The organism is Frigoribacterium sp. CFBP 13707, assembly GCF_014842245.1.
Lineage (GTDB): Bacteria > Actinomycetota > Actinomycetes > Actinomycetales > Microbacteriaceae > Frigoribacterium > Frigoribacterium endophyticum.
Map to the genome: position 1 here is coordinate 349,512 of NZ_JACYVL010000001.1, position 114,897 is coordinate 464,408.

Below are 114,897 nucleotides of genomic sequence, written 5' to 3' on the forward strand. Positions count from 1 at the left end.
GCTTCTTCGTCGGCTGGATGCCGAGCAGGTCGGCGAGGTCGCGGATCTCGGCGGGGCCCAGCAGGGTCGAGCGCGACATCAGCCCTCGACCGTCACGGGCTCGTCCGTCCACGAGCCGTAGACCAGCTCGGTGTTCGACGAGATCTGGGCGGCGAGCATCGACACGTCGGTGCCGATCGTCTCGGCCATCGACCGCAGCGTGTGCGGGATGAGGTACGGCGCGTTCGGCCGGCCGCGGAACGGCGTCGGCGTGAGGTACGGCGCGTCGGTCTCGACCATGACGAGGCTGCGGGGCAGCTGCACCAGCGCGTCGCGGAGGGGCTGCGCGTTCTTGAACGTGACGGTGCCCGCGAACGAGGCGTACCAGCCGTTCTCGGCGAGGATGCTCGCGAGCTCGGGGCCGCCGCTGAAGCAGTGGAAGACGGTCTTGTCGGGGGCGCCGACCTCGAGCAGCAGGTCGACGACCTCGTCGTGGGCGTCGCGGTCGTGGATCTGCAGGGCCAGGCCGTGCTTCTTCGCGATCTCGACGTGGGCGACGAACGACTCGATCTGGGCGTCGCGGCCCTCCTCGCCGGTGCGGAAGAAGTCGAGCCCGGTCTCGCCGATCGCCCGCACGCGGGGGCGCGAGGCGAGCTCGTCGATCTCGGCGAGGGCGTCGGCCAGCTCGCCGCGGGCGGCGAGGGCGGGCGCCTCGTTGGGGTGCAGCGCGACGGCGGCGAGCACGCGCGGCTCGCGGGCGGCGATCGCGGCCGACCAGCGCGACGTCTCGAGGTCGGTGCCGACCTGCACGACCCCGCGGACGCCGACGCTCGACGCCCGGTCGAGGTGCTCGCGGTAGTCGAGCGAGTTCTCGCCGTCGGCGATCTCGAGGTGCGTGTGGTTGTCGTACACGGGCACGACGAGGGCCTGCGGACTCGGCGGGTACGTCAGGTCGCGCGTCTGCCCGCCGGACTCGGTGGAGGCGCGGTGGCGGACGTGCGCGGGAGCGACGCCCCCGGGGGCGGCCGCGTCGCGGTCGGCGTCGCTCACGCCGCCGGCTCCGGCTGCTCGATGCGCGGGAAGAGCCCGGCGGCGAGCGGCACGACGGCCGGCGCGCTCGACCACTCGGCGGCCCGGTCGACCGGCTGGCTGGTCAGCGTGCCCTGGCCGATGGACTCCCACAGCGTGTGCGTCGCGGTCGGGATGAAGGGCGAGAGCAGCACGGTGAGCGTGCCGAGGCCGCGGAGGGCGGTGCTGAGAACCGTCGCGAGGCGCTCACGCTGGTCGTCGTGCTTGGCGAGGGCCCAGGGCTCCTGCTCGGTGATGTAGCCGTTGAGAGCGTCGACGAGCTCCCAGATGGACGCCAGCGCCTCGTTGATCGCGAAGCGCTCGATCGCGGCGTCGGCCGCGGCCGTCACGCGCAGCTCGGTCTCGCGGATCGCGAGGTCGGCGTCGGTCAGCTCGCCGGCGACGGGGACGACCCCGTCGAAGTAGCGGGTGATCATCGCGACGACGCGGGAGGCCAGGTTGCCGAAGCCGTTCGCGAGCTCGGCCTGGTAGCGGGCCGCGATGTCCTCCCAGCTGAAGTTGCCGTCCTGGCCGAACGTGATGGCGCGCATGAAGTAGTAGCGGAACGCGTCGGCGCCGAAGACGTCGGTGATCTGCTGCGGGGCGATGCCGGTCAGCTTCGACTTCGACATCTTCTCGCCGCCGACGAGCAGCCAGCCGTGGCCGAAGACCGCCTTCGGCACCGGGAGGCCCGCGGCCATGAGCATGGCGGGCCAGATGACGGCGTGGAACCGGGCGATGTCCTTGCCGACGAGCTGCACGGCCGGCCAGCGTCGACGGAACTGCTCGTCGTCGACGCCGTAGCCGATGGCCGTGACGTAGTTGAGGAGGGCGTCGAACCAGACGTAGACGACGTGCTCCTCGTCCCACGGGACCTTGACGCCCCAGTCGAAGCTCTGGCGCGAGATGGAGAGGTCGCGGAGGCCCTGCCGCACGAACTGCACGATCTCGTTGCGCACGGTCTCGGGCTGCACGAAGTCGGGCTGCTGCTCGTAGAGGTCGAGCAGGCGCTGCTCGAAGTCGCTCATGCGGAAGAAGTAGTTGTTCTCCTTCAGCAGCTCGACGGGCTTCGAGTGGATCGCGCAGACCTGCTCGCCCTCGAACGGCCCGGTGCCCTCGACGAGGTCGCCGGGCTGCTTGTACTCCTCGCAGCCGACGCAGTACGAGCCCTCGAACTCGCCCTGGTAGATGAAGCCGTCGTCGTACAGCTTCTGCAGGAACTTCTGCACGCCCGCCTCGTGGCGCTCGTCGGTCGTGCGGATGAAGTCGTCGTTGCTGATGTCGACGGTCTCGAGCAGCGGCTTCCAGGACTCGGTGACGAGCTTGTCGGCCCACTGCTGCGGGGTCACGTCGTGGCTGGTCGCGGTGCGCAGGATCTTCTGGCCGTGCTCGTCGGTGCCGGTCAGCAGCCACGTGTCGTCGCCGCGCTGGCGGTGCCAGCGCGCGAGCACGTCGGCCGCGACCTCGGTGTAGGCGTGGCCGATGTGCGGCACGTCGTTGACGTAGAAGATGGGCGTTGCGATGAAGAAGGAGTCGCCGGCGGGCATGGCCACCATCTTAGGTGCGGCCACCGCCCCCGTGACGCGGCCCGCGCCTCCCCCCGGGGGCCTCCTCAGGGCAGGTGCCGGGCCTCGGCGGCGCGCTCTCCTCGCCTCGCCGGCTGCGGCGGGTCGTCGTCCTCGTGGGCGGGTCCGCGGCGACCCGCCCACCAGGACACGGACCCGCCGCACGTGCGCTCGACGGCGTCCCTCCCCAGGACTCGGGAGCGCCGGTCCCTCCGCAGCCCCACGGAAGGGCCCCCGGGAGTCGCGGGTCGTCTCCGAGGATCACCTCCGTGGACCCCTCAGACCTGGTCATCGCGACCTCCCGCCAACTCGCCCGTCGCGGCGTCGACCGCAACGCGCAGAGCCGACTCACCCGGAGGGGCGTGCTCGTCCGGGTCGCCCCGGGGGCCTACCTCGAGGGAGACGTCTGGCAGGCCCTGGACGCGAGGGGGCGCTTCGTCGCGCGGGCACGTGCCGTGGTCGCCACGCGCCCCCGAGAACTCGTGGTGAGCCACCGCTCGGCGGCCGTCCTCTTCGGGCTGCCCGTGGTCGGCGGGCTCCCCGACCGGCTCGACGCGCTCCGCACCGAGGTGTCGGGCGGCCGGTCGGAGGCCAGCATCCGGGCGCACCGCTCGACGCTGCCCTGCGACCCCGTGCCCATCGGCGACTTCTGGCTGACGCCCCTGGCACGGACGCTCGTCGACGTCGCCCTCGCGCACTCCTTGATCGTCTCCGTGCCGATGATCGACCACGCCCTCCTCCACGGGATGGTCGAGCTCGACCAGCTGTCGGACGAGCTGGAGCGGCGCCCCCGCCATCCTGGCGCGCGGCGGGCGAGATCCGCGCTGGGGCTGGGCACCCCGCTGTCGCAGTCGCCGCTCGAGTCGCTCGTCCAGGTCAGGTGCTTCGAGGGCGGCTGGCGTCGCCCCGAGCAGCAGGTGCGCCTCCGGCTGCTGACGGGTCGCCGGGCCGAGGTCGACTGCCTGTGGCGCGAGCTGCCGGGGTCGACCGGGCCCGGCCTGGTGCTCGAGGCGGACGGCCGGTACAAGTACGGGCCGGACGCCGAGCTCATGACCGGAGACGAGCACTGGGACGAGAAGGTCCGGGAGGACGATCTCCGGGAGCAGGGGTACGACTTCCGCCGCCCGACCTGGGACCGGGTCTGGAACAGGGCCGCGTTCGAGGCGATGATGCGCGGGAGCACCGTGCCGCGGGACTGGTGAGCCGCGGTGAACGCTCGCTGTCGGCCATGGTCGGCGGGTCGACGTCCTCCCCGGCGGTGCAGCACGAACCGTGCGGCGGGTTCGTGTCCCTGTGGGCGGGCGGGCGCTCGCCCGCCCGGGAGGACACGAACCCGCCGCACTAGACAGGCCGGGCCGGCCGGGCGGGGGGGCTGCGCCCCGGGGGCAGGTCAGGAGGGGCGGGGGGCCCGGGCGGCGAGGGCGGCCTGGTAGAGGTCGCGGCGGGAGAGGCCGGTGGCGGCGGCCACGTCGGCGGAGGCCTCCTTGAGGCGGGCGCCGTCGGCGACGAGCGCCTGCACCTGCGCGAGCCCGGCGGCGAGGTCGAACTCGCGCTCGGGGGCACCCTCGACCACGACGCAGATCTCGCCGCGCACGCCGTCGGCCGCCCAGGCGGCGAGGTCGGCGGCCGACCCGCGCCGCACCTCCTCGTGCATCTTCGTCAGCTCGCGGCAGACGACGACGCGGCGGTCGGCGCCGAGGGCGGTCGCGACGTCGCCGAGCGAGTCGGCGAGACGGTGGGGCGACTCGAAGAACACCATCGTGCGGCGCTCGTCGACGAGGGCGCCGAGCACCCGCAGCCGGTCACCCTGCTTGCGCGGCAGGAACCCCTCGAAGCTGAAGCGGTCGGTGGGCAGGCCCGACACGGCGAGCGCCATCAGCACCGCCGAGGGGCCGGGCAGCGCGGTGACCGTGACGCCGGCGGCGGCGGCGGCCTCGACGAGCGGGAACCCGGGGTCGCTGATGGCGGGCATCCCGGCGTCGGTCAGCACCAGGACGTCGGAGGCGCGGGCCAGCTCCACGAGCTCGCCCGCCTTCTCGCGCTCGTTGTGCTCGTGCAGGGCGATGAGCCGCGGGCGGTTCTCGACGCCGAGGGCGCGCATGAGGTGGATGGCCGTGCGGGTGTCCTCCGCGGCGATCACCTCGGCGTTGCGGAGGGCCTCGACGAGACGCGTCGAGGCGTCGCCGAGGTTGCCGATGGGGGTCGCGGCGAGAACGATCACCCGGTCATTCTCCCCCGGCGCGACGGAGCCGCTCGACGCGCCGAATACGATGGCCCGATGACGACCCCGGGCGAGCGCGAGTTCGACGCGCTCCTCGAGGCCGAGGGCGCGCCTCCCCGGGGCCCTGACGGCCTCGCGCAGGGCTCCGCCCCGGGCCTGGGCGAGGCCGGCGAGACCGCCCCGCCGCCGGCGCACGCCCCGCGCCTCACCCGCGTCGACGCCTGGTGGGGCCGGCTGCTCTCGACCCCCGGCCGTCGCACCGCCTGGCGCTGGGGCGGCCCGATCGGCGTCACCGTGCTCGCGGCCCTGCTGCGGCTCTGGCACCTCGGGGTGCCCGGCACGCTCGTCTTCGACGAGACCTACTACGTCAAGGACGCGTGGACCCTCCACGAGCTCGGCTACGAGGGCTCGTGGCCGACCGACTACGACGCCTCGTTCGCGGCGGGCGGGGCCGACGGGTTCCTGACCAGCCCCTCCTTCGTCGCGCACCCCCCGCTCGGCAAGTGGCTCATCTCGCTCGGCATGGCCGCCCTCGGCCCCGGCGTCCCGGCGGGCTGGCGGCTCAGCACGGCGATCGCGGGCGTGCTCGCGGTGGCCCTCGTCGCCGTCATCGGCACGGTGCTGCTGCGCTCGACGCTCGTCGGCACGATCGCCGGCTTCCTGATGGCGATCGACGGCCACGCGATCGTGATGTCGCGGGTCTCGCTGCTCGACAACTTCGTCATGCTGTTCGGGCTGCTGGCCTTCGGCGCCGTCCTGCTCGACCGGCGACAGAGCGCCGGCCGTCTCGAGGCCTGGCTGGCGAGGAGGCGCGGTGCCGGTCGGGACACCGCCTGGGGCCCTGCCCTGTGGTCGCGCCCCTGGCTCGTCACCGCGGGGCTGATGTGCGGCCTCGCGACGGCCGTCAAGTGGAACGGCCTCTACTTCCTGGCCGTGTTCGCCGTCTACACCGTCGTCGTCGACGTGCTGGCCCGACGCCGGGCCGGCGTCGAGTTCTGGCTGTCGGGCACCCTCTTCAAGCAGGCGCCGGTGAGCTTCCTCCTCACGGTGCCGATCGCCGTCGTGGCGTACCTGGTGAGCTGGACGGGCTGGTTCGTCACCGGCGGCGGGTACTACCGCGACTGGGTGCAGGAAACCGGCGAGCGCTGGACGGGCGGACTGGCCTGGGTGCCTGACGTCGTGCAGAACTTCTGGCACTACGAGGCCGGTGTCTACGCCTTCAACGTCGGACTGCAGACGCCGCACGACTACCAGGCGAACCCGTTCACCTGGCTGCTGATGCTCCGGCCGACGAGCATGTACTACCAGGGCACCGACCTCGGGCAGGCCGGCTGCGACGTCGCCCGCTGCGGCGAGGCGATCACCTCGATCGCGAACCCGCTGATCTGGTACGCCGCGGTCGCGGCCTGCCTCTACCTGCTCTGGCGGGTGGTGCGGCACCGCGAGTGGCGGCACGGGGCGATCCTCGTCGGCATCGCGGCGGGCTACCTGCCGTGGCTGGCGTTCTCCGGCCGCACGGTGTTCCAGTTCTACACGATCGCCTTCGAGCCCTACCTCCTGCTCGGCCTCGCCGCGGTGATCGGACTGCTGTTGGGGCGCCGCACCGACGACCTCGACCGTCGCCGCCGCGGCCTCTCGATCACGGCGGGCTTCCTCGTGCTGGCCGTCGCCGTGTCGGTCTGGTGGTACCCGATGTGGACGGCCCAGCAGATGGACTGGGAGTGGATCCGCCTGCACTACTGGATCCCGTCGTGGAAGTAGGCGGCGCCTCCCCCGCCCCCGAGACCTGGTCGAAGCCACCGGCCGGGCCGAGCCCCTCCGGCCGGGCCGCCCGCCGTCGCCTGGCCGCCGCCCGCTGCGAGGCCTGCGGCCACACGTGGACGGCACACCCGGGGGCGCACGAGCCGGTGGTCACGCGCTGCCTCGAGTGCGCCGCGCAGGGCGACGGTGACGCGGCCGACCCCGACGCCGATGTCGAGGCCGACGCCGCCGCGGACGTCGAGCCGTGTCGCCGCAGGGTCCCGCGCCGAGTCCTCCGCCGCGCGTCGACGCGGAGCCTCGAGAGCTCGGCGCCCTGGCACGTCAAGGCCGCCCACCGGGTCAAGCAGGTCCTGGGCGAGGCCATCGAGGCCGTCGTCGACGCGCTCACGAACCCGTTCTGACCCGTCGCCCGTCCCTCCCCACCCGCCGGAGGCGCGGGTCGACTGTGAAGTTCTGTGACCTCCCAGCCGGGGCCGTCAGGGGCAGCGGCTAGCGTGGCCCCATGGCAGATCGTGAGTACGGCTTCCGCACGCGGGCTATCCACGCGGGCAACATCCCCGACGCGGCGACGGGCGCGCGCGCCCTCCCCATCTACCAGTCGAGCGCCTTCGTCTTCGACGACACCGACGACGCCGCGGCTCGCTTCGCCCTGCAGAAGTACGGCAACATCTACAGCCGCCTGGCGAACCCGACCACCGCCTCCTTCGAGGAGCGCATCGCCAGCCTGGAGGGCGGCCTCGGGGCCGTGGCCACCTCGAGCGGGCTGAGCGCGCAGTTCATCACCTTCGCGAGCCTCGCGGGCGCCGGCGACCACATCGTGGCGAGCGCCAACCTGTACGGCGGGTCGATCACGCAGCTCGACGTCACGCTGCGCCGGTTCGGCGTCGAGACGACGTTCGTGCAGTCGAGCGAGCCGGCCGACTACGCCGCCGCGATCACGCCGACGACGAAGCTGCTCTTCGTCGAGACCGTCGCCAACCCCTCCGGCGAGATCGCCGACCTCGAGGGCCTCGCCGAGGTCGCGCACGCCGCGGGCATCCCCCTCATCGTCGACTCGACCATCGCGACCCCCTACCTGAACCGCCCGATCGAGTGGGGCGCCGACGTGGTGATCCACTCGGCCACGAAGTTCCTCGGCGGGCACGGCACCACCCTCGGCGGCGTCGTCGTCGAGTCGGGCCGCTTCGCGTGGGACACCGAGAGGTTCCCGCTCTTCGACCAGCCGGTGGCGAGCTACGGCGGGCTGAACTGGTCGGGCAACTTCGGCGAGTACGCCTTCCTCACGCGCCTCCGTGCCGAGCAGCTGCGCGACATCGGGCCGGCGCTCGCCCCGCACTCGGCGTTCCTCCTCGCCCAGGGCGTCGAGACCCTGCCGTACCGGATGCGCGCCCACGTCGACAACGCCCGTCAGGTCGCCGAGTGGCTCGACGCCGACCCCCGCATCGAGCGGGTGCGCTGGGCCGGCCTGCCCGAGCACCCGCACCACGAGCGGGCGGCGAAGTACCTGCCCGAGGGGCCCGGCTCGGTCTTCACGTTCGAGCTCGCGGGCGGCCGCGCCGCCGGCAAGACCTTCATCGAGTCGGTCGAGCTCGCCAGCCACCTCGCCAACATCGGCGACGCCAAGACGCTCGTGATCCACCCCGGGTCGACGACCCACGCGCAGCTCAGCGAGCAGCAGCTGGTCGACGCCGGCGTGCTGCCCGGCTCGGTGCGCATCAGCGTCGGCATCGAGGACCCCGCCGACATCATCGACGACCTCGACCAGGCGCTGACCGCAGCCAGCAAGGGAGACCGGTCATGACCGACACCGTCACGACGCAGCTGACCAACGGGCTCACCTGCGAGCTGCCGTCGAGCTCGCCGCTCGCCAAGCTGCTGAAGTCGCAGCGCACCTGGGTCGGGCCGACCGCGAAGGAGCGCCAGGCGATCCTCCGCGAGGCGAAGTCCGTCGCGATCGTGGGCGCGTCGCCCAACGCCACCCGCTCCTCCTACTTCGTCGGCACGTACCTGCAGCAGTCCAGCGACCTGCGCGTGTACTTCGTCAACCCGAACGCCGACACGATCCTCGGCGAGAAGGCCTACCCCGACCTGGCGTCGCTGCCCGAGGTGCCCGACATCGTCGACGTGTTCCGCAAGGCGAGCGACATCGCGTCGGTGGTCGACGACGTCGTGGCGAGCGGCGCCCGCACGATCTGGGTGCAGCTGGGGATCTACGACGAGGAGGCCGCGCGGTACGGCGAGGAGAAGGGCCTCACCGTCGTCATGGACCGCTGCATCAAGGTCGAGCACGCCCGCTTCAACGGCGGGCTGAACCTGATGGGCTTCGACACGGGCGTCATCTCGTCGCGTCGGTCGCGCTGACCCTGGTGCCCCGCGGGGGCTCGAGGAGTTCGCCCCCGGCCTCGACGCCGACCTGCTCGAGCTGATCCAGGCCACCGCCGAGCTCGAGCTGCAGGACATCGAGAGCTTCTCCGGCCCGACCGGGAAGTAGTCGCTCGCCCGGGCCGACCTGCGGGAGTCGCGGGTCGGCTCGGTCGTTCCGCCGGCGGGAGCCGCGGGTCGGCCCGGTCGCGATCGTGACGCGCCGTGAAGGCGCGCCCTGGCCGATGACAGGGGTCGGCAGTACCGTGGCCCGCATGCCTCCCGTGCTGACCTCCCCCCTCGTCTCGAGCCAGTGGCTCGCCGACCACATCGGGGCCGACGAGATGGTGGTCGTCGACGCGTCGGTCGTCTCCGTCGCCGGCCCCGACGGGCGGCCCAGCGGCCGCTTCGTCACCGGGCACGAGCAGTACCTCATCGACGGCCACGTGCCCGGCGCCGTCTTCGGCGACCTCGTCAGCGAGCTCAGCGACCACCGGGCCGACCTGCCCTTCACCCGCCCCGACGCCGAGCGCTTCGAGGCGGCGGTGGGCGCGCTCGGCATCACCAACGAGACCACCGTCGTGGTCTACGACTCGTCGGTCGGCCTCTGGGCCGCACGGCTCTGGTGGCTGTTCCGTGCCTTCGGCTACGACGACGTCGCCGTGCTCGACGGCGGCTTCACGACGTGGCAGCGCGAGCAGCGCCCGATCGACGTCGGCCACGTCGAGCCGCAGCCCGCGCTCTTCCTCGCCGACGAGCGTCCCGAGCTCTGGGTCGACAAGGCCTACGTCGAGGCCGTCGTGCGCGGCGACGAGCAGGCCGCTCTCGTCTGCGGCTCTCCCCGCGCCGAGTTCGCCGGCCACGAGGGCCGTCGCCCGCGGCTCGGCCACATCCCGGGCAGCGTGAACGCGCCCGCCGACGAGCTCGTCGCCGACGACCGGCGCTTCGCCAGCCCCGCGCAGCTCCGAGCCCTGCTCGCTCCCGCCCTCGGCGCCGACCGCGTCGTCGTCTACTGCGGCCAGGGCATCGCGGCCAGTGCCGACGCGTTGGCGCTCACCCTCGTCGGCGAGCGGAACGTCGCGCTGTACGACGGGTCGCTCACCGAGTGGGCCGCCGACGGCGACGCCCCGCTCGCGACGCTCGCCGCCTGAGCGGGGGCCTCACCCGACCGCCACCGCGCGTCGGACCGCCGAGTGGTCACGAACTGTCGTTCCCGCGCGCGGGACGAGCCGATCGTGACCACTCGGCGCCGCCGGCCTAGAGCTGCTCGGCGAGCTCCCGGTCGAGCTCCTCGATGCCCGTGACGGGCAGGCGGCAGACGAAGTCGTGGCAGAGGTACGCGGTCACGTGGCCGCGCACCGCCCGACGACCGGCGAACAGCTCGAAGCCGGCGTCGGCGAGCGCCTCGGCGGCGTCCTCCCCGACGACGCCGACGAGCACGCCGGGTCCGAGGGTGCGCCGCGCCCGCTCCCCGAGGTCGAACGCGGGCACCAGCGTCGTCGTGTCCTCGACAGCCGCCGCGTCAGACGCCGCGTCCGCACCCGCCACGACGGCGGGCTCGACGACGACCAGCTGCGTCGACGGCGCGGCGAGCTCGGCGAGCAGGGCGAACGTGGTGCCGAACGCGACGGGAGCGTCGAGGGCGTGGGCCGCGCCGGGGGCGACGGCGCGCTCCGCGGCGGACCGCCACCGCGCCTCCCCCGTCATCCGGTGCAGGGTGAGGGCGGCGGTCGCCGTGGCGCTGAGCCCGGAGGGGTAGGCCCCCTCGGAGGGGTCGGCCGCCAGCGCCGTGCCGTGGCCGCGCAGCACCGGGTCGGCCCCCTCGGGCGCGGCGAACGGGACCGCGGCTGCGGGGTCGTCGACGAGGGTGCGCTCGAGCAGCTCGCGGGCCGCGACCGCGTAGCGCGGCAGGCCCGTCGCGAGCGTCAGCTGCAGCAGCCCCTCGGCGAACATGCCGTGGTCCTCGAGGGTCGCGACGGCCGTCGAGACGCCGGACCCGGTGGAGGCGCGGAGCAGCCGCCCGTCGGAGGTCACGTGCTCGTCGAGCAGCAGGTCGGCCGCCGCCCGGGCCGCCGCGACCCACTCGGGCCGGTCGTGCCGCGCGCCGGCCTCGGCCAGGGCGGCGATGGCGAGCCCGTTCCACCCGGTCAGCACCTTCTCGTCGACGGGCGGGGGCTCGTGCCGGCGGCGCTCGTCGGCATCGAGGGCGTACCAGCCGCCCTCCACCCGGCGGCCGTCGATCGTGCTCTCCGAGTCCTGGGCGGAGGCGAACGCCCCGCGCGGGGTGCGCAGCCGGCCGAGCAGCACGTCGGCGATGCCCGTGGCGACCGACAGCGGGTCGGGAGCGGTGCGGGCGGCGGCGGCCGCGCCTCCCGCGGGCTGCTCCGCCGACGACGACGTCTCTTCGACCAGGCCCGGCTCGAGCAGGGCCAGGCGCGAGTACGCCGTCAACAGCAGCGCGTTGTCGTAGAGCATGCGCTCGTAGTGCGGATCGTGCCAGTCGCGCCGGGTCGAGTAGCGGAAGAACCCGCCCTCGACGGGATCGCGCAACGGCGACGCGGCCATCGCCCGCAGGGTGCGCGAGACGAGGGCCAGGGCGGCCCGGTCTCCCCCGGCGCCCAGGCCGAGCAGGGCCAGCTGCGCCGGCGCGACCGGGAACTTCGGCGCGCCGCCGAAGCCGCCGTGCTCGAAGTCCTCCGCCGCGCCGACCCGGGCGGCCGCGTGCCGGAGCACCTCGGTCGACGGCAGAGGCGCGTGCTCCCCCGGAGGCGCGGGCTGCGCCGCGAGGGCCGCCGCCACGCCGCGGGCGGTCGCGTCCACCTCGCCGCGGCGGGTCGTCCAGGCCTCGGTGACGGCGTCGAGCACCTGCCGGAAGGCCGGGTGCCCCTGCACCGGCTGCGGCGGGAAGTAGGTGCCCGCGAAGAACGTGCGGCCCTCGGGGGTCGCGAAGACGGTGAGGGGCCAGCCGAGCTGCTCGGTGAAGGCCGAGGCGGCGGCGAGGTAGCTCGAGTCGACGTCGGGGTGCTCCTCGCGGTCGACCTTGACGGCGACGAAGCTCTCGTTGAGGTGCGCGGCGAGCTCGGGGTCGCTGAAGCTCTCGCGGGCCATCACGTGGCACCAGTGGCAGGTCGCGTAGCCGATCGAGACGAGCACGGGCACGTCGCGGCGGGCGGCCTCGTCGAAGGCCTCCTGGCCCCAGGGCCACCAGTCGACGGGGTTGTCGGCGTGCGAGCGCAGGTACGGGCTGACGGCGTCGGCGAGTCGGTTCGTCATGCGCCCCACGCTAGGCGCGTGCGGGCGGGGCGTCCCGCCGCGGCCGCCTCTCGCTCGCCGGAACCACCGACTGGTCAAAGAACCACCCAACGACGTGGTTGTTTGATCAGTCGGTGGTGTCGGGGCGGCGGAACCGCCGGGATCGACGGAACCGGCGACGGCGACGGCGAAAGCAGCCGCAGCAGCGGCGGGGAGGGGGACGGACTGCCTACGCTCGCGCCGGGACGGCTCGCTGCGCGGGCCCGTCGTAGTGCGACAGCGGCCGGATCAGCGAGTTCGCCTCCCGTTGCTCGATCACGTGGGCGCTCCAGCCGAGCACCCGGGCCGCGACGAACAGCGGCGTGAAGACCGGGGTCTCGAAGCCCATGAGGTGGTAGGCGAAGCCCGACGGCCAGTCGACGTTCGGCTTCAGCCCCTTGCGGTCGAGCACGCCCGCGGCCAGCGCGTCGTACACCGCGGCGAGCTCGTCGACCCGGGTGTCGCCGGAGGCGCGGGCACGGTCGACGAGGCCGGCCAGCGCCTCCTCCATGGTCGGCACGCGGCTGTCGCCGTCCTTGTAGACGCGGTGCCCGAAGCCCATGATCTTCTCCCGGCGGGCGAGCGCGGCGTCGAGCCAGGCGAGGGCGCCGTCGGCCCCGCCGTCGTCGGCGACCCGTTCGAGCAGCTCGAGGGCGGCCTCGTTCGCCCCGCCGTGCAGGGGGCCCTTGAGCGCCCCGACCGCCGCGACGAGCGCGGAGTGCAGGTCGGAGAGCGTCGAGGCCACCACGCGCGCGGTGAAGGTCGACGCGTTGAACGAGTGCTCGGCGTAGAGCACCATCGAGGTGTCGAGGGCCCGCACGTCGACCTCGTCGGGCTCGCGGCCGAAGACGCGGTGCAGGAGGTCCGCCGACCAGCCGAGGTCGTCGCGCGGGGGCACCGGCGGCAGGTCGTGGCGGCGCCGCTGGTCGTAGGCGATGACGCCGGGCAGCGCCGCGAAGACCCTCGTCGCGAGGCGCCGCGCGGCGGCCGGGTCGTGCACGCCCGGGGCGGTGCTCGGCTCGGGCTCGGCGGCGCCCAGGGCGCTGAGGGCGGTGCGGACGACGTCCATCGGGTGCGCCGAGGTGGGGATGAGGTCGATGACGTGCTGCAGCCCGGGCGCGAGCGGCCGCGCGGCCCGGAGCTCGGCGTCGAAGGCGACGCGCTGCTCGGGGGTCGGCAGCTCGCCGTGCAGCAGCAGGTGGGCGACGTCCTCGACGTCGCAGCGGGCGGCGAGCTCCTGCACGGGGTAGCCGCGGTAGAGCAGCGAGCCGCTCGTCGGGTCGACGGACGACACGGCCGTCCGGTCGACCACCACCCCGGCGAGGCCCTTGTGCAGCTCGGGGGCGGACGCCGCCGCGGGGGCGGTGAGGGTGTCGCTCATGGTCACTCCTTCGTGAGGTGAGGCGGTGCCGGCGACGGTGCCGGCGGGCGGGCGGTGCGGTGCTGCGGTGCTGCGGTCGTGCTGTCGTGCTGTCGTGCTGTCGTACGGCGCTGCGGTGGGCGGGCGGAGCCGCGGCGCTCAGCGCTCGACGGTGAAGTCGAACACGTCGCCGTCGAAGGCCGAGTAGCCCTCGTAGTCGATCAGGTCGTACAGGTCGGCGCGGTGCTGCATCCGGTCGAGGAGGCGCACCTGGGTGCCCCTCTCGGCCAGCTCGTCCAGGCCGCGGGACGCCTCGCCCATCGCGAGGCGCAGCAGGCTCACGGGCCAGATGACGATCCGCACCCCGGCGTCGCGCAGCTCGTCGACGGTGTGCAGCCGCCCCTTGCCGAACTCGGTCATGTTGGCGAGCACGGGCACGTCGACCGCGGAGGCCACGGCCTCGAACTCGGCGAGCCCGGTGAGCGCCTCGGGGAAGACCGCGTCGGCCCCTGCGTCGACGAGGGCACGCACCCGGTCGACGGCGACGTCGAGCCCCTCGAGCGCCCGGACGTCGGTGCGCGCCATGACCAGGAAGTCGGGGTCGCGACGCCCCTCGACCGCCGCCCGCACGCGCTTCACGGCCGTGTCGAGGTCGACGACCTGCTTGCCGTCGAGGTGGCCGCACCGTTTGGGGTTCACCTGGTCCTCGACGTGCAGGCCCGCGACTCCCGCGTCCTCCAGGGTCTGCACGGTGCGCGCCGCGTTCATCGGCTCGCCGAAGCCCGTGTCGGCGTCGACGAGGGTCGGCAGGTCGGTCATGCGCGCGATCTGGCCGGCCCGCTGGGCGACCTCGGTGAGGGTGGTGAGGCCGATGTCGGGCAGGCCGAGGTCGGCGGCGACGACCGCGCCCGAGACGTAGACGCCCTCGAAGCCCTTGCGCTCGATCAGGCGCGCGCTCAGCGGGTTGAACGCCCCGGGCAGCCGCAGCACGTCGTCGGTGCCGCGCAGCCGCTCGCGGAACAGCCGCCGCTTCTCGGCCGGCGCCAGCGTCGAGTACAGCATCAGAACAGCCCCTCGGGCGACGCGGCGTCGACCTCGCGCAGGCTGCCCTCCGGCGGCGTCACGGTGAGCCCGGCGAGCTCGTCGGGGCGCAGGCTCCGGAGTCGCGGGGCCAGCTCCAGGAACCGCTCGACCTCCTCGTCGGCGAGCACCCCCTCGGCGAGCGTGCGGAACTTCCGCACGTAGTCGGCCCGCGCGAACGGCCGCGCGCCGAGCGGGTGCGCGTCGGCCACGGCGATCTCGTCGACGAGGCTCGACCCGTCGACGAACTCGACCTCGATGCGCCCGCCGAACGCCTTCTCGGCGGGGTCGACGGAGTGGTACCGCCTCGTCCACCCGGCGTCCTCGGCGGTGCTGATGCGACTCCACAGCTCCACGGTGTCGGGGCGCTGCGCGCGCTCGGGCGCGTAGCTGCGCTCGTGGTGCCACGCGCCGTCCTGCAGGGCGACGGCGACGATGTAGGGGATGGAGTGGTCGAGCGTCTCGCGGCTGGCCCGCGGGTCGTACTTCTGCGGGTCGCCCGCGCCCGAGCCGATGACGACGTGCGTGTGGTGGCTCGTGTGCAGCACGATGCGCCGCACGGCCGCGGGGTCGCGCAGCTCGGGCCGCTCACGGCCGAGACGGCGGGCGAGGTCGATCCAGGCCTGCGCCTGGTACTCGGCGCTGTGCTCCTTCGTGTAGCTGTCGAGGATGGCCCGCTTCGACTCGCCCGGGGCAGGCAGCGGCACGCTGTACCGGGCGTCGGGGCCGTCGAGGAGGCGCGCGATCACGCCGTCCTCGCCCTCCCAGATCGGGCTGGGGCTCGTCTGGCCGCGGAGCGCGCGGTCGATCGCCTCGACCGCCTGCTTGCCCGCGAAGGCCGGGGCGTAGGCCTTCCAGGTCGAGATGAGGCCCTTGCGCGACTGCCGCGTCGCGGTCGTCGTGTGCAGCGCCTGGGCGATGGCCTGGGCGGTGGTCTCGACGTCGAGGCCGAGCAGGGCTCCGATGCCGCCGGCCGCGCTCGGGCCGAGGTGGGCGACGTGGTCGATCTTGTGGGCGTGCAGGCTGATCGCTCGGGTCAGGTCGATCTGCAGCTCGTAGCCGGCCACCAGGCCGCGGAGCAGCTGCTCGCCCGTGGCGCCGACGTGCTGGGCGACGGCGAGCACGGGCGGCACGTTGTCGCCGGGGTGCGAGTACTCGGCGGCGAGGAAGGTGTCGTGGAAGTCGAGCTCGCGCACGGCCACGCCGTTCGCCCAGGCGGCCCACTCGGGCTGGACCCGCCGGTCGGGGTCGAGGCCGACGACGGTCGCGCCGTCGTGGCGGGCCGACCGGTGCTGCAGCCGCGCCGCGGCCTGGGCCCGGGCGGCGACGACGGGTGCGCGGTGCAGGCTCGCGGCGGCGACGGCCGCGTTGTCGATCACGCGGTTGACGACCATCTCGGCGACGTCGTCGTCGACGGCGACCGGGTCGACCGCGACCGCGGCGAGGCGGTGGGCCAGCTCGTCGCGCCGCGCGAGCGGGTCGTCGGACCGGTGGACGTGCACGTCGTTGAGCATCACGACGCTCACTCTAGGCGTCGGGCACCGGGGCCTGTCGAGGGGTCGCGGGCGGGGCGGGCGGGGTCGCGGGAGGCGCGGGCGGGGCTCCGGGCGCGCCCCGCCCCGCCCGCGGCCCCGTGACGACCGCCACGACGCCGACGAGCACGAGCGCGAGGCCCAGCCAGCCGAGCGGCGTCAGGCGCTCGCCCACGACGACGACCGCGAGCAGGGTGGCGACGACGGGCTCGAGCAGCGTGACGGTGGTCGCGCGGGAGCTCGACACCGTGCGGAGCCCGCGGCCGAAGAGCAGGTACGCGATGAACATCGGGCCCAGGGCGAGGTACGCGTGCACGCCGACCGATGTCGCCGACTGCACGATCGACCCGCCCGTCGCGAGCAGCACCGGCACCAGCAGCACGGCCCCGACGCCGAACTGGGCGGCCATGGCGCCCCGCGACGGGTGCCCCTGCTGGATGAGCCGGCCGGCGGTGTAGGTGTAGGCCGCGTAGGCGAGGCCCGCGAGCAGGCCGAGGGCGACGCCGCCCACGAGGCCGGCGCCCGGGGCGAGGGCCTCGCGGGGGTCGGGCCCCGCCCCGGCGACGACCGCGACGTCGGTCGGCGGCTCGGCGTGGCCGACGCTCGCGAGGAGCGCCACGCCCACGACGGCGGCCCCGGCGGAGGCGAGCCAGCGCCGCTCGAGGGGGCGGCGCCGGGCGGGCGGGTCGAGCAGCCGCTCGAGCAGCGCGGCGAACAGGGGCGCCGTGCCGAGCGAGACGACGTTGCCGACGGCGACGCCGGCGAGCGACATCGAGCTGTAGAACGCGAGGGGGTAGACGGCGACCCCGACGGCTCCGGGGGCGATCCAGCGCCAGCTGCCCCCGCCTCCTCGGAGCACCGCCGCGGCGAGGCGCGGGGCCGTGAGTGCCAGCAGGAGGCCACCGACCGTCATGGTGGCGGCCCCCGTCGCCAGCGGGCTGACCGTCCCGCCGACGAGGCTCGCGGCCGTGCCGGTCGTGCCCCAGAGCAGGGCGGCGAGGACGATGGCGATCACCGTCGTCATCGTAGGGCGCGGGCACCGCGCGGGCGCCCCGTGACGCCGCGGCGCAGGGGCGTGCGGAGTACCGGCCCCGGCCGGAGGGAGCGCGGCCGTCAGGAGGCGGGGGTCGGCTCCTCCCCCGCGCTGAACCGGTCGACGAGGGCCCGCTTGAGCACCTTGCCGCTGGGGCCGATCGGCAGGGCGTCGAGCACGTGGACGACCCGCGGGAACTTGTACGCGGCGATCTCGTCGGAGACGTGGGCGATCAGCTGCTCGGGGGTGGCCGTGGCTCCGGGGCGGAGCACCACCGCCGCCTCGATCTCCTGCCCGTGCACCGCGTGGGGCACGCCGAACACGGCCGCCATGGCGACGTCGGGGTGGGTGGCGAGCACCTCCTCGACCTGCCGCGGGTACACGTTGTAGCCGTTGCGGATGATCATGTCCTTCGTGCGGTCGACGATCGTGAGGTAGCCGTCGTCGTCCTTCGTGCCGAGGTCGCCGGTGCGGAACCAGCCGTCGACGATGGCCGCGGCCGTGTCGTCGGGGCGGTTCAGGTAGCCGTTCATGAGGTTGTGGCCGCGGATCACGAGCTCGCCGATCTCGCCGTGCGGCAGCAGGACGATCGCGTCGGCGGAGCCCGGGTCGGCGATCTCGACGTCGACGCCCCAGATGGGCGTGCCGATCGTGCCGGGCCGCGGCGGGCGGCCGACGTGGTTGAAGGTGGCGACCGGGGAGGTCTCGGTGAGGCCGTAGCCCTCGTGGATCGGCGCGTCGAAGACGGCCTGGAAGCGCTCGAGGACGGCGAGCGGCAGGGAGGCGCCGCCCGAGATCGCGTACCGGAGCGCCGGTCGTGCCTCGGTGCGCGTCGCGGCGTCGAGCAGCGCCATGTACATCGTCGGGACGCCCATGAAGATCTCGCAGCCGTGCTCGACCATGGCCGCGAGCGCGCCGTCGCCGTCGAACTTCGGCAGCATGACGATCGTGGCCCCGGCCCGGAATCCGGTGTTCATCGTGCAGGTCTGCCCGAAGGTGTGGAAGAGCGGGAGCGCCCCGAGCAGCACGTCGCCGCGGGTCATGTCGAAGGTCGTCATGAGGTTGGTGTTCACCTGCTCGAGCAGGGCGAAGTGCGAGCCCTCGGCCCCCTTGGGCTGGCCCGTCGTGCCGCTCGTGTACAGGATCGTGGCGGTGTCGAACGGGTCGCGGGGCACGTAGGTGTCGAGCGGCTCGCTCGCCTCGGCGAGCGCCTCGAGGCGGTCGTGCCCGGTGCCGTGCGGGTCGACGGACGAGGGAGGCGCCAGCACGGTCACGACGTCGACCCCGGCGAGCGCGGCGCCGGCGGCGCCCTCGGCGAGCAGCGGCGCGGCGCAGACGAGCATCGTCGCCCCGCTGTCGCGGAGCACGTACTCGATCTCGTGCTGCTTGAGCAGCGCGTGGACGGGCACCGCGACGGCGCCGAGGGCGAGGGTCGCGTAGTAGACGCGGGGGAAGTCGGCGACGTTGGGAACGAGCATCGCGACACGGGAGCCCTCGGTGACGCCCTTGGCGCGGAGCGCGCCGGCGTAGGCGAGGGTCTGCGCCCACAGCTCGGCGTAGGTGGTCCGCTGGTCGCCGACGATGACGGCGACGTCGTCGGGGAACCGCCGCGCCGACTCGGCGAGGACAGCGGCGACGGAGGCGGTGGCGCGGGTGGGTGCGGTGCTCCGGTCGCCCGGGGCGCCGGGGCCGGGGCGGGCCCCGGTGTCGGAGCCGGGGCTCGGGCTGGTGCTGGTGCTGGTGCCGGTGCTGGTGCTGGTGCTGGTGGCGGTGCCGGTGCTGGTGCTGGCCGGGGTCTCCGTGGTGCTGGTCATGGGTGGTCTCCGTCTCCGTTGACGTGCGAGTTCCTCGGATCATACGTCTGCATCCGTCCACCGCAGGGGCGAGTGCCAGGTGGCCGGGGAGGTGCCTCAGGTGAGGCTCGCCGGCCTCGTCAGGTGAGGCCGGCACCGCCGTCCGTCTCCTCGGCCCACTCGCTCCGGCCGACGCCCCGCCGGGCGAGGTCGCGGGCACCGCGTCCCTGACGCAGACGAGCGGGGCGGTGGTGCACGTCGTCGAGCAGAGGTGCGCCGTGGCGGGCTCCGACGTCGGTGGTGAACGCCGCGGGAGGGAGGGACGCGGTGAAGCCGAGCTCGCGGAGCGGCCGGTGCTCGTCCCACACGCCCCGCAGCCCCGAGAGCGCGGCGTCGACGCGGTCGAGCCAGTCGGGGCGCAGGGCGTGCCAGCGGGTCGGGCCGTCGACGACGACGTCGGTGAAGCCGGCGCGGCGCAGGGTGACGAGGTGCCGCGAGACGGCCGACCACCCGATGCCGAGGGACTCGTGAGCGAGCGAGGCGAGGTCGCCGGAGCTGTGCTCGCCGACGCAGAGCTGCTCGATGATCCACACCTCGACCGGGTCGGCCAGCACCTCGAACGGAGTCCGCGAGCGCCGCCAGCTCGGAGCCCGCTGCCCCTGCTCCCGCCCCCGGCCCCGGCCCCGGCCCCGCTCCTGCTCGGCGCCGAGCTCCCCCGCCGCCGCCTCCGTCGGGAGCCCGTCGTGCCCCGAGGAGAAGTCGCCCGCCAGAAAAGCCGATCCACTCCAGAGTGGAGCAGCCCCCTCCGGCCGCCCCCACGACCGCGCTCCCTCCGCCCCAGCTCCTCCACTCCAGAGTGGAACGCGACCCCCCGCCTCACACTGCGGGTCAGCCCCTGCTCCACTCCAGAGTGGAGGAACCCCCTCAGGCCCCTCGTCAGCGCCCGGCCCCATGTCCTGCGCTGCTCCACTCCCCAGTGGAACAGCCGCCTTCGGCGTGGTGGGCTCCGCGGGGGATGCTTCCGTCGCTCCTCCACTCCAGAGTGGATCGACGTTCTCGGCGACCGACTCCGCCGTGCTCACCCGAGCCACCTCCGCGTCCGCACGGCCCGCCGCCGCCGCCCCCGCTCCTCCACTCCAGAGTGGATCGACGTTCTCGGCGACCGACTCCGGGCGCAGGAGCTCGTCCGCCGCCCCGGCCGCCGCGCAGGCGACGTCGCGGCCGGCGTCACGGCCGACGGCGCGACCCATCGCAGCCTCGCTCACGTCACACCCCCTCGGGGCGCGGGCGACCGAAGGGCAGGCCCAGCGTCCCCTCGGCGACACGGCGGGCGTGCCGCTGCCCGGCAGGCGAGAGCCGGAAGGCCTCGGCCACGGCCCGACGCGCCTCCGCAGTGCTGCGCGTCGCCCAGGCCGCGTCGATCGCGGCGACCGCGTCGGTCGCCTGCTCCGAGTCGCCGGCCTCGTCGAGGGCCCGCAGCACGTCGACCACGCTGTCGAAGGCCGCCGCCAGCTCGTCGTGCGTGCAGCCCCGCCACGCCGGCTCGGCTCCGCCCCCCTCGACCCGCATCGCGAACCCCGCGTCGACCATCGAGGCCAGCCGCGACGTCACCGCCTCCTCCGTCGTGTCGAGACGGTCCAGGGCCCCGGTGACCAGCGCCTCCCGCGAGACCGCCCCGCCGCCCCCTCCCTCGGCGAGCAGGTCGAGCAGGTAGACGCCCACGGGGTCCGTGGCGATGACGAGGGGAGCAGAGGCGAGACCGGTGACGTTCATGGGGCGAGCGTGCCGCGGCGGCCGACCCGCGACTCCTGCCCGTCGACCGGCCTGGGGAGGACGCCCACGGCGAACGACCTGGGGAGGGCTGGCCGCGAGCCCCCGTCCACAGCCCCCGCGGCTTACCATGGGGGGCTCATGTCTGCCGCTCCCCTGCCTCCGCTCACGATCTCGTACCCTGCCGAGCTGCCCGTCAGCCAGCGGCGCGACGACATCGCCGCCGCGATCCGCGACCACCAGGTCGTGATCGTCGCCGGCTCGACCGGCTCCGGCAAGACCACGCAGCTGCCCAAGATCTGCCTCGAGCTCGGCCGCACCAGCATCGGCCACACGCAGCCCCGGCGCATCGCCGCCCGCACCATCAGCGAGCGCATCGCCGAGGAGCTCGGCCAGGAGGTCGGCGGGCTCGTCGGCTACCAGGTGCGATTCACCGACAAGGTGTCGAGCGACACCAAGATCAAGCTGATGACGGACGGGATCCTGCTCAACGAGATCCACTTCGACCGTGACCTCAAGCGCTACGACACGATCATCATCGACGAAGCGCACGAGCGCAGCCTCACCATCGACTTCCTGCTCGGCTACCTCAAGCAGCTGCTGCCCCGCCGCCCCGACCTCAAGCTGATCATCACCAGCGCCACCATCGACCCCGAGTCGTTCTCCGCGCACTTCGACGGCGCCCCCATCGTCGAGGTCTCCGGCCGCACCTACCCCGTCGAGATCCGCTACCGGCCGCTCGTCGCCGACGACGCGGCCAGCACGCGCGGCGATGACGACGACGACCTCGACGAGCTCGACGAGGCCCCGCCGCGCCGCGCCGCCGCGCCCGCGCGCTCCCCGCAGAAGAACGCCCCCGCGCCCGCGAGGGCGGACGACAAGGACTACCTCCAGGGCATCAACGAGGCCCTCGACGAGCTCGCCCGCGAGTCGAGCGGCGACGTGCTCGTCTTCCTCAGCGGCGAGAACGAGATCCGCGACGCGGAGGACGCCATCCGGGGCCGGAACCTCCCGCACACCGAGGTGCTCCCCCTCTACGGCCGGCTCAGCGCCGCCGACCAGCACCGCGTCTTCCAGCCCAGCACCACCGCCGGCACGAGACGCCGCATCGTCCTCGCGACGAACGTCGCCGAGACCAGCCTCACCGTGCCCGGCATCAAGTACGTCGTCGACGCCGGCACCGCCCGCATCAGCCGCTACTCCACGCGCGCCAAGGTGCAGCGCCTCCCCATCGAGGCCATCTCGCAGGCCAGCGCGAACCAGCGCTCCGGGCGTTCCGGGCGCACGAGCAGCGGCATCGCGATCCGGCTCTACAGCGAGACCGACTTCGAGAAGCGGCCCGAGTTCACCGAGCCCGAGATCCTCCGCACGAACCTCGCCGCCGTCATCCTGCAGATGATCTCGCTCGGGCTCGGCGACATCGCGGCCTTCCCCTTCCTGCAGCCGCCGGACTCCCGGGGCATCAAGGACGGCCTCGACCTCCTCCGCGAGCTCGGCGCCGTCACGCAGGGCGGTCAGATCACGCGCGTCGGCAAGCAGCTGACCCGCCTGCCGATCGACCCCCGCCTCGCCCGCATGGTGGTCGAGTCGAAGACGCAGGGCACCACGCGCGAGGTCATCGCGATCGTCGCGGCCCTCAGCATCCAGGACCCCCGCGAGCGCCCCCTCGAGCGCCGCGCGCAGGCCGACGAGAAGCACTCGCGCTTCCGCGACCCCAAGGGCGACTTCCTCACCCTGCTCAACCTCTTCGACTACCTGGAGGACAAGCAGAAGGAGCTCAGCGGCAACGCGTTCAAGCGCCTCTGCCGTGACGAGTTCCTCAACTACCTGCGCGTGCGCGAGTGGCAGGACGTCTTCCGCCAGCTGTCCCGCGCCGCCCGACCGCTCGGCCTGCACGTCGGCGAGCGCAGCGCGAACCCCGACGGGGTGCACCGCAGCCTGCTCGCGGGGCTGCTCAGCCAGATCGGCCTGTTCGACCCGCAGAAGAAGGACTACGTCGGCGCCCGCCAGACGCGCTTCGTGCTCTTCCCCGGCAGCTCGCTCGCGAAGAAGCCGCCGGTCGCCATCATGAGCGCCGAGCTCGTCGAGACGAGCCGGCTGTTCGCCCGCGTCGCGGGGGTCATCGACCCGGCCTGGGCCGAGCCGCTCGCGCCCGACCTCGTGAAGAAGAGCTACGGCGAGCCGCACTGGGAGAAGAAGCAGGGCGCCGTCGTCGCCTACGAGCGCGTGACGCTCTACGGCGTGCCGATCGTGCCCCGCCGCCGCATCCAGTTCTCGCGCATCGACCCGGGCTACGCCCGCGAGCTGTTCATCCGGCACGCGCTGGTCGAGGGCGACTGGGAGAGCCGTCAGGCGTTCGAGGCGAAGAACCAGCAGCTGATCCGCGAGCTGACCGAGGTCGAGGAGCGCACCCGCCGCCGCGACATCCTCGTCGACGGCGACGCCGCGTTCGAGTTCTTCCAGCGGCGCATCCCCGCCGACGTCACGAGCACCCGCGACTTCGAGGGCTGGTGGCGCACCGCGAAGCAGCAGACCCCCGACCTCCTGACCATGACCGCCGCCGACCTGCTCGGCGACGACGAGCCCGACGTCGACGAGGCCGGCTTCCCGAGCACGTGGCGGCAGGGCGACCAGACGCTGACCCTGCGCTACAAGTTCGAGCCGGGGGCCGACGACGACGGCGTCACGGTGGTCGTCCCCCTGCCGCTGCTGGCGCGCCTCCGCCCGGTCGGCTTCGACTGGCAGGTGCCGGGGCTCCGCGACGAGCTGGTCACGGCGCTGATCAAGTCGCTGCCGAAGCAGATCCGCAAGAACGTCGTGCCCGCCGCCGACTGGGCGTCGAAGATCACCGCCGAGCTGCCCGCCGAGCCGCCGGCCGACGTCGACGAGCCGTTCACCGCGACCGTCGCCACCGTCATCCGCACGCTCACCTACACGCCCGTGGCCGTCGACGACTTCGACCTCGAGCGCGTGCCCGCGCACCTCCGGGTCAGCTACGCCGTCGTCGACGAGCGCGGCCGCACGGCCGGCGTCGACAAGCGCCTCGACGCGCTCCAGGAGCGCCTCAGCGACGACATGCGCGAGAGCGTCGCCCGCGTCACGCAGGGCCAGGGCCGGGGCGAAGGAGGCGCGGGTCGCTCCCGACGAGGCCGCGGCGGCCCGCAGGCGGTCGCCTCGGGCGCCCCCGCGGCGAACGCCATCGAGCGCTCCGGCATCACCAGCTGGGACTTCGACGAGCTGCCGACCGTCGTCGACACGAAGCACGGCGACACCGTCATCCGCGCGTACCCGGCTCTGGTCGACGAGGGCACCTCGGTGGCGATCCGCCTGATGGCGACCCCCGCCGACCAGGCGCTCGAGACGCCCCGCGGCGTCCGCCGGCTGCTGATGCTCGCCGTGCCGAGCCCGGTGGCCTACGTGCAGCAGCACCTGACGGCTCCCGAGAAGCTCATCCTCGCCACGAGCCCGTACCAGAACACCGCCGCGCTCTTCGCGGACTGCCTCGTGGCCGTCGTCGACGACGTGCTGTACCGGGTGAAGCCCGACGGCCAGCTGTACACGAAGAAGGAGTTCCTCACCGTGCGCGACCGGGTCTCGGCCGCCGTGATGGACTCGATGTTCCAGACCGTGTCGCTCGTGGCCCGCACCCTCACGGCGGCGCGCGACGCCGACAAGGCGATGAAGGCGGCGACGAACATGTCGCTGCTGGCGGCCCTCACCGACATGCGGCAGCAGCGCGAGCGGCTGATCTACCCGGGCTTCGTCTCCGCGACCGGGCTGCAGCAGCTGCAGCGCGTGCCCGTCTACCTCGTCGGCGTCACGCGCCGCACGGCGAAGCTGCTCGAGGCGCCGGCGCGCGACCGGGCCTGGCTCACCGAGGTGCAGCAGGCGACGGAGCGGTACGAGGCAGCGGGCGGCACCTTCCCGCCCGCCGCCACCGCGCCTCCCGCACTCGTCCGCGCCCGGTGGCTGCTCGAGGAGTTCCGCGTGAGCCTCTTCGCGCAGGACCTCCGGCCGAGCGAGAGCGTCTCGCTGCAGCGCATCGTCAAGGTGCTCGCCTCCGCCTGACCGTCCCCGCCCGGGCCCCGGGCGGGGGCGCGCGCGGCCCCCGCACTAGCCTGGGCAGATGCGCGCGACGGTGAAGGACGTGGCCGCCCTCGCGGGCGTCTCGCCGAAGACCGTCTCGAACGTCATCAACGGCGTCGTCCGGGTCGCCCCCGACACCCGTGCCCGGGTCGAGGCGGCCCTCGCGCAGCTCGACTACGTGCCGAACCTCAGCGCCCGCGGGCTGCGCAACGGCCGCACCGGCGCGATCGCCCTGGCCTTCCCCGACCTGACGACCCCGTACAGCGCCGAGATGTCGCACTGGTTCGTCGAGGTCGCCCACGAGCGAGGCTGGTCGGTGCAGCTCGAGCAGACCGGCGTGCGGCCCGAGCGCGAGCGCGAGCTGCTGCTGCGCGGTCGCGAGCACCTCGTCGACGGCCTCGTGCTGAACCCCGTCAGCCTCGGCGAGAGCGCCATCGTCGGCGCGGAGGACCTCCCGCCGGTCGTCGTGATCGGCGAGGTCGAGCAGCACCTCGTCGACCAGGTGCGCGTCGACAGCGTCACGGCCGCCCGCGACATGACCGAGCACCTGCTCGCCCTCGGCCACCGGCGGATCGCCGTGCTCGGCTGCCCCGGCGACGGCTTCGACTCGGCCACGGCCCGGGCGCGCACCCTGGGCTGGTCGCAGGCGATGGAGGCGGCGGGGCTGCCGGTCGGCGACGACCTGCGCTGGGCCTGCCGCGCCTGGGAGCCCGAGGCCGGCGCCGCCACGGTCGCCGACGCCCTGGCCCGCGGCGAGGCCCCCGACGCCCTCTTCTGCTTCACCGACTCGCTCGCCATCGGCGCCGTCCACGCCCTCTGGAGCGCGGGCCTGCGGGTGCCCGACGACGTCTCGGTCGCCGGCTTCGACGACATCGCCGACGGCCGCTTCACGCGCCCGCCGCTGACCACCGTCCGCCTCGACAAGCGCCTCTTCGCCGAGCGCACCCTCGAGCTGCTCGCCGCGCGCATCGCCGACCGCGAGCGGGCGCCCGAGCTCGCGGTGATCCCGCACGAGGTGGTGCCCCGAGCGAGCACGGCCCGCCGGGCACGGCGCTGACGCCGCCCGCCGTCGCCCCGCTTCGCTTTCTGGATGGCGGCTGCCCGTCCGCTGTCAAGCGGTCACGAGGAGTCGCGGGTCGGCCTACCGTCGCACTCCCGTGCACGAGACCGAGAGGCGCCGCCATGTCTGCTGACCAGTACGCATTCGAAGACCCCACCCAGAAGTTCGCCGACATCACCCCGAAGGCCCAGTACCTCGAGGGCGCCGGCACCGACGAGGAGCTCTCGTCGCCCGCCGACCACGGCGAGGAGACCTACCGCGGCTCGGGCCGCCTCGAGGGCCGCAAGGCGCTCATCACGGGAGGCGACTCGGGCATCGGCGCGGCCGTCGCCATCGCCTACGCCCGCGAGGGCGCCGACGTCGCCATCAGCTACCTCGCCGAGGAGGAGGAGGACGCGCAGAAGATCGTCGCCCTCGTCGAGGCCGCCGGCCGCAAGGCCGTCGCCCTGCCCGGCGACATCACCGACCGCGAGTTCTGCACGCAGCTCGTCGAGAAGGCCGTCAGCGAGCTCGGCGGCCTCGACATCCTCGTCAACAACGCGGGCAAGCAGCAGCACGTCGAGGACTTCCTCGAGCTCGACGACGAGAACTTCGACGAGACCTACAAGACCAACGTCTACGCGATGTTCTGGATCACCAAGGCCGCGCTCCCCCACCTCGTGCCCGGCTCGACGATCATCAACACGACGTCGATCCAGGCGTACCAGCCGGCCCCGATGCTCGTCGACTACGCGTCGACCAAGGCCGCGATCAACACCTTCTCCAAGGGCCTCGCCATGCAGCTCGCACCGAAGGGCATCCGCGTCAACGCGGTCGCCCCCGGCCCGATCTGGACCCCCCTCCAGCCCGCCGGCGGACAGCCGTCGGACGCGCTGCCCGACGTCGGCAGCCAGACCGCCCTCGGCCGCTGGGGCCAGCCCGCCGAGCTCGCGCCCGCCTACGTCTTCCTGGCGTCGGGCGAGTCGAGCTACGTCGTCGGCGAGACCCTGCACGTCGACGGCGGCATGCCCACGCCGTAGGTCGCACCGCTCTGCCGGAGGGGCCGCTCGCGCATCGTCGCGGGCGGCCCCTCCGTCGTCGGCGGGCGGCCCCGGGGAGGCGCGGGTCGCCTCCGGATCGACGCTTGCGTTCGCGTTACAACGATGTAATGCTGTCCGCAGTCGACGCATCACGAAGGAGTGACCACCGATGACACCCCCTGAGCCCCTGTCCGGCCCGCCCCGCCCCGGCGGCCTCGCCCGTACCGGCCTGGCCGGCCTCTCCCGCCGCAGCCTCCTCCTGGGCGGCGCCGGCATCATGAGCGTGCTGGCGGTGGGCAGCCTGGCGGGCTGCGCGCCCGGCGCGACGACCGCCTCCGGCGCTGCCGTCGAGCAGCTCAAGTTCTGGCACCTGCTGAGCGGGGGCGACGGCATCAAGATGTCGGCCCTCGTCGACCAGGCCAACGAGCAGAACCCCGAGTTCCACGCGACGCAGACCGTGCTCGCCTGGGGCACGCCGTACTACACGAAGCTCGCCATGGCCTCGGCCGGCGGCCGCGCCCCCGACGTCGCGATCATGCACGCGTCGCGCGTGCCCGGCTACGCGCCCGGCGGGCTGCTCGACCCGTGGGACATCGACAAGCTCGCCTCGTACGGCCTGCGCGAGCAGGACTTCGCGCCCGCGGTCTGGAAGGCCGGGTTCAACGGCGACCAGCTGTACTCGGTCGCCCTCGACTCGCACCCGTTCATCCTGTTGTACAACACCGACGTCGCCCAGCAGGCCGGGGCCCTCGGGCCCGACGGCCGCCTCGTCGACATCAGCAGCCCCGAGCAGTTCCTCGAGGTCGCGGCCGCCATGCAGGCGGTCACCGGCAAGCACGGCGCCTCGTGGGGGTACCTCAACGACGGCGCCCAGCTCTGGCGCATGTTCTACACGTTCTACAAGCAGCAGGGCGCCGACATGGTGCTCCGCGAGGGCGGCACCGTCGAGTACGACGAGGCCGCCGCGGTCACGGCCCTCGAGTTCATGCAGACGCTGACCGACGGCACCGCCATGGCCATCGCGAGCGACATCCAGTCCGGCATCGCCGAGTTCGTCAGCGGCGAGAGCGGGATGCTCTTCACCGGCGTGTGGGAGGTGCCGAGCGCCGAGGCGGCCGGCATCCCCTACGACGCCAGCATCATCCCGACGCTCTTCGGCACGCCGGCCGTCTACGCCGATTCGCACGCCTTCGTGCTGCCCCGGCAGAGCGACGTCGACGACGCGAAGCGGGAGGACGTCTACAAGATGGTGGCCACCATCCTGAAGGACAGCATCTCGTGGGCCGAGGCGGGTCACATCCCCGCCTACGGCCCGGTCGTCGACAGCCCGGAGTACGCCGCGCTCGTGCCGCAGTCCCACTACGCCGAGGCCGCCCAGTACCTCAACTACGACCCGCCGGCCTGGTTCTCGGGCTCCGGGTCGGACTTCCAGACGTACTTCCTCGACAGCATCCAGTCCGTGATCCTCGCGAAGGACGACGCGGCCGCGGGCATGCGTGCCTTCGTCGCCCGGGTGGAGACCCAGCTGTCGCGACCGGCCCCGGTCTGAGCCGCCCCGCGCCTCCCCGTGCTCCGCCCCTCCCGCCCCACCTCCCTGCACGACGACGAAGGAGTCGATCTGTGACGACCACCACGGTGACCGCCCCGGCGGCCAGCGCCGACCGCGCGGCCACGCCCGCCCGCACCCGCACCCGGGTGCGCTCCCGCTCCGGCGGGCCCCGAGACACCAAGATCGGGTGGGGCTTCGCCGCGCCGTTCACGGTCCTCTTCGCGCTCTTCCTCGTCTGGCCGCTCGTGCACGGCTTCTGGCTGAGCCTCACGGGCCAGAGCCTCACCGGCCAGGGCGGCGAGCTGATCGGGTTCGCCAACTACGCCGAGGCCTTCGCCGACGGCGCGATGTGGCGCTCGATGCTCAACACGCTGTGGTTCACCGTGCTCAGCACGATCCCGCTCGTGGTGATCGCCCTCGTGCTGGCCCTGCTCGTCAACACCGGCCTGCCGGGCCAGTGGCTCTGGCGCCTGAGCTTCTTCCTGCCCTACCTGCTGGCGTCGACCGTCGTCTCGCTCTTCTGGATCCAGCTGTACAGCCCGACGCTCGGCCCGATCAACTCGGCGCTGGCGACGGTCGGGCTGCCGCAGCCCGCCTGGCTGCAGGACCCCGACACGGCGATGATCGCCGTCGTCGCGACCACCGTCTGGTGGACGGTCGGGTTCAACTTCCTGCTCTACCTCGCGGCCCTCCAGAACATCCCCGACCAGCAGTACGAGGCGGCCTCGCTCGACGGCGCCGGCCGCTGGCGCTCGCTGGTCTCGATCACGATCCCGCAGCTCGGCCCGACCACCGGCCTGATCGTCATCCTCCAGGTGCTCGCCTCGCTCAAGGTCTTCGACCAGATCTACCAGATGACGAACGGCGGCCCGGCCGGCACGACCCGCTCGACCGTGCAGTACATCTTCGAGACCGGATTCACCGGCTACCGCTTCGGCTACTCCAGCGCCATCTCGTACATCTTCTTCGCCGTCATCGTCGTGATCTCGATCGCGCAGTTCGCGGCCACGGCCCGCAACCGCAAGGGAGCCCAGAAGTGACCGCACCGGCCCTCGCCCCCACCGGCGACCTCCGCGCCCCGACCGCCCGCCGCGGCCGCGAACGCGCCCCGCACAAGCCCGGCCAGTCGCGCTTCGGCGTGATGAGCGTCGTCAGCATCGTCATCCTCGTGGTGATGGCCGCGCTGTGGCTCATCCCCTTCCTCTGGTCGCTCGCCACCTCCTTCAAGAGCGAGGCCGACGCCGCGGCGACGCCGCAGACCTGGCTGCCGGCCGGGGGCTTCACCCTCGACGCGTACCGGGCGATCCTCGACCAGGGCAACATCCCGACCTGGCTGTTCAACAGCCTGTTCACGTCGATCGTCATCACGCTCATCGTCGTCGCGACGTCGGCGCTCGTCGCCTACGCGTTCTCGCGCCTCGACTTCCGGGGCAAGAAGTGGCTCTACGTCGCGACGATCGCCTCGATCATCGTGCCGCCACAGGTGCTGATCGTGCCGCTCTTCTACCAGATGCTCGCCTTCAACATGGTCGACACGTACTGGGGCATCATCCTGCCGCAGGCGATCGCGCCCGCCATGGTCTTCGTGCTCAAGAAGTTCTTCGACCAGGTGCCGATCGAGCTGGAGGACGCCGCCCGCGTCGACGGGGCGGGGCGCGTCCGCGTCTTCTTCACGATCCTGCTGCCGCTCTCGCGACCCATCCTCGGCGCGGTCTCGATCTTCGTGTTCATCGGCGCGTGGAACAACTTCCTCTGGCCGTTCATCGTCACCAACGACGCGTCGCTGCTGACGCTCCCCGTCGGCCTGCAGACCATCAAGAGCGCCTACGGCATCCAGTACGCCCAGAACATGGCCGCGGCGATCCTCGCCGCCCTGCCGCTGATCCTCGTGTTCCTCTTCTTCCAGCGCCAGATCATCAAGGGCATCTCGACCACCGGGTTCGGCGGGCAGTGACTCCCCGCTCGCCCGGCCCCGCGCCTCCCCCGCTCCCCCTCCGACCGTCCCCCCGCCAGATCGCCGTCCCCCATCACCAGGAGATAACCGCATGAGCACCGCCCGCATCACCGTCGACCGCGAGTTCGTCGTCGGCCCCGTGCCCCGCCGCCTGTTCGGCTCGTTCGTCGAGCACATGGGCCGGTGCGTCTACACCGGCATCTACGAGCCCGGCCACGAGACCGCCGACGAGAAGGGCTTCCGCCACGACGTGCTCGAGCTGACGAAGGAGCTCGGCGCCACCGTCATCCGCTACCCCGGCGGCAACTTCGTGTCGGGCTACAACTGGGAAGACGGCGTCGGACCGGTCGACCAGCGCCCCCGCCGCCTCGACGGCGCCTGGCACACGGTCGAGACCAACGCCTTCGGCCTGCACGAGTTCGTCGAGTGGAGCGCGCTGGCCGGCACCGAGGTCATGGAGGCCGTCAACCTCGGCACCCGCGGCGTCGAGGCGGCCCGCGAGCTCGTCGAGTACGCCAACCACCCCGGCGGCACGGCCCTGAGCGACCGCCGCATCGCCAACGGGGCGAAGGACCCGTTCGACATCAAGCTCTGGTGCCTCGGCAACGAGCTCGACGGCCCGTGGCAGATCGGCCACAAGACCGCTGGCGAGTACGGCCGCCTCGCCCAGGAGGCCGCCAAGGCGATGAAGTTCGTCGACCCGACCATCGAGCTCGTCGCCGTCGGCAGCTCGGGCCGGAACATGCCCACCTTCGGCTCGTGGGAGCACGAGGTGCTCACCCACGCGTACGACGAGGTCGACTACGTCTCGATGCACGCGTACTACCAGGAGCACGACGGCGACGCGACGAGCTTCCTCGCCACGGCCGTCGACATGGACGCCTTCATCGAGGAGGTCGTCTCGACCATCGACGGCGTCAAGGCCGCGGGCAAGCACCGGAAGCAGGTCGACATCTCGTTCGACGAGTGGAACGTCTGGTACCAGACAGGCCTCGACACCGACGACCAGCCCCACAACGTCTCGAAGGGCTGGGTCGAGCACCCGCGCCTCATCGAGGACCAGTACAACGTCACCGACGCGGTCGTCGTCGGCACCTTCCTCAACTCGCTGCTGCGTCACGGCGACCGGGTGAAGATCGCCAACCAGGCGCAGCTCGTCAACGTCATCGCCCCCATCCGCAGCGAGCAGGGCGGGCCGGCCTGGCGCCAGACGATCTTCTGGCCGTTCGCCCGCATGGCCGCGCTCGCCCGCGGCGAGATCCTCCGCACCGTGGTGACGAGCGACAAGATCGACACCCCGAAGTACGGCGACGCCGACCTCGTCGACGTCAGCGCCACCTGGGACGAGGAGTCGGGGCGCGTCGCGTTCTTCCTCGCCAACCGGGGACTCGAGGAGGCGGCGGACGTCGAGGTCGCCCTCCGCGGCTTCTCGGGCGCCCGCGTCACCCGGGCCGAGCTGCTGACCGTGCCCGAGGGCGGGGACCGCTTCACGAGCAACACCGAGCAGGCGCAGGACGCCGTGGGCCTCGTGCCGCTCGAGGGCGTCAGCGTGGACGGCGGCGTCGCCCGTCTCACGCTGCCCGCCCTGTCGTGGGCCGTCGTGGAGCTCGAGGTCGGCACAGCGTAGGGAGCCCGCCGACCCCGGGAGGGGACGAGGGCCGGTGCCGGGGCGTGAGCCCGGCGCCGGCCCTCGGCCGTGGGGCGTCGGGCGTGGGCCCGGGGCGCTACTTGCGGCGCGGGAAGAGCCGGGAGATGGAGTCGCGCACCGACTCCTCGATGGTGTCGCTGAAGGTGTTCGAGAACGACAGCGAGTCGGCGGGCGCGCTGGCCGCCGTCATCGAGCGGATCACGGCCTCGCCGTGGTGGGCACGGGCGGCGCGGACGGTGTCGAAGGCGAGGCCCTGCGAGGCCGCGAGCTCCTCCAGGAGCGCCAGCCGCGCCTCCTCGCCGAGGCCCGCCCCGGCCGCGAGGGCCCGGGCCGCGTCGTCGTCGACCCCGTCGGCGACCCAGCGGCCGGCGCGCTCGGTGAGGTCGGCGGCGGCGACCAGGCCGATCATGCGCTTGGCCTCGTCGTCGCGGATCTCGGAGCGGGCGACGGCGATGTCGCGAGGGGGCGTGTCGGGCATGCCGACCAGGATATCTCGGCCGTCAGCTGTACAGCCGGGTGGGCACGGTCGCGTCGAGCTCGGCGGCGCGGAGGTCGACGTCGGCGTCGAGGGCGGCGCCGCTCAGCGACTCCTCGATGCGGCGCTTCTCGGCGGTGCTCGAGCGGATCAGCGGCAGCCCGCGGGCGATGGCGTTGCGGATGCGCTCCTGCAGCAGGGGCGCCGTCACGCGGCGGTCGGTGAAGTCGCTGGCGTGCGCGTAGACGCCGAGCGGCAGGGTCAGCGCCTGGAAGAAGCCGAACAGCGGCCGCAGCGAGTGCTCGAGGATGAGCGCGTGGCGCTCGCTGCCGCCCGTGGCGGCGAGCAGCACCGGCACGTCGACGAGCGCGTACTGCTCGACGAAGTCGAAGAGGTGCTTGAACAGGCCCGTGAAGGAGGCGCGGTAGACCGGCGAGGCCGCGATCAGCAGGTCGGCCCCCTCGATGGCCCGCAGCTCGCGCTCGACCCGCGCGTCGAGCTGGTCGCGGGTGAGCGCCCCGGCGAAGAGCGGACCGAGCTCGCTGACCCGGATGACGTGCCGCTCGATCGGCATGACCAGGGCGAGCTCGTCGAGGATCGCGTCGACCAGGGCGTCGGTCTTGCTGGGCGTGCTGAGCGTTCCCGACACGGCGACGACGCGCAGCGGAGGTGTCTGAGTCATGACGACCATGCTCGCCCCTCCCCTCGTCGTAACGTTCGCGTGTGACGTTCTGAGTCGTGCGACAGTGACCTGGTGACGCATCACCTACCTGCCTCCGCCTCCGCCCCCGCCGACCCGGCCGACGTGCTCGCGCTGCACGCCGCCTCCTTCGGCCTGGCCGCCGACGTCTACGAACGCGGCCGCCCCTCCTACCCCCGCGAGGCCGTCGAGTGGCTGCTGCCGCGCGGCGCCCGCGACGTGGTCGATCTCGGGGCCGGCACGGGCAAGCTGACCCGCGTGCTGCTCGAGCAGGTCGACGAGGTCGTCGCCGTGGAGCCGAGCGAGGGCATGCGCGAGATCCTCGAGCGCGTCGTGCCGCGGGCCCGGTCGCTCGCCGGCAGCGCCGAGAGCATGCCGCTCGCCGACGACTCGGTCGACGCCGTGCTCGTCGCCCAGGCCTGGCACTGGGTCGACCCCGTGGTCGCCGTGCCGGAGGTCGCCCGCGTGCTGCGGCCGGGCGGCACCCTCGGGCTGCTCTGGAACATCCGCGACGAGACGGTGCCGTGGCTCGCCGCCCTCAGCCGCGTGCTGAACCAGCCCGCCGAGCGCGACATGCAGTCGGAGGCGCCCGTCGTCGGGGCGCCGTTCGGCGAGGTCGAGCGGCACGACGTCGAGTGGGTGCACGAGCTGGAGCGCGACGAGTTCCTCGCGATGATCGCCTCGCGCAGCTACGTCATCACCCTGTCGGACGACGACCGCGCGCAGGTGCTGCGCGACGTCGGCGCGCTGCTCGACACGCACCCCGACACCCGGGGCGTCGACCTCATCCGCCTGCCGTACGTCACGCGGTGCAGCCGGGCCGTGCTGCTCGGCTGAGCCGCGGCACGGGCGGTGCCCGTACGGTGGGGTCATGACCCCGGAGGCCCTGCTCGTCACGGTCGACCACGTGTGGTCGGGCCGCTGGCGCGGGCCGTCGGTCGTGCGGGCCACGCGCGAGGGGCTGCACCTCTTCGGCAGCCCCGACCCCGCGACCTCGGCGGCGCTGCCGCACCTGCCCGGCACGCTGCTCTCGCCCTTCACTGACTCGCACGTGCACCTCGGCCTCGTCGACCCGACGCAGCTCGGGCCGGGCGGCATCGCCCGGGTGCTCGACCTCGGCTGGGACCCGGACGAGGCCTCCCTCTGGCCCGAGCACGGCCGGATGGACGACGCCTGGCCCGAGGTCCAGGTGGCGGGCGGCCTGCTCGGCGCCCCGGGCGGCTACCCGAGCCGCGCCGGCTGGGCGCCCGCCACCGCCGCGGTGCCGATCACGAGCACGGTCGACGCGCACCGCGAGGTGCGACGGATGCGCGACCTCGGGGCGTCGGTGATCAAGGTCGCGCTCAACGGCGACGTCGGGCCGGTGCTCGACCGGGCGCTGCTCGAGGCGATCGCGGAGGCCGCCGACGACGTGCAGCTGCTCACGGTCGCCCACGTGCAGGGCCTTGGGCAGGTGCGCCGTGCCCTCGACGCCGGCCTGCTGCGCTTCGCGCACACCCCCTTCAGCGAGGTGCTGACCGACGACCTCGTCGACCGTGCCGCCGACGGCACGTGGATCAGCACGCTCGACATCCACGGCCACGGCCGGGGAGGCGCGGAGCACGAGATCGCCGTCACGAACCTCACGAGGTTCCGGGCGGCCGGCGGGCACGTGCTCTACGGGACCGACCTCGGCAACGGCGACCTGCCCGTGGGAGTCAACGAACGCGAGCTGCGGGCGCTGCAGCGCGCGGGGCTCGGCCTCGACGAGCTGCTCCGGGCGCTCGGCAGCGACGACACCCTCGACGCGGGCAGCGACGGCCGCCACTGGTCGCGCCGGGCGTCGTGGATCCCGACCGCGCCGCCGGGCCCCGACGGCGACGCTCCCGCGTGGCTGGCCACCGCCTCCGTGCTCACCCCCGACACCCTGCTGGAGAAGACCCGATGACCGACGCCTCCCCCACCTCGCCCGCCCCCGCCGCCTCGCCCGCCTCCCCCGCCGGCGCCGACGACCTGCCGGCGGCGCCGCACGACGCGGCCGACCCGCTCGCCGCGCTGGTCGCGAGGTTCGTGCCCGCGGGCGACGTGGTCTCCTACCTCGACGGCAACTCGCTGGGGCGGCCCCTGCTCGCGACGGGGCCGCGCGTCGAGCAGCTGCTGCGGCACGACTGGGGCACCCGGCTGATCCGTTCGTGGGACGAGCGCTGGATGGCGCTGCCCACCGAGGTCGGCGACCGCATCGGCGCCGTGGCGCTCGGCGCGGCGCCCGGGCAGACGGTCGTCGGCGACTCGACCACCGTGCTGCTCTACAAGGCGATCCGGGCGGCGCTCGCGGCGCGGCCCGGTCGGCACGAGATCGTCATCGACGACGACCAGTTCCCGACCGACCGCTTCGTCGTCGAGGGCATCGCGCGCGAGCGCGGCGCCGTCGTGCGCTGGGTCTCGGTCGACCCGGCCCTCGGCGTGACGCCCGAGCTGCTCGCACCGGTGCTGGGCCCCGACACGGCGGTCGTGCTGGTCAACCACGTGTCGTACCGGTCGGCGTTCGTCGCCGACCTCGAGGCGATCGCGACCGCGGTGCGGGAGGCGGGGGCCCTGCTGGTCGCCGACCTCTGCCACTCGGTGGGCGTGGTGCCGATGCAGCTCGACGCGTGGGGAGTCGACATCGCGGTGGGCTGCACCTACAAGTACCTCAACGGCGGGCCGGGGGCGCCCGCGTTCCTCTACGCCCGGGCCGACCTGGTCGCCGAGCTCGAGCAGCCGATCCAGGGCTGGATGGGCGCCGCCGACGTCTTCGCGATGGCCGACGGGTACACGGCGTCGCAGGGCATCCGTCGGTTCATCAGCGGCACGCCGCCGGTGGTCGGGATGCTCGCGATGCAGGACATGCTCGACCTGGTCGACGAGGCCGGGGTGGAGGCGGTCCGCGCCAAGTCGGTCGCGCTCACCGAGTACGCGCTCGAGCTCGTCGACGCGTGGCTCGTGCCGCTCGGCGTCGAGGTCGCGAGCCCCCGCGACCCGTCGCAGCGGGGCAGCCACGTGATGATCCGGCACGCGGCGTTCCGCGAGGTGGTGGCGACGCTCTGGGAGCAGGGCGTGGTGCCCGACTTCCGCAACCCCGACGGGCTGCGCATCGGCCTGTCGCCGCTCTCGACGAGCTTCGAGGAGGTGCGGGTCGGCCTGGCCGCGGTGCGCACCGCCCTGCAGGAGCAGCGGGCCGCCCCGGCCGCCGCCTCCGCCCCCGAGCCGGGCCCCACCACCCCCTGAACCCGCCTCCTCGGTGGAGACACGGGGCACGACGAAGGGCGCCGGCCGGAGCCGGCGCCCTTCGTGGCGTGTGCGGGGAGGGGCTAGAAGTCCCAGTCCTCGTCTTCCGTGTTGACGGCCTTGCCGATGACGTACGACGAACCCGACCCGGAGAAGAAGTCGTGGTTCTCGTCGGCGTTCGGCGACAGGGCCGACAGGATCGCCGGGTTCACGTCGGTGGCGTCCTTCGGGAACATCGGCTCGTAGCCGAGGTTCATCAGCGCCTTGTTGGCGTTGTAGTGCAGGAACTTTCGGACGTCCTCCGTCAGGCCGACGCCGTCGTACAGGTCCTGCGTGTACTGGATCTCGTTCTCGTAGAGCTCGAAGAGGAGGTTGAACGTGTAGTCCTTGATCTCCTGCTTGCGCTCCTCGGAGGCTCCTTCGAGGCCCTTCTGGAACTTGTAGCCGATGTAGTACCCGTGCACGGCCTCGTCGCGGATGATGAGACGGATCAGGTCAGCGGTGTTGGTGAGCTTCGCCCGCGACGACCAGTACATCGGCAGGTAGAAGCCGCTGTAGAACAGGAACGACTCGAGCAGCGTCGAGGCGACCTTGCGCTTCAGGGGGTCGTCGCCCGTGTAGTAGTCGAGGACGATCTGTGCCTTCTTCTGCAGGTTCGGGTTCTCGACCGACCAGCGGAAGGCGTCGTCGATCTCGGGGGTCGACGCGAGGGTCGAGAAGATCGACGAGTAGCTCTTGGCGTGCACCGACTCCATGAACGCGATGTTCGTGTAGACGGCCTCCTCGTGCGGGGTGATCGCGTCGGGGATGAGGCTGATCGCGCCCACGGTGCCCTGGATGGTGTCGAGCAGCGTGAGGCCCGTGAACACGCGCATGGTGAGCTGCTGCTCCTCCGGCGTGAGGGTGTTCCACGACTGCACGTCGTTCGACAGCGGGATCTTCTCCGGCAGCCAGAAGTTGTTGACGAGTCGGTTCCAGACCTCGACGTCCTTGTCGTCCTGGATGCGGTTCCAGTTGATCGCACTGACCGACTTGATCAGCGGGATCGACTTGCCGGTGGCGTGCACCGGGTCGCCGGCGACGCTGTTGATCTTGTCGGTGATGGTCATGTCGTCTCTTCCGTCGGGTGGTGCCGTGGTTCTCAGTTCAGGAGGCGGGGGCCGGTCGTCGAGACCGGCCCCCGCCGGGTGCCGCGCCGCAGGAGCGGCACGGCGACGAGCACTAGAGCATGCAGCTGACGCAGCCGTCGACCTCGGTGCCCTCGAGCGCGAGCTGGCGCAGACGGATGTAGTAGATCGTCTTGATGCCCTTGCGCCATGCGTAGATCTGCGCCTTGTTGATGTCGCGGGTCGACGCCGTGTCCTTGAAGAACAGGGTCAGCGAGAGGCCCTGGTCGACGTGCTGCGTCGCCGCGGCGTAGGTGTCGATGATCTTCTCGGGGCCGATCTCGTACGCGTCGGTGTAGTACTCCAGGTTGTCGTTCGTCATGAACGGCGCCGGGTAATAGACGCGGCCGAGCTTGCCTTCCTTGCGGATCTCGATCTTCGACGCGATCGGGTGGATCGACGACGTCGAGTGGTTGATGTACGAGATCGAGCCGGTCGGGGGCACCGCCTGCAGGTTCTGGTTGTACAGGCCGTGCTCCATGACGCTGGCCTTGAGGGCGAGCCAGTCGGCCTGCGTCGGGATCGCGACGCCGGAGGCGGCGAACAGGCCCGCGGCGCGCTCGGTCGCCGGCACCCACGCCTGCTCGGTGTACTTGTCGAAGAACTCGCCGGAGGCGTACTTGCTGTCCTCGAAGCCGCCGAAGGTCACGCCCCGCTCGATCGCGATGGTGTTCGAGGCCCGCAGGGCGTGGAACAGCACCGTGTAGAAGTAGATGTTCGTGAAGTCGATCGCTTCTTCGCTGCCGTAGTGCACGCGCTCACGAGCCAGGTAGCCGTGGAGGTTCATCTGGCCGAGGCCGATGGCGTGCGACTGGTCGTTGCCGACCTCGATCGAGCGCACCGACTGGATGTGGCTCATGTCGCTGACGGCGCTGAGGCCGCGGATGGCCGTCTCGACCGTCTTGCCGAAGTCGGGGGCGTCCATCGCCAGGGCGATGTTCATCGACCCGAGGTTGCAGGAGATGTCTTTCCCGATCTCGTTGTACGAGAGGTCCTCGTTGAACGTGGTCGGGGTGTTGACCTGCAGGATCTCCGAGCACAGGTTCGACATGTTGATGCGGCCCTTGATCGGGTTCGCCGCGTTGACGGTGTCCTCGAAGACGATGTAGGGGTAGCCCGACTCGAACTGGATCTCCGCGATCGTCTGGAAGAAGTCGCGGGCCTTGATCTTGGTCTTCTTGATGCGGCCGTCGGCCACCATCTCGCGGTACTTCTCGCTGATCGGGACGTCGCCGAAGGGGACGCCGTAGATCTTCTCGACGTCGTACGGCGAGAAGAGGTACATGTCCTCGTTGTTCTTGGCGAGCTCGAACGTGATGTCGGGCACGACGACGCCGAGGGAGAGCGTCTTGATGCGGATCTTCTCGTCGGCGTTCTCACGCTTCGTGTCGAGGAACCGCATGATGTCGGGGTGGTGCGCGCTGAGGTACACGGCCCCCGCGCCCTGACGGGCACCGAGCTGGTTCGCGTAGCTGAAGCTGTCTTCCAGGAGCTTCATGACGGGGATGATGCCCGACGACTGGTTCTCGATCTGCTTGATCGGGGCGCCGGCCTCACGGATGTTCGAGAGCGAGAGGGCGACGCCGCCGCCGCGCTTCGAGAGCTGCAGCGACGAGTTGATGCCGCGCGAGATCGACTCCATGTTGTCTTCGATGCGCAGCAGGAAGCAGCTGACGAGCTCGCCGCGCTGGGCCTTCGCCGTGTTGAGGAAGGTCGGGGTGGCCGGCTGGAAGCGGCCGCCGATGATCTCCTCCACCAGGTCGATCGCGAGCTGCTCGTCGCCCTGGGCGAGGCCGAGGGCCGTCATGACCACCCGGTCTTCGAAGCGCTCGAGGTAGCGCTTGCCGTCGAACGTCTTGAGCGTGTACGAGGTGTAGTACTTGAACGCGCCGAGGAAGGTCTGGAAGCGGAACTTCTTCGAGTAGGCGAGGTCGTTCAGCTTCTCGATGAAGGCGAAGTCGTACTGCTCGATGGTGGCGAGCTCGTAGTACTCGTTCTCGACGAGGTAGTCGAGGCGCTCGCGCAGGTTGTGGAAGAAGACCGTGTTCTGGTTGACGTGCTGCAGGAAGTACTGCTTCGCCGCCTCGCGGTCCTTCTCGAACTGGATCTCGCCGGACGGGCCGTAGAGGTTCAGCATCGCGTTCAGGGAGTGGTAGTCCATCCCGGAGCTGAGTCCCTGCCCCGGGGCGGCGATCACTTCGAGGTCATCGACTGCTGTGTCCAAAATTCTTCCAATCCAGTTCTTACGGCTGTGACGTCGTCGGGAGTCCCGAAGACCTCGAATCGATAGAGGAGGGGCACGTCGCACTTGGCGGCGACGATGTCGCCGGCCAAGCAGTACCCCTCGCCGAAGTTCGTGTTGCCCGCGGCCACGACGCCCCTGATGAGGGAGCGGTTGCCCTCGTCGTTGAGGAAGCGGATGACCTGCTTCGGCACGGCGCCCCGGCCCTCGCCGCCGCCGTAGGTCGGCAGGACGAGCACGTAGGGGTCGCTGACGTGGAGCGGCTGTTCCGAGGGGAACAGCGGGATGCGCTCGGCCGGCACGCCCAGCTTCATGACGAAGCGGTGGGTGTTGCCGGAGACGCTCGAGAAGTAGACGAGGTTCGTCATGTCAGGCGAGCCTCCTGTCTCGTCGGCGACCGCGGCCCGGGAGGCGCGGGTCAGGAGATGCGGGCGGCCAGGCCGGCGATCTTGTCGGGGCGGAAGCCGCTCCAGTGGTCGTCGTCGGCGATCACGACGGGGGCCTGCAGGTACCCGAGGGCCTTGACGGTCTCGAGCGCGGCCTCGTCGGCGGTGACGTCGAGCACCTCGTACTCGATGCCCTTGTTGTCGAGCGCACGGTAGGTCGCGGTGCACTGGACGCAGGACGGCTTGGTGTAGACGGTGATGGCCATGGGATCCCCTGTGTTCTGGGCCGACCCGGGGGTCGGACGCGGTGGTTCTGGAGCAGTTCTGGGGCTGCAGGCTCAGTGCCTGCGGCGACTCGTCGATACTACATCTTGTGGCTGGGACTGGAGTCACCAACTAGATGCGGTGTTACACGGTTGTCATTATCCACAGGCTCGCCCACAGGTTGTGAACAGATCCGAGGCGGTTATCCCCTGATCCGGCGGTGCTTGTCCCCACCTTTCTCCACACCACCGACACTCACGCCCCCGTGCCCCCCGTTCGGGCCGTCGGCGTGTCGTGGGCCGGTCGTAGACTCGACTCCTCGTGAGCACCTACACCTCCCTCCTGAAGACGCCGGGCGTCGGCCGCATCATCGCGGCGCAGCTGACCGCGCGCTTCCCGTTCGGGATGCTCTCGCTCGCGTTCCTCCTCCACGTCGAGCACGTCCACCACTCGTACGCCGCGGCCGGCCTCGTGCTCGCCGCGACGAGCATCGGGCAGGCCATCTCGGGGCCCCTGACGAGCCGGTGGATGGGCCGCTGGGGCATGCGCCCCGTCTTGCTGCTCACCCTCGTCGTCTGCTTCGTCACGATGGTGACCTTCACGCTGTACGACTTCTCCGTGCCCGCCTTCATGGCGCTCGGCTTCGTGACCGGCCTCAGCGTGCCTCCCGTCCAGCCCGCCGTGCGCACCATCTACCCGAAGATGGTCAACTCGTCGCAGCTGACCCCCCTGTTCTCCCTCGACGCCTCCGCCCAGGAGATCATCTGGGTCGCCGGCCCGGTCATCACCACCTTCGTCGGCACGCAGGTCGGCACGCAGGAGGCCATCTGGCTCGCCGCCGTCTTCCTCGTCGGGGGCGGCGCCTGGTTCATCGCCTCGCCCGAGGTCGGCCGGGTGCGCATCCCGCGCAGCAAGCGCGCCTTCGGCAAGGTGCTCGCGCGGCCGACCGTGCTGCTGGCCACCGCCTCCGGCTTCCTCCTCATCGGCGCCTGCGCAGCCGTCGAGGCCGGGGTCGTCGCCCTCTTCGGCGAGGGCAGCGCCGACTCGGGCATCGCCCTCGCCGTCTTCGCCCTCGGCTCGCTCGTCGGCGGCCTCGCCCTCGGGCACGTGCCGGTGGGCCCGTGGGCGCTGGCCCGCCGCCTCGCGATCGTCTTCGTCGGCATGACCCTGGCCGTCTTCGTCAGCGGACTGCTGCCGCTCAGCGCCGCCCTGCTCGTCGCCGGCGTCGGCATCGCCCCGGCCCTGGCCGTCATGTTCGCGATCGTGTCGTCGAGCGTGAAGTTCAGCGACACGGCCGAGGCCTACGGCTGGGCCGGCACCGGCCAGCTGATCGGCTCCGCCCTCGGCTCCGCGATCGCCGGCTTCTGGATCGACCGGATCGGCGGCCAGGGCGGCCTGCTCGTGGCCGCCGTGTTCGCGCTCGTCGGGGCCGTGGTGGGCGCCGTCTTCCACCGCTCGCTGCCCGATCTGCGCGGGCGCGACGCGAGCCCGCTGCCCGACACCGAACCGGTGCCCGTCCAGCCCAGCTGACCCGCGACTCCGGTGCCATGATCGAGGGATGGCCCCCATCGACACGCCCACCCTCGCCCTGAACGACGGCACCACCATCCCCCAGCTGGGGCTCGGCGTCTACAAGGTGCCCGACGACGAGGCCGAGACGGTCGTCGCGACGGCGCTCGAGGCGGGCTACCGCCACCTCGACACGGCGTCGTTCTACGGCAACGAGGGCGGCGTCGGCCGGGCGATGCGCGCCTCGGGCGTGCCCCGCGACGACGTCTTCCTCACCACGAAGGTGTGGAACACCGACCACGGCTACGACGAGACCCTGCGCGCCTTCGACCGCAGCCTCGAGACCCTCGGCACCGACCACGTCGAGCTGTACCTCATCCACTGGCCGGCCCCGACCCAGGACCGGTACGTCGAGACCTACCGCGCCCTGGAGCGCATCCGGGAGGAGGGGCGGGCCCGCTCGATCGGCGTCAGCAACTTCCAGGTGCACCACCTCGAGCGCCTGCTCGGCGAGACCGACGTCGTGCCCGTCGTCGACCAGGTCGAGGTGCACCCGTGGCTGCAGCAGCACGAGGTGCGGGAGTTCGCCGCGGCGCACGGCATCGTGACCCAGGCCTGGTCGCCGCTGGCCCGCGGCAGGATCCTCGACGACCCGACGCTGCTCCGCCTCGCCGAGCGGCACGGCGTCTCGACCGCGCAGGTCGTGATCCGCTGGCACCTGCAGCAGGGGCTCGTCGTCATCCCGAAGTCGGTGACGCCGGCGCGCATCCGCTCGAACATCGACGTGTTCGGCTTCGAGCTCGACGACGACGACCTCGCGGCGGTCGCGGCGCTGGACTCCGGGCAGCGCACCGGCTCGCACCCCGACACGAACGGCTGAGCCGGAGGCGCGGGTCGAGGGGCTCGGCCCGCTCGCGTACCGTGGTGGGCGCACATCTCGAGCAAGGAGCACCCATGACGATCGTCGCCGCCGCTGACGGATCCGCCCTCGGCAACCCCGGCCCCGCCGGCTGGGCCTGGTACGTCGACGACGACCGCTGGGCCGCCGGGGGCTGGCCCCGGGCCACGAACAACCAGGGTGAGCTGACTGCCGTGCTCGAGCTGCTGCGCGCCACGGCCGGCACCGACGAGGCCGTCCACATCCTGTGCGACAGCCAGTACACGATCAAGGCCTGCACCGAGTGGATGCCGGGCTGGAAGCGCAAGGGCTGGCGCAAGGCCGACGGCAAGCCCGTGCTCAACGTGGAGATCCTCAAGGAGCTCGACGCCGCCCTCGCGGGGCGCTCTGTCACCTTCGAGTGGGTGCGCGGCCACGTCGGCCACGAGATGAACGAGGCCGCCGACGTCCGTGCCCGCGGCGCCGCGACGGCGTTCCAGAACCGCAGCGACGTGCCGAGCGGGCCGGGCTGGCCGGGTGCGCCGGTCGCGACGACATCCCCGGTCGCCGCTCCCCCGGAGCCGCCGGCGACGCTCTTCTAGGTCGCGCCCCGCGCCTCCCCCCTCACCCGACGACGGNGGGTGGGTGCTCGACAGCCCGCCGTCGACGACGAACTGCGCGCCGGTGGAGAAGGCCGAGTCGTCGGAGGCGAGGTGCAGGGCGAGGCCCGCGACCTCCTCCGGCATGGCCAGGCGGCCGCGCGGGCTCATCGTCTTGAAGGCGTCGAGCAGCGCGGGCTGCGCCTCGACCTGGCGGCGGAAGAGCGCGGTGTCGGTCGGGCCGGGGTGCAGCGAGTTGATGCGGATGTCCCAGCCCTCCTGCGCGGCGTGCGCGGCGCTGGAGCGGGTGAGGCCCACCAGCGCGTGCTTGCTGGCGGTGTACGCCGCGTCGTCGCCGAAGCCGAGGAAGGACGTGGCCGGGGCCAGGTTGATGATCGACCCGCCGGACGACGCCGGGTTCGCGCGCATCTGCTCGATGGCGAAGCGCGTGCCGAGCATCACGCCCGTGACGTTGACGGCGAAGACCCTGTTCCAGCTCTCGAGCTGCGTCACGTCGATCGACTGGCCCGAGACGATGCCCGCGTTGTTGACCAGCACGTCGAGGCGCCCGTAGTGGTCGGCGATGCGGTCCATCACGCGCTTCCAGTCGCCGCCGTTGGCGACGTCGTGCTGGATGAACTCCGCGCCGGCCTCCGCGGCGACGGCCGAGCCGTCGAGGATGTCGGTGGCGACGACGCGCGCCCCCTCGTCCGCGAAGCGGCGGACGATCGCCTCCCCGATGCCCGAGGCGGCTCCGGTGACGATCGCGACTTTGCCGGACAGACGGGACATGGGTCCTCCTCGTGGAGCGGAGCACGGTGGTGCTGCGGGCGGTGCGTCGGAGGGTCGCTCCGGGGTGGCCGACGGGGTGCCGCGGCCAGCGACGATGCTACTCCTCGACGACCGTCGACCGGGCCCGGTCGGAGGCGGGACCGACGGCCGTGACGGTGACCACCGCCTCCCCGCGCTCGTCGCTCGAGGCCAGGTCGACCACGGCCGAGATGCCCCAGTCGTGGTCGCCCTCGGGGTCGGCGAGCACCTGGCGCACGCGCCACACGCTCGGCAGCTGCTCGACCTGGAGCATGTGCGGGCCCCGTGCGTCGGTGTCGGTGCCGATCGTGTCGTACTCGTCGAAGTAGCGGTCGAGGGCCTCGCCCCAGCGGTCGACGTCCCACCCCGACGACGAGTCGAGCTGGCCGAGGGCCTCGGCGTCGTCGCGGGCCATGAGCTGCACCCGGCGGAACATCTCGTTGCGCACCGCGATGCGGAACGCCCGGTCGTTCGCCGTGAAGCGGCGGAGCACCGGCGGCACGATCTCGTCGTGGGCCTCGACCTCGCGGGGGTTCAGCATCTCCTCCCACTCGTCGAGCAGGCTCGAGTCGACCTGGCGCACCAGCTCGCCCAGCCACTCGATCAGGTCGGCGAGCTCGTCGGTCTTGGCCTCGTCGGGCACCGTCTGCCGTAGGGCACGGAACGCGTCGGAGAGGTAGCGCAGCACGAGGCCCTCCGACCGGGCCAGGCCGTAGAAGCCGACGTAGTCGCCGAACGTCATGGCCCGCTCGTAGAGGTCGCGCACGACCGACTTCGGGCTGAGGGCGAAGTCGCCGATCCAGGGCTGCGACGCCGCGTAGGTCTCGAAGAGCCCCGTGAGCAGCTCGTCGAGGGGCTTGGGGTGCGTGACGTCCTCGAGCAGCTCCATGCGCTGGTCGTACTCGATGCCCTCCTGCTTCATGGCCGCGACGGCCTCGCCGCGGGCCTTGAACTGCTGCTGCGAGAGGATCGGCCGCGGGTCGTCGAGGGTCGCCTCGATGACGGAGACGACGTCGAGGGCGTAGCTGGGCGACTCGCGGTCGAGCACCTCGAAGGTCGCGAGCGCGAACGGCGAGAGCGGCTGGTTGAGCGCGAAGTTCGCCTGCAGGTCGACGGTGAGGCGGATGGTCGGCGCGGCGCCGTCGACGCCGGGCTCCTGCACGACGACCTCCGCGGTGCGGAGCGTGCGGTAGATCGAGATCGCCTGCCGGGCCATCGCGTACTGCTTCGCGAGGGGCTCGTGGTTGTCGAAGACGAGCGACCGGACGTTCGCGAAGACGTCGCCGCCGCGGCCGATCACGTTGAGCAGCATCGCGTGCGTGACCTGCAGGTGCGACACCAGGGGCTCGGGCTCGGCCGCGATCAGCTTGTGGAAGCTCGGCTCGCCCCACGAGACGAAGCCCTCGGGGGCCTTCTTGCGCACGATCTTGCGCTTCTTCTTCGGGTCGTCGCCGGCCTTCTCGATCGCCTTGAGGTTGTCGATCTCGTGCTCAGGCGCCTGCAGCACCACGGTGCCGGAGGTGTCGTAGCCGGCCCGGCCGGCCCGGCCCGCCACCTGGTGGAACTCGCGGGCGCTGAGCTGGCGCATGCGCGTGCCGTCGAACTTCGTCAGCGCGGTCAGCAGCACCGTGCGGATCGGCACGTTGATGCCGACGCCGAGGGTGTCGGTGCCGCAGATGACGCGGAGCAGGCCGCGCTGGGCGAGCTGCTCGACGAGACGGCGGTACTTGGGCAGCATGCCCGCGTGGTGCACGCCGATGCCCGACCGAACGAGCCGGCCGAGCGTCTTGCCGAAGCCGGTGCTGAACCGGAACCCGCCGATGAGCTCGGCGATCTCGTCGCGCTGCTCGCGCGTCGCGACCTTGATGCTCGACAGCGCCTGCGCCCGCTCGAGCGCGGCGGCCTGCGAGAAGTGCACGACGTAGACCGGGGCCTCGCCGGTGGAGAGGAGCTCCTCGACGGTCTCCTGCACGGGGGTCTGCGCGTACGAGTAGTGCAGGGGCACGGGGCGCTCGACGCCGGTGACGCGGGCGACGGGCCGGCCCGTGCGCCGGGCGAGGTCGTCGGTGATGCGCGTCACGTCGCCGAGCGTCGCCGACATCAGCAGGAACTGCGCCCGGGGCAGCAGCAGCAGGGGCACCTGCCAGGCCCAGCCGCGCGACTGGTCGCCGTAGAAGTGGAACTCGTCCATGACGACCTGGTCGACCTCGGCGTCGGGCCCCTCGCGGAGCGCGAGGTTGGCGAGGATCTCGGCGGTGCAGCAGATGATCGGGGCGTCGTGGTTGACCGACGAGTCGCCGGTCACCATGCCGACGTTCTCGGCGCCGAACAGCTCGACCAGCGCGAAGAACTTCTCGCTCACGAGGGCCTTGATCGGCGCCGTGTAGTACGTGCGCCGCCCCTGGCTCAGCGCCACGAAGTGCGCTCCCGCGGCGACGAGCGACTTGCCGGTGCCGGTCGGCGTGCTGAGGACGACGGAGGCGCCCGAGACGAGCTCCATCATGGCCTCGTCCTGCGCGGGGTACAGGGGCAGGCCCCGGCTCTCCGCCCACTCGACGAACGAGGTGTAGGCGACGTCGGGGTCGTACGAGGACGCTCCCGGGGTCGCGGGCAGCAGAGCGGCGAGCGGGGCGGTGGGAGCGGGCGACATGGTGAGTCGATCCTGCCCCATCGACCGGGCCCGCGCCTCCGCCCAGGGCGGGAGAGCCGTCACGGGGCCGGGGGGCGACCCCGTGACGGGCCCTCGCCACGGACCCTGAACCGCCCCGAGGTGAGGACTCCTCGATGGTGCCACGAACGTTTCGGTTCGGCAAACGACCGAGGGAGGCGTGACGCCCGGAGACGAGACACGCCCCCGTCGACGAGCCGGGCTCGGACAGGGGCGTGTCACCGCGCCCACGACGTCGGCCAGCTCGAGTTCGGATCAGGAGAGCCCGAGCGACCGGACGCCGCACTACGGGCGCGGGATGCCCCGGTAACCAGCCGGGCGCACGAACCCTACCGTAGCGTGAGGCTCGGGCTCCGGGAAGGGTGGCTGGGGGGTGATCGTGGGCCGGGTCACTCCGCTACCGCAGCGGACGGTGCTTGCCTGATCCCTCTGCGTCCGCTCCGCTACCGCAGCGGACAGTGCTCGTCTGATCCCGCTGCGTCCGCTGCGCTACCGCAGCGGGATGTGCCCGCCCAGTGCGTCGTCGACCTGCTCGACGGCGCCCTCGCGGGCGGCGTCGTCGGCCTCGGAGGCGCCGTGGGCGTCGACGGGGGCGGGGTCGTCGCCGTGCACGGCGGCCGCGTCGGTGCGGTCGTCGAGGTCGCGGTCGGCGGGGTCGGTGCTGCCGGTGATCGGGTCGGTGCTCATGGCGGTCCTCTCGCTGTCGGTGGTGGCGGGGCCGGGGCCGCGCCGTCCTCGTCACGGTACCCGCGCCTCCCGCACGGCCCCCAGCGACGCCGGGCGGCCCCGGACCCTGTGGGCCCTCCGCACCCCGACACGGTATGAACGAGGAGGCGCACCGCGCGCCCTCGAGACCCTCCCCAGGAAGTGCAGACGATGTCGTCACCCGCCCCCTCCCCCGCCCCCCTCCGCGTCGCCGTCACCGGCGGCAGCGGCAAGCTCGGCCGCGCGGTCGTCCGAGACCTCGCCGAGCACGGCTGGGAGGTCGTGCTGCTCGACCGCGTCCCGAGCCCCGACCCGGTGCCCGGCGTCACCTTCGTGCAGGTCGACCTCTCCGACTACGGGCAGGTCGTGCAGGCGCTCACGCACGTCGACGACCGCTACGACTCGATCGACGCCGTGGTGCACCTCGGCGCGATCCCCGCCCCGGGGCTCGTGCCGAACGCGACGCTCTTCACGAACAACGTGACCGGCAGCTACAACGTCTTCGCCGCCGCCCGCGCCGCGCACATCCGCAACGTCGTCTGGGCCTCGAGCGAGACCCTGCTCGGCATCCCCTTCGACCTCGACCCGCCCTACCTGCCCCTCGACGAGGAGTACGCCGTGCGCCCCGAGTCGTCGTACTCGCTCGGCAAGGCCCTCGACGAGGAGATGGCCCGGCACTTCACCCGCTGGGACCGCCAGCTGAAGATGATCGGCCTGCGCTTCTCGAACGTCATGGACGACGGCGACTACGAGGACTTCCCGTGGGACGAGACGCCCGAGGCGAAGACCTTCAACCTGTTCTCCTACATCGACGCCCGCGACGGCGCCCAGGCCGTCCGCCGCGCGCTCGAGAGCGACCTGGTCGGCTACGAGGCGTTCATCATCGCCGCGACCGACACGGTCATGAACACCCCCACGGCCGTGCTGGCCGACCGGTTCTGGCCCCAGGTGGAGCGCCGCGCGGCCGTCGAGGGCACCGACTCTCTGCTCAGCAGCGACAAGGCCCGCGACCTGCTCGGCTTCGTGCCGGAGTACAGCTGGCGCACCTGGGGCGACCGGGTCGGCAAGCAGGACTGACCTCGGCGGCGGCGGCCGCGGCGGCGGCCGCGGAGCGCGTGGCACGACGGGCGAGTCCGACCCGACCGGGCGTCCGTCGACGCCCGGGTCGGTCGGACCCGCCCGTCGTCCGTCTCAGGGCCGCAGCATCCCCGTCGTCACGAGCTCCCGCACCTGCGGCAGCAGCTCGGCGGTCAGCGCGGACTCGTCGGCCTCCAGCAGGTGCGCGAGCGCCCCGACGATCGCGCCGACGCTGAGCTCGCCGTCGCAGGCGCCCACCAGGGCCGAGAGCGCGGTGCCCGAGTCGACCCGCCGGGCGAAGCCGCCGCCCTGCACGAGGGTGATCACGGTGGGGTCGTCGTTGCCGGGCCAGTAGTGGCGCTCCTCCGTGACGTCGCCGGCGACCGTCAGTCGGGTCACGAGCAGCGCCGCGTCGTCGAGGCCGCGCAGCACGTCGACGGCGTCGAGCGTGGCCGCCAGGTGCGCGCCGAGCCCGACGTCGTTCGAGCCGAGGCCCCCGAGGAGGCGCTCGGTGCGCACCAGGGGCACCGCGCCTCCGCCCGTGGGTCGCCGGAGCGTCACGTAGCCGAAGCCGACCTCGACGACGCCCCGGGCCTCGAAGTCGCCGAGCCAGGCCTCGTAGAGGCGCTCGAAGTCGTCGGTGCCCGGGCGGGTGCCCCCGTCGCGGATCCAGGTCTCGGCGTAGGCCGCAGGATCTTGCACCTCGCGCTCGACGACCCAGACGTCGAGGGGCACGTCGCCGCGCGAGGCCCAGTCGGCCACCGAGTACGCCCCCCGCTTGCCGGCCGCGGCGCCCGCGCCTCCGGTCTCCCAGTTGCCGAGCAGCTGCGCGACGCCGCCGGGGGCGAGGTGGGCCCCGACCTGCGCCACGACGGAGGCGACCAGGTCGTCGCCGACCATGCCGCCGTCGCGGTACTCGTACTCGGGCACGCCCGGGGTCCGGGGCGTGATGACGAAGGGCGGGTTCGAGACGACGTGGTCGAACGTCTCGCCGGCCACGGGCTCGAACAGGCTGCCGAGACGGAACTCGATGCCGTCGACGAGGTTGAGCGCGGCGTTGAAGGCCGCGAACTCGAGGGCCCGCCGCGAGATGTCGGTGGCGACCACGTGGCGCGCGTGGCGGGCGACGTGCAGGGCCTGGATGCCGCAGCCGGTACCGAGGTCGAGCGCGCGGTCGACGGTGCCGGGCGTCATCAGGCCCGCGAGCGTGGCCGAGGCGCCGCCGACCCCGAGGACGTGGTCCTCGCGGAGGGCGCCGCCGTGGGCGAGCTCGCCGAGGTCGGAGGTGATCCACCAGGAGGCCTCGCCGGCCGCGTCGACGAAGGCGTAGGGGCGCAGGTCGACGAGGGCGGCCACCTCGCCGCCGGGCCGGCGCTCGACGAGCCCGAGGGCCTCGGCGCCGTCCACGCCGAGCGTCGGCAGCGCCTCCGCCAGGTCGTCCGCCGGCTGTGGCACGCCCAGCACGAAGGCCAGCGCGAGGGTCGCGGCCGGCCGGAGCGACGGGTCGCGGTCGACGCTGCGGAGCAGGGCACGGCGAGCGGCCACCCGCTCGCCGCGGAACAGGGCCGCGCCGGCGGCGGCGCCCCAGGCGTCGGCGCTGCCGAGCCGGTCGACGGTGAAGTCGGCCGACGAGAGGTCGGAACGCAGGCGGGCGAGGAGGTCGGCGTCGGTGGAGAGGAACGGCACCCGACCATCTTGCCCCGCGGCGGCCGCGGCCCGGGACAGGGCCGCCGCCCGGCCCGGGAGCGGCGCCGGTGCTTCGGCGCACGCCGCGGGGGCCGCGGGGGCCGCGGCGGCCGCCGCCTCAGCGGGAGCAGGCCCCGTTCGTGAGCCCGGCCGCGGCGCGCGTGCCGGCCGCGCGGCAGGCGACGACGGTGCCGACCGCGCCCTTCTGCACCCAGACCTCGTAGCCGGGCACGCCGCCGAGCACCGTGTTGTCGCGGAAGGCGTTGCCGCGCCCCCAGCCCGAGATGACGTGCACCTGGAAGGCGTCGAGCTTCGTGCCCGTGCCGGAGTTGGCGGTGACGAGGTAGCCGTCGCCCTTGACGTCGACCCACGAGTCGGCCGAGTTCTCGCCCGACCGGCCCGCGTCGCGGAAGACGTTGCCGCTGACGACGCCGCCCGTGGTGCCCTCCTTGAGGTCGATGCCCTCCGCCGCCGTGTCGGAGATGGTGTTGCCGATGATCTGCGCGCGGTCGGAGCGGTCGGGGGTCGACGACGAGCCCATGACGCTGCCCCAGTTGCTGACGGCGCTGCCGACGTAGATGCCCTCGCCGAAGCCCGCCTTGCGGAGCCCGGTGTCGTGCACCGACGAGCCCCGGACGGTCACGTCGACGCTGTTCGTGCGGAGGTGGACGCCCTCGTCGCCGATGCGGCCGACGTCGACGCCCTCGACGACGGTGCCGCTCGAGCCGTCGAGCACGATGCCCTTCTGGGCGGTCTGTACGGTCAGGCCCGAGACGATCCACCGGTCGCCGGTCACGTGCAGGCCGTAGCCCTTCGAGACGCTGCCGGTGGTCAGCACGGCGGCCCGGGAGCCGGTGAGGCGGATCGGCTGGCTGGCCGTGCCGTCGGCCGCGGCCCGGAAGGTGCCGGTGTACGTGCCGTCACGGAGCGCGATCGTCTGGCCCGGCCGCGCCGCCGCCAGCGCCGCGGTGAGGCCCACCGAGGTCGACACCGTCACCGTCGTCGCTGCCGGCGTCGCCACGGGCGACGTCGAGGACGCGGGAGGCGCGGGCGAGGCCACCGGGGCCGGCGCGGGGGTCGGGGCGGGGACCGGCGCGGGGGCCGGTGTCGGCGCGGGAGCAGGTGCAGGTGCAGGTGCAGGTGCAGGTGCAGGCGACGGCGCAGGTGCAGGTGCCGCCACCGGCGCGGCGACGGCCGCCGCCCGCACCGTGAACGGCACCTCGACGGCCTGGCGTCCGCCGACCGCGGCGTCCTCCCAGCGCACGTCGAGCTCGTGGGCGCCCGGGGCGACGGCGATCGGGAAGGCGTAGGGCGCGACCTTGTCCTGGCCGAGGTAGCTCCCGTCGACCTTCACCTTGACGACGGAGCCGGCCGGGGCGTCGACCCCGAGCGTGAAGGCCCCGGTGGTCAGCGTGGCTCCCGCGAGCGGCACGCCGTCGGCGGTCGCGACGGACGTCGAGGCCGCGTGCGCCGCCTCGGGCACGGTGACCGTCGCGGCCACGGTCAGCAGCACGGCGGCGCCCGCCACGGTGCTCGTCACGGCCAGTCTCCTGGTGGTGGTCGTTCGTCCCATCATCGTCTCCCCGGTGTCGGTGGTGGTGGCCGACGGCACGCGCGGGGAGCGCCCCCTGCGCCCGGCAGGGTGGCCGTCCGGCGGTCGTCGACGCGCCCTCGGCGCTGATCCGACCATCCCATGCGGGCCCCGGAGCGTCTCCACCCCGTTGGCGGGTCAACCGCCCGCAGAGCGCCCCCAGAGCTGGGGGGCCGCGTCGTCCGACCTCACCCACGACGACGACGTGCCGCCCGCCCCGCGAGGGGACGGACGGCACGGAGCAGGTCGCGACGGAGCGTCAGTTCGTGAAGACGGCCGCGTCGTAGTCGTAGCCCGGAGCGATCTGGTAGACGAGCTGAGCCGGGTCACTGACGGAGTAGACCTCCTGCCAGGTGGCGGACTGCCCGGCGGGCACGGTCGTGCTCGGCGAGCCCATGAGCCCCTGGGCCGAGTCGAAGACCTGGCTCGCCTCGACGCCGCCCGACGACACGCTCGAGTAGGTCTCGATCGGGTCGTAGTTCGCGCCGGTGTCGTTCTGCACGGTGACCGTGAACACGACGGCGGCGGCCTGGTCGGCGCCGGCGGCGGTCTCGCTCGGCGTGAAGGGCTGCGGGGCCGAGACGCTGACCGAGATGCCGTCGTCGTACGACCAGACGTCGCCGAAGACGGCGTTCTCGCTGGCCGCCTCCTCCGAGGCGTCGTCGGTCGACCCGGTGGGCTCCGTGACGCCGGGGTCGCTCGAGCCGCCCGTCTCGCCGGAGCTCTCGTCGATCGAGTCGCGGACGCTGCCGGCGGCCACGAGGCCGACGACGAGCACCGCGACGGAGACCAGGACGGCGAGGCCCGAGAGGGCCGTGCCGATGATCGCGAGGAGGCGCGAGCCGGTCTTCTTGAGGAGCGCCACGATGCCGAGGGCGAGGCCCACGAGGCCGAGCACCCCGCCGAAGACGATGATCGAGAGCAGCAGGCCGACGCCGCCGAGCACGACGGAGGCGATGCTCAGGCCGTTGCCGCCGGCCGGCGACGACGGCTGGCCGCCGTAGGGGGCGTAGGGCTGACCCGGCTGACCCGGCTGGCCCGCCTGGCCGTAGTGAGCCTGGGGAGCGCCGTACGCGCCCGGGGGCGTGGTCTGCGGGGCTCCGTAGGCCGGCTGCGGTGCCGAGCCGGGGGCGCCGTCGCCGACGGGGGCCTGCTGGCCCGCGCCGGGGTAGGCGCCGTAGCTCGGGGGCTGCGGCACCGAGGGGGGCCCAGCGGCGGCGGGGTCGTACGGGTCGGACGGCTTCTGCGGATCGCTCATCCCACAGAGTATGCCGTGCACCAGACCGCTCCGTCTGCCCAGCTCCCCCCGGGCCCCCCTTCTGGGGCCACGAGCTCCCGCTCCACCCTCGCCGGGCAACACCGCGAAGCGCCCCGCCCCCTGCCCAGCCCGTCCCCACCCGCCAGGAAGGCCGCACAGCAGCCCCGCCACCCGTCCACCACGTAGTGCACCCGCCAGGAAGGCCGCGAAGCGGCCCTTCAGTTGTTCTGACAAGAGGAACGGAATGCAGAAAGGCCCGCCAGAGGCGGGCCTTTCTGCATTCCGTGGAGCTAAGGGGATTCGAACCCCTGACCTTCTCATTGCGAACGAGACGCGCTACCAACTGCGCCATAGCCCCGGAAACTGCTCTGCAACGATAGCACCACCGTGGCGTGGTCCGTGAATCGGGCGGAGCGGCGGCGCGTCAGACGGCGCGGCGGCGCTGCAGGGCCTCGTCGACGCGGAAGGTCGACTCGCCGAGGTCGTCGATGATGCCCATGCGGGCGAAGCGGCTCGGGGCCGTCGGGGTCGGTGCGGGTGAGGGGGCGGCGGCCTCCGCGGCTCGGGCGTCGGCGACGGCGCGGCGGGCGCGCTCGGCGCGGGCGGCGGCGGCCGACCCCGCGTCGGTCGTGCGGGCGGCGCTGAGGGCGCCCTCGGCCCGGGCTGCCTCGCGGAGGGCGTCGTGCTGGGCGCGCTGGGCGTCGCGCAGGGCGCGGACGGACCGCTCCGACTCGGAGCGCAGCTCCGCGGCCGGGCTGGCGGCGGCGGGCGCGGCCGGGGCAGCGGCGGGCCGCTGGCGCCCCCGGCGCAGGTACAGCGGCGCCGGCACGGCCACGGGCGTCCACGACCGCGAGGCGGGCGCGGCGTCCTCCGCGGGCGCCGACGTGAATCCGTCGGAGAAGTCGCGCAGCGGCTGCGCCTCGCCGGCGGGCGCGACGACCCGCTGACGACGGGCACGTGCGCGGGAGACGGCGGCGAGCTGCGAGAGCACGGCGACCGAGCCGGCCCCGAAGACGAGGCCCGCGACGGCGAGCAGCCAGGCGCTCGCGAACGAGGCGACGCCCACGACGACGGCCAGGCCCGACGCCACGAGCACGAGGGTCGAGACGAGCCGTGAGCGGCGCAGGCGACGCGCGGCGAGGGCAGGGTCGTGGTCGGCGGCCCGCAGCACCGGGGCGGCCGCGGCGAGCTCCCGGGTCAGCGCGCGCTGGCGGGCGGCCTCGTGGGCGCGGCGCAGCGCCTCCCGCTTGCCCTCCTCCTGGCGGAGGATGCGCTGCGCGTCGGCGACGGACCGGGCGTTCGCCTCGATGCGCACCTCCTCGGGCAGCTCGGCCGTCTGGGCGAGGATCCGCAGGGTCTGCTGGAGGCGCACGGCGTTGCGCTCGGTGGCGAGGTACTCCTGGCGCCGGTGCCAGGTGGGCACGAGGTAGACGAGCCAGAGCACGGCGACGAGCGCCAGCACGACGCCACCGCCCCACGACTCGAGTCCCATGGTCACGAGGGTATGAGCGACGACGCGCCGCGGGGGCGCACCGCGCAGGTGTGTCGGTGCGGATCTGCCCCGAGGAGTCGCGGGTCGGCTACCAGGGCAGGCTGCGGGCGGACTCGGCCAGCGCCTCCGGCGGGACGCTGCCCTGCCCGGGCGGCACGAGCCCCTCCCGCCATCGGCGGAGGACGCCGCCGGGCACCTCGTCGGCCACGAGCGCGAAGCAGAAGTGGTCGCGCCACATGCCGTTGATGTGGATGTACCGGCGCCGCAGCCCCTCGTAGCGGAAGCCGAGCTTCTCGACGACGCGGAGGCTCGGGCCGTTCTCGGGGCGGATGCAGATCTCCATCCGGTGCAGGCCGAGGCTGCCGAAGCAGTGGTCGGTGGCCAGGGCGACGGCCGTCGGCGTCACGCCGTGGCCGGCGGCGGACTGGGTCACCCAGTAGCCGATGGTGGCCGAGCCGAGCGACCCGTAGGCGATGCCGCTGACGTTGAGCTGCCCGACGAAGCGCCCGTCGAGCTCGATCGCGAAGGGCAGGCCGAGGCCCGCCCGGGCGTTGATCTGCAGGGAGCGGATGCTGCCCCGCACGTCGTGACTGGTGAAGCCCGACGGGTTCGTGGCCTCCCACTGGCGCAGCCAGGAGCGGTTCTCCGAGAGCGCCGCGTCGAGGTCGCGGGTGTCACGCAGACGGAGGGGCCGGATGGTGGTCCGCCCCTCCGTCAGCGTGGGGATGGTCGTCACGCGATGGGTCTCTTTACTTCTCGAGACCCGCGGTGAACTCCTGGAGCCACGGGCGGAGCTCGCCGCCGATGTCGTCACGGTCGGAGGCGAGCTGGACGATCGCCTTGATGTAGTCGAGCTTGTCGCCGGTGTCGTAGCGGCGGCCGCGGAAGACGACGCCGTAGACGCCGCCCGTCCACTCCTCGGCGCTGGCCATCTTCATCAGCGCGTCGGTCAGCTGGATCTCGCCGCCCTTGCCCGGCTCCTGCTTCTCGAGCACGTCGAAGACCTCGGGGCGGATGACGTAGCGGCCGATGATGGCCAGGTTGCTGGGCGCCTCGCCCTGGGCGGGCTTCTCGACCAGGCCGGTGATCTTCACGACGTCGTCCTCCGCGGTCTCCTCGACCGTGGCGATGCCGTAGAGGTGGGTCTGCGACGGGTCGACCTCGAGGAGGGCGACGACGGTCGCGTTCTTCGTGCCCTGGACCTCGATCATGCGGGTCAGCAGCGGGTCGCGGGCGTCGATGATGTCGTCGCCGAGCAGCACGGCGAAGGGCTCGCGCCCGACGTGCATCTTGGCGCGGAGCACGGCGTGCCCCAGGCCGAGCGGGTCGCCCTGGCGCACGTAGTGCATGTCGGCGAGGTCGGTGCTCTGGTTGACCTTGGCGAGCTTGTCGTGGTCGCCCTTCTTGCGCAGGGTCTCCTCCAGCTCGGAGACGTGGTCGAAGTGGTTCTCGAGCGCGTTCTTGTTGCGGCCGGTGATCATCAGCACGTCGGTCAGGCCGGCCGAGACGGCCTCCTCGACGACGTACTGGATCGCCGGCTTGTCGACGACGGGGAGCATCTCCTTAGGCATGGCTTTGGTGGCGGGCAGGAACCGAGTTCCGAGGCCCGCGGCGGGAATGACTGCTTTCGAGATCGTGAAGCCCATGCCGGTCAGCGTATAGGGCGCGGCCCTCTCGCGGGGGGCACATCTGCGACCGTACGATGGGGGACATGACGGACGAGGTCGGCGACGCCAAGCGAGCCCTGCGAGCCGAGCTGCGACAGCGCCGCCGGAACCGCACCAGCGCGGAGCGCGAGGAGGCCAGCGCGGCCCTCACCCGGCACCTCGTCGACCTCGCCACGGGCCTCTCCGCCCGCTCCGTCTCGGCCTACCTCTCGGCCCCCGACGAGCCCGACACCCGCCCCTTCCTGAACTGGGCCTTCGCGCACGACGTCCGCGTGCTGTTCCCCGTCTCCCGCCCCGACGGCCTGCTCGACTGGGCCGTGGGCGACGGCGAGTCCGAGACCACCGGCCTCTTCGGCCTGCCCGAGCCGGTCGGCGAGGTGCTCAGCCCGATGGCCATCAACGACATCGACCTGATCGTCGTGCCCGCCGCCTGCATCGACCGCGAGGGCATGCGCATGGGCTGGGGCCGCGGCTACTTCGACAAGACCCTCGGATCGATGGAGAAGCGCCCCCCGGTCTATGCTGTGGTGTTCGACTCCGAGTACGTCGAGTCGGTGCCGCGCGAGCGGCACGACCAGGCCGTCGACGGCGTCGTCACCCCCTCCGGCATCCACGAGTTCTGACCCGCGCCTCCCCGCGCCGGGCCGGGCCCGGGTGCCCGCCGCCCCGTCTCCGTCGCACCGTGAGGAATCCGTGCCCACCTACTCGTACCGCTGCACCGAGTGCGGCAACGCCTTCGACGTCGTCCAGTCGTTCACCGACGACAGCCTCACCGTGTGCCCCGTCTGCTCCGGCGTGCTCCGCAAGGTGTTCAGCCCGGTCGGCGTGACCTTCAACGGCTCGGGCTTCTACCGCACCGACTCGCGCAGCTCGGGCGCGAAGGGCGGCAGCGGCAGCTCGTCCGGCTCCGCCGAGAAGACCAGCTCGACCTCGTCCTCCGACAAGAGCGGCTCGTCGTCGTCCGACAAGGGCGGGTCGTCGTCGTCCGGCTCCGGAGGCGCGTCGTCGTCGAGCGGGTCGGGCACGTCGTCGAGCGGGTCGTCGGGCTCCTCCGGGGGCTCGACCACCGCCTCCTGACCCGGGCCCGTGGTTAGGTGGTCCCCCGGGACGACCGTTCCGACCACCGACCGAAGGAGCATCCCGTGAAGGGATTCAAGGAGTTCATCCTCCGCGGCAACGTCATCGACCTCGCGGTCGCGGTCGTCATCGGCGCCGCGTTCACCGCCATCGTGACCTCGCTGGTCACGAACGTCTTCAACCCCCTGATCGGTGCGGCGTTCAACGCGTCCATGCTCGACGACGCCCTCGTCGTCTCGATCCCGACCGTCTCCGGCGACACCGCCGAGCTCCGGTTCGGCGCGGTGATCGGGGCGCTGATCAACTTCGTCGTGATCGCCGCCGTCGTGTACTTCGTGCTCGTGCTGCCGGTCAACAACCTGCTCAAGCGGACCTTCGCGAAGCAGCAGGCCTCCGAGCCGACCCCGGTCGACGTGCCGCCGACGGACGTCGAACTGCTCAGCGAGATCCGCGACCTGCTGCGCCAGACCGTGACGCCCGCGGGCGCCGGCGCGTCGCACGGCAGCCACGCGGCCCCGACCGGCTCCGTCCCGGTCGTCGGCGAGGGCAACGGGCCGCTCGGCAGCCGCTGACGCCCCTCCTCCCCCGGCGCGACGACGCCCCCGACCAGACCGGTCGGGGGCGTCGTCGCGTGCGGGCGTCACGGGGCCGTCAGCAGCCGCGCCTCAGCCCCAGTGCGGCGGCACGTCGTCGCGCAGCTGGCGGTCGTTCTCGCCCGAGGAGCGGTCCGGAGGCGCGGGGGCGGGGGTCGGATCGCTCCCGGGAACGGGGTCGGTGGTGACCCGGCGCCCGCCCCGACGCCGCACCACGAGCGGTGCCCCCGCGACCGCCTCGAGGGCGGGGCCGGCCTCGTCGGCCGGCACCGCGCCTCCGGCGGGGGCCTCGCGGTCGCTCACGGCGCTCAGCCGCGGTTGACGTGCTGGCGTGCGGGCACGCTCGGCACTTCCTGCGTGCGGGCGGAGTCGATGCCGAGCACCTCGGCCACGCGCTGCGCGACCGAGTCGGGGTCGGTGAAGAGCTGGAACGCGTGCACGCGCACGTAGTGCCAGCCGAGGCGGCGGAGCGTCTCGGGGCGGGCCCGCAACGACTCGCGGAGGCTGGTGCGCGACAGGGTGGTGTCGGTCTCGATCGTCACGCAGACGCCGTCGTGCGCGGCGACGAGGCCGAGCTTGCCGCGGTGGCCGAGGGCGACGGGGATGCCGCGCGCCTCGAGGCGGCGGGCGAGGTCGACGAGCATCGGGTCGGAGTCGTCGGGCACGTGCTCGGCGGCGGTGCGCGCCTGCACCTCGGTGAGGATCTCGGAGAGCGCGATCGTGCCGTGGCCCATCCGTCCGCCGTCGATGTCGGCGGGCTGGAAGCAGGTCACGATGACCATCGAGCGTCGGGCACGGGTCATCGCGACGGCGAGCAGCCGCTCGCCGCCGGGCTGGCCGAGCGGCCCGAAGTCGCTGAGCACGCGGCCGTGCGGGGTGCGCCCGTAGCCGATCGAGAAGACGACGTGGTCGCGGCTCTGCGCGACGGCCTGCTCGAGCGTCGCCACCATGAACGGCTCGCTCCGGTCGCCGACGACGAACTCCGTGAGGTCCTTGTGGCCCGACACGGCGGTGAGCACGGCCTGCTGCACGCGCACGGCGTGCTTGGCGCTGGCCGTGATGACCATCAGCGACTCGGAGGGGCGCGTGCGCGCGTGCTCGAGCACGAGCGAGACGACCCGGTCGACCTCGGCGTCGACGCTCTCGACCGCGCCCGACTCGGGGTCGGGCACCGCGGTGCCGCCCGAGACGTAGTCGAGCGCGATGCTGCCGTGCCCGAGGAAGCTGCCGGCCCACGGCAGCGACTCGATGCGGCCGCCGTAGAACCGGCGGTTGACGAGCTCGGCGAGGTCTTCTCCGCCGGCCCGGTAGCTGCGGGTCAGCGACAGCGTCGGCAGCAGGGTCGACAGCCGCGCGAGGGCGCTGTCGGCGTGCAGGGCGTCGAGCTCGGAGTCGTCGTGGCGGGGCGGCTGCTTGCCCGGGGTCACGGCGACGTCGAACTCGGAGGGGGTCTGCGTGACCGGGTCGCCGAAGGCGACGGTCTGCTTGCCGCGGCGGATCGCGCCGACGTTCTCGGCGATGGTCGTGGCGCCCGCGTCGACCAGCACGACGGTGTCGAAGGGCACCGTGTCGGCGATCGTGTGCACCTCGTAGGGCGAGGCGAGCCACACCGGCGCGACGGCGCGCGACAGGTGCGGCGCCGCGTCGTGCAGCAGGCGCGCGGTGACGTGCCGCTGGCGCAGCAGCATCTTCAGCGCCGAGGCCTCCTCGGGCCAGTCGACGAGGCCGATCTTCCAGTTCTCGGCGAGCTGCCACCCGAGCAGCTGGGCGCTGCCGGCGGCGTGCGCCTCGTCGACGAGGCGGAAGTCGGCCTCGAGGCGGTCGAGCATCGCCGTGTTCGCGCCGAGCAGGGCCCGGTCGGCCTCGAGCAGCGACTCGAGCGCCGAGCGCCACCAGGCGAGCTCGAGCTCGGCGGCGACCTGCTGCTCGGGCACGTGGCGCTCGGCGAGGTCGGTGATGAGCGGCGTGAGCTCGAGGTCGCGGAGCGTCGTCATCAGCTCGGTGCGCTCCTGCAGGTTCTGCAGCACGTCGCTCTCGGCGGCCAGGGCCTCGAGGCGCTGACGCAGCTCGACGACGCCGATCTGGGTCAGGCCCTCGTCGCCGGCGAGGCCGAGCGGACCGTCGAGGCGCTCGAGGTCGTGCGAGACCTGCTGGTGCAGCACGTGCGCGTCGGCGATGCCGGTCGGCACCTCGGGCGGCGTGCCCGCGGCGACGTAGCGCTGCCACATGATGCGCTGCTGCTGGATGCGCTGCAGGGCGCTGTGCAGGTCGGCGATGTGCACGCCGGGCCGCACGTACTCCTTCGCGAGCTTCTTGAGGCGGCGGCGGTTGGCGCTCGACATGTCGGGCGCGTCGCGCTTCGGCGCCGTCGCCGCGACGAGCTCGGCCACCGAGCGGTCGAAGACCACGGGCAGGAACTTGTCGAGGGTGTCGCGGATCTCCGTGAGGAGGCGCAGGTAGACGCCCAGCTCCGCGACCGACTCGTAGGGGCGCATCCGCGTGCTGCCGATGACCTCGTCGGCGCGCTCGAGCAGCCGGGGCAGGTCGCGGTGGTGCAGCGACTTCGCCAGCTGGTGCGCGTCGCCGGCCCCGAAGGAGTCGGTGAACCGGGAGCCGTACCAGGGCGAGTCGCCGGGGCCGTAGCGGAACTCGCCGAGGTTGGCGGCGTTGACCATGGTCTCGGCGACCCGGCGACGGCCCTCGACCATCGCCTCGACGCTGCGGCGGCTGAGGCGGGCGGTCGTGGCCGGGGCGGCGGGCAGGAGGGCGAGGCGGCTGAGCTCGGTGAGGCAGTCGAGCACCGAGACGCGGAGCTCGGGGTCGCGGCGGCTCAGCGCGCCGCGGTAGTCGACCAGGACCTTCCGCAGCCGCACGAGGGCGTCGTCGACCTCGCCCATCTGCGGGTGGGTGGCCTTCTCGTCCCGGGCGATGGCGCGGATGACGTCACGCCGCAGGGTCGTCGGCGCGACCGCGACGCCCGGCAGCCCGATGTCGGCGAGGCGGGCGGTGATGCCGCGGAGCGTCGCCCGGCGGGGGCTGACGACCAGCACGCGCTTGTTCTGCGAGACGAGCCGGCCGACGGCGTTGACGATGGTCTGGGTGCCGCCGGTGCCGGGCAGCGTCTTGACGACGACCGAGTTGCCGGCCGCGATCTGCGCGACGACGTTCTCCTGCTCGGGGTCGGCGTCGAGCAGCAGGGTGTCGGTCTCGGGGCTGCGCTCGTCCTGCGGCGTCGCGGTCGTCGGGCGGTACGCCTCCTCGACCTGGCGGAGCGCCATCGGGTTGCCGGCGAGGGCGTCGAGCACCGGGTGGTCGAGCTGGCGGGCGTCGAGGGCCATCTCGGTCGAGACCTCGGCGAAGGTCGAGACCACGAGCCGGGGCTGCACGGTGAACCAGTCGAGGTGGGCGGTGAGGCCGCGGAGGCGGTCGATCACGGGGTTCGGCGTGAACGACCCGTCGCGGCCGGCCAGCGCCACGAAGGCGTCGGCGTCGAGCGAGATGTCGAACTGGTCGTGCAGGGCGTCGGCGAGCGCGGGGTTCAGCACGGGCTCGCCGAGCAGGCGGACCTCGAAGTCACGGCCGTGACGGCGGATCGCCAGCGGGCGGAGCAGGACGGGGGCCCGGAAGTCCTCGCCGGCGAACGACCAGGCGGCCATGCCGATGGCGAGGTGGACGGCGTCGATGCCGCGGACCGTCGCGAGCTCGAGCCCCTTCGCCGCGATCTCGCCCGCGGCGACGCGCGCCGTGCGCAGGGCGAGGTCGTCGCGGATGAGGCTCGAGAGCAGGGTGGTCTTGCCGGTGATGAACTGCGCGAGGCCGCCGGGGTGCGTCGTGCTGAGCTCGATGCGCGCCCGCTGCTCGTCGCCGAAGTGCAGGAGCGTCGACGATCCGCCGACGCTCGAGAGCGTCCGCCGCCAGCCCTCGCGGATCGGCTCCGCGGCGTTGCCGACCTCGAGGCCCGGCCTGCCGAGGCTCAGGGCGCCGGGGGCCACGACCCCGGGCGCACTCGTCGGGGCGACGACAGGACTGGTCCCGTCGTCGCCGTCGTCATGCTGTCTGTCGGGTCGCCACACACGGCCACCTTAAGCTGCTTTGCCCGACATGTCGGGGAGGACGGGCGGACGGTCAGGCACCCCGCCCCCCGTCGAGGGCACGGCGAGCGACACCCGTCCGGCAGCTCGACGACATCGCGCAGCACGCTCGTCGTGCTGCGCGACACCCGCAGTACATGACGATGCTTCGCGCATCATGCTCGACAACATGCGTTCGCGGTACATCCCGCACCGCCCTGTGGACAACTCGGTGACGATCTACATGGATGCAGTACCGTCTACACATCACCGGCTCCCGCGCACGGTGACGAAGACACCATCATCACGACATCGCACACAGGAGCCCCCATGCCCTTCGAGCAGAAGTACACCGACGAGACCCGCGAGAAGTCGCTCGCCCGAGTGCTGGAGCGGCGCGAGGCCGAGCCGGGCAACCGCTCGATCATCCGCGAGACGGCCGAGGAGTTCGAGGTCGGCGAGCAGTCGCTGCGCGGCTGGATCCGGGCCCACGAGAAGGCCAACGCCCCGGCGCCCGTCGAGCCCGAGGTCGCGGCGGAGGCCGCCGAGGCCGACGAGAGCCTCGAGGAGGCCGCCGCCGCCGTGGCCGCGCCCCGCCGGGGCCGCCCCCCGGGCTCGGGCAGCGCCGCGACGAGCGACCGCATCAGCGAGCTCGAGGCCGAGGTCGCGCAGCTGCGCGCCGACCGCGAGGCCCTGAAGCGCGCCATCGCCGTCATCGTCGCCGACTAGCGGCGGGTCAGCCGGCACAGCGGGTCAGCCGGCACAGCAGGTCAGCCGGCACAGCAGGTCAGCGCGGCCGCCGGGCCTCCGAGGGGGGAGGAGGCTCACCGGCGGCCGCGCTGACGGATCCAGTGTGACAGCTGAAATGTCGCATGTCAAACGGCGTGACGCGCCTCGATGTCAGCGCCCTCGGTCGTCAGGGGCGTCGGTCGTCAGGGGCGTCGGTCGTCAGGGGCGTCGCTCGGGTCGCCGACCGCCACGGGCCGCGCCGGGTCGGACGACCAGGCGCTCCACGACCCCGGCCAGAGCGCCGGGCGGGCCCCCGCCAGGGTGAGCGCCAGGGCCGCGTGCGCCGCGGTCACGCCCGAGCCGCAGTACACGGCCACGTCGCCCTCGAGGTCGACGCCCGCCTCCCGGTAGCGCGCCGCGAGGGCCGCCGGCTCGAGGAACGTCCCGTCGGGCCCGAGGTTGCCGGCCGTCGGCACGCTCAGCGCACCGGGCACGTGCCCCGCCCGCGGGTCGACCGGCTCGACGTCGCCGCGGAAGCGCTCGGCGGCGCGGCTGTCGACGAGCGTGCCGTGCTCCGGCCACTCCCCGGCCTCCTCCGTGTCGACGACGCCGAGGCCGTCGCGCCCCGCCCCGATCGGCTCGAGCACCACGTCGCCGGGCACGGGCGTCACCTCGCCCTGCTCCACGGGCAGGCCCGCGGTGCGCCAGGCCGCCAGCCCGCCGTCGAGCAGGCGCACGTCGGCCACCCCCGAGACGCGCAGCAGCCACCAGGCCCGCGCCGCGGAGAGCCCGCCCAGGTCGTCGTAGACGACGACGGCGTCGCCCCGGCCGAGCCCCCACCGTCGCGCCGACGCCTGCAGGTCGGCCGTGCCGGGCAGAGGGTGCCGCCCGTCGATGGCGGCCCCGTGGCCCGCGAGCTCCGAGTCGAGGTCGACGTAGACCGCCCCCGGCAGGTGCCCGGCACGGTGGTCGTCGCGGCCGTCGGGGCGGTCGAGCCGCCACCGGACGTCGAGGAGTCGCGGGGCACGCGGGCCCCGGAGCTCGCGCTCCAGCTCGGCCGCGGTCACGAGGGGGTGCACGGTGGTCTCCATGCGCCGAGGCTACCCACGCCGTGCCCCTAGGCTCGGCACGTGTCCGTCGCCCCGACCACCCCGCCCCCGTCGCCGTGGGAGTCCGTGGCCGGTGACCTGCTCGACGGGCTGCACCCGCGACTCCGCCCGTACTTCGCGGCGATCCCGGCCGGCTCGGTCGGCGTCGGCCACGGCGTCTTCGACCGCGTGGGCACCCCCCGGCGCTGGCTCTGGCCGGTGCTCGCCGTGCTCGGCCGGCAGGGCGTGCTCTTCCCCGTCTGGCAGCACGACGTGCCCTTCGGCGTCGTGAACACCCCCGGCGTCGACCCCGCCGGCGACGTCGTGGTGGGCGCGGTGCGCACGTTCGCGTTCTCGGACGACCCCGACTCGCACCGGAGCATGGTCGACGCGATCACCGCGGGGCCGGGCGGCCTCGTCGACCATCTGGGCACGCGACGCCGCTGGTCGGCCGACCTCGCCGTGGCCGTTGTCGACGGCGGGCTCGTGCTCACGTCGGGGGCGCTCGCCCTGCGCGTCGGTCGCCGGCACCTCCCGCTGCCCCGGGCGGTCTCGCCGCGCGTGACGCTGCACGAGGCCTTCGACCCGGCGGCCGGGCGCCAGCGCGTCTCGCTGACGCTCGACGCCCCGGTCGTCGGGCGGATCTACGAGTACTCCGGACACTTCGACTACCGGATCGAGCCCCGCGCCGCGGCGGCCGACCGCCACCCAGGGGGAACAACACCATGACCGAGCACGTCGTCCTCGCCGGGGCCTCCGGCTTCATCGGCCAGCACCTCGCCGCCGCGTACCGCGCGCGCGGCGCCCGCGTGAGCACCGTCGGGCGCTCCGGCTCCGACGCGAGCTGGGGCGACACCGCGGGCATCACGGCCCTGCTCGAGGGCGCCGACGTGCTCGTGAACCTGGCCGGCAAGAGCGTCGACTGCCGCTACGGGCCGGAGAACCGCGCCGAGATCCTCCGGTCACGGGTCGAGACCACGCGGGAGCTGGCGGAGGCGGTGCTCGCGTGCACCGCGCCTCCCGCCGTCTGGTTCAACTCGTCGACCGCGACGATCTACCGCCACGCCGAGGACCGCCCGATGACCGAGTCGACCGGGCAGATCGGCACCGGCTTCTCGGTCGACGTGGCGACGGCCTGGGAGCGCGAGTTCTTCGCGCCCGACCTGCCCGCGACCCGTCGGGTCGCGCTGCGGATGGCGATCGTGCTCGGCGACGGCAGCGCACTGGTGCCGCTGATGGGGCTGGCGCGCGCCGGCCTCGGCGGTCCGCAGCTCGACGGCCCGTGGCCCGCGACGCGGGCGCGGCTCGCGGCCGGCACGCACCACCGCGAGGGCGCCGGCGGCGGGCGCCAGAAGTTCAGCTGGATCCACGTCGACGACGTGCTCGGCAGCATCGAGTGGCTGCGCGAGCACGAGGAGGTGGACGGGGTCGTGAACCTCTCGTCGCCGAACCCGGCCGACAACCGCACGATGATGGGCATCGTCCGTCGTGCGGTGGGGATGCCCGTCGGCCTGCCGGCGACGCGGTGGATGCTCGAGCTCGGCACGGCCGTGCTGCGCACGGAGACGGAGCTCGTGCTGAAGAGCCGGTGGGTGCTGCCGGAGCGCCTGGTCGAGGGCGGCTACGAGTTCGTGCACCCGCACCTCGACGAGGCGGTCAAGGGCGTCGTCTCCGAGCGGCGGCAGCGGATCGGCGGCCGCGGGTAGCTCCGCCCGCGACGCGGGGGCCAGGGCGCCCGCCTCCTGCCTGCGGCTGCGCCTGGGCCCGCGCCTGCGCCTAGAGCTTCGCGGCGAGCTCGGGGTCGGTGGGCTCGACGAGGTGGCTGCCGTCGGGGAAGACCACGACCGGGATCTGCGTGCGACCGCTGATCGCGTACGCCCGGTCGGCGCCGTCCTCCACGGCCTCGACGTCGACGTAGTCGTACTCCACGCCCTCGCGGTCGAGCAGCGCCTTCGAGCGGCGGCAGTCGCGGCACCAGTCGGCGCCGAACATGAGGATGCGGTCGGGGGTCTGGTCGCTCATGCGGGCGAGCCTATCTGCGGAGCGTGGGGGCGACTCCCCCTGTTCGCACGGGGCGGAAACGCGCCCGACACACGGCGCTGCTAGGAATCTCGCATGCCCACGACGCCCCTGCCGACCTCCCTGCCGCCCGGCCGCCTCCTCGAGGTCCGCGGCGCCGTGCGCGTCGTCGTCGACGAGTCGACCGAGACCGCCGACAGCCTCTGGGTGCGGGACGGCGTCGTGGTGGCGCCCCCGGGCGAGGACGCGCTGCGCGGCGGGCACGACGTCCTCGACGCCGGCGGGTGCGTCGTCACGCCGGGGCTCGTCAACGCGCACCACCACCTGCTGCAGAGCGGGTTCCGCACGCTGCCCGGCACGCGCCACGTGCCGATGGCCGAGTGGCTGCCCGCGATGGCCGCGGCGTACGGCTCGGCCGTGATCGACCCGTCGCTCGTCGCGGCGACCACGGCCGTCGGGGTCGCCGAGGGGCTGCTCGCGGGCGTGACGACCGTCGCGGACCACCAGCTCAACTGGCCCGCCGCGCCCGGCCTCGGCGGGGGCGCCCCCGGCAGGGCCGCCCTCAGCGGGGCCACGGCCGACGCCGCCGTGGCCGACACCGTCGCGATCGCCCGGAGCATCGCGGAGACGGCCCGGGGGCTCGGCGGGCGGCTCGTCTTCGTGAGGGGCTCGGCGCGCGACGACCCCCAGCGCGCCGCGGCGTCGGCCGAGGCGATCGTCCAGGCGCTGCTCGGGGCGGAGGGGCCGGTGCCGCGGGGCGGGGTGAGCGCCGACGGGATGCTCCAGCTCGCCGTCGGGCCGGCCGGCGTGCACAGCGACGGGCGCGAGACCTTCGAGCTGCTGGCCGAGGTCGCGGCCCGCCACGGGCTGAGGAGGCGCACGCAGGCGAACGAGCAGGTCGACGTCGCGATCGCCCTCGAGCGCTGGGGGCGTCGCCCGCTCGACCTGCTCGACGAGTGGGGCTGGCTCGCCGACGACGTCACGATCGCCCACCTCTGCGCGGTCGACGCGGGCGAGGTGGTGCGGCTGGCGGCGGCCGGGGTCACCGCGACGCACGCCCCGGGGTGCGACCTGCCGATGGGCTGGGGCGTGGCGCCGGTCGCGGCGCTGCGCGCGGCGGGGGTGGCCGTCGGGCTCGGCACGAGCGGCGGCGGGAGCAACGACGCGGGGCACCTGCTGGCGGACGCGCGGCTCGCGATGCAGGTCGCGCCGCTGGCGCCGCGGCCGGCGGGCGCCGGGGGTGCTGCGGGCGCTGGGGGTGCCGAGGACGGGGAGGGCGCCGGGGGTGCTGCCTCGTCGCCGACGCTGACACTGACGGCCCGGGACGCGCTCGGGCTCGCCACCTCCGGCTCGGCCGCCGGGCTGGGCCGCCCCGAGCTCGGCCACCTCCGGCCGGGCGCGGCGGCCGACCTCTGCCTCTGGGACGTCTCGGGGGTCGCGGACGCCGGGGTCGCCGACCCGGTCGCGGGGCTGCTCTGGGCGAGCCCGGGGCGGCGTCCGCGCCACGTGCTCGTGGCGGGCCGCCCTGTGGTGCGTGACGGGCGCCTCCTCGGGGCCGATGAGCACGAGCTGGTCGCGGCCCTCCGCGAGCGCGTCGGCCGCTAGCCGGCCACCGGCCGCCCTGACCGCTGACCGCTGGCCCCTGGCCCCTGGCCCCTGGCCACCCTGACTGCAGAACCCGACCTGCGCCCGTCCGACGCGACTCCCCCACCCGCAATTGCCGACCGAGGCGCCTCTGGCGCATGGAATACCCGTCACCAGAGCCTCTCTGGGGCCCGATCGGTCGGCATCTGCAGGAGCTGAGCCACGCGTGCCGGATACCTGGTCGGCATTTGCGGGCGCGAGGGGAGGCGCGGGTCGAGTCGGGACGGGAGGCGCGAGGGGAGGCGCGGGTCGAGTCGGGGCGGGAGGCGCGGCGCGGGAGGCGCGGGTCGAGTCGGGACGGGAGGCGCGGGGCGGGAGGCGCGAGGCGAGCCGGGACGGGAGGGGCGGGGCGCGCGGGCGCTAGAGGTCGAGGACCAGCCGGGGGCACGCGGCCCGCGAGACGCAGGGGAACATGCGGTCGCCGGCGGCCTGCTCGTCGGGCGTCAGGATCGAGTCGCGGTGGTCCACCTCGCCCTCGAGCACGGGCGTCTCGCAGGTGCCGCAGGTGCCCTCGCGGCAGCTCGACAGCACCAGCACGCCGGCCTCCTCGACGACGTCGAGCACCGAGCGGTCGGGCGGCACCGTGACCGTCAGGCCCGAGGCGGCGAGCTCGACCTCGAACGACTCGTGCCGCACCGGCTCGCCGACCTCCTTCGGCTCGAAGCGCTCGACGACGACCTGCCGCCCGGCGCCGGCCGCCTCGACGGCCGAGACCAGCCGCTCGGGCCCGCAGCAGTAGGTCGTCGTGAACGCGGCCATCCCGGCGAACAGGGCGTCGACGTCGAGCCGGTCGCCCTCGTCGGCGGCGTGCACGTGCAGCCGGTCGCCGTGCAGCTCGGCCAGCTCGTCGAGCAGGGCGAGGGAGGCGCGGCTGCGGCCGGCGTAGTGGATCACGTACTCGACGCCCGCACGTGCCGCCGCGCGCGCCATCGCCGAGATCGGCGTGACGCCGATGCCGCCCGCGACGAACACGTACGAGGTGCCGCGACGGGGCTCGAACTCGAAGTGGTTGCGGGGCCCGGCCAGCCGCACCGCGTCGCCGACGGCCAGGGAGTCGTGCAGCCAGGCCGAGCCTCCTCGTCCGTCCGTCTCGCGCAGCACGCCGACCCGCCAGGTGGGCGCGTCGGGGTCGCCGCAGAGCGAGTACTGCCGCACCTCGCCGCCGGGCAGGGCCACGTCGACGTGGGCCCCGGGCTCCCAGCGCGGCAGGGGGCGGCCGTCGGGCGCGGCGAACTCGAAGAGCTCGACCCGGTCGGCAGAGCGGGTGCGGGCCGTCACGACGACGTCGAGGGCGGTGTCGGGCAGTCGGGTGGGGGCGGTCACAGGGTCTCCGGTCTCTGCTTGACGACGAACAGGCGGTAGCCGTCGTCGTCGACGGCGGCCCAGCGGTGGGCGGTGCCCCCGACGTAGTAGAGGGAGTCGCCGGGGCCGAGCACGTGCACGCCCTCGTCGCCGAGCTCCACGCGCAGGCGACCGGCGAGCACGTGGACGAACTCGTCCTCCGCGTGCTCGAAGAAGTCGCCGGGGTCGCGGTTGTAGCCGGTCATCTCCATCGGGTGGAAGGCGCGGTCGCCGTGCGTCAGCAGCCGCGCCGAGGCCTGGCCGTAGCGCCCGGTCGAGCCCTCGGCCGCCGCGACGTGCACGACGCCGGGCTGGTCGCCGGGGCGGTCGTCGTCGGCCGCGGCGAGGATCTCGACCTGGCTCGTGCCGAGCGCCCGGGCGATGCGCTCGAGCGAGACCAGGCTCGGCCGGGCGAGCCCGCGCTCGAGCTGGCTGAGGAAGGGGTGCGACAGCTCGGCCTCGCCGGCGAGCTGCACGAGCGTGAGGCCCCGAGCCCGGCGCAGCCGCCGGATGCGCGAGCCCACGGCGAGCGCCTGCGGATCGACGGGCGCGGCGGTCACCGCGGCGGGCGCGGCGGTCACCGCGGCGGGCCCCGGGGCCGATGCCGGCGCCGCTGCCGACTGGGCGGCGAGAGCCACGGTGTCGAGGTCGTCGAGGGACGTGACGGGAGCCTCCTGGATCGGGTGGACAGACGAGGTCTACCACGGCGGTCGGACGGCCCGGCCCGCAATTAACACGGCGAAACGGCCGCGTCACGTGCCCGAAACGAGCCGTCCTTAGATTGAACCATGTTGATGCGATCAACATTCTGCACCCTGCACCGACCGGCCCTCCCCCTGAGGGGCCACCGGCCGACAGACCCGAGGACGACCCGTGAGCCGACTCCCCCGCCCGATCTCGCTGCTGACCGCGGCCACCCTGCCCGACGGCTCGGTGGTCGACGTCGTCCTGGCCGGCGACACGGTGGAGGCGGTCCTCCCGGCGGGCACGGCGGCACGGGCCCCCGAGGCCGAGACCCTCGACCTCGCCGGCCACCTGCTGCTCACCGCCCCCGCCGAGCCGCACGCCCACCTCGACAAGGCCCTCTCCTGGGACGCCATCCGGCCCCCGATGGGCGACCTCGAGCTCGCCATCGCCTCCTGGCGCGTGCACGCCGCGACGATGACCGTCGACGACGTGGCCGACCGCGCCCGCCGCCAGCTGCTCGCGATGCTGGCCCAGGGCACCACCGCGGTGCGCACCCACGTCGACGTGCTGCTCGGCGCCGAGGCGACGCGCGGGGCGGAGGCGCTGGTGCGGGTGCGCGACGAGCTGCGCGACCTCGTCGACGTCGAGATCGTCGCCCTCGCCTCGCAGGACAGCCCCGACCGCGACGTCGAGGCCGTCCTCGACCTCGGCGTCGACCTCGTCGGCGGCGCCCCGCACCTCTCCCGCGAGCCCGAGCGCGACCTGCACCGCCTGCTCGACATCGCGGAGCGCCGCGGCGTCGGCGTCGACCTGCACACCGACGAGAGCCTGCACGGGCCCGACACCCTGCTCGCCCTCGCTCGCCGGGTGGAGCACTGGACGACGCCGGTCTCGGCCGGCCACTGCGTGCGCCTCGGCAGCATGCCCGCCGCCCAGCGCGACGAGGTGGTCGAGGCGGTCCGCCGTGCCGACGTCGGCGTGATCGCGAACCCGATCACGAACCTCTACCTGCAGGGGTGGGAGTCGCCGGTCGCCACGCCCCGCGGCCTCACCGCCGTGCGCGAGCTGCTCGACGCCGGGGTGCGGCTGGCGGCCGGCGCCGACAACGTGCGCGACCCCTTCAACCCCCTCGGCCGGAGCGACGCCCTCGAGACGGCGATGCTGCTCGTCGTCGCCGGCCACCTGACGATCGACGAGGCCTGGCACGCGGTGAGCGACGGGGCGCGGTCGGTCATGGGCCTGCCCGTAGCCGGAGCCGTGGCGGGGGCGCGGGCGGACCTGCTGGCGATCCGCGCCTCCTCGCTGGCGGAGGCCGTGGCCTCGGCGCCCGCCGACCGCACCGTGCTGCACGCCGGCCGCGTCGTCGCCGAGAGCGTCGTCACGCGGCACGTCGCCGCCCCCGCCGCCGAGCGCGCCCGGAGCGCCGCCCCCACCGACCGCACCCTCACGGAGACCAGGTGACCCGCATGACCACCACCGCCACCCCCCGCCCGAGCGCTCCGGCGCCGACGACCGTCGGCACGCTGCTCGACTTCCGCGACGTCGCCATGCGGTTCCCGAACGGCACGGTCGCGCTCGAGGGCGTCGACCTCACCGTCGACCGCGGCGAGTTCGTCACGGTCGTCGGGCCCTCGGGCTGCGGCAAGTCGACCCTGCTGCGGATCGCCTCCGGCCTGGAGAGCGCCTCGGCGGGGCGGGCCGAGGTCGACACCGACCGCATCGGCTACGTCTTCCAGGACGCGACCCTGCTGCCGTGGCGGAACGTCCGCGACAACGTCGAGCTGCTCGCCGAGCTGAACGGGGCCTCGAAGGCCGACCGGCGCCGCGCCGCCGCCGAGGCCATCGACCTCGTCGGCCTGTCGGGCTTCGAGAGGTCGCTGCCGAAGGAGCTCTCGGGCGGCATGAAGATGCGCGCCTCGCTCGCCCGGTCGCTGACCCTCGACCCCGAGCTGTTCCTCTTCGACGAGCCGTTCGGCGCCCTCGACGAGATCACCCGCGAGCGCCTCAACGACGAGCTGCTGCGGCTCTTCGTCGAGAAGTCGTTCGCCGGCCTCTTCATCACGCACTCCGTCTCCGAGGCCGTCTACCTCTCCACGCGCGTCATCGTCATGTCGGGCCGGCCCGGCGGCATCGTCGGCGAGTTCGACGTGCCGTTCCCGATGCCCCGCGACCCCGACCTGCGCTTCACCCCCGAGTTCGCCGAGCTGGTCGGCGAGGTCTCGCACGCACTCCGAGAAGGGCACCGCTGATGGCGATCGACACCCGGGTCTCCCCCGCCGAGCCGAGCACGGCGCCCGCCGCGCAGCCCCGGCTGACCGGCCCCCGCGCCCCGCGCCGGGCCCTGACGCCCCGCGCGGCGCGGACGCGCGACGTCGTGCTGCCGATCGTGGTCTTCGTGGCGCTGATCGGCGTCGGCTACCTGATCGCGCTGTACTACGACCAGGTGCGCGGGCTGCCCTTCCTGGTGCCGTACCCGCACCTCGTGCTCAACGCCGTGCTGCTCGACGCCGACTTCCGCCCCGACCTGCTCGAGGCGCTCGGCAACACGACGCTGATCGCGGTGATCGGCCTGGCGATCGCCATCGTGATCGGGGTGGCCTGGGCGGTGCTGATGGTGCAGGCGCGCTGGATCGAGAGCGCTCTCTTCCCGTACGCGGTCGTGCTGCAGTGCATCCCGATCCTGGCGCTCGTGCCGCTGATCGGGTCGCTCTTCGGCTACGAGATGCCGTCGCGCATCATCGTCACGGTCATGTTCGCCCTCTTCCCGATGGTGTCGAACACCCTGTTCGGCCTGCAGTCGGTCGACAAGGGCCAGCGCGAGCTCTTCCAGCTGCAGGGCGCCTCGCGCCTCACCCTGCTGACCAAGCTGCGGTTCCCCGCCGCGCTGCCGTCGATCTTCATCGGCCTCCGCAACTCGGCCGGGCTCTCGGTGATCGGCGCGATCGTCGCCGACCAGTTCTTCCAGCGCGGCGACGGCGGCCTCGGCGTCCTGATCTCGGTGATGAACCAGCGCCTCAACGGCGCCGAGATGTTCGCCGCGATCGTCGTCGCGAGCGTCCTCGGCGTCTTGGTCTTCGTGGCGTTCGGCTGGCTCGGCCGGGTCGCGACGGGCAAGTGGTTCACGGCGAACTAGCCGGCCACCGACACGGCCGCGGCGGCTCGCCCGGTCGACCCGCGCCTCCGGCGCTCCCCCTGCCTCCCTCTCTCTTCCCCTCCGCACGTCCCCTCCCACACCTCCCCTCACCGTTCCGCCCACAGCACAGCACCGCTCTGCCCGCTCCCCTGCTCCACCCCCTGACAGGAGAACCCCATGCCCCGCACCTCCCGCACCCTCACGGCCCTCGGACTCGTCGTCGTGACGGCCGCCGCCCTCTCGGCCTGCTCCGCCGGGCCCTCCGACGACGCCGCGCCCCAGGCCGCCGCGAGCGGCTCGGGCGTCGACCTCTCGGGCGTCTGCCCCGCGACCGTCGTGATCCAGACCGACTGGAACCCGGAGGCCGAGCACGGCCACGCGTACCAGCTGCTCAGCGACGACTACACCGTCGACGCCGACCAGAAGACGGTGACGAGCGACCTCATGGCCGGCGGCCAGCCGACCGGCGTCAAGGTGGAGATCCGGGCCGGCGGCCCGGCGATCGGCTTCAACACCGTCACCTCGCAGATGTACCAGGACGACGACATCACCATGGGCTACGTCACCACCGACGTCGCCGTGCAGAACTCGGCCGACCTGCCGACCACGGCGGTCTTCGCCGAGAACGACATCTCGCCGCAGATGATCATGTGGGACCCGGAGACCTACCCCGACGTGACGACGATCGAGGAGCTCGGGGAGGAGCTGGCGAAGGACGACGGCGTCGTGCGGTACTTCTCCGGCGCCGCCTACATGGACTACCTGATCGGCAACGACATCCTCCCCGAGGGCGTCACGGACGGCAGCTACGACGGCACCCCGTCGAAGTTCGTCGTGTCGCAGGGGAAGGACGCCCAGCAGGGCTTCGCCACGGCCGAGCCGTTCGTCTACGAGAACCAGGTCTCGGCCTGGGGCAAGCCGCTCGAGTACCAGCTGATCAACGACACCGGCTACCCGATCTACCCCGAGGCCATGGCCGTCAAGACGGGCGACCTCGAGGAGCTCAGCCCCTGCCTGGAGAAGCTCGTGCCGGTGCTGCAGCAGGCCGACGTCGACTACTTCGCCTCGCCCGAGGCCACGAACGAGAAGATCGTCGACCTGGTCGAGCAGTACGACACCGGCTGGGTCTACGACGCCGACGTCGCCGCGTACGCCGTGAAGCAGATGAAGGCGCTCGGCATCGCGACCGACGGCGACAACGGCTACGTCGGCGACATGGACGAGGAGCGGATGCAGAAGATCATCGACCTCGACACCGAGATCTTCGAGGCGCAGGGCTCGACGCTGAAGGAGGGCCTCGCCCCGAGCGACCTCTACACGAACGAGTTCCTCGACGACTCGATCAGCCTGGGGTTCTGAGCCGTGCCCGACACGCTGACCGCCACCGGTGCCGGCGGCACCACCGGCACAGGCACCACCGCCTCCGCCACCGCCGCCCTCGAGGCCGAGCTGCGCGAGCTGCTCGGCGACCGCGGGGTCTCGGTCGAGCTCGCCGCCCGTGAGAGAGCGAGCCTCGACGGCTCGCGCCTCTCGCCGGTGATCAGCGAGCAGCTGCCCCTCGGCCTCGCCGACCTCGTCGCCTACCCGGCCGACGCCGAGCAGGTCGCGGCGGTGGTCGGCGCGGCGGTGCGGCACGGCGTGCCGGTCACGCCCCGCGGCAAGGGCACCGGCAACTACGGCCAGGCGATCCCGATGGCCGGCGGCCTCGTGCTCGACCTGACCCGGGCGCGCGCCGTCGTCGAGGTGGGGGTCGGCTGGATCACCGCCGAGGCCGGCGCGACGATGGTCGCCCTCGAGCAGGCCGCCGCGAAGACCGGGCAGCAGATCCTGATGTACCCGTCGACCGCGCAGTCGACCATCGGCGGGTTCCTCGCCGGCGGCTCCGGCGGCACCGGGTCGATCAAGCACGGCTCGAACAGCTCCGGCTTCGTCACGGCGCTCGACGTCGTGCACGCCGTGCCCGACGCCCGGCTCGTGCACGTGGAGGGCGACGACGCGCAGCCGTACGTCCACAACTACGGCACGGCCGGCGTCATCGCCCGGGCGACCGTCGCGCTCGAGCCGCTGCAGGACTGGCGCGGGTTCTTCGCGAGCTTCGACCGCTTCGAGCAGGCCCTGTCGCTGATCCGGCCGTTCGCGGACCTCGAGCCGACGCCCCGCCTCGTCAGCGCCGACCTGCCGACGCTCGCCGACGCGCTGCCCGACGACCCGGGCATCCCCGCCGGGCGCGTCAGCCTGCGCGCCATCCTCGACGTCGCCACCGTCGAGGAGGCCACCAGGATGGTCGAGGAGGCGGGGGGCCGCGTCGAGGACGTGCGGGAGGGCCCCCAGACCGCCATGAAGATCAGCATGATGTCGTACAACCACCCGATCGAGTGGCTGCAGAAGGCCTACCCCGACACGTACTTCCACGTCGAGGTCTCCGGCGACGCGCTGGTCGACCGCATCGACGAGGTGCACGCGGTCTACGAGGGCGGCATGCTGCACATCGAGTCGCAGCACGGGCGGCCCATCGGCATGCTCGCCGGGGTGTACCGCTCGGCCGCCGAGGTGTACGCGGGCTTCGCGAAGCTCCGTGCGCTCGGCGTCGGCTACCACAACCCCCACCAGTGGTACGTGGACTTCGAGCCCGAGCGCACCCGCGCCCTGGCCGCGACGACCGACCCCGAGGGGCTGCTCAACCCCGGCAAGCTCGTCGACCCCGCGACGGTCGGCGGGCCCGACCCGGGCGTGAAGGGCGGCCACGGAGTGCCGGCCGCGGTCGGCGTCGACACCGGGGCGAAGGTCTCGTGAGCGACCTGCGGCCCCGGCCTCGCGTCCGCTCGCGCTCGCGCGACCTCGTCGAGCTGAGCGGGCCGGCCCTGTCGGCCGCGCTCGGCGAGGACAGCATCGTGGTGCTGCCCACCGGCGCGATCGAGCACCACGGCCCGCACCTGCCGCTCGCCACCGACTGGCTGATGGCCGACCTGATCAGCCGGGCGGTCGTCGAGGAGGCGGCGGCCGGCGGGCAGGACGTCTGGCTGCTGCCCCCGCTCGCCTACACGAAGTCGGACGAGCACCACTGGGCCCCGGGCACGGTCTGGCTCACGGCCGAGACCCTGCTGCAGACCGTCGTCGACATCGGCCGCTCGGTCGCGGCCACGCCCGCCCGGACCCTCGTCTTCTACAACGGTCACGGCGGCAACATCGCGCTGCTGCAGGTGGCCCTCCGCGAGCTGCGGCGGCGCTTCGGGCTCCGCACCTTCCTGATGGGCACCGGCATGGTCGCGGGCGACGGCGTGAACGGGCCCGACGAGCACGGCTTCGGCGTGCACGGCGGGCACAGCGAGACGTCGATGATCCTGCACCTCCGGCCCGACCTCGTCGACATGGGCCAGGCCCGGCGGTGGATCCCCGACCACCTGCTCGACACCGAGTTCGTGCGCTTCAACGGCGGGCCGGTGCACTTCGGCTGGACGAGCGACGACTTCGGGCCCGACGGCGTCGTCGGCGACGCCAGCGGGGCGAACGCCGCCTGGGGCGCCGAGCTGCACGCCACGGCGGTGCGGAACGGGGTGGCCCAGCTCGCCGAGATCGCGCGGTTCCGGCACCGGCCGCCGGGCGGGCCCGCCGCGTGAGGCTGCCCGACGAGGCCTGGGCCGTGCTCGAGGCGTGGCTGCCGCCCGACGACGACCCCGACCGCCCCCAGGCGACCCTGTCGACGGTCGACGCCGACGGGGGCCCCGACGCCCGCACCGTGCTGCTCTCGTCGGTGGCCCGCGACGGGCTGTCGTTCCACACCGACGCGACCAGCCGAAAGGTCACCCAGATCCGGGCGAACCCGCTGGTCGCCGTCACGGTGCTCTGGCCCGGCTTCACGCACCAGCTCGTGGTGCGGGGCCGGGCCGAGCCCGCCGACCCCCCGGCCGTGGCCGCGGCGTACGCCGCCCGCTCGCCCTACCTGCAGCAGCTCGCCTGGCTCAACACCCACGACTTCGCCGCGCTCCCGCTCGCCGAGCGGCGCGCCCGCTGGGCCGCGGCCGAGGCCGAGAGGGAGGCGCGGGTCGCCACCGCGGGGGGCACCGGCCTCGAGCCGCCCCCGACCTGGGCCGGCTTCGTCGTGCGCCCCACCCGCGTGACCGCCTGGTCGAGCGCGCCCGACACCGCGAGCCGGCGCGAGGAGTGGGCGCTCGGCCCCGGGGGCTGGGCCCACTCCCACCGCGCCGGGTGAGCCGGCCCGCCCCGCGGTGCTGAGCCGGGCTCGCCCGGGCCCCGCCGCGGGGCTGCCAGACTCGTACCGCCCCACGAAAGGACCGCCGTGACCGACACCGCCGCACCCTCCGCCCCCGAGCGCGCCAGCCGGAACCCGGTCACGCGCCTCCGCCGTGACCAGGCCCGCATGCACCTCGTGATGATGCTCGCGCTGACCTTCACCACCGGCATCATCGACGCCGTCGGCTACCTCGGCCTCGACCGCGTCTTCACGGCGAACATGACCGGCAACGTGGTCATCCTCGGCATGGCGATCGCCCAGGCCGACGGGCTGCCGATCGTCGGCCCGGTGGTCGCCCTCGTGGCGTTCCTCGTCGGCGCCGCGGGCGGCGGGCGGCTGCTGCGCGGCAGCCGGAAGGGCTGGTCGGGCCGCAGCACGGTCGCCTTCTCGGTCACCGGCGGCGTGCTCTTCGTGCTCGGCCTCTCGTGCTTCTGGGTGCTGCCCGAGGAGGGGTCGCCCTGGGCCTACACGATCACCGGCCTGCTCGGCGCGGCCATGGGGCTCCAGGCCGCGGCCGCCCGCAAGATCGCGGTGGCCGACGTGACCACCGTCGTCGTCACCTCGACCATCGTCGGGCTCGCGTCGGAGTCGAAGCTCGCCGGCGGCGACGGCAAGAACTTCCCGCGGCGCGTGCTCGCGGTGCTGATGATCCTCGTCGGCGCGGGCGTCGGGGCCCTCCTGCTGCAGGTGCACATCGGCGTCGGCATGGGCGCGGCCGGGGGCCTGACGCTGCTCGTCGCGCTGACCGGGCACCTGATGCGCGAGCGGGTGAAGGCGGCCGAGGCGGTCGCCGCCGGGGCCGAGGGGGCGCCCCGTGGCTGACGCGGTCGCCGACGACCTCGCCGGGGACCTCGTCGGGGACCTCGTCGTGCGGGCCGAGCGCGTGCTCGTCGACGGCGCCTGGCGGGCCGCGTCGGTGCACGTCCGCGACGGGGTGGTGGTCGCGATCGGGTCGCTCGACGCCGTCGCCGCGCGCCCGGGCGGCCCCGACGTCACGCTGCCCGCCGACCAGGTGCTGATGCCCGGGGTGGTCGACAGCCACGTGCACGTCAACGAGCCGGGCCGCACCGAGTGGGAGGGCTTCGCCTCCGCCACCCGGGCCGCGGCCGCCGGCGGCGTCACGACGATCGTCGACATGCCGCTGAACAGCGTCCCGCCGACCACGACTGTCGCCGCCCTCCAGCTCAAGCGCGCGTCCGCGGCGCCGCAGTCCGTCGTCGACGTCGGCTTCTGGGGCGGCGCCGTGCCGGGCAACCTGGGCACGGGCGACCTCCGGGCCCTGCACGACGCCGGCGTCTTCGGCTTCAAGGCCTTCCTGTCACCCTCGGGCGTCGACGAGTTCCCGCACCTCACGACCGAGCAGCTGCACGCGGCGGCCCGCGAGCTCGCGGCCTTCGACGGCCTGCTGATCGTCCACGCGGAGGACCCGGGCGAGCTCGACGCCGCCGCGGCCGGTCTGCCCGAGGGGCCCGCCGGAGGCGCGGTGTACGACGACTTCGTGCGCTCCCGCCCCGAGGTGGTCGAGACCACCGCGATCGAGCACGTCGTCGAGGCCCTGCGCGAGACCGGCGGCCGCGCGCACGTGCTGCACCTCTCGTCGGCGGGCGCGCTCGACACCATCCGCGCGGCCAAGGCCGAGGGCCTGAGGCTCACGGTCGAGACCTGCCCGCACTACCTCACCTTCGACGCCGGCTCGATCGCCGACGGCGCCACGCAGTTCAAGTGCTGCCCGCCCATCCGTGACGAGGCGAACCGCGAGCTGCTCTGGGCCGCCCTCGTCGACGGCACGATCGACGTCGTCGCGTCCGACCACTCGCCGTCGACGCCCGAGCTGAAGTTCGCGGGCGACGGCGACTTCGGCCTCGCCTGGGGCGGCATCGCCGGGCTCGAGCTGAGCTTCCGGGCCGTCTGGTCGGGGGCGCGGGCGCGCGGCGTCCCGCTCGAGCGCGTGCTCGGCTGGATGAGCAGCGGCACGGCCGACCTCGTCGGGCTCGGCCGCGGCTCCGCGGCCTCCCCGGCCAAGGGCCGCATCGCGGTGGGGGCCGCGGCCGACCTGGTCGCCTTCGCGCCGGAGGAGCCCTTCACCGTCGACGTGACGGCGCTCGCGCACCGCAATCCGGTGTCGGCCTTCGACGGCGCGGAGCTAGTCGGGCTCGTCGCCGCGACCTGGGTGGGGGGCGTGCGCGTGACCGACGCCGCGCCTCCGGCCCGGTTGCTGACCCGACCCTGAGGCGGGGCGCCACGGCGGGAGCGCTGGGGGTGCTGTCAGCGCGCCAGTGGCGACGCGGGTGCCCGCACGGGTGCTGACTCGAGCGCGCGACGGGCGACCTGTTCGGGCAGGTCGGGGTGTGCCGCGCCGCGCGCTCGCGTCGCTCTCTGGTGCTCCGGGTGCACCAGGCCTGGCGTCTCGGGTGCGTCAGGTACCTCGATGGTAGCGCCCCCGATACTCTCCGGTATGCACCCCGGTGACCCCCCTTCCGGGGGTCAGCCCTGGGCGTGCCCGACGGGGCGCCGGAGCCCGCTAGGGTGGCGGTCATGGCGACCACGGAACGAGAGCGGACCTCACGACCGCCCCGCGCCGAGGTGCGCGAACGGCTGCTCCAGGCGGCCTCGACCCTCTTCTCGCAGCGCGGCGTCCACGCGACCACCCTCGACGACGTCGCGAAGGCCGCGGGCTTCAGCAAGGGCGCGGTGTACTCCAACTTCGAGTCGAAGTCGGACCTCGTCATCACCCTCCTGACGCAGGAGACCGAGGGGGCCCTCGGCGCCCTCGAGCACATGATGCTGCCGGGCACGCCGCTCTCCGACCTCCCCGCCGCCGTGCGCGACGCCTTCGCGCCCTACGCGCAGGTCACGGCCGACGACTTCACCCTGATGAGCGAGTTCCGCGCTCAGGCCCTCGCCGACGAGGCCGTGATGGCGGCCTTCGTCGACCGGCGCCGGGCGGTGCTCGACACACTGCGCGGTCTCGTCGACGTCGTGCTGCAGGGCCAGGCGCGACAGGTGACCGGGCTGTCGTCCGACACCCTCGCCCGGCTGCTCATCGACGTCGCGCTCGGCTCGGCGTTCGACGCCCCCGCCACCGGCGAGGTCGGCCCGGGCGAGGTCATGGCCGAGGTGCTCGCGGCGCTGACCCGCACCGCCTGAGGCGCCCCGCCTGAGACGCCCCGACCGAGCCGCCTCGCCTCAGCGTCGAGTCGGCGGGTCCGTGTCCTCGTGGGCGCGCTCGTTCGTCGAGTCGGCGGGTCGGTGCCCTCGTGGGCGGGTCGGCGGCGACCCGCCCACGAGGACGGCGACCCGCCGCACCGGCGAGGACGCCCCGGCGGGGACGCCCGGCGGGGCTCAGGCGCCGGCGCCCTCCGTACCGGGCCGCTGCTCCAGCTCGGCCAGGTCGGCGTAGAGCCCGGTGACGTCGCCGACGCGGGTGCGCCCGGTGCGCGGGTGCTCGGCCAGCACGGCCGCCGCGAAGAGCGCCACGAGGCTCATCGCTGCGGCGTAGCTGTCGAACGGCGAGGGGCTGTCGACCGGGCACTCGAGGCGCACGGCGACCTCCGCCGCGCGGGCCGACGCGTCGCCGACGAGCACGACGGGCACGCCGCGCTCGGCCAGCGAACGGACGACGCCCGAGAACCCGGCCGGCCGTCGCCGGAACCCGACGAGCACGACGACGTCGCGCGGGCTCAGCCCCACGAGCTCCTCCCCGACCGACTGGCCCGGCTGCGGGGCGAGGCGCACGTCGTCGCGCACCTGCACGAGCTGCTGTCGCAGGTGCATCGCGACGGGGTAGCTGTTGCGGAACCCGACGACCACGACGCGCTGGGCGTCGGCCACCAGGCGGGCGGCGTCGGCGAGGCGGCCGTCGGCGAGGCCGTCGAGCATCCGCTGCAGGTTGCGCTGCTCGGAGGCCGCGTGGGGGGCGAGGTCGCCGGAGGCGGTGGTCGGCCCGACGGGGACGCCCCGGCCGCGCGCGACGCGGGCCTGCTCGCGCACCTCCTGGGCGTCGGTGAACCCGAGGCGGCGGAACAGCCGCGACACCGTCGCCTTCGACACCCCGCTCTGCTCGGCGATCTCGGTCGCCGTGACGACCGCCAGGTCGTCGAGGTGGTCGAGGATGAAGTCGGCGGCGCGCTGCTCCTGCGGGCTGAGGGCGCCGTAGCCGGAGTCGATCCGGTCGCGGATGCCGCCCTCGGCCGGGGCGGCCGCAGCGTCGGTCGGCACCTGCCCCGGCTCCGCGACCGCGTCCGCGTCCGCGTCCGCGCTCACGCTCGCGCTCACGCCGCCTCCGCCGTCCGGGCCGCCAGGGCGCGCACCGCGGCCTCGAACGCGTCGAGCGCGACCGCCACGTCGGCGAGGCCGACGATCTCGTCGGGGTGGTGGCTGATGCCGCCGGCCCCGCAGCGGACGAAGAGCATCGCCCAGTCGGTGAGCTCGGCGACGGCCATCGCGTCGTGGCCGGCCTTCGAGAACAGGGTCATCGGGTCGGCGTCGCCCGTCACCGCGATGCCCTCGCGCACGACGTCGCGGAGGGCGGGCGAGGCGACCACGGCGGGGGCGCTGTGCGTCTCGCGCGCCTCGACGGTGAGGCCGCGGCGCTCGGCGACCTCCGCGGCCTCGGCGAGCACCGCCTCCCACACGGCGTCCCGCTCGGCGTCGTGCTCGCCCCGCAGGTCGACGCTGGCCTCGACCAGGCCGGGGATGACGTTGACCCCGCCCGGGAACGCCTGCAGCCGGCCCACCGTCGCCACGCAGCCCGCGTCGCGGGCGAGGCGCTCGACCGCGAGCACGATCTCGCTGGCCCCGGCGAGCGCGTCGTGCCGGCGGTGGAAGGGGACTCCCCCGGCGTGCCCCGCGACGCCCGTGACGGTGAGCTCGAAGCGCCGCGCCCCGGCGATCGACGAGACGACGGCGAGGGCCCGGTCGGCCTCCTCGAGGTAGGGGCCCTGCTCGATGTGCGCCTCGAGGTAGCCGACGAGCGACCCCCGGGGAGGCGCGGCGTCGGCCACGGCCGCGGGGTCGAGCCCGAAGGCGGTGAACGCGTCGCGCAGCGTGGTGCCCTGGTCGTCGACGAGCTGCCACCACGCGTCGTCCCAGGTGCCGGCGAGCGCCCGGGAGCCGAGCAGGGCCGTGCCGAAGCGCGTGCCCTCCTCGTCTCCGAACGCCGCGACCTCGACCGCGACCGGCAGGCGGGTGCCGGCACGGTGCAGGCGCTCGACGACGGCGATCGCGAGCAGCACGCCGAGGACGCCGTCGTAGCGCCCGGCGTCGGGCACCGTGTCGAGGTGCGAGCCGAGCAGCACCGCGGGGGCGCCCGGCGTCTCGGCCTCGTACCGGCCGCGCTGGTTGCCCCCGGCGTCCTGCCACGTCGTCATGCCCGCGGCCTGCATCCACCCGGCCGCGATCGCGTTGACCCGGGCGTGCTCGGGGCTGAGGTACACGCGCGTGATGCCGTGGGCGGCGCTGCTCTCCCGGGCGAGCTCGTCGCACCGGTCGAGGACGACCTGGGCGTCGGAGCGGGGCGTGCCTGCGGGGCTCACGCCGCGCCTCCCGCCTGCTCCGCGCCTCCGGCCGTCGCCGCGGCCAGGGCCGTGGCCCGGTCGGCGTCGGCGTACACGTCGTAGGCGGCGTCGACCCCGCCGCCCGACGCGACCCGGGCGCCCGCCCGGCGCAGCACCGACTCGAGCGCCGAGAGCGTCGTCAGCACGGTGTCGCGGCGGGCGTTGTAGCCCATCGTGCCGATGCGCCAGACCTTGCCGTGCAGCGGCCCGAAGCTCGTGCCGATCTCGAGGCCGAAGTCGGCGAGCAGCTGCCCGCGGACCGCGTCGCCGTCGACCCCGTCGGGGATCTCGACGGCGACGACGTTGTTCATCTTGTGCTCGACGTCGCCGAAGACGCCGAGGCCGAGCCCCTGCACCCCGGCGAGCATCGCCGCGCCGTGCAGGCGGTGCCGCTCGACGGCGGCGTCGAGCCCCTCGTCGACGACGAGCCGGGCGCACTCGCGGGCGCCGTAGAGCATCGTCGTGGCCTCGGTGTGGTGGTTGAGCCGCTGCGGGCCCCAGTAGTCGAAGATCATCGCGAGGTCGAAGTAGTTCGACGCGATGCGCCGCTCGCTGGTCGGGTCGCCCGCGCTGCGGATGCCGGCCTCGACGGAGGCGCGGGCCCGGATGCGCTCGACGGCCCGGTCGGAGAAGGTGGCCGGAGCCGAGCCGGAGGGCCCGCCGAGGCACTTCTGCAGCCCGGCGGTGACGGCGTCGAGCCCGAGCGCGTCGGCGTCGACGGCGTTGCCCGCGATCGAGGCCGTGACGTCGGTGTAGAAGAGGACGCCGTGGCGGGCGCAGACCTCGCCGAGCCCCTCGAGCGGCTGGGCGACGGTCGTCGAGGTGTCGCCGTGCACCACCGCGAGCAGCGCCGGGCGCGTCTCGACGATCGCGCGCTCGATCGCCTCGGCCGTGAAGACCTGGCCCCAGGGCACCTCGATCGTGTGCACCTCGGCGCCGCACCGCCCGGCGATCTCGACGAGCAGGTGGCCGAAACGGCCGAAGACGGGCACGAGCACGCGGTCGCCCGGCTCGATCAGCGAGACGAGGGCCGCCTCGATGCCGGCCCGGGAGGTGCCGTCGACGAGCACGGTCTGCTCGTTGTCGGTCTGGAAGACCTGCCGGTAGAGGGCCTGGGTCTCGTCCATGGTCGCGGTCATCCACGGGTCGTACTGGCCGACCAGCTGCGCCGACATCGCCCGCAGCACGCGCGGGTCGGCGGTGATCGGGCCGGGGCCCATCAGCAGGCGAGCGGGCGGGTCGATCGGCTGGAAGGCTCGTTTCATGCCGCCATCGTACGCAACCCGTGTTTCAGGGGTGTTGCCGTGAGGGCGGGGGCGGCGGCGAGGCTGCGAGGATCGGGGCGTGACCGAGCCGACCCGTGCCCCCTCGTCGCCCTCCGGCGTGCCGACGGGCGGCCGGGTCGTCGGGGTGCTCCTGGCCGCCGGGGCCGGGACGCGCGCGGGGCGGCCGAAGGCGCTCGTCCGCGACCCCGACGGCACGCCCTGGCTCGAGCGGGGGTGCGCGGCGCTGCTCGACGGGGGCTGCGACGTGGTGGTCGTGGTGCTCGGCGCGCGGGCGGGCGAGGCGCGCGGTCTCGTGCCGGCCGACCCGCGCCTCCTCGTGGTCGTCGCCGGCGACTGGGCCGAGGGGCTCGCCGCGTCGCTCCGCGCGGGGCTGGCGGCCGCGGCGGGGCCGGAGGTCGCCCGGGCGCTGGCCGACGCGGCGGACGGTGCCGGAGGAGGAGCCGAGGAGGCGCGGTGCGCGCTGGTCTCGCTGGTCGACCTCCCGGGGCTGCCGCCGGCCGCGGTCGCGCGGCTGCTCGACGGCGAGGGCGGACGCTCGGCGAGCGCCCTGCGGCAGGCGGTGTTCGGAGGCCGCCCGGGCCACCCCGTGGTGATCGGTCGCGACCACTGGGCCCCGCTGGCGGCCACGCTGCACGGCGACTCCGGCGCCCGGAGCTGGCTGCACGCGCACGGCGCCGAGCGCGTCGACGCCTCCGACCTGTGGGACGGCGCCGACGTCGACCGCCCCGCCTGACGGCGAGCGCGACGCCGTCGCGCCCCGAGGGGACTCGAACGGGGCCCTCCGTGGCACTGCGGGCCCCGGACGAGTCACCTCGATCGCCCCGACGGCGCCGCCGCCGCCGCGCCTCAGCCGACGAGCGACGCCGCCAGGTCGACGAGCGCGAGGTCCGAGCCGCGCGGCCCCACCAGGCAGAGCCCCACGGGCCCGCCCGCGACGCGCAGCAGCGGGGCCGAGACGGCGGGGCGCCCGGTGACGCCCGCGAGGCAGGTGAGGCGGAGCGTCGCCCCGCGCACCCGGTCGACCTCCTCCGGCGAGGCGTCGAGCCGGGGCGCCGACGACGAGGCCGACGGCAGCACGAGCACGGCGTCGCCGAGCACCGCGTCGAGGGCGCGACGGGCCTCCGCCAGGCCGACCCGCGCCTCCTGCTCCTGCTCGGCGTCGACGCCCGCCCCGACGGCGAACCGTGCCGCGACGTCCGCGGAGAGCACGCCGGGGTGCGCCTCGATCCACCGCCCGTGGCTGCGCCAGGCCTCCGCGGCCTGCACGACCCGGAACAGCTCGAACAGCGTGTCGAGGTCGCCGACCGCGACGGCCGCGAGGCCGGGCAGCCGCCCGTCGTCGACGAGCGCGTCGACGACCCCGGTGAAGGCCGTGGCGACGTCGGGCTCGACCGCGGCGAGCACCCGGGGATCGACGACGACCGACGGCCCCGTCGACCACGACGGCCCCGACCGCCCGCGCCCCGCCGGCCCGCCGGGCGCCGCCCCGAGCGACGCCTCCGCCGCCGCCCGCAGCGTCGCCGGGTCGCGCGTCAGCCAGCCCACCGTGTCGAAGCTCGGCGCCAGCGGCAGCAGGCCCTCCCGCGGCACGGCGCCGTGCGACGTCCGCAGCCCCCAGAGCCCCTGGTACGAGGCGGGGACCCGCACCGAGCCTCCCGTGTCCGTGCCGAGCCCGACGTCCGCCTGCCCCAGGGCGACCGCGGAGGCGGGGCCGCTCGACGAGCCGCCCGGCAGCGCACCCGGCACGGCCCCGTTGGGCGGGGTGCCCCACGACCCGTTGCGGCCGGCGACGCTGTACGCGAACTCGTCGGTCTGGGCCAGGCCGGCGACGCTCGCCCCGGCGGCGAGCAGCAGCTCGACGGCCGGGGCCGAGGCCGTCTCGACCGGCTGCTCGGCGAGCCAGGCGGGCACGCCCGCGCCGACCGCGTGCCCCGCCACGGCGAAGAGGTCCTTGACGGCGACGGTCCGCCCCGCCAGCGGCCCCGAGGAGGCGCGGGCCGGCACCAGGGGCCCGCCCACCACCCGCCACACCCGCGTGTCGACCGCGGGGCGCGGGGCCTGCACGTGCGCGGTCGCGATCCGCCACGGCTGCCCGGCCCCGCGCCTCCACAGCTGGGTGACGACGCCGCGGCCGCCGCCGGCCGGCGCGTTGACGGTGACCACGACGGCCGAGCCGGGGTCGAGCACGCGCACGTGGCACTCCTCGACGCCACGGGCCGGCGCACCGCCCCGCCGGGCCCGGAACGCCGTGATCGCGTCGTGCCCGACGAGCACGCCCTGCGCGTCGACGCGGACGCTGCCCGGGCCCGGCTCGAACGCGTCGGCCAGGGCCGCGGCGTCGTCGCGGCGCAGGGCGTCCTCGTAGGCGACGACGGCGTCGAGCAGGCCCTCGGGCAGCTCGCCGCCCTCGAGGGTGGTGACCGACAGCGGGGCGGCCGGCGGCGGGGCGACCGGCCCCGGGGCGACCGGCCCCGGGCCGGGAGCGGTCTCGTCAGGCACGGGCCGCCTCCTCGCGGTCGAGCCGCGTCACGGCGCGGTCGCCGCCCACCAGCGGCACGCCGGCGAAGTCCGCCTTGCGCACCCGGGCGTGCACGCCCTTCACGAGGTCGACCACCTGCGAGATGTCGAAGTCGGTGGCGGCCGAGAGGTAGGCGTACGCCAGCGACTCGTCCATGCCCCAGCGTGCCCGGAGCAGGGCGATCGCCGCACGGACGCAGGCGCGCACCGCCTCGTCGAGGTCGGCGTCGAGCCCCGTCGGCACGAGGTCGTCCACGGTCTCGCCGAGCGGCCCGGCGAGCTCGCCGAACATCGCGAGCGCGTCGTCGCGTCGCACGAGGTCGAGCTGCACGGTCACGCGCAGCGACGCCTCCATCGCGGTCAGCGCGACCTCGCCGTCGCCCTGGGCGAAGTGGGGGTCGCCGACGTAGACGAGCGCGTCGGGCACCTGCACGGGCAGGTGCAGCGTCGTGCCGGCCGTGAGGAGAGCGATGTCGACGTTGCCGCCGAAGGCCCCGGGCGGCACCGAGTGGGGGCGCTCGGCGCCCGCGGCGGCGACGCCCATGATGCCGAGGAAGGGCCGCAGCGGGAAGCGCACGACGTGCTCGCCCCCGGGCACCACCGGCAGCGTGCCGACGAGCGAGCCGTCGGGCTCGACGTCCACCGCCGCGAAGACGCTGACCGGGCCCTCCTGCAGCGGGTACTCGCCGGCGAGGGCCCCGCGCCCGTGCCGGTTCGAGACGACGCCGTACGGCACGCGCGGCAGCGCCTCGACGAGCGTCACGCTGAGCACGTCGCCCGGCTGCGCCCCGCGCACCGCGACCGGGCCGGTGACGAGGTGCGGCCCGTCGACGAGCGGGTCGCGGTCGTGGGCGTCGGAGGCGGCGATCGCGACCGCGTCGCGCAGCACGTCGTCGGCGGCGACGCCGTGGGCGGCGAAGAAGCGCACCGGGTCGCGGCCCTGGTCGTCGAGCACGCCCTCGTGGCTGACCGTGTCGATCGTGACGCGCGTGCCCGGCTCGACCGTCAGCACCGCCGTGTCGGCGGCGCAGGGCAGGCGGCCCCAGAGCGTCGTCTCGGGCGTCGCGGGGAGGTAGTGGCCGGCGGCGACGGGGCCCTCCCCCGGCTGCAGGGGCCAGGCCGGGCGGGGCGCCGCGGCGGACGCGGCGGGTGAGACGGCCGCCGCGGCGGGCGGGGCGGCGGGCGGAGGAGCGGGGGCGGGGGCGGGGGCGGGGTGCACGGCGACGGCCTCTCTGGTCGCGCGGGGCCCGTGGCGGCCCCGGGTGACTCCCGACCCTAGGCGACGAGCCGTCCCTCCCGAGGGCCGTCCTGAAACAATCCGTTCACAAACGGCCCATCGTGAAACACGGCGTTCACACGAGCGTGTGAGGATCACGGCCATGGCGATCATCCTCGGCGACAACCAGTACGGCAAGGCGGAGTCCCGCCTGGTGCGCATCGTGCGCGACTCCCCCCGGCACGAGATCCGCGACCTCAACGTGACGACCGCGCTCCGCGGCCCGTTCGAGGCCGCCCACCTCGCCGGCGACCAGTCGTCCGTGCTGCCCACCGACACGCAGAAGAACACCGCCTTCGCGTTCGCCAAGTCCCACGGCGTGCAGTCGGTGGAGGGCTTCGGCCTCGACCTGGCGCGCCACTTCGTCGCCGACGTGGGCCCCGTCGTGGGCGCGCGGGTCGAGATCGAGGAGTTCGCGTGGGCCCGGGCCGTCGTCGACGGCGTCGAGCACGACCACACCTGGCTGCGCACGGGGCAGGAGGTCCGCACGGCCGCCGTCACGGTCGACGCCGACGACGAGCACGTCGTGGCCGGCCTGAAGGAGCTCGTGCTGCTCAAGTCGACCGGGTCGGAGTTCGCCGGGTTCCTCACCGACGAGTTCACCACCCTGCCCGAGACCCACGACCGCGTGATGGCGACGGCGCTCGACGCGAAGTGGCGGCTCTCCGGCGCGGCGGCGGCCGACCCCGACCGCGACTGGGACGCCCTGTACGCCTCGGTCAAGACGCTGATGGTGCGCGAGTTCGCCACCCTCCAGTCGCTGGCGCTCCAGCAGACGCTCTGGCACATGGGCAAGGCGGTGCTCGAGGCCCACCCCGAGATCGCGGAGATCCGCCTCAAGGCCCCCAACAAGCACCACTTCGCCTACGACCTCGACCGCTTCGGCCTGTCGAACGACAACGAGGTGTTCTGGGCCGCCGATCGGCCCTACGGTCTGATCGAGGCCACCCTCACGCGCGACGACGCCGCCCCCGCGGGCGACGCCTGGCGGGCGTCGGCCGGGCTCGCCTGAGCCCCGTCGCCGTGGCCACCCGACCCGCACCGCCCGCCGCCCCCGCGGCACCCGACCGAGCAGGAGGCGCCGTGAGCGCAGAGAGCACCACACCCGTCACCCGAGCGACCGCCACCGAGGCCGACGACGCCCGCTGGCTCGCCCGCACCATCGAGCTCGCGGTCGAGAACGTCGCCGCCGGCGGGGGGCCGTTCGGCGCGCTGATCGTGCGCGACGGCGAGCTCGTGGCCGAGGGCCAGAACCGCGTCACGGCGAACCTCGACCCGACCGCGCACGCCGAGGTCACGGCGATCCGCGCGGCGTGCCAGGTCGTCGGCGACTTCTCGCTCGCCGGCGCGACGCTCTACACGTCGTGCGAGCCGTGCCCGCTCTGCCTCTCGGCGTCGCTCTGGGCACGGGTCGACCGCGTGGTCTACGCCGCCGACCGCCACGACGCGGCCCGGGGCGGCTTCGACGACCTCGAGTTCTACGAGCTGTTCGGCCGCGACCGCTCCACCTGGGATCTCCCGGTCGTCGCCGCGCGCCCCGACGACGCCGCGGCGCCGTTCGAGGCCTGGCTCGCCCACGACCACCGCACCGACTACTGAGCACCGTGCGAGGTCCCGTCACCGCCGGGGACGCCCAGCCCGCGGTCGCCCAGGCCGCGGTCGCCCAGGCCGGCGGGTCAGCTGCCGCGGTACGTCGTGAAGGCGAACGGGCTCAGCAGCAGCGGCACGTGGTGGTGGGCCGACGCGTCGGCGAGCTGGAACTCCAGCACGACGCGCGGCCAGAAGGAGTGGCGGCCCGCGGCCTCGAAGTACGCTGCGGTGTGGAACGTGAGCCGGTAGACCCCCGCGACCAGCGCCTCCGGCCCGAGGTCCGCGACGCGACCGTCGGCGTCGGTGACGCCCTGGCCGAGCAGCGTGCCCGCCTCGTCGGAGAGGTCGACGGCGACGCCGGCGGCCGGGCGGCCGAGCGCCGCGTCGAGCACGTGCGTCGTGACGTGGCTCACGCGGCGGGCTCCCGCGGCGACGCGGTCTCGCTGGTGCGGCCGGTCTCGGCCGTCGCGGCGGCGAACATCTGGCGCAGCCGCAGCGCGGCGATCTCGACCAGCTGCTCGCCCACGACCTGCTTCTCGGTCTCGTCGTCGAGCTTCAGCCGACGCTCGAGCTCGTCGACGATCTCGGCGCGGCTGCGCCCCGCGGCGCGGATGAGGAAGACGCGGCCGAAGCGCTCCTCGTACGTGGCGTTGCCCTCGGCGAGCGCCTTGGCGAGCTGCGGGTCGTCGGTCTGCGCCGACGCCTCCTGCTCGCGCCGGCTGAACTCCTGCGCGGCGCCCTCGCCCGTCGGCGCCTCGCCGATGCGCGGGTGGTGCGCCATGGCCTCGTCGACCTCGGCCTCGCTGAGCGGGCTGCCCGCGGCCGTGGCGGCCCCGACCAGGGCGTCGACGTCGTCGAACGGCGCGGCCGCGGCCACCTCGTCGACCCAGCGCTGCACGGACAATGCGGTGGCCAGCCGCTCGCGCAGCTCGCTCTCGGGGAGGTCGATCATGGTCGCCACTGTACTGACCGCGACCGGGGGGCGGGTGCCGTCGTGGACCTGATCACCGTGCGCGAGGTGCGCACCCCGACGACGCGGGCCGAGGTCCGCTTCGGCCCCGGCGAGCTGCCCCTCGGCGGCGGCACCTGGCTGTACTCCGAGCCGCAGCCGGGGCTGACCGGCCTCGTCGACCTGACCACCCTGGGCTGGGCCCCGCTCGAGGTCGTCGGCGACGTGCTGAGCATCGCGGCCACGTGCACGCTGGCCGAGCTGACGCGGCTGCCGGCGGAGCCCGGCTGGACGGCGCACCCGCTCGTGCGCCAGTGCGCCGAGAGCCTGCTCGCCTCGTTCAAGATCTGGAACACGGCGACGGTCGGCGGCAACGTCGCGACGAGCCTGCCCGCCGGCGCGATGACGTCGCTGCTCAGCACCGTCGACGCCGTGGCCGTCGTCTGGACCCCCGACGGCGGCGAGCGCCGCGAGCCCGTGGTCGAGCTCGTCACGGGCGTGCGCGAGAACACCCTGCGCCACGGCGAGGTGCTGCGGTCGCTCGAGGTGCCCCTCGGGTCGCTGCGCTCGCGCACCGGGTTCCGCCGCGTCGCCCTGAGCCCCCTGGGCCGCTCGGGAACGCTCGTCACGAGCCGCACGGCGCCCGACGGCGAGTGGGTGCTCACCGTCACGGCGGGCACGACGCGCCCCGAGCAGCTGCGCTTCGACGAGGTGCCCGGCGAACGGGCCCTCGCCGACGCGCTCGCCCGCGTCGACACCTGGTACGACGACCCGCACGGCGCCCCCGACTGGCGACGGCACGTCAGCGCCCTCTTCGCGCACGAGCTGCGGGCCGAGGCGCTGTCGCCCGCCCCGACGCCGCCCGCGCGGCCCTTCGTCCACCGACCGGGCCCGGCCCGGTCGACCGGCACCCCGACCCGAGGAGGCACGGCGTGAGCACCCCAGGAGCAGCCAGCGGCGGCGGCGTGACCGGCCCGGCGACCGCCAGCGAGGCGGCCGTGCCGAGCCGCGCCTCCGGCAGGACCGTCTCGTTCGAGGTCGACGGGCGACAGCTCGACGCGCCGGTGGCGCCCGGCCAGGTGCTGCGCACGGTGCTCCGCGAGGCCGGCGTGCACGCGGTGAAGAAGGGCTGCGACGCGGGCGACTGCGGAGCCTGCTCGGTGCTCGTCGACGGCGAGCCCGTGCACTCGTGCATCTGGCCGGCGCACCGCCTCGACGGCCGCGCCGTCACCACGGCCGCCGGCCTCGGCACGGTCGAGCACCCGCACCCCGTGCAGCAGGCCTTCGTCGACGCCGCGGGCTTCCAGTGCGGCTTCTGCACCGCGGGCATGGTCGTGACCGCGTCGACCCTCACCGAGGCCGACCACGACGACCTGCCCCGGCTGCTCAAGGGCAACCTCTGCCGCTGCACCGGCTACCGGGCGATCGGCGACGCGATCTGCGGCGTCGCCAACACGACGACGCCGGCCGCGGGCACGGCCGTCGGCCAGTCGACGACGGCCCCGGCCGCCCTCCGGGTCGTGACCGGCGGCGAGGAGTACACCCTCGACTTCCGCTCGCCGACGAAGCTGCTGCACCTCGCCGTGCTCGGCAGCCCCCACCCGCACGCGCGCGTCGTGTCGATCGACGTCTCGGCCGCCGAGGCCATGCCGGGCGTGCACGCCGTCCTCACGCACCACGACTCCCCCGCGACGCTGTTCTCCACCGGCCGCCACGAAGACCGCGAGGACGACCCCGACGACTCGCTCGTGATCGACCCCGTGCTGCGGTTCCGCGGCCAGCGCGTCGCGGCCGTCGTCGCCGAGTCGGTGCGCGAGGCGCGTCTCGCCCTCGACGCCGTCGTCGTCGAGTACGAGCTGCTGCCCGCCGTCTTCGACCCCGAGCAGGCCCGGCGCCCCGGAGCCCCGCTGCTGCACGGCGAGAAGACGAGCGAGGTCTCGCGCATCGCCTTCCCCGAGCGCAACACCGTGGCCGCGATGCACGGCGAGACGGGCGACGTCGAGGCCGCGCTCGCCGCCGCCGACGTCACCGTCGAGGGCACCTGGCGCACGCAGCGGGTCAGCCACGCGGCGCTCGAGACGCACGCCACGCGGGGCTGGCTCGACGACGACGGGCGCCTCGTGCTCCGCACCTCGAGCCAGGTGCCCTTCCTCGTCCGGGACGAGGTGGCCCACGTCTTCGGCCTGCCGCAGGAGTCCGTCCGGGTCTTCACCAAGCGGGTCGGCGGCGGGTTCGGCGGCAAGCAGGAGCTCTTGACCGAGGACCTCGTGACGCTCGCCGTGCTGCGCACCGGCCGGGCCGTGCAGTACGAGATGAGCCGCGACGACGAGTTCACGGTCGTGCCGACCCGGCACCCGATGTGCGTGCGCGTGCGGCTCGGGGCCACCCGCGACGGCGTGCTCACGGCGATGCACGTCGACCAGCTGATGGACACGGGCGCCTACGGCAACCACGGCATCGGGGTCATGTACCACTCGGTGCACGAGTCGACCTCCGTGTACCGCTGCGAGAACAAGCGGGTCGACGCCGAGAGCGTCTACACGAACAACCTGCCGTCGGGGGCGTTCCGCGGCTACGGCCTCGGCCAGGTCGTCTTCGGCGTCGAGTCGGCGATGGACGAGCTGGCCCGCGAGCTCGGCCTCGACCCGTTCGAGCTGCGCCGCCGCAACGTCGTCGTGCCGGGCGACCCGATGGTCGTCACCGACCCCGACGAGGAGACGGACCTGCTCTACGGCAGCTACGGCCTCGACCAGTGCCTCGACCTCGTCGAGCGGGCCCTGGCGACCCCGAGCGACGACCCCGCGGTGGCCGCCGCCGACGTCGTGCCCGAGGGCGCGAGCTGGAGCGTCGGCACCGGCATGGCCCTCGCGATGATCGCGACCATGCCGCCCCGCGGCCACTTCGCCGACACGTCGGTCGCGCTGCGGCCCGACGGCGGGTACGACGTGGCCGTCGGCACGGCCGAGTTCGGCAACGGCACGACCACGGTGCACGGCCAGCTGGTCGCGACCGTGCTGGGCACCACGCCCGACCGCGTGACGATCCGGCAGAGCGACACCGACGTGGCGCGGTACGACACCGGCGCCTTCGGGTCGGCCGGGGTCGTCGTGGCCGGCAAGGCACTGCTCGCCGCGGCGCAGAAGCTGCGGGCCGCGATGGTGGACCGGGCGCTCGACCTCACCGGAGGCGCGGCGTCGGTCGTCGACGGAGGCCCGCTGCCCGAGGTGGTGACCGGGGGCGTCGTCGTGACCCGCGCCTCCCGCACCCCCGGGGGCGGCCCCGAGCACGTCGTCGTCGACGCCGGGCAGCTGCTCGCCGCCGGTCCGCTCTCGGCCGACGGCAGCCACGACGGCACGCCGCGCTCGGTCGCGTTCAACGTGCACGCGTTCCGCGTCGCCGTCGACCGGTCGACCGGAGAGGTGCGCATGCTGCGCTCGATCCAGGCGGCCGACGCCGGCACCGTGCTGAACCCCGAGCAGCTGCGCGGGCAGGTCGAGGGCGGCACCGCGCAGGCGATCGGCACGGCGCTCTACGAGGAGGTCCTGCTCGACGAGGAGGGGCGGGTCACCACGACCGCGCTCCGCAACTACCGCGTGCCCAAGTTCTCGGACGTGCCGCGCACCGAGGTGCTCTTCGCGGCGACCCACGACGACCTCGGTCCGCTCGGCGCGAAGTCGATGAGCGAGGCGCCGTACAACCCGGTCGCCCCGGCGCTCGCGAACGCGATCCGGGACGCCCTGGGCGTGCGGCCGCACGAGCTGCCCATGTCGCGCGACCGGCTCTGGCGGCTCGCGCGGGGGTGAGCGGGGCTGACCGGCCGGGCGTGGCCGGGCGCGGCCGGGGGTGAGCGCGCGCGGCCGCTGGCCTACAGTACGGAGCACCATGCGCATCGCCCTCGCCCAGATCATCAGCACCGCCGACCCGGCCGCGAACCTCCGGGAGGTGGAGCGCGTCGCCGAGCTCGCCGCGGCCGACGGCGCCGAGCTCGTCGTCTTCCCCGAGGCGACGCTCTGCGCCTTCGGCGGCGCCGACCTCGGCACGGTCGCCGAGCCGCTCGACGGCCCCTGGGCGTCGTCGGTGCGGGGCCTCGCCGCCCGGCTCGGCACGACGCTGGTCGTCGGCACGTTCACGCCCGGCGACGACGGCCGGGTGCGCAACACCCTGCTGGTCGCGGGGCCCACGCCCGGTGACGGGGCCCACTACGACAAGGTGCACGTCTTCGACGCCTTCGGCTACGCCGAGTCGGAGTCGGTGCAGCCGGGCGACCGGGCCGTCACCGTGCGGGTGGCGGGCGAGACCGTCGGGCTGGCCACCTGCTACGACGTGCGCTTCCCCGCGCTGTTCCTCGCGACGGCCGCGGCGGGGGCACGCGTCAGCCTCGTCTGCGCGTCGTGGGGCGCAGGCCCCGGCAAGGTCGAGCAGTGGCGGCTGCTGACCCGGGCCCGGGCCGTCGACACGACCACCGTCGTCGTGGCCGTGGGCCAGGGCGACCCCGCGACGCAGGGCGTCGAGCCCTCGGGCGGGGCGCCCACCGGGGTCGGGCACAGCGTCGTCGTGTCGCCGCTCGGCGAGGTTCTCGTCGAGCTCGGCGCAGCGGCCGAGCTCCGCGTCGTCGACGTCGACCTCGCCCAGGTCGACGCCGCCCGCGGGTCGCTGCCCGTGCTGGCGAACCAGCGCTTCGCGGTCGCGAGCGGGCCGCAGGGCTGACCCGCGCCTCCGGACCGGCCCGTCGCTCGGCGGTTCGAGAGCGCCCTCGGGGCCTCGAGGAGGGTCCGCCGTCACCGCTGATCCACTCCAGAGTGGATCAGCGGTAGGCATGGGTGCTTCCCGGGAGACGGGACCCGCAGGTCGGCCGCGGCAGCGCCAGCTCTGGCCGCTCTGGCCGCGCTCCGGCGCCCTGACCCGCTACGGCGCGCTGGGCGACTCGACGACGAGCTCGCCGCTGACGATGCTCGCGCGCACCGCGTCGAGCTCGGCCTGCAGCTCGGCGGGGACCGACGAGGCGAGGTCGTGGAACGGCGCGATGTCGACGCCGCCGTTGTCGAGCGTGCCGACGTAGGGCTCCGCCGTGAACGAGTCGTCGGTCGACGAGACGGCGATCTGCTGCACGGCCTGCTCCGTGTCCTTGATCACCGAGGTGAGCATGATCGGCCGGTACTCCTCGGGGAGCGTGTCGTAGCCGTCGTTGTCGACCCAGATCACCGAGACGCCGCCCGCGTCGAGGGCCGCGGAGGCGGCGCCCTCGCCGACCTGCCCGGCCACCGGCATGATCACGTCGGCGCCCTGGTCGATCAGCGCCTGCGCCAGCTGCTTGCCCTTGTTGACGTCCTCGAAGTCGCCGGTGAACGAGCCGTCCTGCGCCTCCTTCGACCAGCCGAGCAGCTCGACCGCGGTGCCGTGCGCGGCGTTGTAGGCGTCGACGCCGTCCGAGAAGCCGTCCATGAACAGCGTCACGGGAGGCTGGTTGCCGCCGCCGAAGGTCGCCACCGCGCCGGTCTTGCTGACCCCGGCCGCGAGGTAGCCCGCGAGGTACGAGGCCTGCGCCGTGTCGAAGAGGATGGGCTTGACGTTCTCGCCCTCGACGCTCTCGTCGACGATCGCGAAGTCGATGTCGGGGTTCGCGGCGGCCTGCTCCTGCGTCGCCGCGGCGAGCTCGTAGCCGACCGTCAGCACGAAGCCGCAGCCCGAGCCCACGGCCTGCTCGACGTTGGGGGCCAGGTCGGTCTCGCTCGTCGACACGAGCACCTTCGCGTCGATGCCGTCCTCGGCCTGGGCCGCCTGGAGGCCCGCCCAGCTCGACTGGTTGAACGACCGGTCGTCGAGGCCGCCCGAGTTCGTGACCATGCGGGCGCAGTGCGTGCTGTCGGTCGCGGCGACGTCGTCGCTCGGCGCGGTCGCGCAGGCGCTGAGCAGCACGAGGGCCGACAGGCCGACGACGCCCCCGAGGAGGCGCGAGGGGCGACGAGCGGACGACGCGCGGGCCGGGGCGGCGGGGCGGACGGCGGCGGGGCTGCCGGTGCGGGCGGGGCGGACTGACACGACGGGGAGACCTCCGGGCTGGGGGATGCTGCAGGGGTGAGCAGCATCATGGCACCAATCGGCCGCCGTGCCGCCTCCGTGACGCCGACGCGCGCGCCCGCGAGGGCGGGGCGTGACGTCAGCGCGCCCCGCCGACCCGGTGCACCAGCATCGCCAGGTCGACCCGCCCCTCCACCTCGAGCTTCTCGTAGACGTGGCCGACGTGCGTCTTCACCGTCGCGAGCGTGATGAAGAGGTCGGCCGCGACCTGCGCGTTCGTGAGGCCGCGCGCCACCGCCCGGGCGACCTCCGCCTCCCGCTCGGTCAGCCGCTCGAAGCGCTCGACCTCGCCGACCACTACGGCGGCGTCCACGCCGGTGCCGGCGACCGGGCCCGCGCCCTGCCCCGCTCCCCCGCCGCGCCCGGCCGCGACCTCGATCACCCGGTCGAGCACCGACGGCGAGAGCGTCGACCGCCCCTCGGCGGCCGCGTGCACGGCGGCGACCAGCTCGGCCGGCGGCGTGTCCTTGAGCACGAAGCCGCGGGCACCGCTCCGCAGCGCCCCGAGCACCATGTCGTCGGCGTCGAAGGTCGTCAGCACGAGCACCGCGAGGTCGGGCCGTCGCCGTAGCTCGCGGGCGGTGGCGTCGAGGCCGTTGCAGCGCGGCATGCGGATGTCCATCAGCACGACGTCGGGCCGGGTGCGGGCGATGACGGCCTCGGCGGCCAGGCCGTCCTCCGCCTGGCCCACCACCTCGATGGCCGGGTCGCCGCCGAGGAGCAGCAGCAGGCCCTCGCGCACCAGGCGCTCGTCGTCGACCACGACGACGCGCACGGGGGCCGGCCCCGGGGAGTCGCGGGTCACCTCGTCCACGGCAGCCGCGCCTCCACGGTGAACCGGCCGTCGGCGTGCTCGACGGTCAGCGAGCCGCCCGCCAGCCGGGCCCGCTCCTCCAGGCCCGTCAGGCCGTGGCCCCGCCCGGGAACGCGGAGGCCGTCGCCGCCGAGGCCGTCGCTGCCGAGGCCGTCGGCGCCCCCCGCCGTGCTCGTGGTCGGGTTCTCGACCCGCACCCGCAGCTCGCGCCCCGGGCGCCCCGAGAGGCCGACCGTCACCGGCTGCCCCGGTGCGTGACGGCGCGCGTTCGTGAGGCACTCCTGCACGACGCGGAAGGCGTGCCGCGAGGTCGACGTCGGCAGCGCCTCCAGCCCCCGGCGCGTGTCGTCGTCGACCCGAAGCGTCACGGGCGAGCCGGCCGCCCGGGCCTCGTCGAGCAGGCCGTCGAGGCCCGCCAGCGTCGGCTGCGGCGGCACGGCCGCGGCGCTGGCGGCGGCGGCGACGTCGGAGTCGGGGTCGGCGTCGTGGTCGGCGTCGGGCCCGTCGCCCCCGCGCGCCCCGTCGCGCAGCACGCCGAGCACCTCGCGCAGCTCGGTGAGCGCCGCCCGGGCGTTGTCGCGGATGACCCCGGCCGTCGCCCGGGTCTCGGCCTCGCCGAGCCCCTCGCGGTACTCGAGCGCCCCGGCGTGCAGCGCCACGAGCGAGAGCCGGTGGGCGAGCACGTCGTGCATCTCGCGGGCGATCCGGGTGCGCTCGTGGTCGCGGGCCTGGGCGAGGCGCAGCGACTGCTCCTCCTCGGCGAGGCGGGCCCGCTCGCGGAGCGAGCGCAGCAGCTCGCGGCGGCCCCCGACGTAGAGGCCCACGGCGACGAGGAGGGCGACGACGAGCGCCGAGACCGCGACCAGCTGCCAGAGGGGCGTCGCCGCGGAGGCCTGCGTGACGATGCGGTCGCCGAGCACCGACGCCCCGACGAAGACGACCGACACGAGACCGATCTCGACCGGGCGACGACGGGTCGCCAGCGAGACGGTGGCGAGCACCGCGGCGCCGATGCCGAGCGCGGAGGCCCCGCAGAGCGCCACCGCGACGAGGGCCACCACCAGGGGCGCGTGCCGCCGGAAGGGCACGAGCACGAGGGCGGCCGACCCGAGCACGAGGTCGAGCAGCACCAGCAGCGTGAAGCGGGGCTCGCCGAGGTCCTCGGACACCGCGGGGTCCGAGAACCAGACGACCACGAAGAGCAGGAGGCCGACGACCGCGGCCACGACCCAGCGCCAGGTCTCCGACCAGAGGCGCGCCGCGGCGCCCGGGCGGTCGTCGTCGACCGGGCGGCCGACGTCGGCGGGGCTCAGGGGCGGGCTCGCGGGGCGTGCTGTCGCGGTCATGCGGCGAGCCTACGGAGCGGCCCGCGGGCCCCGGATCGACCGAAGGTCGGAGATCCCGGCCCCGCGCCCGTGCCGGTGCCCGGCGTCATCCGGTGTTCTGCAGCCCCGCGGCGATCCCGTTGACGGTGAGCAGGAGGAGGCGGTGGTCGGCGTCGGCCGGGTCCTTCTCGACCGCGCGGCGGATGCCCCGCAGCGCCCGCAGCTGCAGCAGCGACAGCGCGTCGACGTACGGGCTTCGGAGGCGCACCGAGCGCTTGAGCACCGGTCGCCCCTCGAGCACCTCGGCGTGGCCGCTGACGCGGAGCACCCACTCGCGGGTCAGCGCCATCTCGGCGAGCACCCGGTCGGCGAGGTCGGTGCGCTCGGCCAGGCCGAGGTACTCGCGGGCGATGTGGTCGTCGGTCTTGGCGAACGACAGCTCGACGTTCTTGATCATCGTCGTGAAGAGCGGCCACGACGCGTACGCCTCGCGCAGCAGCTCGACGTCTCCCACCGCGGCGAGGGCGGAGCCGAGGCCGTACCAGCCGGCGAGGTTGATGCGCGCCTGGGTCCAGGCGAACACCCACGGGATCGCCCGCAGGTCCTCCAGCGACTCGACCGAGAGGCCGCGCCGCGCGGGGCGGGAGCCGAGCGCGAGCAGGCCCACCTCCTCCATCGGGGTGACCGTGGCGAACCACTGGGCGAAGCCGTCCGCCTTGACGAGGCCGAAGAAGGCGTCCTTCGAGGCGGCGTCCATCGCGCTCGCGAGCGGGGCGAAGCGCTCCGCCGCGGCGGCGTTGCGCGCGGCCGTGGCGGGGCTCGACGCCTGCAGGGTCGCGGCGGCCATCTGCTCGATGTGCCGCGCGGCGATGGTCTTGTTGCCGTAGTGCGCCAGGATCACCTCGCCCTGCTCCGTGATCTTGAACCGCCCCTCCACCGATCCGGGCGGCTGGGCCCGGACGGCCTCGTGGGCCGGCCCGCCGCCGCGGCCCATCGAGCCGCCGCGGCCGTGGAAGAGCGTCAGCACGATCCCGTTGCGCTCAGCCCACTCGGCGATGCGCGCCTGGGCGTCGTACAGCGCGAAGCTGGCGCTGACCGGCCCGACGTCCTTCGACGAGTCGGAGTAGCCGAGCATGACCTCGAGCCGACGGCCGTTCGCGGCGAGGCGACGCTGCACGGGCTCGGTCTGCAGGGCCTCCTCGAGGATGCGCGTCGACGCCTCGAGGTCCGCGAACGTCTCGAAGAGCGGGATGACGTCGAGCACGGGCGCCGCCTCGGCCGAGCCGAGCGCGAGCTCGGCCAGCTCGACGACGTTCGCGAGGTCGGCCGACGACTGCGTGAACGAGACGATGTAGCGGGAGGCGGCCTGGCGCCCGAAGCGCTGCTGCAGCTCGGCGACCACGCGGAACACCTCCAGCACCTCGACGGTGGTGGGGCTGAGCTCGCCGCCGGCCCGCGCCTCCTCGAGGGCGTTCCGGTGCACCTGCGAGTGCTGGCGCACCTCGAGCTCGGCGAGGTGGAACCCGAAGGTCTCGACCTGCCACACGAGGTTCTGCAGCTCGCCGTTCGCGGCGCGGTCGGCCCCCGCGGCCCGGAGCGAGCGCTGCACGGTGCGGAGGTCGTCGAGCAGCTCGTCGGGGCGGCCGTAGGCGAGGGGCTCCTGGCCGAGGCGGGTCGCCTCGAGGCGGGCCGCGACGAAGAGCAGCACGCGGCGGTGGCTCTCGTTCGGCGAGCGGATGCCGATGCGCGAGGCGACGTCGGGCTCGAGCTGCCGCTGCTGCTCGGCGAGCGCCACGAGGCCCTCGTCGCCGGGGGTGTCGGCCTCGTCGAGGGTGAGGGTGCTGCCGATGCGCGTGGTCGCGCGCTGCAGGCCGATCAGCACGTGCTCGGAGGCGATCTCGGCCGCGGCCCGCGTGACCTCGGCGGTGACGTGCGGGTTGCCGTCGCGGTCGCCGCCGATCCAGCTGCTGAGGCGCATGAAGGCGGGGGCGCGCACCGGCTCGCGACCGGCGCCGTCGCCCTGGAGGCGGTCGTCGAGCAGGCGGTAGACCGTCGGCACGACCTCGAAGAGCGTCTGGTCGAAGACGTTCATCGCGGTGCGGACCTCGTCGAGCGGGGTCGGGCGCGTCGTGCGGAGCGGCGACGTGCGCCACAGCGTGTCGATCTCCTCCAGGAGGCGGCGCTGCGTCTCGGCGCCGGTCACCTCGTTGGCGGAGATGTCGCGCTCGGCGAGCAGGTCGCTGATGCGGCGGATGGTCGACGCGACGGCGCGGCGGCGGGCCTCCGTCGGGTGCGCCGTGAAGACGGGCTGGAAGCGCAGCTCGGCGAGGCGCCGCGACGCCTCGTCGGCGCCGAGCTCGTCGACCAGCCGCTCGACGGCGGCCGGCAGGGAGTCGGGGCCCGAGCCGCGGCGCGTCAGCACGCGCACGCGGTGGTGCTCCTCCGCGAGGTTGCTGAGGTGGAAGTAGCAGGTGAAGGCCCGGGCGACCTGCTCGGCGCGCTCGTGGTCGAGCGACTCGACGAGGTCGCGGGCACGGGCCCTGGCCACCTCGTCGGTGTCGCCCTCGTACGCGCCGATCACGGCGGCGCGGAGGGCCTCGACGTCGGCGAGCAGCTCGGGGCCGCCGGCCTCGGTGAGCACGCGCCCGAGGAGGCTGCCGAGGAAGCTCACGTCGGCGCGGAGGGCCGCGTCGACCTCGCCCCGGACGTCGTCGCGGGAGGTGCCGTCAGGGCGTCGGGGGGTCTCGGTGTCCGTCACGCGACCATTCTGTGGCACGCGGGCGGAGTGTGACGAACATCGGGGGCCCCGGGGTCGCCCTAGGGTGGCGGCATGACCCCCGAGCCCTCTGCGAAGACCGTCCAGCTGCGCCGCTACGACCTGGTGCCGGGGGTGCTCGACGACTTCCTGGCGTGGTTCCACGCCGAGATCGTGCCCGTGCGCACCGCGCAGGGCTTCACGGTCGAGTTCGCGTACGCCGACCGCGAGGCCGAGCAGTTCACCTGGGCGGTCAGCGTGCCCGGCGACGCCGCCGCGTTCACCGCCCTCGAGCAGACGTACCTCGCCAGCGAGGGCCGGGCCGCGGCGTTCGCCGGCCAGCCGACCCGCGTCGCCGTCTCGCACGTGCGCCTGGTCGAGACCGTCGTCGAGGCCGGCAGCCGCCCGTAGCCGCGCCCGCCCCGCGCCCGCCCCGCGCCCGCCCCGCGCCCGCGCCCGCCCCGCGCCCGCCCCGTCCTCACCCCGAGCGAACCACCGACTGATCGAAGAACCATCGCGAAGCGTGGTTCTTTGATCAGTCGGTGGTTCGCCGGGGACGAGGCTGCGGGGGGGGCAGCGCCGGGGCGTCAGGCGGCGGAGACGCCGACCATCGCCGCGCTGCGCTCCCACAGGCCGCGCGAGAGCTCGCGGTCGCCGGCCTGCGCCGCGACGCGGCCGGGGGCCTTCAGGCGGTCGAAGTAGTTGCCGCTCGGGGCGGGCACCGACGCCGCGGCCGCGAGCCGGACGAGGGGCTCGGCGCCCTGCTCGGTGCTGATCGCGAGGTTCTTGGCGAGGCTGACGACGGGGCCGCCGCCGCCGAAGCTCGAGGCGACGAAGCCGGGGTGGAAGGCGAAGGCGTCGACCGCGGTGCCGCGGAGGCGGCGCGCCAGCTCGCGCGTGAAGAGCACGTTCGCGAGCTTCGACGTGCCGTACGCCCGCATGCCGCCGAGCCAGGCGCCGCGCGAGCTGTCGAGGTCGTCGAGGTCGACGCGGCCCATCAGGTTGCCGGCGCTCGACGTCTGGACGATGCGGACGGCGCCCGGCGGGACGTCCTGCGCGGTCTCGGTGAGGCGCGGCAGCAGGATCGAGGTCAGCAGGAAGGCCGCGAGGTGGTTGCTCTGCAGCGTCGTCTCGAAGCCGTCGCCGGTGGTGCCGCGCTCGGGCATCAGGCCGCCGGCGTTGTTCGCCAGCACGTGGATGCGCGGGTGGTCGGCGAGCAGCTGCTCGCCGAGCGAGCGCACGGCGGCGAGGTCGGTGAAGTCGGCGAGGTAGGCCTGGCCGCCGACCTCGTCGGCGACGCGGCGGGTGCGCTCCGCGTTGCGCCCGACCACGGCGACGGTGGCGCCGAGGCCCGACAGGGCGACGGCCGCGGCGCGGCCGATGCCCGAGCTCGCGCCGGTGATCACGACCGTCCGGTCGTCGAGTCGGGCGGGGGCGGGCAGCGTGACGGTCATGCCGTGCACGATAGCCGCGCGCCCCCCGCCCCGCCTGGGTGCGGGAGGAGGGGCGCGGGGCGGAGCGCGGGAGGCGCGGTGCGGCTAGCGGCGGCGCTTCCGGTCGCGCCAGGCTCCGGTCGACCAGAGCGCCCAGGCGATCAGCAGCGGCTGGCCGAGCAGGCGCAGGCCGCGCTTGGTGTCGGTGTCGAGCCCGAACGCGTCGCGGTGGTGGATGAGCTGCGCGATGTTGCCGGGGAAGATCACCGTGAAGAAGATCGCGGCGACCCAGCCGACCGTGACGCGGCGGCCGCGGAGGGCGATCAGCGCGGCGCCGAGCGAGATCTCGGCGACGCCCGAGGCGAGCACCGTGACGTCCTCGCTGAGCGGGACGAACTCGGGCACCTGCGCACGGAAGTCCTCGCGGCCGAAGGTGAGGTGGCTGGTGCCGGCGAAGACCAGCGCGGAGCCGAGCAGCACCCGGCCGATCGTGCGGGGCACGGAGGTGCGGGGGAGCTTGCGCGAGGTCATGGTCGGTCCGTTCGGTCGGTGCGGGTGGAGTCGGGGTGCGGGTCGGTGTCGCCCACGGCGCCGTCGAGCGGGGCGACGGGCGCGCCCGTGGCGACGGCGGCGGCGGTGGCGGTCTCGCCGGCGGCGGACGTGGCGGCGGGCGCTCCTGCGGTGCGGCCCCGCGCCTCCGCCTCGAGCCGGTCGGCCTCCTCGCCGGTGACGGCCTCGCCGCGGGCGACCATGCCGGCCACGTCGCTGAGGGCGATCTGCGGCAGGAAGAGCGCGAGCACGAACGCCACGGCGATGAAAGGGATGAGGTAGGCGAAGACCGGGGCGAGCGCGTCGGCGTAGCCCTCGACGACCTGGCGACGGATCGCCTCGGGCAGCTCGTTCAGGGCCGCGGGGTCGAGGGTGGCCGTCGACTGCGCGGCGTCGCCCGCCGAGGCCCCGGCGCCGGTGAAGACGCTGGTGAGGTTCTCGGTGAGGCGGCTCGTGAAGAGCGCGCCGAAGATCGCGACGCCGAGCGCGGCGCCGACCTCGCGGAAGTAGTTGTTCGTGCTGGTCGCCGTGCCGACGTTCGCCGCGTCGACCGAGTTCTGCACGACGAGCACCACGACCTGCATGATGAGGCCGAGGCCCGCGCCGAAGACCAGCAGGAACACGCAGATCAGCCAGAGGGGCGTGTCGGCCGTGAGCGTCGTGAAGAGGGCCATCGCGATGCCGGTGAGCACCGTCCCGACGATGGGGAACATCTTGTAGCGACCGGTCTTGGTGATCAGGTTGCCCGAGATGATCGAGGTGCCGATGAGGCCCGCCATCATCGGCAGCAGCAGCAGGCCGGAGACCGCCGCGGAGGCGCCCGACGACATCTGCAGGAAGGTCGGCACGAACGCGATGGCCGAGAACATGCCGATCCCCAGCACGAAGCCGACGGCCGTGGCGAGCACGAACACGCGGTTGCGGAAGAACGAGAGCGGGATGATCGGGTCGTCGGCCCGCGACTCGACGAGCACGAAGAGGCTGACCGCGATGAGCACGCCGGCGCCCCACAGCCAGGTCTCGGGGGCGCCCCAGCCGTGGTCGGCCTGGCCACCGAACTCGGTGAAGAAGATGAGGCAGGTGGTGGCCGCCGAGAGCAGCACGACGCCGAGCCAGTCGACCTTCTTCGTGGCCTTCTTGCTGGGCAGGGTCAGGGCCATCCAGGCGATGACGAACGCGGCGACCCCGACGGGCACGTTGATGTAGAACGCCCACTGCCAGGTGAGGTGGTCGACGAAGAAGCCGCCGAGCAGGGGGCCGCCGATGGCGGAGAGGCCGAAGACGGCGCCGAGCGGGCCGAGGTATTTGCCGCGCTCGGAGGCGGGCACGATGTCGGCGATGATCGCCTGCGACAGGATCATCAGCCCGCCGCCGCCGAGGCCCTGGATCGCCCGGAAGACGACGAACATCCAGAAGTCGGTGGCGAAGGCGCAGCCGATGCTCGCGAGGGTGAAGATCGCGATGGCGACGAGGAAGAGGCTGCGCCGCCCGAGCACGTCGCCGAACTTGCCGTAGATCGGCATGACGATCGTCGTCGCGAGCAGGTAGGCCGTGGTGATCCAGGCCTGGTGCTCGACGCCGCCGAGCTCGCCGACGATGGTCGGCATGGCCGTCGAGACGATCGTCTGGTCGAGGCTCGACAGCAGCATGCCGGAGATCAGCGCGCCGAAGATGATCCAGATGCGCCTCTGGGTGAGCAGGAAGGGGGCGTCGGCCCGCTTCTCGGTGGTGGTCGTCATGCGGATCGAGGCGCCTCTCGGTCGGTCGTGGGGAGCGGGGGTGTCACGGGGGCGGCGTCGGCGGCCAGCAGCTCGCGGGCGAGCCGCAGCTGCTCGGTGAGCACCGCGTCGAAGCGCTGGGCCTGGTCGCCCTGAGCGGTGAAGAAGACGGCCATCGAGCGCTGCGCGAGGCCGGTCATCAGGGTCACGACGACGTCGACGCGGGGGTCGGAGACGTCGAGGCCCTCGTGCGCGGCCACGGCGGCGGCGATGCGCCGCTGCTGCTCGTCGCCCTGGCGCATCACGCTGCCGAGCAGGCGCGGCTCGCGGTCGAGCGCGGCCTTGAACTCGGCGGCGCGGGCGCGGGTGAGGCCGACGTGCTGGATCCGCTCGACGAGCATCGCCGACAGGTCGTCGAAGGTCGTGGCGAACGGCGGCAGCGCCGGGTCGCGGCGGGTCGCGGCGTAGGCCTCCAGCGGCTCGTCGTCGTCGTCGAGGGCGACGCCGACGACCACGTCGTCCTTCGACGCGAAGTGGTTGAAGAAGGTGCGGCGCGAGATGCCGACCGTCGTGCAGAGCTCGTCGATCGTGAAGCCGGCCAGGCCCTCCGCCGCGGTCAGGCGCCGGGCCTCGGCGACGAGCTCGGAGCGCACGCGCAGCCGCCGGAGCGCGGCCTTGCCGAGCGCCTCGGGGCCGCTCTCGATCGTGCTGTCGGTCACGGGTGCCTCCTCTCGGTCGTCGCGGTGCGGGCCGGCGACGTCGCCGAGGGCGCGGTGCCCGACGAGAAGAATTGCACCCTGGGGCGTAGAGTGCAACTCTCAGCAACTGAGAGATCGCCGAGACGGCCCGACCACGCACGGGAGGCGCGGTGCCGGTCAGACCGACACCGCGCCTCCCCCGGTCGCTCCCGGAAGGGCCTTTACTTCGAGGGGCCTTTGTCGCTCTTGTCCGGCCGCTCACGACCTGCGGGCACGGCACGCTTCGCCGCGGCAGAAGTGACGTACCTGCCGGTGACCGCACTTCGATGCACTCCGACCACGCGGTAGACGCCGCCACCGAGCGCCTGATATGACGAGTGCTTCTGGGAATCTGCCATCACGCCTCCGAAGTCGTGTCAGAAGTGTAGGCCCCGGAAGGCCATTCGAGCCCGTCTGTGAGCCGAGTGCTCCAGGCGTCGCCGATGTCCGCCAACGGCCCCTTCCACCGGTAGCTGGAGGACTCGTAGCGCCTCGCCTCGTCGGGGAGGCCGATGGTGATCACGGCACTGGTCATCGCGGGCAGGTGAGGATGGAGGACAGGGATCGGCAGGGCTATCACCGAGGACCAGCGTCGCAACCGATCGGGTGGGAGGTCCTTGACCAGCAGCTCGTCGCTGCCGAGGGCCCGCCCGGCGATCCACATGCTGTCGAAGCCCGTGTCGGCCCGTCTCAGAGCAGATGCCCCGTCGTAGTGCCGATCTTGGGAGGCCCACCGCGCAAGGGTCCCATCGGCATCGCTCAGCCACAGTGACACGTTGAGGGTCTCGACATCGAGGACGCCCTGGAGGATCTCTGCATCTTCGCGCAGGACGGCCACGTAGGCGTTCTGGAGGGCACGGAAGTCGTGCTCGTGGTGGCGCCAGACGCAAGCAGCCCGGTCGGCGGGCGAGAGGTACCCGTCACGGTCGATGTAGCGGAGCTCCCTGACGACCTGGGCAGCGTCCGCGTAGTCGTGGACGAGGACCGGGCGGATCCCGATGGCGGTCCACTGCAGGCTCAACGATCTCGCGAGGCTTCGGAACTCCTCCTTGGTGACTCCGAACCCCTCCCGAGCCAGGATGACGAAGACAGCGTGATGGCTCGGCGCCTCCGCCAGGGCGGCGTGGAACCACTGCCGGATGTCCGGGTCACGATAGGAGGTACCGGCGATGATCACCGCTCCGCGCTCTACTACCCGCCGCAGGAACACGAGCTGCCAGGGGCTCTCCTGCTCGACCAGGTCCAGGACGTCGGTGAGAGCGACGACGACGCCCTCGGAGGACGTGGGCGTGACGATGCCGTGCAGGTGATGCACCACGAATCCCTCATGCCCGTCGGGGGCGACACTGGTGGTCACGGGGAGGGCCGCGGCGCCGACCTCGGCTTCCAGAGCACCCTCCAGCAGCGTGTCGAAGTTCAGCGTCGCCAAGGTGGTCCCCCCGGGGCCCGACTCGATGGCGTGGGCCGCCGTCGCCCTGTGGAGAGCCGAGAACTCCGCCGCGGTGACGCCCTCGTAGAGACTCGCCCTCAGCTTCCGCTCCCAGTCGCTCCCCAGGGCGGACCGCGCAGCCTCGACGACGATGAGGGGATCTTGACGAGTCAGGAGGAGCTGAGCCTCCTCCGGAGAGCCGACGGCCCCGCTCGCGACGAGGAGCCGCTCGGCTAGCTGGTCCCACGTGGGGAGTCCAGAGGTCACGGAAGCACCCGCCCCGAGGAGCACCGTGGTGTGGGCCGTCAGCCCCGCGGATCGCAGCGCGCTGACGGTCTCCTCGCTCAGATCCGGTGCACTCATGGCCAGATCATGCCAGCAGGGCCCGTCATCACGGATGCACCTGTGGACAACTCGTCGCGAACGTCGTCACGAGACTGGCCGGACCACGCACGGGAGGCGCGGTGCCGGTCAGACCGACACCGCGCCTCCCACGGTCGCTCCCCCGCGCTCGCGGGGCCGGGGCTACGCCCGGTGCGCTCCGTCGCCGTCGTGCGCCGTCGCCGTCACGGGAGCGTCGACCTCGGCGCCGGGAGCGACGTGCGAGTGGTGCTGCTCGTCGGCGGTGTGCGCGGCCGCCGGGTGCGAGCGCTCGAGCGAGGCACCCTCCACGTCGACGTCGGGCAGGATGCGGTCGAGCCACTGGGGGATCCACCACGCGGCGTCGCCGAGCAGGTGCATCACGGCCGGGATCAGCAGCAGGCGGACGACGAACGCGTCGACGAGCACGCCGAGGGCGAGGCCGAGGCCGATCGACTGGATCATCACCGAGTTCGAGAAGACGAAGCCGGAGAAGACCGCCGTCATGATGAGGGCCGCGGCGATGACCACCGTCCGCCCGGCGTGCACGCCGCGCTGGACGGCGAGGCGGGCCGGGGCGCCGTGCGCGAACGACTCGCGCATGCCGCTGACGAGGAACAGCTGGTAGTCCATCGCGAGCCCGAACAGCACGCCGACCATGAGGATCGGCAGGAAGCTCAGGATGGGCCCCGGGTCGTGCACGCCGAAGACCGGCGCGAGCCAGCCCCACTGGAACACCGCGGTGACGCCGCCGAAGGCCGCGAACAGCGACAGCACGAAGCCGAGCGTCGCCGTGATCGGCACGAGGATCGACCGGAACACGAAGATCAGGATGATCAGCGACAGCCCGACGACCACGAGCAGGTAGAGCGGCAGCGCCGAGGCCAGCTTCTCGCTGACGTCGATGTTGCCCGAGGCGTTGCCCGCGACGCCGAGCGCGGAGACGCCCTCGACGTCGAGCCCGCGCAGGTCGCGCACGAGCTGCTCGGTCGACTCGCTCGACGGGCCGCCCTGCGGGATCACCTGGAAGGCCAGGGTGCGGTCGTCGTCGGAGGCGCCGATCGGGGCCACCGCCACGACGTCGTCCTCGCCCTTGATCTCGGTTCCGATGCGCACCTGCTCGGCGACGAGGTCGTCCTCCGAGACGGCCTGGTCGAGGTCGGCGACGACGATCAGCGGGCCGTTGACGCCGGCGCCGAACTTGTCGTCGATCAGCTTGTACGCCGTGTACGCGCTCGAGTCGACGGGCTCCGACGAGCCGGCCGGCAGGCCGAGCCGCATCGACAGCGCGGGGATGGCGACGATCAGCAGCACGGCGACGCCGGCGACCAGCGTGAGCACGGCACGGCCGGTGCGCATCGGCGAGGTGGGCACCTTCACCGGGCCGGTCTGGCCGACGCGGGCGCGCACCTTCTTGGTGAGGATGCGCATGCCGACCAGGCGCAGCAGCGCCGGGGTGAGCGTGACGGCGATGAGGATGGCGACGAAGACGCAGACCGCGCCGACGGTGCCCATCAGGCCGAGGAAGGGGATGCCCGTGAGGTTCAGCGCCAGGAGGGCGATGAGCACGGTCGAGCCGGCGAAGACGACGGCGTTGCCCGAGGTGCCGTTGGCGAGCCCGATCGACTCCTCGAGGGGCACCCCGTCGCGCAGTTGCTGCCGGTGGCGGTTGAGGATGAAGAGCGAGTAGTCGATGCCGACCGCGAGGCCGAGCATCACGCCCAGCACGGGGGTGACCGACAGCATCTCGACGGTGCCCGAGAGGGCGAGCGAGGCGAGCACGCCGACGCCGACGCCGATCAGGGCGTTGACGAGCGGCAGGCCGGCGCCGATGAGGGTGCCGAGCATGACGAAGAGCACGATCGCGGCGATGACGACGCCGCCGACCTCGCCCGGGCCCAGGATCTCGGGGATGCTCGCGGCGATGTCGTTCGACACCTCGACGTCGACGCCGGCGATGTCGGCGCCCTGCATCTCCTCCACGAGGGCGTCCTTCGACTCCGTGGTCACGAGGTTGAGGGCCTTGTCGAACTGGATGCTGGCGACCGCGGTCGTCTCGTCCTTCGAGACCTGGCGGATCTCCTCCGCGAGGGCGAGCAGGTCGGCGCCGTCCTCCAGCGTGGTCGACTGCGTCTCGAGCTCGGTGCGGCTGGCGTCGAGCGTGGCCTGCTGCTCGTCGATCTGCTGCTGGCCCGCGGTGATCTGGGCCTGCTGCGCGTCGAGCTGCGCCTGGGCGGCGGCGAGCTGGCCCGCGGCCTCGGCCTGGGCCCTCGCCGCGTCCAGCTGCTGCTGGCCGGCGGTCAGCTGCGCCTGCGCGGCGTCGATCTGCGCCTGCCCGGCCTCGAGCTGCGCCGTGCCCGCGTCGATCTGGGCGCGCCCGTCGGTGACCTTCTGCGCCTGCTCCGCGAGCTGCGCCTGGGTGTCGAAGGGGTTCGTGGTGCCCTTGACGTCGTCGAGCTCCTCCGTGCGGGTGAGCAGGTCGGCGATCTCGGTCTTCTGCTCGTCGGTGAACGCCGAGTCGTCGGAGGTGGTGAAGACCACCGAGCCCGAGCCGCCGCTCGCGGCCGGGAACTTCTCGGAGAGCTCGTCGCTCACCGCCTGGGTCGCGGTGCCGGGGATGCTGACGGCGGAGGTCAGCGTTCCGCCGAACAGGGCGAAGGCGCCGCCGGCGAGGCCGAGCACGACGACCCACGCCACGATCACCAGCCAGGCGCGTCGGGCCGCGAGGCGGCCGAGTCGGTAGAGCAGTGTCGCCATGGTGGTGGTCCTCCAGGTGGGGCGGTGGTGGCCGTGCGGTGGTGGCCGGGGTGCGGTGGGCCTCGCGTCGTCGGGAGGAGGGGCGGAGCAGCCGGGGTGCGGCGGATCGGGGGGCGCCGGGTCGGGGCGCCGGGGGCGGTCGGTGCGGGTCAGGGCCCGTCGGGGCCGCGGGCCGCCGGGTAGCCCGTGCGCACCGTCTCGACCAGCCGGTCGAGCAGCTCGCCCCAGACCGCCCGCGACGCGTCGTCGAGAGCGCCGTCGGTGCGGCGCACCCAGTGCACCGCGATCACGGCGATGCCGTGCATCAGCGAGCTGACGAGCAGCTCGACGTCGAGGTCGTCGACCTCGGAGCTGCGGCGGGCCGCGTCGGCCGAGAGGTGCTCGGTCGCCCGCGAGAAGACGTCCTGCATGACGTTCGGCTCGCCCGGCCCCTCGCTGCCGCCCTCGAGCACGCGCCAGAGGTAGGCGATCACGGCCGGCAGGTCGATGCTGCGGAGGGCGAGCGTGACCTCGTCGAACAGGGAGGCGCGAGTGAGCACCGCGGCGGGGGTCGCCACGGCCGCGGTGGCGGTCTGGAACTCCTCGACGGCGTTCGTGATGGCGACGGTGCCGAGGGTCAGCACCACCTGGTCGAGGCCGGAGAAGTGGTTGAAGATCGTGCGGCGCGACACGTCGGCGCGCTCGGCGAGCTCGTCGACGCTGAACCTCGGGGCGCCCCGCTCGGCGATGAGGGCGTCGGCCGCGTCGAGGATCGCCTGCCGGTGCCGCGCCTTGAGGGCGGCACGTCGGTCCAGGGCGGGAGCGGCGGTCACGGTGATTACACTAAGTGCACCCACGCACTCGGTGCACCCTGCTCTGGGCGCATTCTCAGGCCCCCTGAGCCCCGGGCCGTCGTCAGGGCCGGAGCCGCCGCGCGAGGTACGGCGCCGTCCGGCTCGCCGTGCTCGCCGCGACCTCGCGCGGGGTGCCGCTCGCGACGACCTGCCCGCCCGCGTCGCCGCCGCCCGGGCCGAGGTCGATCACGTGGTCGGCCGCCGCGACGACGTCCATCGCGTGCTCGACGAGCACCACGGTGCCGCCGGCGTCGACGAGCCGCTGCAGCTGGGCGACGAGCAGCTCGACGTCGGCCGGGTGCAGCCCCGTCGTCGGCTCGTCGAGGAGGTACAGCGTGTGGCCGCCGCGGGCGCGCTGCAGCTCGGTCGCCAGCTTGATGCGCTGCGCCTCGCCGCCCGACAGCTCGGGGGCCGGCTGCCCGAGCCGCAGGTAGCCGAGGCCCACCTGCCGCAGGGCCTCGAGCGCCCGGGCGGCGGCGGGCACCTCGGCGAGGAAGCCCGCGGCCTCCTCGACGGTCATGCCGAGCACGTCGGCGACCGTGGCGCCGTGCCAGGTGACCTCGAGCGTCTCGGGCGCGTAGCGCGACCCGTGGCACTCCGGGCACGGCGCGTACGAGCCGGGCAGGAAGAGCAGCTCGACCGAGACCAACCCCTCGCCCTGGCAGACCTCGCACCGGCCACCGACGACGTTGAACGAGAAGCGGCCGGCGCCCCAGCCCCGGGCCCGCGCCTCGTCGGTGGCCGCGAAGGAGGCGCGGACCGCGTCGAAGAGGCCGGTGTACGTCGCGAGGTTCGACCGCGGGGTCCGCCCGATCGGCTTCTGGTCGACCTGCACGACGCGGTCGACGCCGGGGTGCTCGACCGCGCGCTCGGCGACGACGTGGCCGACGAGGGTCGACTTGCCGGAGCCGGAGACGCCCGTGACCGCGGTCAGCACGCCGAGGGGCACGTCGACGTCGAGCGCTCGGAGGTTGTGCCGCGTGACGTCGCGGAGCTCCAGCCACGCGGCCGGCGTGCGCGGCTCGCGGGGGGCGGGGCGCGCCTCCTCGGCTCCCAGGAAGCGGCGGGTCACGGACGCCTCGACGTCGGCCAGCCCGGCGACCGGGCCGCTGTAGAGCACCTCGCCGCCGCCGGCCCCGGCGGCGGGCCCGACGTCGACGACCCAGTCGGCGCGGCGCACGACGTCCATGTCGTGCTCGACGACGAAGACGCTGTTGCCGCTCGCGACGAGCTGCTCGAGCACCTCGACGAGGGGCTCGGCGTCGGCCGGGTGCAGCCCCGCGCTCGGCTCGTCGAGCACGTAGACGACGCCGAACAGGCCCGAGCGCAGCTGCGTCGCGATGCGCAGGCGCTGCATCTCGCCGGGCGAGAGCGTCGGGGTGGCCCGGCCGAGGCTGAGGTAGCCGAGGCCGAGCTCGGTCAGCACCTCGACCCGCGCGAGCAGGTCGCGGCTGATCGCGACCGCGACCTCGGTGCGCTCGCCCGACGACGCCCGCGACGTCGCGACGCCGGCGTCGGTGATCGCCGCGATCGGCCGCAGCAGCTCGGCGACCTCGGTGAGCGGCAGCGCGTTCAGCTCGGCGACCGTGCGGCCCGCGACCGTCACCGCGAGCGCGGCCCGGGTGAGGCCGGTGCCGCCGCAGAGCGAGCACGGCCCCGACTCGACGAACTGCAGCACCTTCGTGCGCTGCGTCTCGCTCTGCGAGTCGGCGAGGGTGTGCAGCACGAACTGCCGTGCGCTCCAGAAGCGGCCCTTGTACGGCTTGGCGACGCGGTCGCGCTGGGGCTGCACCTCGACCACCGGCTGCTCCTCGGTGAAGAGCAGCCAGTCGCGGTCCTCCCGCGACAGCTCCCGCCACGGCCGGTCGATGTCGTAGCCCAGCACGGCGGTGACGTCGCGGAGGTTCTTGCCCTGCCAGGCGCCCGGCCACGCCGCGATCGCGCCGTCGCGGATGCTCAGCGACGGGTCACGGACGGCCGAGGCCTCGGTCACCTCGTGCGCCACCCCGAGGCCGTGGCAGCGCGGGCACGCGCCGGCCACGGTGTTCGGCGAGAACGAGTCGGACTCGAGGCGGTCGGCCCCCTCGGGGTAGGTGCCCGCGCGCGACCACAGCATGCGGACGGAGTTCGACAGCGTCGTGACCGTGCCGACCGACGAGCGCGAGCTGGGCGCGCCGCGCCGCTGCTGCAGCGCGACGGCCGGCGGCAGGCCCGTGATCGAGTCGACCCGGGGCGTCGACCCCTGCGCGATCAGCCGGCGGGCGTAGGGGGCCACCGACTCGAGGAACCTCCGCTGCGCCTCGGCGAACACGGTGCCGAAGGCGAGCGACGACTTGCCCGAGCCGGAGACCCCGGTGAACGCGACGATGCGGTCGCGGGGCACGTCGACGTCGACGGCCCGCAGGTTGTTCTCGCGGGCGCCCCGCACCCGCACGAAGCCGTCGACCGGGTCGGGGGCGGACGAGGAAGCGCGGGTGCGGTCGGCAGGCATCCGGTCGATGGTAGGCGGCCGGTCCGCGGCGGGGCCGGGGAGACTCCCGGGCAGACCACCTTGTCTGCCCGGGCGCGCGTGGCTAGCGTGGGGGGACGACGTCCGAGGCGTCGGGCACGAGGCAGCACCGCTGCACACCGACTCGTCGCCGGCGACACCGGATCAGGGAGACAGCACGATGGGCGAGACGACGCAGGGCGGCTCGGGCCGTACGAGGGCGCGCGGCGCCGGGGCGACGTCGTGAACCCGGCCGGGCGCCTCCTCCTCTCCCCCGCCCTCGCGGCCCGGTACGCCTGGCTCTGCGCGCGGTCGACGACGACGCCGCGGCCCCGCGACGTGCCCTTCGGCGCCGGGGCGGGCCTCGACCCCGACCGGGTCCTCATCGTGGGGGCCGGCCCCGCCGTCGGCTGGGGCACGAGCTCGCACTCGGTCGCGCTGCCGGGCCGGCTCGCGCGGCGCCTGGCCCGCCGCACCGGCCGGGGCTCGCACGTCGCGGCCCTCGCCGACCCGACGCACCGGGTGCCGTCGCTGCACACCGTGCTCGGCGACGCCTTCCTCGAGAACTGGGACGTCGTGGTGGTGACGCTCGGGGCCGCCGAGGCGATGACCCTGCGGTCGCCCCGCGCCTGCGCCCGCGACCTCGACGGCCTCGTGTCGGCCCTGCTCGAGCGCACGAGGCCGTGCGCGAGGGTGGTCGTCGCCTCCACTCCCCTGGCCGACGCGCTGGGCACGTTCGGCGTGCAGCCGACGGCGCTCGCCGAGCGCCACTCGGCCCTGCTGGCCGAGGTCTCGGCGGGGGTCTGCGCCGAGCACGCCCGGGTCACCCACCTGACGCTGCCGGGAGGGGGAGGCGCGGAGGCCGTCGACGACGACCGGTCGCCGGGGCGCGCGGAGGCCACGGCCGAGCTCTACGAGACCTGGGCGGAGGCGCTCAGTGAGCACGTCGCGCCCCTGCTGCACGCCCAGCGGGCGCGCATCGACTCGCCGCAGCGGGCCCGGAGCCGCCCGCAGCCCGAGCCGACGCGGCTCGAGGCGATCGCCGCGTCGGGCGTCGTGCAGCCCGAGCCGGAGGCGGCCTTCCAGCAGATCACCGACCAGGCCAGGGCCCTGTTCGAGACCGACGGCGCCGCGTTCAACCTCGTGCTCGACGACCACCAGTGGAACGTCGTGAGCACCCTCGGCTCGAGCACGGCCGTGCCGCTCAGCGAGTCGTTCTGCGCGACGACGGTCGACGCCGACGAGCCCTTCGTCGTGGCGGACGCCT

96 protein-coding genes, 1 tRNA gene and 1 pseudogene (2 of these 98 running past the window's edge) are annotated in these 114,897 nt (G+C 74.0%); 45 read left to right on the forward strand and 53 right to left on the reverse strand.

What is annotated here, in order from left to right:
• The 3 genes in view from rsmA to metG are tightly spaced (each overlapping or abutting the next) and all read right to left on the reverse strand, a layout consistent with a single transcriptional unit that may run on beyond the window.
• A protein-coding gene (rsmA, locus tag IFT45_RS01590) for a 16S rRNA (adenine(1518)-N(6)/adenine(1519)-N(6))-dimethyltransferase RsmA (protein ID WP_056056743.1) crosses the window boundary here: on the reverse strand, positions 1-79 show its 5' portion. It extends 809 nt beyond the left edge of the window; the window shows 79 of its 888 coding nt (coding positions 1-79); the start codon lies at positions 77-79; its stop codon lies off the left edge, out of view.
• Positions 79-1,029 carry a TatD family hydrolase gene (locus IFT45_RS01595; protein WP_056056745.1) on the reverse strand — a complete coding sequence of 317 codons (951 nt, stop codon included), beginning with the start codon at positions 1,027-1,029 and terminating at the stop codon, positions 79-81. Before IFT45_RS01595 ends, rsmA begins: the two co-directional genes overlap by 1 nt.
• Positions 1,026-2,594, reverse strand: a complete 1,569-nt coding sequence (gene metG, locus IFT45_RS01600; protein ID WP_056058938.1) for a methionine--tRNA ligase — start codon at positions 2,592-2,594, stop codon at positions 1,026-1,028. The genes IFT45_RS01595 and metG overlap by 4 nt, the downstream gene beginning before the upstream one ends.
• Before the next feature lie 287 nt (positions 2,595-2,881).
• Between metG and IFT45_RS01605 the strand changes: the two genes are divergently transcribed.
• Positions 2,882-3,814, forward strand: a complete 933-nt coding sequence (locus tag IFT45_RS01605; protein WP_192126332.1) for a type IV toxin-antitoxin system AbiEi family antitoxin domain-containing protein — start codon at positions 2,882-2,884, stop codon at positions 3,812-3,814.
• Positions 3,815-4,002: 188 nt separating this feature from the next.
• Here the strand turns inward: IFT45_RS01605 and rsmI are convergent, their stop codons facing one another.
• Complete coding sequence (gene rsmI, locus IFT45_RS01610) at positions 4,003-4,833, reverse strand: 16S rRNA (cytidine(1402)-2'-O)-methyltransferase (RefSeq protein WP_056058944.1); 831 nt, start codon at positions 4,831-4,833, stop codon at positions 4,003-4,005.
• 57 nt (positions 4,834-4,890) lie between these two features.
• Here rsmI and IFT45_RS01615 point away from each other — a divergent pair, with 57 nt between their 5' ends.
• From IFT45_RS01615 to IFT45_RS01635, 5 genes are all read left to right on the forward strand, one after another.
• Positions 4,891-6,594 (forward strand): dolichyl-phosphate-mannose--protein mannosyltransferase, encoded by a 1,704-nt coding sequence (locus IFT45_RS01615; protein ID WP_192126339.1) that lies wholly within the window; start codon positions 4,891-4,893, stop codon positions 6,592-6,594.
• Complete coding sequence (locus tag IFT45_RS01620; RefSeq protein WP_192126341.1) at positions 6,585-6,995, forward strand: hypothetical protein; 411 nt, start codon at positions 6,585-6,587, stop codon at positions 6,993-6,995. Before IFT45_RS01615 ends, IFT45_RS01620 begins: the two co-directional genes overlap by 10 nt.
• Positions 6,996-7,096: 101 nt before the next feature.
• Positions 7,097-8,395, forward strand: coding sequence for an O-acetylhomoserine aminocarboxypropyltransferase/cysteine synthase family protein (locus IFT45_RS01625; protein ID WP_192126343.1), 1,299 nt, complete (start codon positions 7,097-7,099; stop codon positions 8,393-8,395).
• Positions 8,392-8,955, forward strand: coding sequence for a CoA-binding protein (locus tag IFT45_RS01630; RefSeq protein ID WP_056056755.1), 564 nt, complete (start codon positions 8,392-8,394; stop codon positions 8,953-8,955). The genes IFT45_RS01625 and IFT45_RS01630 overlap by 4 nt, the downstream gene beginning before the upstream one ends.
• 275 nt (positions 8,956-9,230) lie before the next feature.
• Entirely contained in the window at positions 9,231-10,106 is an 876-nt protein-coding gene (locus tag IFT45_RS01635; RefSeq protein ID WP_192126345.1) for a sulfurtransferase, read from the forward strand.
• Between the two features lie 106 nt (positions 10,107-10,212).
• Here IFT45_RS01635 and IFT45_RS01640 read toward each other — a convergent pair whose 3' ends face one another.
• The 8 genes from IFT45_RS01640 to IFT45_RS01675 form a co-directional block, all read right to left on the reverse strand.
• The gene (locus tag IFT45_RS01640; protein ID WP_192126347.1) at positions 10,213-12,228 is read right to left on the reverse strand and encodes a thioredoxin domain-containing protein; all 2,016 of its coding nucleotides are present in this window, start codon (positions 12,226-12,228) and stop codon (positions 10,213-10,215) included.
• Positions 12,229-12,436: 208 nt separating this feature from the next.
• The gene (locus tag IFT45_RS01645) at positions 12,437-13,627 is read right to left on the reverse strand and encodes a bifunctional 2-methylcitrate synthase/citrate synthase (protein ID WP_192046170.1); all 1,191 of its coding nucleotides are present in this window, start codon (positions 13,625-13,627) and stop codon (positions 12,437-12,439) included.
• A 138-nt stretch (positions 13,628-13,765) separates the two neighbouring features.
• The gene (gene prpB, locus IFT45_RS01650; RefSeq protein WP_192126349.1) at positions 13,766-14,668 is read right to left on the reverse strand and encodes a methylisocitrate lyase; all 903 of its coding nucleotides are present in this window, start codon (positions 14,666-14,668) and stop codon (positions 13,766-13,768) included.
• Positions 14,668-16,200, reverse strand: a complete 1,533-nt coding sequence (locus tag IFT45_RS01655) for an MmgE/PrpD family protein (RefSeq protein ID WP_185234093.1) — start codon at positions 16,198-16,200, stop codon at positions 14,668-14,670. The genes prpB and IFT45_RS01655 overlap by 1 nt, the downstream gene beginning before the upstream one ends.
• Before the next feature lie 13 nt (positions 16,201-16,213).
• Complete coding sequence (locus IFT45_RS17605) at positions 16,214-17,233, reverse strand: DMT family transporter (protein ID WP_371810833.1); 1,020 nt, start codon at positions 17,231-17,233, stop codon at positions 16,214-16,216.
• 98 nt (positions 17,234-17,331) lie between these two features.
• On the reverse strand, positions 17,332-19,065 hold the full coding sequence (locus IFT45_RS01665; protein ID WP_192126352.1) for a long-chain fatty acid--CoA ligase: 1,734 nt from the start codon (positions 19,063-19,065) through the stop codon (positions 17,332-17,334).
• 119 nt (positions 19,066-19,184) lie between these two features.
• A complete protein-coding gene (locus IFT45_RS01670) occupies positions 19,185-19,658 on the reverse strand; it encodes a helix-turn-helix transcriptional regulator (protein ID WP_056056769.1) in 474 nt (157 codons plus the stop codon).
• A gap of 652 nt (positions 19,659-20,310) precedes the next feature.
• Positions 20,311-20,817: a hypothetical protein gene (locus IFT45_RS01675; RefSeq protein WP_192126355.1), complete on the reverse strand. Its 507-nt coding sequence runs from the start codon at positions 20,815-20,817 to the stop codon at positions 20,311-20,313.
• Positions 20,818-20,955: 138 nt separating this feature from the next.
• Between IFT45_RS01675 and hrpA the strand changes: the two genes are divergently transcribed.
• The 7 genes from hrpA (at position 20,956) to IFT45_RS01710 (ending at position 32,109) form a co-directional block, all read left to right on the forward strand.
• Entirely contained in the window at positions 20,956-24,882 is a 3,927-nt protein-coding gene (gene hrpA, locus IFT45_RS01680) for an ATP-dependent RNA helicase HrpA (RefSeq protein ID WP_192126364.1), read from the forward strand.
• Positions 24,883-24,940: 58 nt separating this feature from the next.
• A complete protein-coding gene (locus IFT45_RS01685; protein ID WP_192126366.1) occupies positions 24,941-25,957 on the forward strand; it encodes a LacI family DNA-binding transcriptional regulator in 1,017 nt (338 codons plus the stop codon).
• 125 nt (positions 25,958-26,082) lie between these two features.
• On the forward strand, positions 26,083-26,979 hold the full coding sequence (locus IFT45_RS01690; RefSeq protein ID WP_056056776.1) for a glucose 1-dehydrogenase: 897 nt from the start codon (positions 26,083-26,085) through the stop codon (positions 26,977-26,979).
• 169 nt (positions 26,980-27,148) lie between these two features.
• Positions 27,149-28,528: an extracellular solute-binding protein gene (locus IFT45_RS01695; RefSeq protein WP_192126368.1), complete on the forward strand. Its 1,380-nt coding sequence runs from the start codon at positions 27,149-27,151 to the stop codon at positions 28,526-28,528.
• A 71-nt stretch (positions 28,529-28,599) separates the two neighbouring features.
• Positions 28,600-29,568 (forward strand): carbohydrate ABC transporter permease, encoded by a 969-nt coding sequence (locus IFT45_RS01700; RefSeq protein WP_371810835.1) that lies wholly within the window; start codon positions 28,600-28,602, stop codon positions 29,566-29,568.
• Entirely contained in the window at positions 29,565-30,482 is a 918-nt protein-coding gene (locus IFT45_RS01705; protein ID WP_307803404.1) for a carbohydrate ABC transporter permease, read from the forward strand. Before IFT45_RS01700 ends, IFT45_RS01705 begins: the two co-directional genes overlap by 4 nt.
• A gap of 91 nt (positions 30,483-30,573) precedes the next feature.
• The gene (locus IFT45_RS01710) at positions 30,574-32,109 is read left to right on the forward strand and encodes an alpha-N-arabinofuranosidase (RefSeq protein WP_056056784.1); all 1,536 of its coding nucleotides are present in this window, start codon (positions 30,574-30,576) and stop codon (positions 32,107-32,109) included.
• 97 nt (positions 32,110-32,206) lie between these two features.
• Here IFT45_RS01710 and IFT45_RS01715 read toward each other — a convergent pair whose 3' ends face one another.
• Together IFT45_RS01715 and msuE are read right to left on the reverse strand one after the other, a co-directional pair.
• Positions 32,207-32,608: a hypothetical protein gene (locus tag IFT45_RS01715; RefSeq protein ID WP_185233496.1), complete on the reverse strand. Its 402-nt coding sequence runs from the start codon at positions 32,606-32,608 to the stop codon at positions 32,207-32,209.
• Positions 32,609-32,630: 22 nt separating this feature from the next.
• Positions 32,631-33,287 (reverse strand): FMN reductase, encoded by a 657-nt coding sequence (gene msuE, locus IFT45_RS01720; protein ID WP_197982106.1) that lies wholly within the window; start codon positions 33,285-33,287, stop codon positions 32,631-32,633.
• A 72-nt stretch (positions 33,288-33,359) separates the two neighbouring features.
• On the opposite strand from msuE, the gene IFT45_RS01725 reads away from it, so the two are divergent.
• From IFT45_RS01725 to IFT45_RS01735, 3 genes are read left to right on the forward strand one after another with little or no spacing between them, the layout of a single operon-like run.
• Positions 33,360-34,142, forward strand: coding sequence for a class I SAM-dependent methyltransferase (locus IFT45_RS01725; protein WP_371810836.1), 783 nt, complete (start codon positions 33,360-33,362; stop codon positions 34,140-34,142).
• 34 nt (positions 34,143-34,176) lie between these two features.
• On the forward strand, positions 34,177-35,232 hold the full coding sequence (locus tag IFT45_RS01730; protein WP_185233498.1) for an amidohydrolase: 1,056 nt from the start codon (positions 34,177-34,179) through the stop codon (positions 35,230-35,232).
• The gene (locus IFT45_RS01735) at positions 35,229-36,551 is read left to right on the forward strand and encodes a kynureninase (RefSeq protein WP_192126370.1); all 1,323 of its coding nucleotides are present in this window, start codon (positions 35,229-35,231) and stop codon (positions 36,549-36,551) included. The genes IFT45_RS01730 and IFT45_RS01735 overlap by 4 nt, the downstream gene beginning before the upstream one ends.
• Before the next feature lie 83 nt (positions 36,552-36,634).
• On the opposite strand, the gene nrdF is transcribed toward IFT45_RS01735, so the two are convergent.
• The 4 genes from nrdF to nrdH all read right to left on the reverse strand — a co-directional run bounded on the left by nrdF (position 36,635) and on the right by nrdH (position 40,611).
• Positions 36,635-37,660, reverse strand: a complete 1,026-nt coding sequence (nrdF, locus tag IFT45_RS01740) for a class 1b ribonucleoside-diphosphate reductase subunit beta (RefSeq protein ID WP_056056795.1) — start codon at positions 37,658-37,660, stop codon at positions 36,635-36,637.
• 112 nt (positions 37,661-37,772) lie between these two features.
• The gene (gene nrdE / locus IFT45_RS01745) at positions 37,773-39,878 is read right to left on the reverse strand and encodes a class 1b ribonucleoside-diphosphate reductase subunit alpha (protein ID WP_056058956.1); all 2,106 of its coding nucleotides are present in this window, start codon (positions 39,876-39,878) and stop codon (positions 37,773-37,775) included.
• A gap of 32 nt (positions 39,879-39,910) precedes the next feature.
• Positions 39,911-40,327 (reverse strand): class Ib ribonucleoside-diphosphate reductase assembly flavoprotein NrdI, encoded by a 417-nt coding sequence (gene nrdI, locus IFT45_RS01750; RefSeq protein WP_056056798.1) that lies wholly within the window; start codon positions 40,325-40,327, stop codon positions 39,911-39,913.
• Positions 40,328-40,377: 50 nt separating this feature from the next.
• Positions 40,378-40,611, reverse strand: a complete 234-nt coding sequence (gene nrdH / locus IFT45_RS01755; RefSeq protein ID WP_056056800.1) for a glutaredoxin-like protein NrdH — start codon at positions 40,609-40,611, stop codon at positions 40,378-40,380.
• Between the two features lie 319 nt (positions 40,612-40,930).
• Here nrdH and IFT45_RS01760 point away from each other — a divergent pair, with 319 nt between their 5' ends.
• The 3 genes from IFT45_RS01760 to IFT45_RS01770 all read left to right on the forward strand — a co-directional run bounded on the left by IFT45_RS01760 (position 40,931) and on the right by IFT45_RS01770 (position 43,597).
• Positions 40,931-42,139, forward strand: coding sequence for an MFS transporter (locus IFT45_RS01760; RefSeq protein WP_056056802.1), 1,209 nt, complete (start codon positions 40,931-40,933; stop codon positions 42,137-42,139).
• A 28-nt stretch (positions 42,140-42,167) separates the two neighbouring features.
• Entirely contained in the window at positions 42,168-42,998 is an 831-nt protein-coding gene (locus IFT45_RS01765) for an aldo/keto reductase (protein WP_185233506.1), read from the forward strand.
• A 74-nt stretch (positions 42,999-43,072) separates the two neighbouring features.
• Positions 43,073-43,597 (forward strand): ribonuclease H, encoded by a 525-nt coding sequence (locus IFT45_RS01770; RefSeq protein ID WP_167259982.1) that lies wholly within the window; start codon positions 43,073-43,075, stop codon positions 43,595-43,597.
• A gap of 37 nt (positions 43,598-43,634) precedes the next feature.
• On the opposite strand, the pseudogene IFT45_RS17660 reads toward IFT45_RS01770, so the two are convergent.
• The 3 genes and pseudogenes from IFT45_RS17660 to IFT45_RS01785 all read right to left on the reverse strand — a co-directional run.
• A pseudogene (locus IFT45_RS17660) lies at positions 43,635-44,386 on the reverse strand (SDR family oxidoreductase); the annotation flags it as partial.
• A gap of 97 nt (positions 44,387-44,483) precedes the next feature.
• Positions 44,484-47,054 carry an RNA helicase gene (locus IFT45_RS01780; protein WP_192126372.1) on the reverse strand — a complete coding sequence of 857 codons (2,571 nt, stop codon included), beginning with the start codon at positions 47,052-47,054 and terminating at the stop codon, positions 44,484-44,486.
• A 507-nt stretch (positions 47,055-47,561) separates the two neighbouring features.
• Positions 47,562-47,759 (reverse strand): hypothetical protein, encoded by a 198-nt coding sequence (locus IFT45_RS01785; RefSeq protein ID WP_056056812.1) that lies wholly within the window; start codon positions 47,757-47,759, stop codon positions 47,562-47,564.
• 189 nt (positions 47,760-47,948) lie between these two features.
• Here IFT45_RS01785 and IFT45_RS01790 point away from each other — a divergent pair, with 189 nt between their 5' ends.
• Positions 47,949-48,854 (forward strand): NAD(P)-dependent oxidoreductase, encoded by a 906-nt coding sequence (locus tag IFT45_RS01790; protein WP_185233510.1) that lies wholly within the window; start codon positions 47,949-47,951, stop codon positions 48,852-48,854.
• Between the two features lie 114 nt (positions 48,855-48,968).
• Here the strand turns inward: IFT45_RS01790 and IFT45_RS01795 are convergent, their stop codons facing one another.
• The 7 genes from IFT45_RS01795 to galU all read right to left on the reverse strand — a co-directional run bounded on the left by IFT45_RS01795 (position 48,969) and on the right by galU (position 56,527).
• Positions 48,969-50,540, reverse strand: a complete 1,572-nt coding sequence (locus tag IFT45_RS01795) for a methyltransferase (protein ID WP_192126374.1) — start codon at positions 50,538-50,540, stop codon at positions 48,969-48,971.
• Positions 50,541-50,658: 118 nt separating this feature from the next.
• Entirely contained in the window at positions 50,659-52,080 is a 1,422-nt protein-coding gene (locus IFT45_RS17610) for a right-handed parallel beta-helix repeat-containing protein (protein WP_192126376.1), read from the reverse strand.
• Between the two features lie 310 nt (positions 52,081-52,390).
• Positions 52,391-53,389: a hypothetical protein gene (locus tag IFT45_RS01805; RefSeq protein ID WP_192126378.1), complete on the reverse strand. Its 999-nt coding sequence runs from the start codon at positions 53,387-53,389 to the stop codon at positions 52,391-52,393.
• A gap of 285 nt (positions 53,390-53,674) precedes the next feature.
• Positions 53,675-53,747, reverse strand: a tRNA-Ala gene (locus tag IFT45_RS01810).
• 66 nt (positions 53,748-53,813) lie between these two features.
• Entirely contained in the window at positions 53,814-54,881 is a 1,068-nt protein-coding gene (locus IFT45_RS01815; protein ID WP_192126380.1) for a hypothetical protein, read from the reverse strand.
• Between the two features lie 88 nt (positions 54,882-54,969).
• Positions 54,970-55,617, reverse strand: a complete 648-nt coding sequence (locus IFT45_RS01820; protein ID WP_056056821.1) for a GNAT family N-acetyltransferase — start codon at positions 55,615-55,617, stop codon at positions 54,970-54,972.
• Between the two features lie 13 nt (positions 55,618-55,630).
• Positions 55,631-56,527 (reverse strand): UTP--glucose-1-phosphate uridylyltransferase GalU, encoded by an 897-nt coding sequence (galU, locus tag IFT45_RS01825; protein WP_056056823.1) that lies wholly within the window; start codon positions 56,525-56,527, stop codon positions 55,631-55,633.
• Positions 56,528-56,592: 65 nt separating this feature from the next.
• Here galU and IFT45_RS01830 point away from each other — a divergent pair, with 65 nt between their 5' ends.
• The 3 genes from IFT45_RS01830 to mscL all read left to right on the forward strand — a co-directional run bounded on the left by IFT45_RS01830 (position 56,593) and on the right by mscL (position 58,197).
• A complete protein-coding gene (locus IFT45_RS01830; RefSeq protein WP_192126382.1) occupies positions 56,593-57,171 on the forward strand; it encodes a 5-formyltetrahydrofolate cyclo-ligase in 579 nt (192 codons plus the stop codon).
• A gap of 70 nt (positions 57,172-57,241) precedes the next feature.
• A complete protein-coding gene (locus tag IFT45_RS01835; protein ID WP_192126384.1) occupies positions 57,242-57,625 on the forward strand; it encodes an FmdB family zinc ribbon protein in 384 nt (127 codons plus the stop codon).
• A gap of 65 nt (positions 57,626-57,690) precedes the next feature.
• Positions 57,691-58,197 (forward strand): large conductance mechanosensitive channel protein MscL, encoded by a 507-nt coding sequence (mscL, locus tag IFT45_RS01840; RefSeq protein ID WP_185233526.1) that lies wholly within the window; start codon positions 57,691-57,693, stop codon positions 58,195-58,197.
• A 93-nt stretch (positions 58,198-58,290) separates the two neighbouring features.
• On the opposite strand, the gene IFT45_RS01845 is transcribed toward mscL, so the two are convergent.
• Positions 58,291-58,521: a hypothetical protein gene (locus tag IFT45_RS01845; RefSeq protein ID WP_056056832.1), complete on the reverse strand. Its 231-nt coding sequence runs from the start codon at positions 58,519-58,521 to the stop codon at positions 58,291-58,293.
• Between the two features lie 5 nt (positions 58,522-58,526).
• Positions 58,527-62,291: an AAA family ATPase gene (locus IFT45_RS01850; protein WP_370543619.1), complete on the reverse strand. Its 3,765-nt coding sequence runs from the start codon at positions 62,289-62,291 to the stop codon at positions 58,527-58,529.
• 327 nt (positions 62,292-62,618) lie between these two features.
• Here IFT45_RS01850 and IFT45_RS01855 point away from each other — a divergent pair, with 327 nt between their 5' ends.
• The gene (locus IFT45_RS01855) at positions 62,619-63,017 is read left to right on the forward strand and encodes a hypothetical protein (RefSeq protein WP_167260004.1); all 399 of its coding nucleotides are present in this window, start codon (positions 62,619-62,621) and stop codon (positions 63,015-63,017) included.
• A 203-nt stretch (positions 63,018-63,220) separates the two neighbouring features.
• On the opposite strand, the gene IFT45_RS01860 is transcribed toward IFT45_RS01855, so the two are convergent.
• The gene (locus tag IFT45_RS01860) at positions 63,221-64,108 is read right to left on the reverse strand and encodes a sulfurtransferase (protein WP_192126387.1); all 888 of its coding nucleotides are present in this window, start codon (positions 64,106-64,108) and stop codon (positions 63,221-63,223) included.
• 39 nt (positions 64,109-64,147) lie between these two features.
• Here IFT45_RS01860 and IFT45_RS01865 point away from each other — a divergent pair, with 39 nt between their 5' ends.
• Together IFT45_RS01865 and IFT45_RS01870 are read left to right on the forward strand one after the other, a co-directional pair.
• Positions 64,148-64,834: a DUF4166 domain-containing protein gene (locus IFT45_RS01865; protein WP_371810838.1), complete on the forward strand. Its 687-nt coding sequence runs from the start codon at positions 64,148-64,150 to the stop codon at positions 64,832-64,834.
• Positions 64,831-65,811 carry an epimerase gene (locus tag IFT45_RS01870; protein ID WP_192126389.1) on the forward strand — a complete coding sequence of 327 codons (981 nt, stop codon included), beginning with the start codon at positions 64,831-64,833 and terminating at the stop codon, positions 65,809-65,811. The genes IFT45_RS01865 and IFT45_RS01870 overlap by 4 nt, the downstream gene beginning before the upstream one ends.
• A gap of 70 nt (positions 65,812-65,881) precedes the next feature.
• Here IFT45_RS01870 and IFT45_RS01875 read toward each other — a convergent pair whose 3' ends face one another.
• Positions 65,882-66,127, reverse strand: a complete 246-nt coding sequence (locus tag IFT45_RS01875) for a glutaredoxin domain-containing protein (RefSeq protein ID WP_056056842.1) — start codon at positions 66,125-66,127, stop codon at positions 65,882-65,884.
• Between the two features lie 93 nt (positions 66,128-66,220).
• Here IFT45_RS01875 and IFT45_RS01880 point away from each other — a divergent pair, with 93 nt between their 5' ends.
• Complete coding sequence (locus tag IFT45_RS01880; RefSeq protein WP_192126396.1) at positions 66,221-67,729, forward strand: amidohydrolase family protein; 1,509 nt, start codon at positions 66,221-66,223, stop codon at positions 67,727-67,729.
• 399 nt (positions 67,730-68,128) lie between these two features.
• On the opposite strand, the gene IFT45_RS01885 is transcribed toward IFT45_RS01880, so the two are convergent.
• Complete coding sequence (locus tag IFT45_RS01885; RefSeq protein ID WP_192126398.1) at positions 68,129-69,091, reverse strand: 2Fe-2S iron-sulfur cluster-binding protein; 963 nt, start codon at positions 69,089-69,091, stop codon at positions 68,129-68,131.
• Positions 69,088-69,747, reverse strand: a complete 660-nt coding sequence (locus IFT45_RS17665) for a helix-turn-helix domain-containing protein (RefSeq protein ID WP_371810839.1) — start codon at positions 69,745-69,747, stop codon at positions 69,088-69,090. The genes IFT45_RS01885 and IFT45_RS17665 overlap by 4 nt, the downstream gene beginning before the upstream one ends.
• 235 nt (positions 69,748-69,982) lie before the next feature.
• On the opposite strand from IFT45_RS17665, the gene IFT45_RS01895 reads away from it, so the two are divergent.
• The 10 genes from IFT45_RS01895 (at position 69,983) to IFT45_RS01940 (ending at position 80,328) form a co-directional block, all read left to right on the forward strand.
• Positions 69,983-71,257, forward strand: a complete 1,275-nt coding sequence (locus IFT45_RS01895; RefSeq protein WP_192126401.1) for an amidohydrolase family protein — start codon at positions 69,983-69,985, stop codon at positions 71,255-71,257.
• Positions 71,258-71,262: 5 nt separating this feature from the next.
• Complete coding sequence (locus IFT45_RS01900) at positions 71,263-72,045, forward strand: ABC transporter ATP-binding protein (RefSeq protein ID WP_192126402.1); 783 nt, start codon at positions 71,263-71,265, stop codon at positions 72,043-72,045.
• Entirely contained in the window at positions 72,045-72,929 is an 885-nt protein-coding gene (locus tag IFT45_RS01905; protein ID WP_192126404.1) for an ABC transporter permease, read from the forward strand. Before IFT45_RS01900 ends, IFT45_RS01905 begins: the two co-directional genes overlap by 1 nt.
• 177 nt (positions 72,930-73,106) lie before the next feature.
• A complete protein-coding gene (locus IFT45_RS01910) occupies positions 73,107-74,288 on the forward strand; it encodes an ABC transporter substrate-binding protein (protein WP_185233542.1) in 1,182 nt (393 codons plus the stop codon).
• Between the two features lie 3 nt (positions 74,289-74,291).
• Positions 74,292-75,722 carry an FAD-binding oxidoreductase gene (locus IFT45_RS01915; protein ID WP_371810841.1) on the forward strand — a complete coding sequence of 477 codons (1,431 nt, stop codon included), beginning with the start codon at positions 74,292-74,294 and terminating at the stop codon, positions 75,720-75,722.
• Positions 75,719-76,546, forward strand: coding sequence for a creatininase family protein (locus IFT45_RS01920; protein WP_056056851.1), 828 nt, complete (start codon positions 75,719-75,721; stop codon positions 76,544-76,546). Before IFT45_RS01915 ends, IFT45_RS01920 begins: the two co-directional genes overlap by 4 nt.
• On the forward strand, positions 76,543-77,139 hold the full coding sequence (locus tag IFT45_RS01925) for a pyridoxamine 5'-phosphate oxidase family protein (protein ID WP_192126406.1): 597 nt from the start codon (positions 76,543-76,545) through the stop codon (positions 77,137-77,139). Before IFT45_RS01920 ends, IFT45_RS01925 begins: the two co-directional genes overlap by 4 nt.
• 87 nt (positions 77,140-77,226) lie before the next feature.
• The gene (locus IFT45_RS01930) at positions 77,227-78,003 is read left to right on the forward strand and encodes a YoaK family protein (RefSeq protein ID WP_371810842.1); all 777 of its coding nucleotides are present in this window, start codon (positions 77,227-77,229) and stop codon (positions 78,001-78,003) included.
• Positions 77,996-79,411 (forward strand): allantoinase AllB, encoded by a 1,416-nt coding sequence (gene allB / locus IFT45_RS01935; RefSeq protein ID WP_371810843.1) that lies wholly within the window; start codon positions 77,996-77,998, stop codon positions 79,409-79,411. The genes IFT45_RS01930 and allB overlap by 8 nt, the downstream gene beginning before the upstream one ends.
• A 305-nt stretch (positions 79,412-79,716) precedes the next feature.
• The gene (locus tag IFT45_RS01940) at positions 79,717-80,328 is read left to right on the forward strand and encodes a TetR/AcrR family transcriptional regulator (protein WP_082514564.1); all 612 of its coding nucleotides are present in this window, start codon (positions 79,717-79,719) and stop codon (positions 80,326-80,328) included.
• A 195-nt stretch (positions 80,329-80,523) separates the two neighbouring features.
• Here IFT45_RS01940 and IFT45_RS01945 read toward each other — a convergent pair whose 3' ends face one another.
• The 3 genes from IFT45_RS01945 to IFT45_RS01955 are packed head-to-tail and all read right to left on the reverse strand — an operon-like array spanning position 80,524 to position 84,001.
• On the reverse strand, positions 80,524-81,456 hold the full coding sequence (locus tag IFT45_RS01945; protein ID WP_197982199.1) for a MurR/RpiR family transcriptional regulator: 933 nt from the start codon (positions 81,454-81,456) through the stop codon (positions 80,524-80,526).
• The gene (locus IFT45_RS01950) at positions 81,453-82,715 is read right to left on the reverse strand and encodes an allantoate amidohydrolase (protein WP_192126408.1); all 1,263 of its coding nucleotides are present in this window, start codon (positions 82,713-82,715) and stop codon (positions 81,453-81,455) included. Before IFT45_RS01950 ends, IFT45_RS01945 begins: the two co-directional genes overlap by 4 nt.
• A complete protein-coding gene (locus tag IFT45_RS01955) occupies positions 82,712-84,001 on the reverse strand; it encodes an alanine--glyoxylate aminotransferase family protein (protein ID WP_244637585.1) in 1,290 nt (429 codons plus the stop codon). Before IFT45_RS01955 ends, IFT45_RS01950 begins: the two co-directional genes overlap by 4 nt.
• A gap of 79 nt (positions 84,002-84,080) precedes the next feature.
• Between IFT45_RS01955 and IFT45_RS01960 the strand changes: the two genes are divergently transcribed.
• Complete coding sequence (locus IFT45_RS01960) at positions 84,081-84,755, forward strand: NTP transferase domain-containing protein (protein WP_371810844.1); 675 nt, start codon at positions 84,081-84,083, stop codon at positions 84,753-84,755.
• A gap of 113 nt (positions 84,756-84,868) precedes the next feature.
• Here IFT45_RS01960 and IFT45_RS01965 read toward each other — a convergent pair whose 3' ends face one another.
• Together IFT45_RS01965 and IFT45_RS01970 are read right to left on the reverse strand one after the other, a co-directional pair.
• Positions 84,869-86,521, reverse strand: coding sequence for an AtzH-like domain-containing protein (locus IFT45_RS01965; RefSeq protein WP_371810845.1), 1,653 nt, complete (start codon positions 86,519-86,521; stop codon positions 84,869-84,871).
• A complete protein-coding gene (locus IFT45_RS01970) occupies positions 86,514-87,650 on the reverse strand; it encodes an acetamidase/formamidase family protein (protein WP_244637649.1) in 1,137 nt (378 codons plus the stop codon). Before IFT45_RS01970 ends, IFT45_RS01965 begins: the two co-directional genes overlap by 8 nt.
• 268 nt (positions 87,651-87,918) lie before the next feature.
• Here IFT45_RS01970 and pucL point away from each other — a divergent pair, with 268 nt between their 5' ends.
• Together pucL and IFT45_RS01980 are read left to right on the forward strand one after the other, a co-directional pair.
• A complete protein-coding gene (gene pucL / locus IFT45_RS01975; protein ID WP_185233547.1) occupies positions 87,919-88,827 on the forward strand; it encodes a factor-independent urate hydroxylase in 909 nt (302 codons plus the stop codon).
• 71 nt (positions 88,828-88,898) lie between these two features.
• Positions 88,899-89,414, forward strand: coding sequence for a nucleoside deaminase (locus IFT45_RS01980; protein ID WP_185233549.1), 516 nt, complete (start codon positions 88,899-88,901; stop codon positions 89,412-89,414).
• Positions 89,415-89,491: 77 nt separating this feature from the next.
• Here the strand turns inward: IFT45_RS01980 and uraH are convergent, their stop codons facing one another.
• A complete protein-coding gene (uraH, locus tag IFT45_RS01985) occupies positions 89,492-89,818 on the reverse strand; it encodes a hydroxyisourate hydrolase (RefSeq protein ID WP_192126411.1) in 327 nt (108 codons plus the stop codon).
• Entirely contained in the window at positions 89,815-90,357 is a 543-nt protein-coding gene (gene uraD / locus IFT45_RS01990; protein ID WP_192046203.1) for a 2-oxo-4-hydroxy-4-carboxy-5-ureidoimidazoline decarboxylase, read from the reverse strand. Before uraD ends, uraH begins: the two co-directional genes overlap by 4 nt.
• Before the next feature lie 42 nt (positions 90,358-90,399).
• Here uraD and IFT45_RS01995 point away from each other — a divergent pair, with 42 nt between their 5' ends.
• The 3 genes from IFT45_RS01995 (at position 90,400) to IFT45_RS02005 (ending at position 95,061) form a co-directional block, all read left to right on the forward strand.
• Positions 90,400-91,290, forward strand: a complete 891-nt coding sequence (locus IFT45_RS01995) for an FAD binding domain-containing protein (RefSeq protein WP_192126413.1) — start codon at positions 90,400-90,402, stop codon at positions 91,288-91,290.
• Between the two features lie 62 nt (positions 91,291-91,352).
• The gene (locus IFT45_RS02000) at positions 91,353-94,157 is read left to right on the forward strand and encodes a molybdopterin cofactor-binding domain-containing protein (RefSeq protein ID WP_192126752.1); all 2,805 of its coding nucleotides are present in this window, start codon (positions 91,353-91,355) and stop codon (positions 94,155-94,157) included.
• 79 nt (positions 94,158-94,236) lie between these two features.
• Positions 94,237-95,061 carry a carbon-nitrogen hydrolase family protein gene (locus tag IFT45_RS02005; RefSeq protein ID WP_192126415.1) on the forward strand — a complete coding sequence of 275 codons (825 nt, stop codon included), beginning with the start codon at positions 94,237-94,239 and terminating at the stop codon, positions 95,059-95,061.
• 198 nt (positions 95,062-95,259) lie between these two features.
• On the opposite strand, the gene IFT45_RS02010 is transcribed toward IFT45_RS02005, so the two are convergent.
• The 4 genes from IFT45_RS02010 to IFT45_RS02025 form a co-directional block, all read right to left on the reverse strand.
• Positions 95,260-96,282 (reverse strand): BMP family protein, encoded by a 1,023-nt coding sequence (locus IFT45_RS02010; protein WP_056058987.1) that lies wholly within the window; start codon positions 96,280-96,282, stop codon positions 95,260-95,262.
• Between the two features lie 229 nt (positions 96,283-96,511).
• Complete coding sequence (locus IFT45_RS02015) at positions 96,512-97,246, reverse strand: response regulator (protein ID WP_371810848.1); 735 nt, start codon at positions 97,244-97,246, stop codon at positions 96,512-96,514.
• Positions 97,234-98,592, reverse strand: coding sequence for a sensor histidine kinase (locus tag IFT45_RS02020; RefSeq protein WP_192126417.1), 1,359 nt, complete (start codon positions 98,590-98,592; stop codon positions 97,234-97,236). Before IFT45_RS02020 ends, IFT45_RS02015 begins: the two co-directional genes overlap by 13 nt.
• Before the next feature lie 85 nt (positions 98,593-98,677).
• Positions 98,678-101,329 (reverse strand): phosphoenolpyruvate carboxylase, encoded by a 2,652-nt coding sequence (locus tag IFT45_RS02025; protein ID WP_056056867.1) that lies wholly within the window; start codon positions 101,327-101,329, stop codon positions 98,678-98,680.
• Positions 101,330-101,401: 72 nt separating this feature from the next.
• On the opposite strand from IFT45_RS02025, the gene IFT45_RS02030 reads away from it, so the two are divergent.
• Positions 101,402-101,737 carry a hypothetical protein gene (locus IFT45_RS02030; protein ID WP_185233569.1) on the forward strand — a complete coding sequence of 112 codons (336 nt, stop codon included), beginning with the start codon at positions 101,402-101,404 and terminating at the stop codon, positions 101,735-101,737.
• A gap of 176 nt (positions 101,738-101,913) precedes the next feature.
• Here the strand turns inward: IFT45_RS02030 and IFT45_RS02035 are convergent, their stop codons facing one another.
• The 8 genes from IFT45_RS02035 to IFT45_RS02070 form a co-directional block, all read right to left on the reverse strand.
• Positions 101,914-102,780, reverse strand: coding sequence for an SDR family NAD(P)-dependent oxidoreductase (locus tag IFT45_RS02035; RefSeq protein WP_192126419.1), 867 nt, complete (start codon positions 102,778-102,780; stop codon positions 101,914-101,916).
• A gap of 84 nt (positions 102,781-102,864) precedes the next feature.
• On the reverse strand, positions 102,865-103,290 hold the full coding sequence (locus IFT45_RS02040; protein WP_056056874.1) for a DoxX family membrane protein: 426 nt from the start codon (positions 103,288-103,290) through the stop codon (positions 102,865-102,867).
• On the reverse strand, positions 103,287-105,047 hold the full coding sequence (locus IFT45_RS02045) for an MDR family MFS transporter (RefSeq protein ID WP_192126421.1): 1,761 nt from the start codon (positions 105,045-105,047) through the stop codon (positions 103,287-103,289). Before IFT45_RS02045 ends, IFT45_RS02040 begins: the two co-directional genes overlap by 4 nt.
• Positions 105,044-105,745, reverse strand: a complete 702-nt coding sequence (locus tag IFT45_RS02050; RefSeq protein ID WP_371810849.1) for a TetR/AcrR family transcriptional regulator — start codon at positions 105,743-105,745, stop codon at positions 105,044-105,046. The genes IFT45_RS02045 and IFT45_RS02050 overlap by 4 nt, the downstream gene beginning before the upstream one ends.
• A 376-nt stretch (positions 105,746-106,121) precedes the next feature.
• Entirely contained in the window at positions 106,122-107,555 is a 1,434-nt protein-coding gene (locus tag IFT45_RS02055) for an SIR2 family protein (RefSeq protein WP_192126423.1), read from the reverse strand.
• Positions 107,556-107,717: 162 nt separating this feature from the next.
• Entirely contained in the window at positions 107,718-110,309 is a 2,592-nt protein-coding gene (locus IFT45_RS02060; RefSeq protein ID WP_192126425.1) for an MMPL family transporter, read from the reverse strand.
• A gap of 149 nt (positions 110,310-110,458) precedes the next feature.
• Complete coding sequence (locus tag IFT45_RS02065; protein WP_056056879.1) at positions 110,459-111,121, reverse strand: TetR/AcrR family transcriptional regulator; 663 nt, start codon at positions 111,119-111,121, stop codon at positions 110,459-110,461.
• Between the two features lie 82 nt (positions 111,122-111,203).
• Positions 111,204-113,633, reverse strand: coding sequence for an excinuclease ABC subunit UvrA (locus IFT45_RS02070; RefSeq protein ID WP_192126427.1), 2,430 nt, complete (start codon positions 113,631-113,633; stop codon positions 111,204-111,206).
• Between the two features lie 240 nt (positions 113,634-113,873).
• On the opposite strand from IFT45_RS02070, the gene IFT45_RS02075 reads away from it, so the two are divergent.
• On the forward strand, positions 113,874-114,897 hold the 5' portion of the coding sequence (locus tag IFT45_RS02075) for a GDSL-type esterase/lipase family protein (protein ID WP_192126429.1). Its footprint extends 197 nt past the window's final position; the window shows 1,024 of its 1,221 coding nt (coding positions 1-1,024); the start codon lies at positions 113,874-113,876; its stop codon lies beyond the right edge, outside the window.

Bases quoted from the DNA above. Each gene is read 5' to 3' on its own strand.
- metG (WP_056058938.1), bottom strand. From the start codon at position 2,594: ATGCCCGCCGGCGACTCCTTCTTCATCGCAACGCCCATCTTCTACGTC.
- IFT45_RS01615 (WP_192126339.1), top strand. From the start codon at position 4,891: ATGACGACCCCGGGCGAGCGCGAGTTCGACGCGCTCCTCGAGGCCGAG.
- IFT45_RS01625 (WP_192126343.1), top strand. From the start codon at position 7,097: ATGGCAGATCGTGAGTACGGCTTCCGCACGCGGGCTATCCACGCGGGC.
- IFT45_RS01630 (WP_056056755.1), top strand. From the start codon at position 8,392: ATGACCGACACCGTCACGACGCAGCTGACCAACGGGCTCACCTGCGAG.
- IFT45_RS01635 (WP_192126345.1), top strand. From the start codon at position 9,231: ATGCCTCCCGTGCTGACCTCCCCCCTCGTCTCGAGCCAGTGGCTCGCC.
- IFT45_RS01640 (WP_192126347.1), bottom strand. From the start codon at position 12,228: ATGACGAACCGACTCGCCGACGCCGTCAGCCCGTACCTGCGCTCGCAC.
- IFT45_RS01645 (WP_192046170.1), bottom strand. From the start codon at position 13,627: ATGAGCGACACCCTCACCGCCCCCGCGGCGGCGTCCGCCCCCGAGCTG.
- prpB (WP_192126349.1), bottom strand. From the start codon at position 14,668: ATGCTGTACTCGACGCTGGCGCCGGCCGAGAAGCGGCGGCTGTTCCGC.
- IFT45_RS01655 (WP_185234093.1), bottom strand. From the start codon at position 16,200: ATGCTCAACGACGTGCACGTCCACCGGTCCGACGACCCGCTCGCGCGG.
- IFT45_RS01665 (WP_192126352.1), bottom strand. From the start codon at position 19,065: ATGACCAGCACCACGGAGACCCCGGCCAGCACCAGCACCGGCACCGCC.
- IFT45_RS01675 (WP_192126355.1), bottom strand. From the start codon at position 20,817: ATGAACGTCACCGGTCTCGCCTCTGCTCCCCTCGTCATCGCCACGGAC.
- hrpA (WP_192126364.1), top strand. From the start codon at position 20,956: ATGTCTGCCGCTCCCCTGCCTCCGCTCACGATCTCGTACCCTGCCGAG.
- IFT45_RS01685 (WP_192126366.1), top strand. From the start codon at position 24,941: ATGCGCGCGACGGTGAAGGACGTGGCCGCCCTCGCGGGCGTCTCGCCG.
- IFT45_RS01690 (WP_056056776.1), top strand. From the start codon at position 26,083: ATGTCTGCTGACCAGTACGCATTCGAAGACCCCACCCAGAAGTTCGCC.
- IFT45_RS01695 (WP_192126368.1), top strand. From the start codon at position 27,149: ATGACACCCCCTGAGCCCCTGTCCGGCCCGCCCCGCCCCGGCGGCCTC.
- IFT45_RS01710 (WP_056056784.1), top strand. From the start codon at position 30,574: ATGAGCACCGCCCGCATCACCGTCGACCGCGAGTTCGTCGTCGGCCCC.
- IFT45_RS01715 (WP_185233496.1), bottom strand. From the start codon at position 32,608: ATGCCCGACACGCCCCCTCGCGACATCGCCGTCGCCCGCTCCGAGATC.
- msuE (WP_197982106.1), bottom strand. From the start codon at position 33,287: ATGACTCAGACACCTCCGCTGCGCGTCGTCGCCGTGTCGGGAACGCTC.
- IFT45_RS01730 (WP_185233498.1), top strand. From the start codon at position 34,177: ATGACCCCGGAGGCCCTGCTCGTCACGGTCGACCACGTGTGGTCGGGC.
- IFT45_RS01735 (WP_192126370.1), top strand. From the start codon at position 35,229: ATGACCGACGCCTCCCCCACCTCGCCCGCCCCCGCCGCCTCGCCCGCC.
- nrdF (WP_056056795.1), bottom strand. From the start codon at position 37,660: ATGACCATCACCGACAAGATCAACAGCGTCGCCGGCGACCCGGTGCAC.
- nrdE (WP_056058956.1), bottom strand. From the start codon at position 39,878: ATGGACTACCACTCCCTGAACGCGATGCTGAACCTCTACGGCCCGTCC.
- nrdI (WP_056056798.1), bottom strand. From the start codon at position 40,327: ATGACGAACCTCGTCTACTTCTCGAGCGTCTCCGGCAACACCCACCGC.
- nrdH (WP_056056800.1), bottom strand. From the start codon at position 40,611: ATGGCCATCACCGTCTACACCAAGCCGTCCTGCGTCCAGTGCACCGCG.
- IFT45_RS01765 (WP_185233506.1), top strand. From the start codon at position 42,168: ATGGCCCCCATCGACACGCCCACCCTCGCCCTGAACGACGGCACCACC.
- IFT45_RS01770 (WP_167259982.1), top strand. From the start codon at position 43,073: ATGACGATCGTCGCCGCCGCTGACGGATCCGCCCTCGGCAACCCCGGC.
- IFT45_RS01780 (WP_192126372.1), bottom strand. From the start codon at position 47,054: ATGTCGCCCGCTCCCACCGCCCCGCTCGCCGCTCTGCTGCCCGCGACC.
- IFT45_RS01785 (WP_056056812.1), bottom strand. From the start codon at position 47,759: ATGAGCACCGACCCGATCACCGGCAGCACCGACCCCGCCGACCGCGAC.
- IFT45_RS01790 (WP_185233510.1), top strand. From the start codon at position 47,949: ATGTCGTCACCCGCCCCCTCCCCCGCCCCCCTCCGCGTCGCCGTCACC.
- IFT45_RS01805 (WP_192126378.1), bottom strand. From the start codon at position 53,389: ATGAGCGATCCGCAGAAGCCGTCCGACCCGTACGACCCCGCCGCCGCT.
- IFT45_RS01815 (WP_192126380.1), bottom strand. From the start codon at position 54,881: ATGGGACTCGAGTCGTGGGGCGGTGGCGTCGTGCTGGCGCTCGTCGCC.
- galU (WP_056056823.1), bottom strand. From the start codon at position 56,527: ATGGGCTTCACGATCTCGAAAGCAGTCATTCCCGCCGCGGGCCTCGGA.
- IFT45_RS01830 (WP_192126382.1), top strand. From the start codon at position 56,593: ATGACGGACGAGGTCGGCGACGCCAAGCGAGCCCTGCGAGCCGAGCTG.
- IFT45_RS01855 (WP_167260004.1), top strand. From the start codon at position 62,619: ATGCCCTTCGAGCAGAAGTACACCGACGAGACCCGCGAGAAGTCGCTC.
- IFT45_RS01860 (WP_192126387.1), bottom strand. From the start codon at position 64,108: ATGGAGACCACCGTGCACCCCCTCGTGACCGCGGCCGAGCTGGAGCGC.
- IFT45_RS01870 (WP_192126389.1), top strand. From the start codon at position 64,831: ATGACCGAGCACGTCGTCCTCGCCGGGGCCTCCGGCTTCATCGGCCAG.
- IFT45_RS01875 (WP_056056842.1), bottom strand. From the start codon at position 66,127: ATGAGCGACCAGACCCCCGACCGCATCCTCATGTTCGGCGCCGACTGG.
- IFT45_RS01880 (WP_192126396.1), top strand. From the start codon at position 66,221: ATGCCCACGACGCCCCTGCCGACCTCCCTGCCGCCCGGCCGCCTCCTC.
- IFT45_RS01900 (WP_192126402.1), top strand. From the start codon at position 71,263: ATGACCACCACCGCCACCCCCCGCCCGAGCGCTCCGGCGCCGACGACC.
- IFT45_RS01905 (WP_192126404.1), top strand. From the start codon at position 72,045: ATGGCGATCGACACCCGGGTCTCCCCCGCCGAGCCGAGCACGGCGCCC.
- IFT45_RS01910 (WP_185233542.1), top strand. From the start codon at position 73,107: ATGCCCCGCACCTCCCGCACCCTCACGGCCCTCGGACTCGTCGTCGTG.
- IFT45_RS01940 (WP_082514564.1), top strand. From the start codon at position 79,717: ATGGCGACCACGGAACGAGAGCGGACCTCACGACCGCCCCGCGCCGAG.
- IFT45_RS01955 (WP_244637585.1), bottom strand. From the start codon at position 84,001: ATGAAACGAGCCTTCCAGCCGATCGACCCGCCCGCTCGCCTGCTGATG.
- pucL (WP_185233547.1), top strand. From the start codon at position 87,919: ATGGCGATCATCCTCGGCGACAACCAGTACGGCAAGGCGGAGTCCCGC.
- uraD (WP_192046203.1), bottom strand. From the start codon at position 90,357: ATGATCGACCTCCCCGAGAGCGAGCTGCGCGAGCGGCTGGCCACCGCA.
- IFT45_RS02005 (WP_192126415.1), top strand. From the start codon at position 94,237: ATGCGCATCGCCCTCGCCCAGATCATCAGCACCGCCGACCCGGCCGCG.
- IFT45_RS02020 (WP_192126417.1), bottom strand. From the start codon at position 98,592: ATGACCGCGACAGCACGCCCCGCGAGCCCGCCCCTGAGCCCCGCCGAC.
- IFT45_RS02030 (WP_185233569.1), top strand. From the start codon at position 101,402: ATGACCCCCGAGCCCTCTGCGAAGACCGTCCAGCTGCGCCGCTACGAC.
- IFT45_RS02035 (WP_192126419.1), bottom strand. From the start codon at position 102,780: ATGACCGTCACGCTGCCCGCCCCCGCCCGACTCGACGACCGGACGGTC.
- IFT45_RS02040 (WP_056056874.1), bottom strand. From the start codon at position 103,290: ATGACCTCGCGCAAGCTCCCCCGCACCTCCGTGCCCCGCACGATCGGC.
- IFT45_RS02045 (WP_192126421.1), bottom strand. From the start codon at position 105,047: ATGACGACCACCACCGAGAAGCGGGCCGACGCCCCCTTCCTGCTCACC.
- IFT45_RS02055 (WP_192126423.1), bottom strand. From the start codon at position 107,555: ATGAGTGCACCGGATCTGAGCGAGGAGACCGTCAGCGCGCTGCGATCC.
- IFT45_RS02060 (WP_192126425.1), bottom strand. From the start codon at position 110,309: ATGGCGACACTGCTCTACCGACTCGGCCGCCTCGCGGCCCGACGCGCC.
- IFT45_RS02070 (WP_192126427.1), bottom strand. From the start codon at position 113,633: ATGCCTGCCGACCGCACCCGCGCTTCCTCGTCCGCCCCCGACCCGGTC.